99 protein-coding genes, 25 pseudogenes and 2 other annotated features (1 of these 126 running past the window's edge) are annotated in these 115343 nt (G+C 39.4%); of the genes and pseudogenes, 54 read left to right on the forward strand and 70 right to left on the reverse strand.

The annotated features are described in order from the left end of the window. The first annotated feature begins 314 nt into the window (after positions 1-314). Positions 315-1802 carry a SulP family inorganic anion transporter gene (locus AC4CUX_RS18330; protein WP_490792635.1) on the forward strand — a complete coding sequence of 496 codons (1488 nt, stop codon included), beginning with the start codon at positions 315-317 and terminating at the stop codon, positions 1800-1802. 12 nt (positions 1803-1814) lie between these two features. Then, a pseudogene (locus tag AC4CUX_RS18335) lies at positions 1815-2285 on the forward strand (universal stress protein); the annotation flags it as partial. On the opposite strand, the pseudogene AC4CUX_RS18340 reads toward AC4CUX_RS18335, so the two are convergent. The 3 genes and pseudogenes from AC4CUX_RS18340 to AC4CUX_RS18350 form a co-directional block, all read right to left on the reverse strand. Further along, a pseudogene (locus AC4CUX_RS18340) lies at positions 2274-2372 on the reverse strand (type II toxin-antitoxin system RelE family toxin); the annotation flags it as partial. The pseudogenes AC4CUX_RS18335 and AC4CUX_RS18340 overlap by 12 nt on opposite strands. Before the next feature lie 112 nt (positions 2373-2484). Beyond that, positions 2485-3405 carry a response regulator gene (locus AC4CUX_RS18345; protein WP_004756682.1) on the reverse strand — a complete coding sequence of 307 codons (921 nt, stop codon included), beginning with the start codon at positions 3403-3405 and terminating at the stop codon, positions 2485-2487. A gap of 13 nt (positions 3406-3418) precedes the next feature. Next, positions 3419-6874: a hybrid sensor histidine kinase/response regulator gene (locus AC4CUX_RS18350; RefSeq protein ID WP_490792636.1), complete on the reverse strand. Its 3456-nt coding sequence runs from the start codon at positions 6872-6874 to the stop codon at positions 3419-3421. A gap of 205 nt (positions 6875-7079) precedes the next feature. On the opposite strand from AC4CUX_RS18350, the gene urtA reads away from it, so the two are divergent. From urtA to AC4CUX_RS18425, 15 genes and pseudogenes are all read left to right on the forward strand, one after another. Beyond that, on the forward strand, positions 7080-8318 hold the full coding sequence (gene urtA, locus AC4CUX_RS18355) for an urea ABC transporter substrate-binding protein (RefSeq protein WP_000054105.1): 1239 nt from the start codon (positions 7080-7082) through the stop codon (positions 8316-8318). A gap of 82 nt (positions 8319-8400) precedes the next feature. Next, positions 8401-9321: an urea ABC transporter permease subunit UrtB gene (gene urtB, locus AC4CUX_RS18360; RefSeq protein WP_004756678.1), complete on the forward strand. Its 921-nt coding sequence runs from the start codon at positions 8401-8403 to the stop codon at positions 9319-9321. Positions 9322-9339: 18 nt separating this feature from the next. Continuing rightward, a complete protein-coding gene (gene urtC / locus AC4CUX_RS18365) occupies positions 9340-10503 on the forward strand; it encodes an urea ABC transporter permease subunit UrtC (RefSeq protein ID WP_002032120.1) in 1164 nt (387 codons plus the stop codon). Further along, entirely contained in the window at positions 10500-11258 is a 759-nt protein-coding gene (gene urtD / locus AC4CUX_RS18370) for an urea ABC transporter ATP-binding protein UrtD (protein WP_001045039.1), read from the forward strand. The genes urtC and urtD overlap by 4 nt, the downstream gene beginning before the upstream one ends. Positions 11259-11268: 10 nt before the next feature. Further along, complete coding sequence (urtE, locus tag AC4CUX_RS18375) at positions 11269-11967, forward strand: urea ABC transporter ATP-binding subunit UrtE (RefSeq protein WP_004756673.1); 699 nt, start codon at positions 11269-11271, stop codon at positions 11965-11967. A gap of 232 nt (positions 11968-12199) precedes the next feature. Next, a complete protein-coding gene (locus tag AC4CUX_RS18380) occupies positions 12200-13243 on the forward strand; it encodes an aliphatic amidase (RefSeq protein WP_004756671.1) in 1044 nt (347 codons plus the stop codon). Positions 13244-13269: 26 nt separating this feature from the next. Next, positions 13270-14394: an AAA family ATPase gene (locus tag AC4CUX_RS18385; protein WP_004756669.1), complete on the forward strand. Its 1125-nt coding sequence runs from the start codon at positions 13270-13272 to the stop codon at positions 14392-14394. A 31-nt stretch (positions 14395-14425) separates the two neighbouring features. Further along, a complete protein-coding gene (gene fmdA, locus AC4CUX_RS18390) occupies positions 14426-15604 on the forward strand; it encodes a formamidase (RefSeq protein WP_001163819.1) in 1179 nt (392 codons plus the stop codon). Between the two features lie 108 nt (positions 15605-15712). After that, on the forward strand, positions 15713-16009 hold the full coding sequence (locus tag AC4CUX_RS18395; RefSeq protein WP_001131903.1) for an FmdB family zinc ribbon protein: 297 nt from the start codon (positions 15713-15715) through the stop codon (positions 16007-16009). A gap of 186 nt (positions 16010-16195) precedes the next feature. Continuing rightward, a pseudogene (locus tag AC4CUX_RS18400) lies at positions 16196-16402 on the forward strand (DDE-type integrase/transposase/recombinase); the annotation flags it as partial. 73 nt (positions 16403-16475) lie between these two features. Continuing rightward, positions 16476-16661, forward strand: a complete 186-nt coding sequence (locus AC4CUX_RS18405) for a DUF4116 domain-containing protein (RefSeq protein WP_490792637.1) — start codon at positions 16476-16478, stop codon at positions 16659-16661. A gap of 62 nt (positions 16662-16723) precedes the next feature. Beyond that, positions 16724-17671 (forward strand): annotated as a pseudogene (locus AC4CUX_RS18410) (IS5 family transposase). Between the two features lie 322 nt (positions 17672-17993). Further along, complete coding sequence (locus AC4CUX_RS18415; RefSeq protein ID WP_119686703.1) at positions 17994-18620, forward strand: LexA family protein; 627 nt, start codon at positions 17994-17996, stop codon at positions 18618-18620. 14 nt (positions 18621-18634) lie between these two features. After that, a complete protein-coding gene (locus AC4CUX_RS18420; RefSeq protein WP_490792638.1) occupies positions 18635-19930 on the forward strand; it encodes a Y-family DNA polymerase in 1296 nt (431 codons plus the stop codon). Positions 19931-19934: 4 nt separating this feature from the next. Continuing rightward, positions 19935-20153 (forward strand): hypothetical protein, encoded by a 219-nt coding sequence (locus tag AC4CUX_RS18425; RefSeq protein WP_000550046.1) that lies wholly within the window; start codon positions 19935-19937, stop codon positions 20151-20153. 237 nt (positions 20154-20390) lie between these two features. On the opposite strand, the gene AC4CUX_RS18430 is transcribed toward AC4CUX_RS18425, so the two are convergent. The 23 genes and pseudogenes from AC4CUX_RS18430 to AC4CUX_RS18540 form a co-directional block, all read right to left on the reverse strand. Beyond that, a complete protein-coding gene (locus AC4CUX_RS18430) occupies positions 20391-23591 on the reverse strand; it encodes a tyrosine-type recombinase/integrase (RefSeq protein WP_490792639.1) in 3201 nt (1066 codons plus the stop codon). Positions 23592-23595: 4 nt separating this feature from the next. Continuing rightward, on the reverse strand, positions 23596-25929 hold the full coding sequence (locus AC4CUX_RS18435) for a hypothetical protein (protein WP_490792640.1): 2334 nt from the start codon (positions 25927-25929) through the stop codon (positions 23596-23598). 12 nt (positions 25930-25941) lie between these two features. Beyond that, entirely contained in the window at positions 25942-26406 is a 465-nt protein-coding gene (locus tag AC4CUX_RS18440; RefSeq protein ID WP_000911010.1) for a hypothetical protein, read from the reverse strand. Between the two features lie 162 nt (positions 26407-26568). Beyond that, positions 26569-27017 (reverse strand): annotated as a pseudogene (locus tag AC4CUX_RS18445) (IS3 family transposase); the annotation flags it as partial. A gap of 30 nt (positions 27018-27047) precedes the next feature. Further along, entirely contained in the window at positions 27048-28652 is a 1605-nt protein-coding gene (tnpC, locus tag AC4CUX_RS18450) for an IS66 family transposase (protein WP_201952670.1), read from the reverse strand. 74 nt (positions 28653-28726) lie between these two features. After that, on the reverse strand, positions 28727-29062 hold the full coding sequence (gene tnpB, locus AC4CUX_RS18455) for an IS66 family insertion sequence element accessory protein TnpB (RefSeq protein WP_043974827.1): 336 nt from the start codon (positions 29060-29062) through the stop codon (positions 28727-28729). After that, entirely contained in the window at positions 29059-29442 is a 384-nt protein-coding gene (gene tnpA / locus AC4CUX_RS18460) for an IS66-like element accessory protein TnpA (protein ID WP_004684363.1), read from the reverse strand. Before tnpA ends, tnpB begins: the two co-directional genes overlap by 4 nt. An 86-nt stretch (positions 29443-29528) precedes the next feature. Continuing rightward, a pseudogene (locus tag AC4CUX_RS18465) lies at positions 29529-29732 on the reverse strand (transposase); the annotation flags it as partial. 418 nt (positions 29733-30150) lie between these two features. Next, positions 30151-30294 carry a hypothetical protein gene (locus AC4CUX_RS18470; protein WP_490792641.1) on the reverse strand — a complete coding sequence of 48 codons (144 nt, stop codon included), beginning with the start codon at positions 30292-30294 and terminating at the stop codon, positions 30151-30153. 47 nt (positions 30295-30341) lie between these two features. Next, a complete protein-coding gene (locus AC4CUX_RS18475; protein WP_001097154.1) occupies positions 30342-31256 on the reverse strand; it encodes a DMT family transporter in 915 nt (304 codons plus the stop codon). A gap of 46 nt (positions 31257-31302) precedes the next feature. Continuing rightward, positions 31303-32586 (reverse strand): MFS transporter, encoded by a 1284-nt coding sequence (locus AC4CUX_RS18480; RefSeq protein WP_001002975.1) that lies wholly within the window; start codon positions 32584-32586, stop codon positions 31303-31305. Between the two features lie 49 nt (positions 32587-32635). Continuing rightward, positions 32636-33874, reverse strand: a complete 1239-nt coding sequence (locus tag AC4CUX_RS18485; protein WP_005199774.1) for a M24 family metallopeptidase — start codon at positions 33872-33874, stop codon at positions 32636-32638. A 103-nt stretch (positions 33875-33977) separates the two neighbouring features. Then, positions 33978-34946, reverse strand: coding sequence for a GlxA family transcriptional regulator (locus tag AC4CUX_RS18490; protein ID WP_005199781.1), 969 nt, complete (start codon positions 34944-34946; stop codon positions 33978-33980). A 289-nt stretch (positions 34947-35235) separates the two neighbouring features. Continuing rightward, positions 35236-36936 (reverse strand): urease subunit alpha, encoded by a 1701-nt coding sequence (ureC, locus tag AC4CUX_RS18495; RefSeq protein WP_490792685.1) that lies wholly within the window; start codon positions 36934-36936, stop codon positions 35236-35238. A 42-nt stretch (positions 36937-36978) separates the two neighbouring features. Further along, complete coding sequence (locus AC4CUX_RS18500) at positions 36979-37287, reverse strand: urease subunit beta (RefSeq protein WP_114837268.1); 309 nt, start codon at positions 37285-37287, stop codon at positions 36979-36981. Between the two features lie 19 nt (positions 37288-37306). Then, positions 37307-37609 carry an urease subunit gamma gene (gene ureA / locus AC4CUX_RS18505; protein WP_000422459.1) on the reverse strand — a complete coding sequence of 101 codons (303 nt, stop codon included), beginning with the start codon at positions 37607-37609 and terminating at the stop codon, positions 37307-37309. A gap of 100 nt (positions 37610-37709) precedes the next feature. After that, on the reverse strand, positions 37710-38588 hold the full coding sequence (locus AC4CUX_RS18510; protein WP_053579070.1) for an urease accessory protein UreD: 879 nt from the start codon (positions 38586-38588) through the stop codon (positions 37710-37712). A gap of 71 nt (positions 38589-38659) precedes the next feature. Beyond that, on the reverse strand, positions 38660-39226 hold the full coding sequence (locus AC4CUX_RS18515; RefSeq protein ID WP_004637157.1) for a HupE/UreJ family protein: 567 nt from the start codon (positions 39224-39226) through the stop codon (positions 38660-38662). A gap of 14 nt (positions 39227-39240) precedes the next feature. Next, positions 39241-39855 carry an urease accessory protein UreG gene (gene ureG / locus AC4CUX_RS18520; RefSeq protein WP_005100598.1) on the reverse strand — a complete coding sequence of 205 codons (615 nt, stop codon included), beginning with the start codon at positions 39853-39855 and terminating at the stop codon, positions 39241-39243. A 17-nt stretch (positions 39856-39872) separates the two neighbouring features. Beyond that, positions 39873-40538 carry an urease accessory protein UreF gene (locus tag AC4CUX_RS18525; protein WP_053579069.1) on the reverse strand — a complete coding sequence of 222 codons (666 nt, stop codon included), beginning with the start codon at positions 40536-40538 and terminating at the stop codon, positions 39873-39875. Continuing rightward, the gene (ureE, locus tag AC4CUX_RS18530; protein ID WP_114837267.1) at positions 40525-41007 is read right to left on the reverse strand and encodes an urease accessory protein UreE; all 483 of its coding nucleotides are present in this window, start codon (positions 41005-41007) and stop codon (positions 40525-40527) included. The genes AC4CUX_RS18525 and ureE overlap by 14 nt, the downstream gene beginning before the upstream one ends. 511 nt (positions 41008-41518) lie before the next feature. Continuing rightward, positions 41519-43126, reverse strand: a complete 1608-nt coding sequence (locus tag AC4CUX_RS18535) for a purine-cytosine permease family protein (protein ID WP_490792642.1) — start codon at positions 43124-43126, stop codon at positions 41519-41521. Positions 43127-43241: 115 nt separating this feature from the next. Next, positions 43242-43634 carry a GNAT family N-acetyltransferase gene (locus AC4CUX_RS18540; protein WP_005100604.1) on the reverse strand — a complete coding sequence of 131 codons (393 nt, stop codon included), beginning with the start codon at positions 43632-43634 and terminating at the stop codon, positions 43242-43244. Between the two features lie 206 nt (positions 43635-43840). Between AC4CUX_RS18540 and AC4CUX_RS18545 the strand changes: the two are divergent. Next, a pseudogene (locus AC4CUX_RS18545) lies at positions 43841-44783 on the forward strand (IS5 family transposase). Between the two features lie 22 nt (positions 44784-44805). Here AC4CUX_RS18545 and AC4CUX_RS18550 read toward each other — a convergent pair. From AC4CUX_RS18550 to AC4CUX_RS18575, 6 genes are all read right to left on the reverse strand, one after another. Further along, entirely contained in the window at positions 44806-44949 is a 144-nt protein-coding gene (locus AC4CUX_RS18550; RefSeq protein ID WP_490792643.1) for a hypothetical protein, read from the reverse strand. A gap of 8 nt (positions 44950-44957) precedes the next feature. Then, complete coding sequence (locus AC4CUX_RS18555) at positions 44958-45386, reverse strand: alkaline phosphatase (RefSeq protein WP_490792644.1); 429 nt, start codon at positions 45384-45386, stop codon at positions 44958-44960. Beyond that, positions 45383-45568 (reverse strand): alkaline phosphatase, encoded by a 186-nt coding sequence (locus AC4CUX_RS18560; RefSeq protein WP_490792686.1) that lies wholly within the window; start codon positions 45566-45568, stop codon positions 45383-45385. Before AC4CUX_RS18560 ends, AC4CUX_RS18555 begins: the two co-directional genes overlap by 4 nt. Continuing rightward, the gene (locus AC4CUX_RS18565) at positions 45547-45975 is read right to left on the reverse strand and encodes an alkaline phosphatase (RefSeq protein WP_490792645.1); all 429 of its coding nucleotides are present in this window, start codon (positions 45973-45975) and stop codon (positions 45547-45549) included. Before AC4CUX_RS18565 ends, AC4CUX_RS18560 begins: the two co-directional genes overlap by 22 nt. 205 nt (positions 45976-46180) lie before the next feature. After that, on the reverse strand, positions 46181-47080 hold the full coding sequence (locus AC4CUX_RS18570; RefSeq protein ID WP_490792646.1) for a ParB/RepB/Spo0J family partition protein: 900 nt from the start codon (positions 47078-47080) through the stop codon (positions 46181-46183). Positions 47081-47098: 18 nt separating this feature from the next. Next, entirely contained in the window at positions 47099-47875 is a 777-nt protein-coding gene (locus AC4CUX_RS18575) for a ParA family protein (protein ID WP_058952656.1), read from the reverse strand. A gap of 911 nt (positions 47876-48786) precedes the next feature. Here AC4CUX_RS18575 and AC4CUX_RS18580 point away from each other — a divergent pair. From AC4CUX_RS18580 to AC4CUX_RS18620, 9 genes and pseudogenes are all read left to right on the forward strand, one after another. Beyond that, the gene (locus AC4CUX_RS18580) at positions 48787-49959 is read left to right on the forward strand and encodes a replication initiation protein (protein ID WP_126039364.1); all 1173 of its coding nucleotides are present in this window, start codon (positions 48787-48789) and stop codon (positions 49957-49959) included. Between the two features lie 124 nt (positions 49960-50083). After that, positions 50084-50551 (forward strand): hypothetical protein, encoded by a 468-nt coding sequence (locus AC4CUX_RS18585; RefSeq protein ID WP_279693812.1) that lies wholly within the window; start codon positions 50084-50086, stop codon positions 50549-50551. Positions 50552-50680: 129 nt separating this feature from the next. Then, positions 50681-51771: pseudogene (locus tag AC4CUX_RS18590) on the forward strand (IS4 family transposase). Between the two features lie 192 nt (positions 51772-51963). Next, a complete protein-coding gene (locus tag AC4CUX_RS18595) occupies positions 51964-52665 on the forward strand; it encodes an IS1 family transposase (RefSeq protein WP_053578120.1) in 702 nt (233 codons plus the stop codon). Positions 52666-52780: 115 nt separating this feature from the next. Beyond that, on the forward strand, positions 52781-53338 hold the full coding sequence (locus tag AC4CUX_RS18600) for a recombinase family protein (protein ID WP_004763415.1): 558 nt from the start codon (positions 52781-52783) through the stop codon (positions 53336-53338). Between the two features lie 394 nt (positions 53339-53732). Further along, a complete protein-coding gene (locus tag AC4CUX_RS18605) occupies positions 53733-54161 on the forward strand; it encodes a hypothetical protein (RefSeq protein ID WP_002124576.1) in 429 nt (142 codons plus the stop codon). Continuing rightward, positions 54080-54286, forward strand: a pseudogene (locus tag AC4CUX_RS18610) (GABA permease); the annotation flags it as partial. The gene AC4CUX_RS18605 and the pseudogene AC4CUX_RS18610, both read left to right, overlap by 82 nt. 400 nt (positions 54287-54686) lie before the next feature. Beyond that, positions 54687-56795, forward strand: a complete 2109-nt coding sequence (locus AC4CUX_RS18615) for a TonB-dependent receptor family protein (protein ID WP_490792647.1) — start codon at positions 54687-54689, stop codon at positions 56793-56795. 263 nt (positions 56796-57058) lie between these two features. Then, positions 57059-57229, forward strand: a pseudogene (locus tag AC4CUX_RS18620) (IS481 family transposase); the annotation flags it as partial. Between the two features lie 44 nt (positions 57230-57273). Here the strand turns inward: AC4CUX_RS18620 and AC4CUX_RS18625 are convergent. Both AC4CUX_RS18625 and AC4CUX_RS18630 read right to left on the reverse strand, forming a co-directional pair. Next, positions 57274-58439, reverse strand: a protein-coding gene (locus AC4CUX_RS18625; RefSeq protein ID WP_195726420.1) for an IS3-like element ISAba21 family transposase whose coding sequence is annotated in 2 segments (ribosomal slippage) — positions 57274-58181 and positions 58181-58439 — 1167 coding nt in all. Because the reading frame shifts where the segments join, the coding sequence is not laid out codon by codon here. A gap of 214 nt (positions 58440-58653) precedes the next feature. Then, entirely contained in the window at positions 58654-59082 is a 429-nt protein-coding gene (locus tag AC4CUX_RS18630; RefSeq protein WP_000877730.1) for a hypothetical protein, read from the reverse strand. Between the two features lie 157 nt (positions 59083-59239). On the opposite strand from AC4CUX_RS18630, the pseudogene AC4CUX_RS18635 reads away from it, so the two are divergent. Continuing rightward, positions 59240-59485 (forward strand): annotated as a pseudogene (locus AC4CUX_RS18635) (type II toxin-antitoxin system RelB/DinJ family antitoxin). Further along, positions 59475-59768, forward strand: coding sequence for a type II toxin-antitoxin system RelE family toxin (locus AC4CUX_RS18640; RefSeq protein ID WP_490792648.1), 294 nt, complete (start codon positions 59475-59477; stop codon positions 59766-59768). The pseudogene AC4CUX_RS18635 and the gene AC4CUX_RS18640 overlap by 11 nt, the downstream one beginning before the upstream one ends. Positions 59769-60225: 457 nt before the next feature. On the opposite strand, the gene AC4CUX_RS18645 is transcribed toward AC4CUX_RS18640, so the two are convergent. Then, complete coding sequence (locus AC4CUX_RS18645; protein ID WP_490792687.1) at positions 60226-62097, reverse strand: putative bifunctional diguanylate cyclase/phosphodiesterase; 1872 nt, start codon at positions 62095-62097, stop codon at positions 60226-60228. A gap of 27 nt (positions 62098-62124) precedes the next feature. After that, positions 62125-62979 carry a hypothetical protein gene (locus AC4CUX_RS18650; protein WP_490792649.1) on the reverse strand — a complete coding sequence of 285 codons (855 nt, stop codon included), beginning with the start codon at positions 62977-62979 and terminating at the stop codon, positions 62125-62127. 63 nt (positions 62980-63042) lie between these two features. On the opposite strand from AC4CUX_RS18650, the pseudogene AC4CUX_RS18655 reads away from it, so the two are divergent. Beyond that, positions 63043-63859, forward strand: a pseudogene (locus AC4CUX_RS18655) (IS5 family transposase). On the opposite strand, the gene AC4CUX_RS18660 reads toward AC4CUX_RS18655, so the two are convergent. The 3 genes from AC4CUX_RS18660 to AC4CUX_RS18670 all read right to left on the reverse strand — a co-directional run bounded on the left by AC4CUX_RS18660 (position 63812) and on the right by AC4CUX_RS18670 (position 65001). Continuing rightward, positions 63812-64039: a hypothetical protein gene (locus AC4CUX_RS18660; RefSeq protein ID WP_490792650.1), complete on the reverse strand. Its 228-nt coding sequence runs from the start codon at positions 64037-64039 to the stop codon at positions 63812-63814. The pseudogene AC4CUX_RS18655 and the gene AC4CUX_RS18660 overlap by 48 nt on opposite strands. 339 nt (positions 64040-64378) lie before the next feature. Then, entirely contained in the window at positions 64379-64774 is a 396-nt protein-coding gene (vapC, locus tag AC4CUX_RS18665) for a type II toxin-antitoxin system tRNA(fMet)-specific endonuclease VapC (RefSeq protein WP_279693974.1), read from the reverse strand. Continuing rightward, complete coding sequence (locus AC4CUX_RS18670; RefSeq protein WP_106440603.1) at positions 64771-65001, reverse strand: antitoxin; 231 nt, start codon at positions 64999-65001, stop codon at positions 64771-64773. The genes vapC and AC4CUX_RS18670 overlap by 4 nt, the downstream gene beginning before the upstream one ends. A gap of 246 nt (positions 65002-65247) precedes the next feature. Between AC4CUX_RS18670 and AC4CUX_RS18675 the strand changes: the two genes are divergently transcribed. The 3 genes from AC4CUX_RS18675 to AC4CUX_RS18685 all read left to right on the forward strand — a co-directional run bounded on the left by AC4CUX_RS18675 (position 65248) and on the right by AC4CUX_RS18685 (position 66930). Then, positions 65248-66195 carry a sensor domain-containing diguanylate cyclase gene (locus AC4CUX_RS18675; protein ID WP_490792651.1) on the forward strand — a complete coding sequence of 316 codons (948 nt, stop codon included), beginning with the start codon at positions 65248-65250 and terminating at the stop codon, positions 66193-66195. 206 nt (positions 66196-66401) lie between these two features. Then, positions 66402-66647, forward strand: a complete 246-nt coding sequence (locus tag AC4CUX_RS18680) for a type II toxin-antitoxin system RelB/DinJ family antitoxin (RefSeq protein ID WP_490792652.1) — start codon at positions 66402-66404, stop codon at positions 66645-66647. Next, entirely contained in the window at positions 66637-66930 is a 294-nt protein-coding gene (locus AC4CUX_RS18685) for a type II toxin-antitoxin system RelE family toxin (RefSeq protein WP_490792653.1), read from the forward strand. Before AC4CUX_RS18680 ends, AC4CUX_RS18685 begins: the two co-directional genes overlap by 11 nt. 77 nt (positions 66931-67007) lie before the next feature. On the opposite strand, the pseudogene AC4CUX_RS18690 reads toward AC4CUX_RS18685, so the two are convergent. After that, positions 67008-68333: pseudogene (locus tag AC4CUX_RS18690) on the reverse strand (ISNCY family transposase). 306 nt (positions 68334-68639) lie between these two features. On the opposite strand from AC4CUX_RS18690, the pseudogene AC4CUX_RS18695 reads away from it, so the two are divergent. After that, positions 68640-69583: pseudogene (locus AC4CUX_RS18695) on the forward strand (IS5 family transposase). A gap of 111 nt (positions 69584-69694) precedes the next feature. Here AC4CUX_RS18695 and AC4CUX_RS18700 read toward each other — a convergent pair. Next, positions 69695-71419, reverse strand: coding sequence for a bifunctional protein-serine/threonine kinase/phosphatase (locus AC4CUX_RS18700; protein WP_490792654.1), 1725 nt, complete (start codon positions 71417-71419; stop codon positions 69695-69697). Between the two features lie 51 nt (positions 71420-71470). Continuing rightward, positions 71471-72280: a formate/nitrite transporter family protein gene (locus tag AC4CUX_RS18705; RefSeq protein WP_490792655.1), complete on the reverse strand. Its 810-nt coding sequence runs from the start codon at positions 72278-72280 to the stop codon at positions 71471-71473. Positions 72281-72564: 284 nt separating this feature from the next. On the opposite strand from AC4CUX_RS18705, the gene cynS reads away from it, so the two are divergent. Next, positions 72565-73014: a cyanase gene (gene cynS, locus AC4CUX_RS18710; protein WP_000628076.1), complete on the forward strand. Its 450-nt coding sequence runs from the start codon at positions 72565-72567 to the stop codon at positions 73012-73014. Positions 73015-73093: 79 nt separating this feature from the next. Here the strand turns inward: cynS and AC4CUX_RS18715 are convergent. Further along, a pseudogene (locus tag AC4CUX_RS18715) lies at positions 73094-73201 on the reverse strand (metallophosphoesterase); the annotation flags it as partial. 49 nt (positions 73202-73250) lie between these two features. Continuing rightward, positions 73251-74485 (reverse strand): IS3 family transposase gene (locus AC4CUX_RS18720; RefSeq protein ID WP_490792656.1). Its coding sequence is split into 2 segments (ribosomal slippage): positions 73251-74209 and positions 74209-74485, totalling 1236 coding nucleotides; the frame shifts between segments, so codons are not numbered across the junction. Next, positions 74094-74210 (reverse strand) — a sequence feature (AL1L pseudoknot). It overlaps the preceding gene by 117 nt. 27 nt (positions 74486-74512) lie before the next feature. On the opposite strand from AC4CUX_RS18720, the pseudogene AC4CUX_RS18725 reads away from it, so the two are divergent. Then, positions 74513-74752: pseudogene (locus AC4CUX_RS18725) on the forward strand (hypothetical protein); the annotation flags it as partial. Positions 74753-75088: 336 nt separating this feature from the next. Here the strand turns inward: AC4CUX_RS18725 and AC4CUX_RS18730 are convergent. The 3 genes from AC4CUX_RS18730 to AC4CUX_RS18740 all read right to left on the reverse strand — a co-directional run bounded on the left by AC4CUX_RS18730 (position 75089) and on the right by AC4CUX_RS18740 (position 78145). Then, positions 75089-76009, reverse strand: a complete 921-nt coding sequence (locus tag AC4CUX_RS18730) for a copper resistance protein B (RefSeq protein WP_005401398.1) — start codon at positions 76007-76009, stop codon at positions 75089-75091. After that, the gene (locus AC4CUX_RS18735; RefSeq protein WP_490792657.1) at positions 75996-77759 is read right to left on the reverse strand and encodes a copper resistance system multicopper oxidase; all 1764 of its coding nucleotides are present in this window, start codon (positions 77757-77759) and stop codon (positions 75996-75998) included. The genes AC4CUX_RS18730 and AC4CUX_RS18735 overlap by 14 nt, the downstream gene beginning before the upstream one ends. A gap of 89 nt (positions 77760-77848) precedes the next feature. Further along, positions 77849-78145 (reverse strand): hypothetical protein, encoded by a 297-nt coding sequence (locus AC4CUX_RS18740; protein WP_004281865.1) that lies wholly within the window; start codon positions 78143-78145, stop codon positions 77849-77851. Between the two features lie 148 nt (positions 78146-78293). Between AC4CUX_RS18740 and AC4CUX_RS18745 the strand changes: the two genes are divergently transcribed. After that, complete coding sequence (locus AC4CUX_RS18745; protein WP_004679347.1) at positions 78294-78974, forward strand: heavy metal response regulator transcription factor; 681 nt, start codon at positions 78294-78296, stop codon at positions 78972-78974. After that, entirely contained in the window at positions 78967-80343 is a 1377-nt protein-coding gene (locus AC4CUX_RS18750; RefSeq protein ID WP_490792658.1) for a heavy metal sensor histidine kinase, read from the forward strand. Before AC4CUX_RS18745 ends, AC4CUX_RS18750 begins: the two co-directional genes overlap by 8 nt. Before the next feature lie 153 nt (positions 80344-80496). Here AC4CUX_RS18750 and AC4CUX_RS18755 read toward each other — a convergent pair. Next, positions 80497-82593: pseudogene (locus tag AC4CUX_RS18755) on the reverse strand (copper-transporting P-type ATPase); the annotation flags it as partial. Positions 82594-82698: 105 nt separating this feature from the next. After that, positions 82699-82869, reverse strand: a pseudogene (locus AC4CUX_RS18760) (YHS domain-containing protein); the annotation flags it as partial. 274 nt (positions 82870-83143) lie between these two features. Here AC4CUX_RS18760 and AC4CUX_RS18765 point away from each other — a divergent pair. From AC4CUX_RS18765 to AC4CUX_RS18775, 3 genes are all read left to right on the forward strand, one after another. After that, positions 83144-83524, forward strand: coding sequence for a copper resistance CopC family protein (locus tag AC4CUX_RS18765; protein ID WP_279741808.1), 381 nt, complete (start codon positions 83144-83146; stop codon positions 83522-83524). A gap of 64 nt (positions 83525-83588) precedes the next feature. Next, positions 83589-84470, forward strand: a complete 882-nt coding sequence (locus tag AC4CUX_RS18770; RefSeq protein WP_279737976.1) for a copper resistance D family protein — start codon at positions 83589-83591, stop codon at positions 84468-84470. A gap of 235 nt (positions 84471-84705) precedes the next feature. Further along, the gene (locus AC4CUX_RS18775; protein WP_053579251.1) at positions 84706-85638 is read left to right on the forward strand and encodes an IS5-like element ISAba12 family transposase; all 933 of its coding nucleotides are present in this window, start codon (positions 84706-84708) and stop codon (positions 85636-85638) included. A 52-nt stretch (positions 85639-85690) separates the two neighbouring features. Here AC4CUX_RS18775 and AC4CUX_RS18780 read toward each other — a convergent pair. After that, a pseudogene (locus AC4CUX_RS18780) lies at positions 85691-86103 on the reverse strand (transposase); the annotation flags it as partial. Beyond that, positions 85697-85813, reverse strand: a sequence feature (AL1L pseudoknot). Its footprint overlaps the pseudogene before it by 117 nt. A 34-nt stretch (positions 86104-86137) precedes the next feature. Between AC4CUX_RS18780 and AC4CUX_RS18785 the strand changes: the two are divergent. Further along, positions 86138-86266, forward strand: a pseudogene (locus tag AC4CUX_RS18785) (integrase core domain-containing protein); the annotation flags it as partial. Between the two features lie 153 nt (positions 86267-86419). Here AC4CUX_RS18785 and AC4CUX_RS18790 read toward each other — a convergent pair. After that, positions 86420-87549, reverse strand: a protein-coding gene (locus AC4CUX_RS18790; RefSeq protein WP_100607972.1) for an IS3-like element ISAcsp5 family transposase whose coding sequence is annotated in 2 segments (ribosomal slippage) — positions 86420-87297 and positions 87297-87549 — 1131 coding nt in all. Because the reading frame shifts where the segments join, the coding sequence is not laid out codon by codon here. Positions 87550-88034: 485 nt separating this feature from the next. Beyond that, entirely contained in the window at positions 88035-88256 is a 222-nt protein-coding gene (locus tag AC4CUX_RS18795) for a helix-turn-helix domain-containing protein (RefSeq protein ID WP_035245357.1), read from the reverse strand. A 195-nt stretch (positions 88257-88451) separates the two neighbouring features. Between AC4CUX_RS18795 and AC4CUX_RS18800 the strand changes: the two genes are divergently transcribed. Both AC4CUX_RS18800 and AC4CUX_RS18805 read left to right on the forward strand, forming a co-directional pair. Then, on the forward strand, positions 88452-88703 hold the full coding sequence (locus AC4CUX_RS18800) for a hypothetical protein (RefSeq protein ID WP_004986445.1): 252 nt from the start codon (positions 88452-88454) through the stop codon (positions 88701-88703). A gap of 531 nt (positions 88704-89234) precedes the next feature. Continuing rightward, positions 89235-89667, forward strand: a pseudogene (locus AC4CUX_RS18805) (transposase); the annotation flags it as partial. 98 nt (positions 89668-89765) lie between these two features. Here AC4CUX_RS18805 and AC4CUX_RS18810 read toward each other — a convergent pair. From AC4CUX_RS18810 to AC4CUX_RS18885, 16 genes and pseudogenes are all read right to left on the reverse strand, one after another. Continuing rightward, positions 89766-90962, reverse strand: coding sequence for a tyrosine-type recombinase/integrase (locus tag AC4CUX_RS18810; RefSeq protein ID WP_000059655.1), 1197 nt, complete (start codon positions 90960-90962; stop codon positions 89766-89768). 256 nt (positions 90963-91218) lie between these two features. Then, a pseudogene (locus tag AC4CUX_RS18815) lies at positions 91219-91866 on the reverse strand (IS5 family transposase); the annotation flags it as partial. Between the two features lie 93 nt (positions 91867-91959). Beyond that, complete coding sequence (locus AC4CUX_RS18820) at positions 91960-92229, reverse strand: transposase family protein (RefSeq protein ID WP_490792659.1); 270 nt, start codon at positions 92227-92229, stop codon at positions 91960-91962. After that, positions 92226-93316 (reverse strand): IS4-like element ISAba1 family transposase gene (locus AC4CUX_RS18825; protein ID WP_088631513.1). Its coding sequence is split into 2 segments (ribosomal slippage): positions 92226-92776 and positions 92776-93316, totalling 1092 coding nucleotides; the frame shifts between segments, so codons are not numbered across the junction. The genes AC4CUX_RS18820 and AC4CUX_RS18825 overlap by 4 nt, the downstream gene beginning before the upstream one ends. A 78-nt stretch (positions 93317-93394) precedes the next feature. Then, positions 93395-93844: a transposase family protein gene (locus AC4CUX_RS18830; RefSeq protein ID WP_490792660.1), complete on the reverse strand. Its 450-nt coding sequence runs from the start codon at positions 93842-93844 to the stop codon at positions 93395-93397. A 280-nt stretch (positions 93845-94124) separates the two neighbouring features. Then, positions 94125-95126: a TauD/TfdA family dioxygenase gene (locus AC4CUX_RS18835; protein ID WP_490792661.1), complete on the reverse strand. Its 1002-nt coding sequence runs from the start codon at positions 95124-95126 to the stop codon at positions 94125-94127. A gap of 20 nt (positions 95127-95146) precedes the next feature. Further along, positions 95147-95893: a class II aldolase/adducin family protein gene (locus AC4CUX_RS18840; protein WP_004890211.1), complete on the reverse strand. Its 747-nt coding sequence runs from the start codon at positions 95891-95893 to the stop codon at positions 95147-95149. Beyond that, positions 95890-96897: a ketopantoate reductase family protein gene (locus tag AC4CUX_RS18845; protein WP_490792662.1), complete on the reverse strand. Its 1008-nt coding sequence runs from the start codon at positions 96895-96897 to the stop codon at positions 95890-95892. The genes AC4CUX_RS18840 and AC4CUX_RS18845 overlap by 4 nt, the downstream gene beginning before the upstream one ends. Before the next feature lie 41 nt (positions 96898-96938). Then, positions 96939-97718, reverse strand: a complete 780-nt coding sequence (locus AC4CUX_RS18850) for an ABC transporter ATP-binding protein (protein WP_163167241.1) — start codon at positions 97716-97718, stop codon at positions 96939-96941. Beyond that, on the reverse strand, positions 97715-99517 hold the full coding sequence (locus tag AC4CUX_RS18855) for a branched-chain amino acid ABC transporter ATP-binding protein/permease (protein ID WP_432242687.1): 1803 nt from the start codon (positions 99515-99517) through the stop codon (positions 97715-97717). The genes AC4CUX_RS18850 and AC4CUX_RS18855 overlap by 4 nt, the downstream gene beginning before the upstream one ends. Then, positions 99514-100551 (reverse strand): branched-chain amino acid ABC transporter permease, encoded by a 1038-nt coding sequence (locus AC4CUX_RS18860; RefSeq protein ID WP_432242686.1) that lies wholly within the window; start codon positions 100549-100551, stop codon positions 99514-99516. The genes AC4CUX_RS18855 and AC4CUX_RS18860 overlap by 4 nt, the downstream gene beginning before the upstream one ends. A 98-nt stretch (positions 100552-100649) precedes the next feature. Further along, the gene (locus AC4CUX_RS18865; RefSeq protein WP_168399371.1) at positions 100650-101792 is read right to left on the reverse strand and encodes an ABC transporter substrate-binding protein; all 1143 of its coding nucleotides are present in this window, start codon (positions 101790-101792) and stop codon (positions 100650-100652) included. Positions 101793-101833: 41 nt separating this feature from the next. After that, positions 101834-103102 (reverse strand): OprD family outer membrane porin, encoded by a 1269-nt coding sequence (locus tag AC4CUX_RS18870; protein WP_490792663.1) that lies wholly within the window; start codon positions 103100-103102, stop codon positions 101834-101836. Positions 103103-103486: 384 nt separating this feature from the next. Beyond that, positions 103487-103871: pseudogene (locus AC4CUX_RS18875) on the reverse strand (p-hydroxyphenylacetate 3-hydroxylase reductase component); the annotation flags it as partial. Further along, a complete protein-coding gene (locus AC4CUX_RS18880) occupies positions 103810-103992 on the reverse strand; it encodes a hypothetical protein (RefSeq protein WP_432242685.1) in 183 nt (60 codons plus the stop codon). The gene AC4CUX_RS18880 and the pseudogene AC4CUX_RS18875, both read right to left, overlap by 62 nt. Before the next feature lie 74 nt (positions 103993-104066). Then, positions 104067-104240: a transposase family protein gene (locus tag AC4CUX_RS18885; protein WP_490792664.1), complete on the reverse strand. Its 174-nt coding sequence runs from the start codon at positions 104238-104240 to the stop codon at positions 104067-104069. Positions 104241-104407: 167 nt separating this feature from the next. On the opposite strand from AC4CUX_RS18885, the pseudogene AC4CUX_RS18890 reads away from it, so the two are divergent. The 4 genes and pseudogenes from AC4CUX_RS18890 to AC4CUX_RS18905 all read left to right on the forward strand — a co-directional run. Then, a pseudogene (locus tag AC4CUX_RS18890) lies at positions 104408-104518 on the forward strand (IS110 family transposase); the annotation flags it as partial. A gap of 374 nt (positions 104519-104892) precedes the next feature. Continuing rightward, positions 104893-105837 carry a catechol 1,2-dioxygenase gene (gene catA / locus AC4CUX_RS18895; RefSeq protein WP_490792665.1) on the forward strand — a complete coding sequence of 315 codons (945 nt, stop codon included), beginning with the start codon at positions 104893-104895 and terminating at the stop codon, positions 105835-105837. An 85-nt stretch (positions 105838-105922) separates the two neighbouring features. Continuing rightward, positions 105923-107182 (forward strand): GTPase, encoded by a 1260-nt coding sequence (locus AC4CUX_RS18900; RefSeq protein ID WP_490792666.1) that lies wholly within the window; start codon positions 105923-105925, stop codon positions 107180-107182. After that, entirely contained in the window at positions 107179-108741 is a 1563-nt protein-coding gene (locus tag AC4CUX_RS18905) for a dynamin family protein (protein WP_490792667.1), read from the forward strand. The genes AC4CUX_RS18900 and AC4CUX_RS18905 overlap by 4 nt, the downstream gene beginning before the upstream one ends. Before the next feature lie 67 nt (positions 108742-108808). Here the strand turns inward: AC4CUX_RS18905 and catM are convergent, their stop codons facing one another. Beyond that, complete coding sequence (gene catM, locus AC4CUX_RS18910; protein WP_130146696.1) at positions 108809-109726, reverse strand: cis,cis-muconate-binding transcription regulator CatM; 918 nt, start codon at positions 109724-109726, stop codon at positions 108809-108811. Positions 109727-109829: 103 nt separating this feature from the next. Between catM and AC4CUX_RS18915 the strand changes: the two genes are divergently transcribed. The 6 genes from AC4CUX_RS18915 to pcaD all read left to right on the forward strand — a co-directional run bounded on the left by AC4CUX_RS18915 (position 109830) and on the right by pcaD (position 115006). Beyond that, positions 109830-110939: a muconate/chloromuconate family cycloisomerase gene (locus AC4CUX_RS18915; protein WP_490792668.1), complete on the forward strand. Its 1110-nt coding sequence runs from the start codon at positions 109830-109832 to the stop codon at positions 110937-110939. Positions 110940-110953: 14 nt separating this feature from the next. After that, the gene (catC, locus tag AC4CUX_RS18920; protein WP_432242679.1) at positions 110954-111244 is read left to right on the forward strand and encodes a muconolactone Delta-isomerase; all 291 of its coding nucleotides are present in this window, start codon (positions 110954-110956) and stop codon (positions 111242-111244) included. A gap of 203 nt (positions 111245-111447) precedes the next feature. Then, complete coding sequence (locus tag AC4CUX_RS18925) at positions 111448-112119, forward strand: 3-oxoacid CoA-transferase subunit A (RefSeq protein ID WP_490792669.1); 672 nt, start codon at positions 111448-111450, stop codon at positions 112117-112119. A 19-nt stretch (positions 112120-112138) separates the two neighbouring features. Continuing rightward, positions 112139-112792, forward strand: coding sequence for a 3-oxoacid CoA-transferase subunit B (locus tag AC4CUX_RS18930; protein WP_490792670.1), 654 nt, complete (start codon positions 112139-112141; stop codon positions 112790-112792). A 130-nt stretch (positions 112793-112922) separates the two neighbouring features. After that, positions 112923-114128, forward strand: a complete 1206-nt coding sequence (pcaF, locus tag AC4CUX_RS18935; RefSeq protein ID WP_490792671.1) for a 3-oxoadipyl-CoA thiolase — start codon at positions 112923-112925, stop codon at positions 114126-114128. Between the two features lie 98 nt (positions 114129-114226). After that, a complete protein-coding gene (gene pcaD / locus AC4CUX_RS18940) occupies positions 114227-115006 on the forward strand; it encodes a 3-oxoadipate enol-lactonase (protein ID WP_432242675.1) in 780 nt (259 codons plus the stop codon). Positions 115007-115066: 60 nt separating this feature from the next. Here the strand turns inward: pcaD and AC4CUX_RS18945 are convergent. Then, positions 115067-115343 (reverse strand): annotated as a pseudogene (locus AC4CUX_RS18945) (IS5 family transposase); it runs 657 nt beyond the window's last position.

Raw genomic sequence — 115343 nt, forward strand, 5'->3', positions numbered from 1 at the left:
TACTTTTTAAAGGGAACACCATCGACTCAAATTTCTATTTGCAACAGTGCCTTATATGCTAGGTTTGTGCAACAAAGCCCTTTTACTTCAATACTGCGGTTAGGGTGGATAGAAAAGGATCTAACTGCTATCATTGCCCCCGAAATCCTCCAAAACAGATATCTTTCTTAATATGACACTTACGCCACCTTAAGTTTATTTACCTCTTAAATCAGTAAATAACTCATCACTGTCTAGTGATGTGGTGTAGTAGCTTGTGTGTCATATATCACATCACTAGCCTTTCCTAAAATTTAAAAAAGTAGGCTATTTTCATGTTATCCAATATTCGAGAACAATGGTTCTCCAATATTCGCGGGGATGTCCTTGCGGGTATAGTCGTTGCTTTGGCTCTAATTCCTGAAGCAATTGCTTTTTCCATCATTGCAGGCGTCGATCCTAAAGTGGGGCTATATGCTTCATTCTGTATTGCTGTTGTGATTGCTTTTGTGGGCGGTCGTCCTGGTATGATTTCCGCTGCAACAGGTGCCATGGCTTTATTAATGGTCACACTGGTTAAAGAGCATGGTCTGCAATACTTATTAGCAGCCACAATATTGACAGGATTTATTCAAATCTTAGCCGGTTATCTAAAATTAGGGGCCTTAATGCGGTTTGTATCAAAGTCAGTCGTGATTGGCTTTGTAAATGCCTTGGCTATTCTAATTTTTATGGCTCAATTACCTGAACTCACCAATGTGACATGGCATGTCTATGCGATGACAATTGGCGGTTTAGCTATTATTTATCTATTCCCTTATATCCCAGTAATAGGGAAACTTTTACCCTCTCCCCTCATCTGTATTGTCCTACTTACACTCTTTGCCTTATTGATTGGTTTAGATGTAAGAACCGTCGGTGATATGGGGCAATTACCAGATACTCTTCCAATTTTCTTGCTTCCTGATATCCCTTTAAATCTTGAAACCTTAGCGATTATTTTGCCCTATTCACTAGGCTTGGCTGCCGTGGGTTTGCTTGAATCTATGATGACAGCAACGATTGTCGACGATTTAACAGATACCAATAGTGATAAAAACCGTGAGTGTAAAGGACAAGGCGTTGCCAATATTGCTTCAGGCTTTTTAGGCGGAATGGCAGGCTGTGCCATGATCGGTCAATCAATTATTAATGTGAAATCTGGTGGTCGTACCCGTTTATCTACCTTTAGTGCGGGGGTCTTCCTGTTAATTATGGTGGTGTTTATCAGTGACTGGCTCAAAGTCATTCCAATGGCTGCACTGGTTGCCGTAATGATCATGGTTTCAATCGGAACATTTAACTGGGATTCACTACGCAATATTCGCCAATATCCCCTATCTAGCAATATTGTGATGATCGTTACAGTCATCGTGGTCGTTGCGACACATAACTTGGCTTATGGCGTATTAGTTGGTGTACTTCTTTCTGCATTATTTTTTGCCAATAAAATTGAACGCTACATGGCAATTCAGTCTGAATTTAATGAACCTGAAAATACCCGTATTTATACGGTAACAGGTCAAGTGTTCTTCAGCTCATCAGATAAATTTACTTCTGCATTTGATTTCAAAGAAGCACTTTCAAAAGTTGTGATTGATGTTAGTCAGGCTCACTTCTGGGATGTGTCTGCGGTCGCTGCTGTAGATAAAGTGGTCATTAAGTTTAGACGTGAAGGAACAGAAGCCGAACTTATTGGAATGAATGAAGCCAGTAAAACATTAGTCGATAAGTTTGGTATCCATGATAAGCCAGATGCTTTAGATCGCTTAAATAGCCACTAAGAGGGATGAATTATGTCAAAAATTATTGCATGTATTGATGGATCATTAGCAACAAATACCGTTTGTGATTATGCAGCTTGGTTTAGCGATAAACTTAGTTCACCGCTTAAGTTATTACATGTTATTGATAAGCCAAAAGCGAAAGCACCACAAGATTTAAGCGGTGCAATCGGCTTGGGAAGTCGAGAAACCTTACTAAATGAGTTGGTTGAATTTGAAGAGCGTAAGGGGAAGATTGAGCTAGAGCATGGCCAAATTCTTCTTCGGGAAGCAAAGAATTATCTATTGGAGAAGTTCTCTATTGATGCTCAAAGTTTTCAACGCCACGGCAGTCTTTTAGCAACAATTATGGGAATGGAAGAAGACATTCGAGTTCTTATTATGGGGAAGCATGGGACTGAAACCGAGCATGATTCCAGTAAAGTTGGAACACATATTGAAAATGTTGTTCGTGCCCTTCATAAACCCGTATTAATAACATCTGTAGCGATTAGGATGTCCTGACAGCTTGTTTTTGGGAATGCGAGGATTCTCCAAAACCTTGATCAACTTCTTCTTCAATGGCTGCTTAAAATCATGATGAGTATGTATAGTTTACCAATTTAAAACCTCCTGTTTTTTCAGCACATATCAGTTAGGATGAGGTCGTAAATCCTCCAAAGATTCCTCTACTAAGGGAAAACTAAGCCACTGCCTGATTCTGACAAGCTGACATGACATGCAATACCGCAGCCGTCCGTGTTTCTACATAGAGCTTTTCAAAGACATGCTCAAGATGCTTGTTCACCGTCCGCGGGCTGAGTTGCAGGATCTCGGCAATATCCCGGTTGGTCTTCCCCATCGTGACCCAATGCATCACTTCTGCTTCACGCGGCGTCAGGTTTGGACAGGCCTGCGCGATTTCCTCTGTGCTCGGCATTTGGGTCTGCTCTTTCAACTGTACCAAAACATGTTTAGAGATATGGCCTGCATACAGTTTGGCGAGCAGGTTAAGTTGTAACTGCTGATGGCCATGACCATACTGACCATGCAGTAAGTGTGCTTGATCTGGCTGCTTGAGCAAGTCCTGTAGCCACTGATTTAAACTGGACTGAAAATGCTGTACATCCACCTGATGATATTTCAGTAATTCACTGACGATTGGGGTCTGCCAGATAATTTCACCTTCCAGATTCAACGATAGAATCGCACTGCCGGTTGCATCCAGCATTTGTCGCTGCTGATGCATCAGACGCGCCTGCAATAAATGAGTTTTTACCCGCGCCCGAACTTCATCAATATTTAAAGGCTTGGTTACGTAATCTACCCCACCTGCCTGAAAGCCTTTAAGAATGTGCTCGGTTTCAGTCAGACCCGTCATAAAAATCACCGGGATATGTTCGGTTACTGGACTGGCCTTAAGCTGGGTGCAGGTTTCGAAGCCATCCATTTCCGGCATACTGCCATCGAGCAGGATCATGTCGGGTTGAATGCGATGCGCAATTTCAATTGCATCAAATCCATTGGTCGCCACAAGTACCTGATAGCCAGCCTGATCCAGGCTCTCATGCAATAGACTTAGATTTTCAGGTATATCATCCACAATCAAAATACTTTCCAACATGTCCACCTTACCCCTACTTCAGCACATCTGCATGCTCATGAAGTCGCTGAATTGCTCTTTTAAAATCAAATTGTTTTAAATCCTGCTCAATCTGATGCCATATATCGTTATATTGTTCAAAGTGCTGTCCACATTCATGCAGGACATCTTTTGCCCCCCGGATAAAACCAATACTTAAATACTGTTCCAACTGAATGACCACCTCTGCCACATTCAACAATGAAATGGATGGGTTCAATTCATTTTCGCTTTCAACCACTAGCGTGGAGATCTGTGCTTTCTGATCAGAAGGCTGTTCTTGTTCTGTCTGCTGCTCATGCTGATGAAGCCAGCTTAAGCCCAGCTTATCGCCAATCTTGTTTAATAATAAATTGAGATCGACCGGCTTTACTAAAAAGTCTTCATTCAATACATCCGTTTCCGGATTAATCATCCGCTCATTAGCATCTGCGGAAATAATAATAATCGGTACATTGGTGATTTTATTCTGGCGCAGCAATTTCGCCGTTTCCCAGCCGCCCAGTAAAGGCATACTTAAATCCATCAAAATCAGATCAGGATTAAATTCTGGAACCTGACGCAAACAGGCTAAACCTGATTCTGCCTCTTCTAAAATAAAACCTAAGGGTTTAAGAAAATTCAGAACCAGGCCACGGTCGGTCGCTTCATTATCAACCACCAGTATTTTACGGCGTTCTCCGGTATAACTGGTTACAGTATTAGAGGCAACGTCAGCGATCGGATGGATCAGGGATTTAGAAGGCAAATACAGTTTTATTTTAAAGACTGAACCCTGTTTTAACTGGCTACTCAGGGTCAGCTCGCCACCAAGAATATCGACCAGAAGCTTCACGATTGGCAGCCCTAAACCCGTGCCGGCAAAGCTGCCCTGTACTACATTACGGCCACGTTCAAAAGGCTGGAAGATCCGCTCAACATCCGACTCAGCAATCCCACAACCGGTATCCTGAATTTCAAAATAAGCAGTCTGAAAACGGTAATCGACCTTAAATTTGACTCCCCCCTCCAGGGTAAATTTCAAAGCATTACCCAACAGATTAATCAGTATCTGTTCCAGACGTTTTTTATCAATACGGACATACTGTGGAATCTTACTACTGATCTCCACATCAAACTTCAGCTGCTTTTGGGCAAACTGTGGCTCGAATATATGCACGATCTGTTTAAGAAATTTTGGCAGGTCGATATTGGAATTTTCCAAAGAAATCTTACCAGTTTCAATCCGTGCCAAATCCAGCAGACCATCAATTAGAGAAGTCAGATGCTGACCGCTCCGGCTAATCACGCCCAGGGCAGATTCGCCCTGTTCAGACAGTTTTTCCTGTTTCTGCAGTAGCTGGCTATAACCGAGAATACTGTTCAACGGTGTTCGTAATTCATGACTGATGCCAATCACATAGCGGCTTTTGGCTTCATTGGCCTTTTCAGCCTGAATGCGGGCATCCTGCAACTGGCGATCGGTAACTTTATGCGCTTCAATCTCATCCATCAGCAGTTGAGTCTGGGTATTACTTTCCAGCTGTGCCTGACGTCGACTTTCATCATTCAGCACTAACCACCAGGCGGCTACACACAGTAGCAGGAACAGTACGGCATAGATTTTGACGAACAGCATTGTCAGCGCATCCTGCTGCTGTGACAAAGCACCCAGGCTGGCAGACTCCTGTAAATAAATCAGGCTCAGACTAACTGCCAACACCACGCCCAAGACAAAAATCAGCAGGATATACAGACTTAAGCGGGTATTAATATGTTGTACCCAGTATTTCGGCAGGAACCAGGCTGCAAAAACTCTTAGCTGTGAAGACCAGCGTGCATGCGGCTTACACAGATCATGACAACGTGCTTCAAGCGTGCAGCACAGAGAACAGATCTGACTGCTATAGGCTGGACAACTGGCCATGTCTGCAGTTTCATAATCATGCTCACAGACTACACAGGTTTGGGTTTCGACCAACTTCAGCTCAGGCTTTTCTTGACGTGCCAAGTAGTATTTACCTTTGGTAAACCAGGCAATTAGCGGTACACATAACATCGCCGTACCGAGTGCGATAAAGCCGGCCAAGGACCGGGCAATCTCTCCAAAAACTCCCCAGTAACACAGCATGGATAAGACCGATGCAATGATCAGGCTACCGACTCCAACCGGATTAATGTCATATAAATAGGCCCGTCGAAATTCAATTCCTTTTGGACTCAGTCTCAGTGGTTTACAGATCACCAGATCCGCAACAATGGCACCGATCCAAGCAAGGGCCACATTACTGTATAAGCCAAGCACACGCTCCACCGCATGGATTACCCCAAGTTCCATCAACAGCAAAGCGATAAAGATATTGAATACCAGCCAGACTACGCGCCCTGGATGGCTATGCGTCAGACGCGCAAAAAAGTTCGACCAAGCCAATGACCCTGCATAGGCATTGGTAACATTAATCTTGATCTGAGCGACGCAGACAAATAGAACAGTCAGAAATAAAGCGATGCTGGGATGATTGACCACCTGTTGATAGGCAATCCAGTACAGATAATTGGGGTTACTCAGTTCGGAATCGGCAACCAGATACTGCATTGCCAGCGCCATAAGTAACATACCCATGAATATCTTGATAAATCCGCCTAGAATCCAAGCTGGTCCACCTAAAAAGACTGCCCAATTCCATTTACGCTGAATATGTTTTTTATCGGGTAAAAACCGCAGATAATCCGCCTGTTCTCCGATCTGAGTGATTAAGGCAAATAGCACCGTACAAGATGCACCAAAAAAAGACAGATTAAAGGCAGCGCTCTGACTTTTTGCGCCCTCGATGAATGCAAGATTGCTGATCAAATCAGGTTGTTTCACCAACACAAAGCACCATGGTAATAAAAGCAGAAATAACCAGAGTGGTTGGGTGATAGCCTGCACCTTATTGATGAAGCCAATGCCTTTGACCACCAATGGCAAAATCACCAGTGCTGAAATCAGGTAGCCAATACTCAGGGGTACGCCTAAGCCTAGCTCCAATGCCAGCGCCATGATGGCGGCTTCAAAGGCGAGAAAGATAAAGGTGAAACTGGCATAAATGACCGAGGTAATGGAGGAGCCAATATAACCAAATCCGGCACCACGGGTCAGTAAATCAATATCGACATTATAACGGGCAGCATAATAACCAATCGGCCAGCTGGTCAGGAAAATGATAATCGCCACAACCACCAGTGCCCAGAAAGCATTACTGAAACCGTATTGCCAGAGCATGGTTGCTCCAAGTGTCTCCATTGCCAGGAAACTGACAGCCGCAAGCGCCGTATTGGTCACTGTCCATAGCGACCATTTCCTGACGGATTTAGGCGCATAGCGCAGGGCGTAATCCTCAATACTTTCATCGACCACCCAGGTATTGTATTTACGTCGGGTATGAATGACGCGCTGAGGTGCCTGACTGGTATTCGCTGTTGGGTCCATACAGATCAAATAAAGCTAAATATCTGCTATTACAATGCAATAACTATGCCCATCCTATCAGTATCTAAAAATAATCCGACCGAATGCTGTATACGTAAAGTGACGTATATGCTCAATTTTTAACTCCCCTTAGGCTTAGTTGCATACCAAGCGCAAACCAATGATTAAGCGCATCAGCACATCTAATTCTATAGGGGAACCCGACATGAGCTTAAAATCAAAAGTAAAGACATCTGGATTACTGGCAGGTTTACTTGCTGTTCCATTCTTGCTGGCACCCGCACTGACCAATGCCAGCGTACCTGCAACGGCAAAGGTCAATACCACGAAACTTAAAGTAGATGACAAGTTTGTATATGTGGGCCAGCTGCATTCGGCAACCGGTACCATGGCAATTTCTGAAACCGGTTCAATCCAGGCAGAACGTCTGGCCATTGAACAGATCAATAAAAAGGGCGGTGTACTTGGTCGACAGATCAAAATTATTCAGGAAGATGGTGCTTCTGACTGGCCAACCTTTGCAGAAAAAGCACGTAAATTATCTGAAAAAGACCGTGTTGCTGCAATTTTCGGTTGCTGGACTTCTGCCTCTCGTAAAGCCGTATTGCCGATTATTGAACGCAATAACTCTCTACTTTATTACCCAACCTTCTATGAAGGCTTAGAACAATCTAAAAACGTAATCTACACAGGTCAGGAAGCAACTCAACAGGTAATTGAAGCATTGAACTGGCTGGCAAAAGAGAAAAAAGCCAAAACCTTCTATCTGATTGGTTCTGACTACATCTGGCCACGTACCACCATGAAAATTGCCCGTACCCACATCGAAAAAGTACTGAAAGGTAAAGTGGTTGGCGAAGAATACTATCCATTAGGCCACACTCAATTCGGCTCCCTCATCAACAAAACCAAATTGCGTAAACCAGATGCCATCTTTGCAGCAGTCGTGGGCGGTTCAAACGTATCCTTCTACAAACAAATGAAAGCTGCGGGCGTAACAGGCGACAAACAGACACTGCTTACCCTTTCAGTGACTGAAGATGAATTGCTGGGGATTGGCGGCGAAAACATGAAGGGCTTCTACTCTTCAATGAAATATTTCCAAAGCCTGAATAACCCCAATAATGCTGCATTCGTAAAAGCCTTTAAAGCGAAATATGGCCCTAAAGCGGTGGTAGGTGACGTAACACAAGCCGCTTACCTGGGTCCATGGTTATGGAAAGCAGCAGTTGAAAAAGCCGGTAGCTTCGATGTCGCGAAAGTGACTGCCGCATCTAAAGGCCTAGAAATGAAAAACGCGCCTGAAGGCTACGTAAAAATTGACCCAAACCACCATTTATGGAGCAAATCACGTATTGGTCAAGTGCAACCAAATGGTCAGTTCAAGGTTGTTTACGAGTCTAAAGGTCTAATCAAACCAAACCCATTCCCTAAAGGTTACTGAGTTAACAGCCACATGATCAGGGGAAGCCATTCTCCTGATCTTTTTATTCCACACAATTTTTTAAAGCTTGGAGGATGATGCGATGGATCTATCATTTGCAGAATTCGGTGCAATATTTGCCATGCAAGGCTTTAATGGTCTCTCTGTGTTCTGTGTGCTGTTATTGATGGCGCTCGGCCTTGCAATTATCTTTGGGCAAATGGGCGTAATTAACATGGCACATGGTGAGTTTCTGACCATTGGTGCATATACGACATTTTTTATTTCCACACTGACTGAAAGTTTTTTCCCTCAACTCCTACCTTATTATTTCCTGATTGCAATCATTGCAGCCTTCCTCACAGCAGGCATTATCGGTTACATGGTGGAACGGCTCATGATTAGCCGGCTCTATCAACGGCCACTCGATACACTTCTTGCAACATGGGGCTTAAGCCTCATCATGCAGCAGCTGTTCCGTTCTATTTTCGGCCCTAAGGAAGTCAGCCCGACTTTACCTGACTGGTTAATGGGTTCTTATCAACCGACGGAAGCCATCGATATTCCTATCAATGGTCTGTTCCTGATGGGCGTTACCCTCTGTGTTACTGCATTTGTCTACTTTCTGATTTACCGTTCACGCTGGGGTTTACAGCTTCGTGCAACCAACCAGAACCGCTTTATGAGTGGTGCTGTCGGGATCAATACCAAACGTGTTGATAGCTTAACCTTTGCCTTGGGTTGTGGGCTTGCAGGTATTGCGGGTGCAGCCTTCACAACCATCGGTTCTACTGGTCCTACAGCCGGTTCGCTGTATATCGTCGATACATTCTTAGTAGTGGTCTTCGGCGGCGCTGCAAGCTTGCTTGGCACCGTTGCCTCCGCATTCAGTATCGCGCAAGCACAATCTATTCTGGAATTCTTCCTTTCTGGTTCTGTCGCTAAAGTCCTGACACTGGCTACAGTCATTATTATCCTGATGCTGCGTCCTCAGGGTCTCTTCTCAATCAAAGTACGTAAATAGGGATTCAGGAGAGATATTATGAAGAATCTAATGAATGCCTTTTTAGGCGGTAAAGAAGGTGCGATTGGTCTGGTGATTCTTGCCGTACTGATCCTGCTAGTCATGCCAATGTTCCTGGATATTTTCCGTCTGAATCTGATGGGTAAATATTTGACTTTTGCTTTTGTCGCAATCGGCCTGGTTCTGTGCTGGGGACACGGTGGTATCTTAAGTTTAGGTCAAGGGATTTTCTTTGGCATTGGCGGCTACTGCATGGCCATGTTCCTGAAACTTGAAGCTTCAGACATGCAATCTACAGCAGCGCAAACCACGCCAGGAATTCCAGACTTTATGGACTGGAACCAGATCACCAGCTTGCCAGGCTTTTGGGAACCTTTCCATAGCTTCGGGTTTACTTTGTTTGCCATCATCATCATTCCAATCTTGCTTGCCTTCATCATCGGTTTCGCGATGTTTACCCGTCGTGTCGGTGATGTGTACTTCTCGATCATCATGCAAGCCATTGTAGCGATCCTGACCATTCTGATTATTGGTCAACAAGGTTTCACTGGCGGCATTAACGGGATTACAGACCTGAAAACCCTGCATGGCTGGGATATCCGTACCGATGAAGCCAAATATGTCCTGTACTACATCAATGCCCTGCTGCTCATTGCAGTGATCATGATCAGCCGTTTTGTCCTCAGTTCTAAACTCGGACGTCTACTTTCTGCGATGCGTGACAAAGAAGAACGTGTACGTTTCTCTGGCTATGACGTGGCCATGTACAAAGTATTCATTTTCTGTTTCGCAGCTGTGGTGTCATCTATTGGTGGTGCGATGTTTACCCTGCAAGTCGGCTTCATGTCACCAACGATTATCGGCATCGTACCTTCGATTGAAATGGTCATTTTAGCTGCAGTCGGTGGTCGTCTGTCACTGATTGGGGCAGTGTATGGTGCTGTTCTGGTGAATCTGGGTAAAACTTACTTCTCTGAAGCCTTTCCTGAAGTATGGTTGTATTTCCTCGGTGCATTGTTCATCGGTGTAGTCATGTTCTTACCGAATGGCTTAGCGGGTCTGTATGAAAAATATGTCCGTCCATTGTTCCTGAAAAAGAAACCGATCGACAGCACTTCGCCACCGCCAAGTAGTGATCCGGATAAAACGATCAATCCAATTGTAGAAGGAGGCGTGAAATGAATAAAGTCGGCGTAGAAATGAATAAACCGGTGCTGGTCATTGAAGATCTCACCGTGTCCTTCGACGGTTTCAAGGCAGTCAGTGATCTCAACTTCTATCTGGATAAAAACGAAGTCCATGTGGTGATCGGTCCCAATGGAGCCGGCAAAACCACAGTGCTGGATCTGATCTGTGGCAAGACCAAAGCAACTTCAGGTACGATCAAGTTTAATGATATTGAACTGACCAAACTGAAAGAGTTCAATATTGTCCGTAAAGGGGTTGGGCGTAAATTCCAGAACCCGAATATTTATGAAAATCTGTCAGTCTATGACAACCTGGAAATGTCCTTCCCGCGTGGCCGTAATGTCTTTGGTGCGCTGTTCTTCAGACGCACCAAAGATGTCGATGAGCGTATTCGTGAAGTTGCTGGCAAGATTTTCCTGACTGATCTGCTGGATACCTCCGCCGGTCTGCTCTCTCATGGCCAGAAGCAGTGGCTGGAAATTGGCATGTTACTCATGCAAGACCCAGAGCTGCTCATGCTGGATGAACCTGTCGCAGGGATGAGTGTGTCAGAGCGTGAGCAGACGGCGCAACTGTTGCGGGAGATTAGCAAAGGACGTTCTGTGCTGGTGATTGAACATGACATGGAATTTGTCAAAACCATTGCGGACAAAGTCACGGTACTGCACCAGGGTAAAATTCTGGCAGCAGGCAAAATGGACGATGTGCAAAATGATCCGAAAGTGATTGAAGTTTATCTGGGACACTAAGGAGACCACTATGAGCGGATTATTAGAAATTAATGCTTTGTGTTCAGGATATAAACAAAGTCAGGTGATTCACGACCTGGAACTGAAGATCCAGCCGAAGGAAATTGTAGCGATCATGGGCCGTAACGGCATGGGTAAAACCACCCTGTTCAAAACCCTAATCGGCGATATTAAAAATACTAAAGGTGAAATCAAGCTGGATGGCAAAAATCTGGAAAAACTGGATCCTTACCAGCGCGTAGAAAATGGTGTGGCTTATGTGCCGCAGGGCCGGATGATTTTCTCCACCATGTCCGTACTGGAAAATATCCAGACCGGTTTACCGGCTTCTGCGCACGGCAAAGTCCCGGATGACCTGTATGAGCTGTTTCCTGTGCTTTGGGATATGCGCAAACGTAAAGGTGGAAACTTATCGGGTGGACAACAACAGCAATTAGCAATTGCCCGTGCTTTAGCGACTAACCCTAAAGTACTGCTGCTGGATGAACCGACGGAAGGGATTCAGCCCTCTATCATCAAGGACATTGCCAGAACTCTGAAAGAAATCCGTGACCAGCGTGATCTGACCATTGTGGTCTCTGAACAGGTGCTGAGTTTCACCATGGCGATGGCCGATCGCTTCCTGGTGATCGACAAGGGTCGCTTTGCTTATGAAAATGTCCGTGAAAATGTCGATGAGACCACCATCAGTAAGTATCTTTCTGTTTAATATTGCTGGTTTAATCTGGCTATAATTCCCCCCCGATTCGTCGGGGATTTTTAATATCTATTTCACTTAATATCCCAGAATTGTATTTAAATATTTTATTTGATTATTCACATTTAAAAATTTCTTCCAGTCTACGCATCCATATACGCAATTCAACGTATTTTGCTGCAACGTATTTCAAGCGACACTTGAATCATAAAGTTGAATCGATAAAAGAGTTGGAGAAATTTGAATGCGTCACGGTGATATCTCAAGCAGCCCAGATACAGTAGGTGTAGCAGTTGTAAACTACAAAATTCCTCGTCTGCACAACAAAGCAGAAGTAATTGATAACGCGTATAAAATTGCTGAAATGTTGAAAGGAATTAAACAGGGTATTCCAGGTATGGACCTGATTGTTTTTCCTGAATACAGCACCATGGGCATTATGTACGACCATGACGAGATGATGGCAACCGCTGCCACCATTCCAGGCGATGAAACCGCGATTTTCTCGCAAGCCTGTATTGAAGCCAACGTCTGGGGCGTGTTCTCAATTACCGGTGAACAACATGAGGAACATCCAAACAAGGTGCCATATAACACCTTGATCCTGATCAATAACAAGGGCGAAATCGTTCAGAAATACCGCAAGATTATCCCATGGTGCCCGATTGAAGGCTGGTGCCCAGGTGATACCACTTATGTGACTGAAGGACCGAAGGGCATCAAGATGTCACTGATCATCTGTGATGACGGTAACTATCCAGAAATCTGGCGTGACTGTGCCATGAAAGGCGCTGAACTGGTCGTGCGTTGCCAAGGCTATATGTACCCGGCTGCAGATCAGCAGATCAACATGTCGAAATGCATGGCATGGGCAAATAACGTTTACGTTGCTGTTGCCAACTGTACCGGTTTCGACGGCGTTTACACCTATTTCGGTCACTCTGCGGTAGTCGGCTTCGACGGCCGTACCTTGGGTGAATGTGGTACGGAAGAAAATGGCATCCAATACGCACAATTGTCACTGCATGAAATTCGTGATGCACGTAAATACGACCAGTCACAAAACCATTTATTTAAATTGCTGCACCGCGGTTATACCGGTGTCTATAACAATGGTGACGGCGATAGAGGCGTTGCAGACTGTCCTTTCGACTTCTACAAGACCTGGGTTCTGGATGCTCAAAAAGCGCAAGAGAACGTGGAAAAAATTACCCGCTCTACCATCGGCGTTGCGGAATGCCCAATCGGCAATCTGCCACATGAAGGCTTGGAAAAAGAAGCATCTTAAGTTTGGTCTGAGAGGAGGTATTCGATATGACATTTGCCAGCGACCGCATCAGTGCCAATCAGGAAACTCTGGCCAAACAGCGTTATGAGATGCAGAGCAAAGAACGTATTGCACGTACCTCTCGCTTTAGCTTTGATCCTGAAAAAGTCATGCAGCATGTCCGTGGTCATATCATTGGGCAGCGTGCCGCACTGGATGAAATTGAAAACATGCTCTTAACCGTCAAGGCAGATTTTAATGTTCCTACCCGGCCACTGGCAGTCACCTTGATGCTAGGACCGACGGGTGTGGGGAAAACCGAAACGGTTCGGCTGATTGCTGAGGCGATCCATGGCAAGCCAGATGCATTCTGCCGGATCGACATGAACACACTGGCACAGGAACATTATGCTGCAGCACTGACAGGTGCCCCTCCAGGCTATGTCGGCTCTAAAGAAGGCAATACCCTGTTTGATGAAGCCCATATTCAGGGCAGTTTTTCCAAGCCAGGTATTGTGCTGTTTGATGAAATTGAAAAAGCCAGTACCGAAGTCATTCGGGGTCTGCTCAACGTTCTGGAAACCGGAACCTTAAAGCTGACCGCGGGTACCAAAGTATTGGATTTCAAAAACTGCATGATCTTTATGACCAGTAACGTCGGCGCCAAAGATGCTCAGGCACGCTTAAGACAGCTGGCCAAGCTTCCAAAACCTATTCAGAAACTGGCCCGACTGGCCAAACTGGATGACAGCCAGATTACCGAACGCGCCCTGTACAAGAAATTTGATCCAGAGTTTCTGAATCGTATTGAACGCATTCTGAATTATGAAGCGGTAGAAGCTAATTTCGTGCCAACACTGGTCAGCCTGGAAATCGAGAAACTGAATCAGCGACTCCGCAAGCAGAGCCGCACGGTTGAACTTACACCCGCTGCCACCCTGTTTCTGTCTACCGGACACGATGTTCGTTTCGGAGCACGAGGCTTGAGTCGCCGTTTTCGGGTTTTGGTTGAGCCACAACTCGCCAGGTTTTTTATTCAGCATCCAGAAGCCGGTCAGATCATCATTGATTATGACGGCAAAGCGATCCAGGTTCAGTCAGTTCCGGTTGAAAGCGTGATCGAAGATCCGCTGTTCATCATGGATGACACGGGCAATAACATCAAAAACTAGCTTTATTCGACCTCAACACAGGGGATAAACCATGCAACATATTAAAATTAAACCAGGGGTTCCGCTGGCAGAACAGGCGGAAATTGGACATAACCGCTGGCATCCAGATTTGCCATTTCTGACTTCGGTAAAACCGGGTGAAGAAATCCTGATTGAAAGTCTGGATTTCCTGGATGCGCAGATTAAAGATACCGATGACATTTCTGATGTCAAAAATGTCGACCTGACCCGTGCCCATCCATTGACCGGACCTTTCTATGTAGAAGGTGCTGAGCCAGGTGACTTGCTGGTAATCGACCTGCTCGACATTCAGCCAATTTCAGATGTCGGTTTCTCTGGCGTATTTGCCAAGGAAAATGGCGGTGGCTTCCTGGCTGACTATTTCCCTGAAGCTGACAAAGCTATCTGGGACTTAAAAGGCTTATTTGCGACTTCACGTCATATTCCGGGCGTGCGTATTGCTGGCTTAAAACACCCTGGCTTGATGGGAACTTTGCCATCGCATGATTTGCTAAAGGAATGGAATCGCCGTGAAGCTTTACTGGTGCCTAAAGGTCAGGCTAATCCGCCTGATCCGCGTACTGCTGTTCTGCGTGGCGTAACAGGTGCTGAATTCGACCGTATGGCAGCAGAAGCTGCGCGCACTGTTCCACCACGTGAACATGGCGGAAATACGGACATTAAAGACCTGGCAGCCGGTAGCCGTATTTACTTCCCTGTTTATCAGAAAGGTGCTGGCTTCTCGATGGGCGATCTGCACTTCTCTCAAGGAGATGGTGAAATCGGTTTCTGTGGCGCGATCGAAATGGATGGTGTTACCCGTGTGGGCTTCGATCTGATCAAGGGCGGTATGGAAAAATACAATATCGATTCTCCAATCTTTGTGCCAAGTAATGTCCGTCCGGCTTATGACCAGTGGCTGACCTTTGAAGGCATCAGCGTTGAAGATGGCGTAAACCACTATCTGGATGCCACTGTGGCCTATCGTCAGGCGTGTTTAAAAGCGATTAAATACCTTGAGAATTTTGGTTTTACCGGCTCACAGGCGTATATGTTACTGACTGCGGCACCAGTTGAAGGCCGTATCGGCGGTATCGTGGATATTCCAAACTGTGCATGTACCGTATCTCTGCCAACTTCAATTTTCGAACAGAACATCCTGCCTCAAGGTGCGCTGAACGATGACAAATTCTGGGGGCATAAACGCTAGTTTTACAGTTTATTGTTGTTTTAGCTTCACAACGGGTAGTCATCCAACCTAAAGCCTTCGGCTACCCGTCTTTTTAATTTGAGCCCTTTGTGCTATAGGAGTACAGAAATGCCGTTATATGATTTCCGTTGTGAGCATTGCGAGGGAATTTTTGAACAACGGGTTCCAATTGCCCGTATCTCAACCGATACGATTGAATGTAATTATTGCCAACAGCAGACTTTAGCTAAGCCGATGATTACTGGCCATCAGCAAATTAATATGAAAAGCAAATGGCGCCCCTCTTCTGGCGCCGAACAACTTGCAGGGCCTCTGGTAGAAGGACCCGGTACCAATCAAAATAGCGCACGCAGCTCGGTTTTACATAATTGCCGCGGCATTAACTGTTCTTTATGCGATGTTTAATCCGCCATTTTAAATATTTAACCAATCAGGACTGGACAACTCCCAGTATCCTAGACACGAGACAGCCTCATTTTGAAGCTGTCTCAAAGGCTTCTGCGCTCATCCCATTGAGTACTGCCTATCGAAGAGATTATTTATTAGTCGAATAATCTCAAAACCTGATTGACTACCATGACGGTATCTCAGGTCTCTGACTTCACGTATATTCAAACTCATTCAGGTTGGGTCTAAACTGCATTTATTATTGATGTGTTTTCATGTGCAAGTGTTGGCTGGAAAGTATCAACACGTAAGAATACTGATATGGTGCTTGATGCACTGGATTATGTATCGCCTTTTGGGTTTGAAGCAATGTACTATGATAAGATTAACCCGTTAGGTCAGGTGGCCTAACTTAAATAAAAAAGTTTCCGACAAACCCGGTACGGTTCATGGTGTAATATAGCAATGAACTAGGCTTAGTGATATGGAATTTCGCAGATTATATTATTCATCTTATGAGCGTGATTTGGAATTAGTGAGTAAAAATGGATTGCTCCTACAATATATCGAAAAACAGAATGTAGAGTTTTGTTTAGCTGCGATTAAAAATAATCCTAAAGCGCTTAAATTTGCTCAAAAGCAAACTAGAGAAATGTGTTTACATCATTAGGTGAAATGGGCTTTGTTGCACAAAGCTATTCTTGAAGGCTTCTTCAGCAATATAATTTCCAGATGAAGAAGCCTGCACCTAAAATCTACCGTACAACCAATTGGTCCTCGTATAACCAAGCTTTAATCAAGCGAGGGAATATTTCAATCTGGTTTGATCCAAAGACCCAATGGTATGCACAACCACAAGGCAAGCACGGACGAAATCAAACTTATTCCAATACAGCGATTCAATGCTGTTTAATGATCAAATCTCTATTCTGTCTTTCTTTACGTATGGTCACTGGCTTTGCTCAAAGCCTGATTAAACTCAGTGGCTTGAATTGGACAGCACCAGATTACTCCCCCCTCTGTAGACGACAAAAGCATATTGATATTGCGATAAGCTATCAGAAAAGTCGTGATGGGTTACACCTACTCGTCGACTCTACGGGTTTAAAATTTTTAGGTGAAGGAGAATAGAAGCGTAAGAAACATCAGCCTGAATACCGTCGGAAATGGCCTAAACTGCATATCGGTATAGATGCTAAAACCCTGCAAATACGAGCAGTTCAGCTGACAACAAATAATATCAGTGATTCGCAAGTTCTTGGAAATTTACTTGATCAAATCCCATTAGATGAGCAGATTGATTCATTCTATACAGACGGGGCTTATGACACAAAACAATGCCGTCAGGTCATTGCAGATCGGCAAGCGTATGCCGTGATTCCACCCAGAAAAAATGCAAAGCCTTGGAAAGATAACAAAGTTCATTCGCGAGAGCGAAATGAATTACTTCGAACAGTTAATCTTGCGAAGCAGTGCTTCTCAGGCAGGACACTATGGAAAAAATGGTCAGGCTATCATTACCGAAGTTTGGTCGAAACTAAGATGCATTGCATCAAATTATTAGGCGATAAACTCAGTGCTAGGAACTTTCAAAGCCAAGTCAATGAGGCACATTCCCGTATAGCTATTTTAAATAAATTTACAGAATTAGTCCGACCTCATACTCAAGTTGTCACTTAAATTTGAGGCATCTAGGAGAACTTTGCCTTTAAATCCTTTATGCAATAAAGCCCTATATATCTGTTATATATAATTTTTATTAAAATACTATTTATGTTATTTAAGGTATTTTATGTCGGTAACTATTGCCAAGGTTGGGGTTTCTTTCACATGCTTGATGAATTCGTCACTTTTCCACGCGATGAGCAGAAACAAAACGACTTATTTTGACTTCTCCTTGTTTATCCACAACTTTTTAAATTTGAATTTTAATCCCTGTTAGTAATATCATATTTAGACAAATTCTACTTCCAAACACGCCACTGTAGCGTAGGAGTATCACATGTCTAAGAAGTTGCCGATCTACTTCTCTGATGACGCATGGTCATCTTTGCAAGATCTCATGGGTCCAGAGGGTAAGCCAAGCCCTACCATCAATACAGTTCTAGAACAAATCGCTGTTCAAAATGAACTTGTTGAGAAATTAGGGTTAACCGCAGTACTACCCAAATCCAAAGTCTCAATTCCAGTCTCTTTAGAGCGCATTCCTGCTGGTCCTGCATTTAGTACCAAGGATGAACAAGATAAAGCACTCGATCTGAATGAGTTCCTTATTCATAACCCTATTTCTACATTTATCGCTTACGTAGACAGTGAATCGATGCTTGATGCAGGTTTTGAGATTAATGATCCGATCATTGTTGATCGCAGTATAGAAGCAAAGCACTACGATATCGTAATTGCATTAATTGATAATAGTTCTTCGACAATTAAGCGGTTAATGATTACAAGCAAGATGTCTAAGTCTGAAATCAAAGAGATTTTCGGAGATGAAGACTACCCTCTTCCAGACCTTTGGTTAAAAGCTGAGAATCCTAGATACAATCACATCATTCCCAACGACAGTCAGACAATATCTATTTGGGGTGTAGTGACTTTTAATTTAAAACGTATTCATCACCGTTCATAAAAAGAAGAATAAAAATGAAAAGTGAAAATGAAATATTCGCGTTAGTTGACGTGAATAATTGCTACGTCTCGTGTGAACGTGTGTTTAACCCTGCCCTAAATGATTGCCCAACCATTGTGCTCAGCAACAACGATGGCTGTGCCGTGGCAAGAAGCCAAGAAGCAAAAGACTTAGGTATAAAGATGGGGGTTCCTGTATTTCAGATTCAGGATTTGATCAAACAACATAACATTCAGGTTCTCTCGAGTAATTTCTCTCTGTATGGTGAAATGTCCAGACGCTTTATGGAGCTTCTCGGGAGTTATGTTGCACCTGGAGAGCAAGAAGTCTATTCAATTGACGAATGCTTCCTAAAGCTCACAGCGTATGAGCACTTATTTGACCTGACAGAATATGCGCAAGATATGAGAATTAAAACATTCCAATGGTTAGGCCTACCCTGCTGTATTGGAATCGGTCGCTCTAAAACTGAAGCCAAGATTGCCAATCATTTAGCCAAGAAGAACAAGTATTTTGGTGGCGTGTGTAATTTAGTTCATATGGACCAGTGCTCTGCTGAGACTTTACTGGCGCAAATCGATGTATCTGATGTTTGGGGAGTCGGCAGGCAGAACTGCAAGAAACTCAATGCTATGGGTATCCAGACTGTTCTAGATCTGATTAACGCCAATCCTAAAGAAATTAAAAAGCAATTCAGCATCGTCATGGAAAAGACAGTACTTGAGTTACAGGGTTTGTCTTGTATCGACCTGACTGATGATGCAGTAGCCAAAAAGCAGATTATCAGCAGCCGCTCATATGGCAGCCCTATGTATGAAGTGGATGATCTAAAGGCTTCGGTGCGACTCTATGTAGCCAGAGCAGTAAAGCGAATGCGTGATGATGGCTCAATATGCAAGATGATTGGGGTTTATATTCAAACCAGTCGATTTGATAAGACTGAGCGTTACACCCCATACACCGTAGTTCAGATGCATGAGTATACAGACGACTGGTTACTTATCACCAAGGCTGCAATGAAAGGTATCGATCAGATATTTAAGAAGGGTTTTAAGTATAAAAAGGCAGGAATCGTACTTTTAGAAATTAAGGATAAATCCAAATTTGTGCCTGATCTATTCACGGACTATTCGCATAAGCAAGAGCGCGAACAACTTTCAGATGTTATTGAAGCCATCAGTGAACGGTTTGGGAAGAATCTCGTTACGCTAGGCATTGCCAACAATCAAGAAGCCTTATGGCACATGAATCAAAACCTTAGATCACCATCGTATTTAACAAAATGGTCTGACTTACCTAGAGTAGGATAAAAACATGCACTTATTTAAATTAACTGACGAACAAATTACTCAACTTCTAATCCCGAAACGATTTGTACCACCTACTCCGCAAGAACATGAAGGCAAGAACATGGTTTATGTTTTTGATAGTGATGATAAGTTTGAACTGACTTATTATGAGCTGGTGGATATCATTAGCAAAGCGAGAATGGCTGGGCCGAAGTTGATACCTGTTTTAGGTACTGTGAATTAGATTGAGTAGAGGCGGCACGCCACTTGAATCATTATTTGATTGGAAGCGGATTTGGGCTGAGAATAATTTAGCTCAAATTTAACCTGACAGGCACACTATAAAATGGGTAACTGTCATATCGAGTTTGGACTACAACACTTTAGCTCAGCGATTTACCAATTTACACTAGTGTCTAAAATCCAGTGACGAAACTGTGATGCTAAAGCTTTTAAATTTCCCCTTTTTAAGATGCTTAGGCTATTTGATCCAGAGTTCATCTTCTTGCATCATTTTTAACATTAAATTAAATATAACCAGCGGAGTAACATTTTTTTTGTTAGAACCGACAACTCTTTGAAAACTAAATTTAACGGTTCGCTCAGGAGCACCCAAATTAACTGGGTAGTTTTGTTTTTCTAAATACAGATGATCTCCTAACATTGGCTCTATACCAGTAATAAAATTAACAATTTGTTGCTCATCACCTTTTATTCGGCATTGAAAATGCAGAAAATTCTTACGCAGTTTTCCAAATAATAATAATATTTTAAGCGCCTTAACCATGTTCTTTTCTTTCAGTGCATCTTGCTGCCTATCATCTTTATAATGAAAATCAAGGAGAGGAATTATTTCATCTGGACGAGTCAGTTTTTTAGCCTTTTCGTAAAGTTCATCAAACCAACTCTCTTCTAAATTCTTACTATAAACATAATTCGTTTTTAAATTAAATTTTTGGCGATCCATCCATTTAGTGCTCATCCATTGACATCGTTGCATCCATTCTTGAGCTTGAGTATCTTCGCTTAAACGACCTTCTCTAAAACTTATCAAACGTTGAAAAGGTGTTAGAGTACTCTTCTCTATACTAAACTTCTTTTCTTGTCGGCCAGCCATCGTAACTGGCTGTGTTTGCTGATAAGAATGAAACCATTTCTGCTGCTGAGTATAACGATTTAGGTTTATGTAGTCTGTACTTGACTTCACTGGACTAAAACACTGTTCTAATACTTTTTTTGAAATGATACACGGCGAATTATAAATTCGATCGACTGCTAATAAATCCAAAACATGAAGGTAATTTGAAGCCGTTTGCTCAATACTGCTATGCCCCATCCAAGAGGCGAGCACCTGCCATTTATGTTGAATAATCTCTTCTTGAGCACGTGCTTTCATACCAAACAATAAATCCCTCATCTTTTTTGCTTTTACCCAAGGAAAATCTGTGTAGGTCTTGATCATTTCTTTTGAACCGAGCAAAGTTATTGCTAGATAGTTAGCAGCACTGTGGCGTAATGTATGAAAACTAAAGCCATGATGCATACCTAATATTTGACTAAACAAATCTACTGTAATTTTGCTGATACATTGATCAGTTAATACACGATGATTCACACTAAAAAGTAGATCATCCTGCTGATTAACCAAATATTGCTCATAACGATGTTGTATGTAACGTTGTACTACTAAAAACTCATGTTCTGACAATGCAATTTTCAATGGTATTTGACGATTCGCACTTCGCGTTTTCAGACGGCGATATGAATTGTCTTGGATATGAAGCGTGATATTATTATAAACTGTATTTTCTTTTTCTTTATAAAGTAGCTCTGGGCAAATAATATCTTGTATTTTAAGACAACGAACTTCATTTAATCGAAGTCCAGTTCTATAACTTAGTAAATACATCAGCTTTAAACAACTCAGATGATCGACCCACTCTGATGCCGTTGGCTCTTGACTTAAATTTTCTAGTTTTTCCAATAATTTGCCAAATAGCAAAGGACTCACTAGCCGTGCATTGCAAATTTGTAAATGCTTAAAACTTGAATTCTGTAACACCAATACCCCTGGAGCATCATAATTCTCTATACAGAATTGATGAAAATCTTTTAGGCGACCAAAACGGTATTCTGCGCTTTGGTGCATCTTACGAGAGGTTTTTCCTTTCACCGAATCTCGTTGAACTGCTTTTTCATCACGTTCACTGCTGTATTTCAATAGCTGCCGATATAAATCCTCATAGTCATCTATGGATTGTTGCTTTAAATCTAATTTATTGAGCCAAATCTCAAATATAAATTCTTTGCCAAACGATCCTAAGTAGCTTTCAATAGTTGATAATTGAAGCCCTCGTTTTTTTAAATGCATTAACCAGTGAATTAAGCGTAGTTGAGCATCAATTAAAGACTTTTCCTCCGTATTAGCATCAACTATCTTCTCCTCTAACACCCTTCTAGTTTCTTGCCAAAAACGTAGCGTGCGTTCTTCTTTATTCCTCTTTTTATCTAAACGCTCAACTTTTTGACCTTTACGTTTCTTTTGACCAAACAACATCAACTCATACGGAATCGTTTGTAATTTGCTTTGAACAGTCGGAACTTCAGGAAGTAACTGCTCTTGTTCAAAATGAATAGGGCGATTATCTGGTTCTGTGACTTGATTGTAATCATTATTCCACAGCAATCTAAATTCGGATGGTCTTAAAGCGACAGTATTAATCTCTTGCTGAAGCACATTACTCAAAAATATATCTATGCTGAGGTTTGGATTAAATTCGAGTACCATTTGCACATCATTAAATACACGAAATCCACGGCGTTTAATTTGATATTGCAGATCCCAAAGACTTTTTTTCCTGCCTATCTTACTCAAGCTTTCTAAAATACAATCTTCAACTGAATGTTGCAGACAAAATTCTTTCTGAGTAGCTTTCAACTTTTTTAAATATTGCAAAATGAACTGCGCATATGGGTTAAAAAAAACATGTTTCCATTGGTACAACTTTCCCTGTTCTACATCGTTGCCATATTGAGAGTTTTCAACACGATAATGTAGTAACAATGGATTAGTGATTTTTTTGTAGTCCGAATGGTATAACCGAAAACAATTCAGATCTGTACCAAGCTCAATGGCCTCCTGCAATTGCTTCTGAATAGCAATCAAATGCTGTTCATCTGCACAGCCTGAAATATATATAAAACTTAAGCATAAATTTCCCCATAAGTACTTTGGTTCATTCCAATATTCAAATGAATCTTGCCAATACTGCCTTAATTCCTTAAGTACATGGATATGTAGATGCCCCTGTTCTAACCGTGACTCTGTACTCTCAATTTTTCTAGGCAGTACGATCCGTTTAGTATGTGGATTTAGCTTAATTCTGTATGATTTTTTATCTACATTCTGGTTGAATTGCCTCCTTCTTTTATTAAATTCATCTTCAGTAAATTGCATCAGTTTTGATTGTTCGTCTCGGCTCAACTTTTGACTCAAACAATCAACACTATCTTTAATGTCATGCCATTTTTCAGCGATCTGCTGATCAAGTTTTTGCTGCATTTCTTTCGTCAATACTTCAGGTGGAGAAGGCTGTCTATCTAGCGACTTTTTCACCATTTTATGAATATCAACAAATAGATCATCTAGTTGTGGTTTTATTAGTTCTTTGATTTTTTGCATACAACTATTTTCGCTCTAAGTGTTTAATCGATAAAGATTTGACATTATCTTGCAATTGCTGGCGGGCTTGCTGTACATAGACATTCGGAATAAGTGAAGAATGCGGATGAAAAGCCTCTCGGTCACGTTGGTCATGACCATAAAGAGCCTGTATTAAATGGAATGCTAAAGCAGTTTTTTCTTCTTTTTCTTCTGCATACATCAAAAAATTCATATCAAAATGACGTAACCAATTCGAATACATATTCTTTGGAAAGACTCCTTGCATATATGAATTCACCCAGTTTCTCGATAAAGGGATTAACTTAATTTTTCTGCTCTGCCATTCTTTGACAGTTATCGGCAAGATATCTTTACTAAAAATGACCTTACCAAAAAGATCATTTACAGTTATCTTCTTCTTTGCAAAGACTTGTCTAAAAAATGAACCGTACGCTTCAATAATTTGTTCTAAAAAGACAGTGTAATTTTGCAGTGTTTTTATGAAAAAATCAGATAAAGGGATAAAACGACCATCTTTTCTTGCTTTACTATTTTTTTTATCATTCACATATAAAAGCTTGAGCTCAACACAATAATCATCCAAATTCCCCAACAGGTTTTCTTTAGGCCGACTTGCCAAACTCAACAAGCTGATATGCCACATCCAACACGCGTATGCATTCAGTTGATTAATGATATGTTGATCTTTTTGAATATTTTCTTGGCAATGTTTATGTAAAAAAGCAAATTGCTCTTTCACAAAACTGGGTTCAAGTGCCAGTTGGCTCCCTATCCTTCCTAGAGCTAAGGCAGATTGCACTTTGAATTGTTGTCGCAATATTTTGAGTTCTTCAGTAAATTCCGAGGAATGTGGTGTAAGTGCTGTTTCTACAAAGGCTAGATATGTGCTACTGAGTTGAGCTTTCGGTAGCCCTCCATAATAGATACCAGGCATGTGATGCTGACTATCCCGCCCAGCAATTACATGAGCTAGATATTCATTATATGTTTCATAATATATATGAAAATATAATTGAGCCTGTAGTTTTTCAACAGTGATCGAACCTACAAACCGATTATCAAGCCAATTCTTAAGTTTTGTATTAATGTCTGTTGAAGAAATTATTGGATTCGATGCTTGTTCTATATAGTCAAACCAAGCAGAAGGTAAATGTAGTTGATGTGTCATCACTTCATTCCATCGCTCATCATTTAAGCTCTTAATCTTCTGCTCTGTAATTTTAAGATTTAATTTGAGTAAATATTCGCGACGTCTACTTGAACCATTTTGGATCAAAATTCCATCTTGAATAAGCTCGTTAAAATCCATCAGTGCGACGGGTGATAATCCCGTCAAAAGTGACAATAAACATGCTGCAGCGATTGCAGCATCATTCCAGTCCCTATTTAACTCAGTTCTCAACACATAAACAATTTGCTTCAGTATATCTGGCGCCAAATAATGTGGATTTGTAATAAATGGCGCATGACGGCGTTGGCGATGCCGCGTGTAATACGCAGCATAATCACTAATTAAATGATTAAAATTTTTAGTTTTTTCATCTTCAGAGTATAATTCTACTTCAGTGTCCAATAACTCAATTTCACGATCTTCATCTTTGTGAAGAGAGGCATCATAAAAACTGATCTTTGCGTTATGTCCGATATCTTCATGCTTACCTGATTTTATTTCACGAAATTTTTTGAGTTCATTTTTAGTGGGCCATTTCAAAACTTTGCTTTTTTTTGACTTACGCTGACGATGAACAACACGACGATCATCTAGTCTTTTAAAAATTATTAATAGAGCCGATAAATACTCTATGACTTGTACTTGTTTGAAATCTTTAATATTAAAAAGTTGATTACGATCCTCTTTTTTCAAATTACGTTCGTACGTGACATAACAATTTAGCAGCTTACTACACTCATGAAATAATTCAGCATTATTAGAATCCAGCACATATCGTGAGACATAGCGTAATAGGTCACAAACATGTTTTTGCTTATTCTCAGCTTTATCAATTTTTGCAAATTCTTGATACTGCCGATATGTTAAAAAACTCGCTTGTAGAATCAAATAACGTACAGACGACAACTCTTGAGTATTACTAATATTCGGACATGAAAAATAACTCAAAGCAGCCAAAAAAGAATACTTACCGATCTGTCTGGAGCCTGATATATAGCTATAAATTTGTTGTGCTAATTTGTATAGCGCGTAGACTTCTTTATACAAATCATCTGATAGATCAATAAATTGTGTATTCACAACAAGATCACGTAACAGACAATAATCTTTTTGGAATTTTTCTGCTAAATCTAAAAAGTGCTCTTCTGCGTCAATCTTCGGCATATTCATTTTCGCTTAATTTTTTATCACATTGCATTGTCTAAATTCATTACGATCTGAACAATTTTGTAAAAGTTGATCTTTTATTGAATTCTTTGTTAGCTTAAAAAATCGAGCAAAAAATTTAGCATCCAGCTCTTTCTGAGTTTTCCTTTCAAAGCACAAGTGTTGCTGTGATTTTTCGATAAAATCATCAAGATTATGTATCAACTGTAAGATTGCAACATAATTAGAATGCACACGTAAGCCAGGCTCCGTTTGCATCAATAGCAAGATTTTTTGCCAAATTTTGACGTAGATTGCTTTGAACTTTGCTTGTACTACGGCTTTCTGACTCTGTTTAATCTTTCTGATTTTCAGTAATTCTGAGTTGATTTTTACTATCTCAAGTTGAACATTTTTTCGACCAAAGCAAAAGGGCAATATAAATTGCCCCATAAAAATCTCTATATTTTTTACTAAATAGTCAAATTTTAACATTTTTATCGATATAAAAAATGAGCATATCTTTGTATATGAAAATTCATTTAATTAATCAATCAAATCTTCTTAAAATTACAATTATCAACAAATACATAGGTTTTTCTTATTAAAGTTGATCTAAATTTCAAATATTCTTCCACTTTTTTTTAGTTTTCTGTTATTAGAGTGATCGATGACCATGTTTTTCAACAGATATGGGAAAATACGGTGTGCAAGATTAGGCTTACTGGTATTGGGTTTTGGATACAAGGCATGTATTCCCATCAAGCGCATTAAACGTCGGACTTTACGCCGACCTATTTGATGTCCTTGACGCTGTAGCATATCTCGTATCATTCGACTGCCCATAAATGGGTAGTCGAGATGAATTTCATCGATTAGACGCATCCAACTCAAATCAGTTGATGAAATCTCTTTGGGCTTGTAATACAACGTACTGCGATTGATTTGAATCAATTGCGATTGTTGTCGTACCGAAAGTTGATGGGTCTTATCGATCATTTTTTGCCGCTCAGCTGCCCTATTTTTCTGAGCGCACCTTCTAAAAAATCAATTTGCAATGCCTGATGTCCTATCTCGGCATGTAGAGCTTTGAGGTCAATCTCTGGTAAGCGTCCGCTGAACCCCATGCCTATTTTTTAATTTGAGTTGGATTTCCAGCGATGTGGTAGTAATTCTTCTATTTGGGTCGCTTTATGCGTCGGCAGCCTTTTCAGCACATCACTGAGATAGGCATACGGATCCAACCCATTCAGCTTTGCTGACTGGATTAAAGTCATGATATTTGCCGCTCGCTGTCCACTGCGCAGCGAACCTGCAAACAACCAGTTCTTACGGCCCAATGCCCAGGGACGCATTGAGTTCTCTGCCCAGTTATTGTCAATGGGTAGATTGCCATCATCCAGATAGCGGCTTAAGGCTGGCCAACGCTTCAGACTGTAATTGATGGCCTTGGCGGTTGGAGAACTCGATGGCACCGTCAGATAATGTTGGTTGAGCCATTCACACAGTTGTTGCATCACCGGTTGGCTGTGCTGTTGTCGGTATTCGCGGCGGTGTTCTGCTGTACCATCGGTCTTTTTCCTGAGTTCTGCTTCTATCGCATACAGTTTCTGAATCATCAGTAATGCCTGTTCAGCGATCTGACTTTTCCCGGTCACATGTAGCTCATGGAATTTACGACGTGCATGCGCCATGCAGCCCACCTCTATGACATCGCCTGATTTAAAGCGTGCTTTATAACCACTGTAATCATCACAGACCAGATGGCCCTGCCAGCCATTCAGGAACTCTTCTGCATGCTGACCTGAACGGCTATCCTGAAAGTCATAGATCACCGCTTGAACTGGATTGTACTGTGTAGTGGCATAGGCCCAGACATAACCTTTCTTCGGTTTTTTCTCATCATCACCCATCCGCATGATGGTGACCGGCGTTTCATCGGCATGGATCACCCGCTGTTGCAGCACCACCTGTTTTAAGGCATTGGCCAGAGGTTCCAGTTCCACACCGCAGCGACCTATCCAGTCAGATAACGTTGATCTAGAAAGCTCGATTCCCGCCCGCTGATAGATCAGACGTTGACGGTACAGCGGTAAATGATCGGCATACTTCGATACCAGCACATGGCTGAGCAGTTCAGGTGAAGCAATGCCTTTATCAATCACATAGGCAGGCATCGCTTGCTGAGTCAGGGTGTCACACTGATCACAGACCCATTTGCCACGCACATGCTGTTCCTTATAGAACTGTGCCGGTCTGAAATGTAGTTTTTCACTGATATCTTCGCCGATACGACGCAAGGTGCAGCCACAAGCACATTGGGTTGATGTTGGTTCATGCTCGATACGGATGGTGTGTAGATGATCGGGCAGCAGTCGACGTTTAGGTTTGTTGACTGTGGCTTTGTGTGTCGCTGCATCAGTTTTATCTGCATTCAGCCGTTCCAGTTCCAGATCAACAGCGGCAATATCTTCTTCGACCGCTTCATCCCACAGATGGATTTGTTTTGCGGTGAGATGTTCGTTTTTACTGCCAAATTTGTGCTGTTTAAATAGTGCGAGCTCATGCTCGTATTTTTGCGTGAGAATGGAAAGATGTTGAACTTTGGCATCCAATTGCTGGTTTGATTTTTCTAATTCTTGATTTGATTGTGCCAGAGACTGATGCTGCATCGCCAACTGCCGGGTAAATTCCAGCAGTTGTTCATGGGTCAGTTGGCTTAAATCAGGCAGCATTTTCATGACCGCAGTATGCCTGAGGTCATGACGCAGAGGAAATAGAACGTTTGGAGAATAGCAGAATGTAGCAGCCTAGTTTAGAGCATTGTTACCACTTGCTGTCGTCCAATGCGCTGCCAAGGCAAACCCTGAATTAGTGCCTGTAACTGTTCTGGACTGAGAGCTACGTTTTCACCCTGGTGAACTTTAGCCCAGTGGAATTTTCCCTGTTCCAACCGCCGGGCACACAGCCAGATGCCCAGTCCATCATGTACCAGCACTTTCATGCGATGGCCACGTTTATTACAGAACAGGTAAGCACAATGCGGTTTGATGTAGCCAAAGGCTCTCACCACCTGAGCCATGGCCGTATCCATACCTGCACGCATGTCCATGGGCTGAGTAGACAACCAGATTTCATCGATACGGATCATGTTGTAAGTGCCTTGAGTAATTCTGCTAAAGCAGATATTTCTGATACTTGCCATTTCAAGCCAATTTCTGCTTTTGAGTGGGGTAAAGTAATTTGAACCGTTAACATGCCAGTAGGGATAGGATCTAATGGTGCGGAGCAAGATAAGGTAATAAATGCAGGTTTATTCGGTAGTAGTGAGCGATCATTCCCTGGCTTAGCATCAATTAAGCGAATCCATTTGGATACAAGATTTGTATTCAATCCATGTTGCAAAGCGACCGAAGCAATTGAAACCTCCGATGCTTTACACGCCTGAACGATCTGCTGTTTAAATTCAGCACTATATGTTCTTCGTTTTATCGTAAGAGATGCGATGGATGTCTGGTTATTTGTAGTCATAAATTTAAGTTCCCACTTGTTTTTAAGTCAGGACTAAATTAAGGCTTATAGGACGAATTCATAAGGTGTGTTCAGCGGACGCTTACAATCTCTGGTTCTTTTTGTGCTGTTGGTCGTGAAAAAATATTGACTGATTGCTCAAGCAGTTGATTTTTCCAATCGATGATTTGGTTTTGATGTAAATCGAATTGAGTAGAAAGTTCAGCGAGTGTGTGGTCGCCTTTAATTGCTGCGAGAGCAACTTTAACTTTAAACTCTGCTGAATGATTACGACGTTTTCTTCGTGTCATGGTTGACTCCAAAAACAAGCATTTCCCATGCTTATTGGGGAGTAGATTATCACTTATAGGCGTGGTCTAAAATCCTAGAACCACATCAATGGATAGATGCAGACCAAACTCTGGATACCTACCAACACGAGAAATATGTCGCAATTTTGCATAGACATGAATTTGATAAAATCAGCCCAGAAAGCCAGAAATTCATAAAAACTATTTCATCAATCCCCTATAACTTAATCACGTTCATGGTCGATCTTAAATCTTGCGAAAAGTACTCATGCTGACCTAGCCAAACTGTAAAACTCATGTATTCATAGCCTTTAAATGAATCTTTCAATCGGTATCTTTAAGGTAAAAACTAGTAATCAGAAGTTATTATCATCCCCATATAAAACAAGCATCAAATTAAAAACAATAACTTAGTGAATTATTCTTCCATTTTTTTTATATTTAGTGTTATTAGTTGCCACGAACCTCCCCCTGAAGCTGAATATTCAACTTCCACAAAAACAGCTTTATATGCAATAATCCAATAATGGCTACACTGAGTACATGAAAGATTTTTAGCCATGTGTTACCCTGCACCAAAATAAATTTGAAATTGATATATGTAAAAAATTAATGAGTGGAATAAACTTTTTCGGGATTGAGATCGGCTTTACCTAAAATCACATTGAGCAATGACACGCTAATAATCAAAATTACTCCAAATATCTGCGCATTGGAAAGCTGTACATTGGCGAACAGGCTGGCAAGAATGACTGCTGTTAATGGTTCAAAAATAGTATAAATAGAAGCTTGTGATGCCTTTAAATACTTCAATCCATAGGTATATAAAGCAAAAGGTAATAACGTCCCAAACACAATTAATAAGATACAGGCAATCACAATATTGAAGTCTATATTCGAGACCAGACTTTCAATTTCTTGGAAGTGAATAAAGGGAAAAATCGCAAGCGCACTAACCATCATTGAACTGAACAATAAAAAAGTCGGGCTATAGTGGTCAATAATATCTTTACCAATCACCCCATAAGCAGCATAACAAATGCCTGAGGCTAAACCAAATAGAACCCCCGTCATATTGAGCTGATTATCACCAAGCATCATACATGCAACACCACTCACAGCCACAAGAGTGAGCATCATTGACTTTAACGTTATTCGCTCTTTCAAAAAAATAAAAGAAAGTACCACACTCCAAATAGGAGCAGTATAAAGCAATGCTACTGCTATAGCTGGTCCTACATGTTGTACCGCATTAAAATAACAGAAAGTCATTCCAAGCATACCGAGTAATGATTGAATGACCAATTTAGGAATATCTTGAAATTGCAGTGTTCGTAAAACCTTATAAAGAAAAGGTAAAAAGGCCAATAAACAAATAAATGTACCGACAATCCGCAATCCTGTTACTGAACTATTACTCAAGCCTGCATTTGCCAATTGGGTACTGGCAATGCCTAAAGTCCCCCAACCAACTGCCCCCATAATGACCAATAAAGCACCAAGCCATTGTGATTGTGTATTCATATTTTTGTTCCCTATAACAAATTTACAAAGGTCTCATCCAAGAGGATTAGACCGTGACAAGTTTCGCTTTATTGCTCTGAACCAATACGCTCATGCTAAATAAGGCAATCACAATTAAAATAAAGGCTGGTGCTAAAGTACTGCCTGTACTATGAATCAACCATGTTGCAAGTAGTGGAATCGTACCGCCCAGCAGTGCATTCGCTGTATTAAAACTAAATGCAAAACCGGTATAACGCACATGCACAGGGAAAAGCTCAGTGAGGTATGCAGGCAAACTGCCATCATTCATCGCAAGTAGGCTACAGAAAACCAATTGAATGATAATCATGCCAATAAATGATGTATCAGATAAGAAGTAGAACAGTGGGAAAGTTAAAATTATAAAGCCTATACATGCCATAGCTAACATTTTATTGCGGCCCATACGGTCAGAATATTTACCCATCATAAATACAATGCCGATGTAAAATGCTAAAGAAATAGCGCCTGAAATAAAAGATTCGGTTTTATTTACCCCTAATTCAGTCGACAAATAATTTGGCATATAGCTAAAAATTAAGTAGAACGCAGTCGCATTTAAAGATGCGATTGCAAACGCTTTAAATAATGGCTGACGGTATTCTGTAAATAATGCTTTAATCGGGAAAGTTTCTTTATGGCTCGTTTTTTGATGTGCCAGAAATTCGGGGGTATCTTCAAGTTTTAGACGAATGAAACGACCAATTAAACCCAGTGGCGCAGCCAATAAGAATGGTATTCTCCAGCCGTATTCATATAAGAATGATTCTGACATCCATGCAAACATGGCAGCTGACATCAATGAACCCAACAATAAACCTGCGGCTGTACTGGCTGGCACTAAGCTAGTATATAAGCCCTTTTTATTTTTAGGGGCGTATTCAGCTAAAAAGTTAGATGCACCAGCATACTCACCTGAAGCGGAAAAGCCTTGAATCATCCGAAAGAAAAGCAATAAAAGTGGTGCAAATATTCCAATAGAAGCATAATTTGGTAAGAGCGCAATACACATAGTTGCCAATGTCATAATCATAATTGACCAAGACAGTGCATGTTTTCGCCCATATTTATCACCAACATATCCCCAGAAAATTCCACCAAAAGGCCGAACAATAAAGGACAAAGCAAAGATGGCGTAGGTTGACATTAATGCAACTACAGGATCACTACTTGGAAAGAAAACCAAAGCAATCACAGTGGCTAAAAAACCATAAGCAGCATAATCAAACCATTCAACAAAGTTACCAATAAAACTTGCAGTAGCAACGCGTTTTAAAGTGTTTTGATCAGATTTAGCTTTTTCATTCATATTATTTTCTCCACCAAAAAAGGCATCCCGATTTGGGATGCCTTGTGACTTATGCCTTGATAATGTTGTGCTCAGGGCCATAAGGGAATTTAGTGATATTTTCAGTGCCTGATTCAGTCACCACCAAAATGTCGTGTTCACGATAACCGCCCGCACCTGCCATACCTTGTGGCAACATAAGCATAGGTTCCATTGAAATCACCATTCCAGGTTCAATCACGGTATCAATATCTTCACGAAGCTCTAAACCAGCTTCACGACCATAGTAGTGGGAAAGTACGCCGAATGAATGTCCATAACCAAAAGTACGGTATTGAAGCAAACCTTCTTCAAGGTAAATTTCATTTAATTCGTTAGCAATATCGCAGCACCGTGCACCAGGTTGAATCAGTTTCAAACCTGCCTCATGCACTTTGACATTCGCTTGCCAAATTTTTAATGAAGCATCATCACAGTGGTCAAAGAACTGAGTCCGTTCAAGTGCAGTGTAATAACCCGCGATCATTGAGAAGCAGTTCAGACTTAAAATATCGCCTTTTTGCACTTGACGAGTAGTCACAGGATTGTGTGCACCATCAGTATTAATGCCTGATTGGAACCAAGTCCAAGTATCCATTAATTCTGAATGCGGAAAACGTTTAGCAATTTCACGCACCATCGCTTGTGTCGATGCCAACGCGACTTCGTGCTCGTGCACACCTTCTTTGATAGCCGCAGTTAATGCAAAACCGCCAATATCACATACGGCTGCGCCTTGTTTAATGTGCGCAATTTCTTCGAGAGATTTCACCATACGCAGCTTCATACAAGTGGCACTAATATCGACAAACTCAACATTTGGCAAGAATGCTTTCAGCTTGTTTAATCGCTCAATCGGCAGATGGTCAAACTCAACCCCTACACGACCTTTGTTGGGAATTTCTTGTGCAACAGCACGGAAATAGTTATCACGCTGCCAATCGGTATAGACCACATTGTAGTCACCTACTGTACGACGCCAAGGTTGACCACCATCAATATTTGCAGAAATACTCACCACTTTTTGATCTGTAACTACTACACCAAAAAAGCGACCAAATGAGCAATACAGGAAATCAACGTAATAGTTGATGTTATGCATAGAGCTGAATAAAACTGAATCAACTTGTTGATCCGCCATCATTTGACGTAATTTTCTATGACGGTTTTCATATTCTTGTTTTGAGAAAGTTGACTGCACTTTTTTACCATTTTCAATCGTTAAAAGTGCAGGTAACGTATCTTTCACCATATTTGCTTGAATATTCATCACTAATACCTTTCATGTTGTGTGTCTGTATGAATCAAGCATAGGTATTTTTGAAACGTTGTTTTTTTCCAAAATCGCTAAAAAATTGTCAAAATTCGACAAATTAAAAAGCTAATTCCAAAATGCCACGTTCATTTTTCGGAGAATAATTAAATTGGTTTTTATAGGCTTTATTAAAACTAGACGCATTAGCAAAACCGCAGGCTAATGCTACATTAGAGACGCTCATAGAAGATTGTTTCAATAAATTTTGTGCATGTGTTAAGCGTATATTTAAATAATATTCTTTGGGAGAACAGTCGAAATGCATTTGAAATGAGCGTTCTAACGTTCGTGTTTGACTATGAATCAAATGACAAATTTCTAAAATATTTAATGGTTCATTAATATTATTTTCCATTAAACGAATTGCCTCTTTGACAAGAGGATGAATATCTTTACCCTGCTTCGAGATGGGTTGGTGTTGAATATCCGTATTTTCACGCAAGTGATGTACAATAAATTGTTCACAAATTCTCTTGGCTAAATTGGCATTGTAATGTTGCTCCACGAGTTGCGAACACATATCTATGGATGCAAGCCCCCCCGAGCAGGTAAATCGGTTCCGATCCAAACTAAAAATATGTGGATTAAAATTAACTTGCGGAAATTCTTCTTGTGCAGCTAAAGAGTTTTCCCAATGTAAACTCGCTTGATAACCATTCAATAGATCTGCACTTGCCAACACATATGCACCAGTACAAATCCCACCTAAAGCTATATTCGCCTGATCTAAACGCTTCAAAAAAATTTTATGTAATGGGTTATTCAACTTAAAAAGCTGAAAACCACCGCAAATAAACACAATATCCATTTCAAAAAGATGCTGTATTTTGCAAGTATGCTGCACCTGCAAACCATTGCTAGCACAAGTATGATGCCCATCTAAACCTGTCACATTCCATTGATATAAATGACTTTTTTCAACATAATTTGCCATTCTAAAGACCTCAACAGCATTTGAAAATGCTATCATTGAAAATCCATCAAGAAGTAAAAAACCAATACGCTTTGCTTGAAATGAAGTCTTCATTAAAGAAATCTCTTTAAGAGCTAATTTTTTAGTTAAGCAAATTACGTACCAAATAAGATGATTTTACATAATTAATAATTTCAGCCGATAAATTATTTTAAAGTAGACTTGAACTTAATTCTCAATGACTTTATTCCATAATGTTATCTAAGCATCTCCTTACATGTTTCCTCTTTACACATGCAATATCATCAGAGCTACAATACTCTTACAATATCAATCATTAAAGTCTGCATCACACCAAACATGATCCGCAGACTGAATATTTTAGGTCTTAAAAAGATAATCTTTAAAATAAAAAATAACGCTGAGCCATTGGTAATACCTCTGCTGGCTCACAAGTTAAATGCACGCCATCTACCCGTACTTCGTAAATTTCTGGATCAACTTCCATCACTGGTGTATAGGTGTTGTGCTTCATGTCAGCTTTGGAAATATTACGCGTGTTTTTACATGCAGAAATGATTTTCTTCAGACCTAATTTTTCCGCTACGCCATTGTTAATTCCTGCCTGAGACAAGAAGGTAATACAGGTGTTATGTGCACCGCGCGCATTTGCGCCAAACATGGGACGGTAATGCACAGGCTGTGGTGTTGGAATGGACGCATTGATGTCACCCATTGGCGCTGCTGCAATCATACCGCCTTTAATAATCATGGCAGGTTTAACACCAAAAAATGCAGGTTTCCACAGTACCAAGTCTGCCAGCTTACCTTCTTCGACCGAGCCGACTTCATGACTTAAACCATGGGTAATCGCTGGATTAATTGTATATTTCGAAATATAACGTTTAACCCGTTGATTATCGGTATGTGGCGTATCACCTTCTAGTGGTCCGCGCTGCACTTTCATTTTATGTGCCGTTTGCCATGTACGAATAATCACTTCTCCCACACGTCCCATTGCCTGTGAATCGGATGACATCATGGAAATTGCGCCCAAATCTTGCAAAATATCTTCCGCGGCAATGGTTTCACGGCGAATTCGGCTTTCAGCAAACGCAACATCTTCTGAAATTGCAGGATCTAAATGATGACACACCATAAGCATGTCCAAATGCTCATCAATGGTATTGACGGTATAAGGACGGGTGGGATTGGTTGAAGATGGCAATACATTGGCTTGACCAATGGCTTTTAAAATATCAGGGGCATGCCCACCACCTGCACCTTCGGTATGATAGGTGTGAATGGTACGCTGTTTAAATGCCGCCAGCGTTTCTTCCAAGAAGCCACTTTCATTTAAAGTATCGGTATGAATGGCAACCTGAACATCGTATTCATCGGCAACCGTTAAACAGTTATCGATGGCAGCGGGTGTGGAACCCCAGTCTTCGTGCAATTTCAAACCCACCACACCCGCTTCAATCTGCTCGCGGACAGGATCCGGTAAACTCAAATTTCCTTTGCCCAATAGCCCAATATTCATGGGTAAATCATCGATGGCTTGCAACATGGTCGCAATATGCCATGGTCCCGGTGTAACCGTTGTCGCAGATGTTCCCGCTGCTGGACCTGTTCCACCACCAATCATGGTGGTTGTACCTGACATGAGTGCAGTTTCCACTTGCTGCGGGCAAATCCAGTGAATATGAGTATCGATGCCACCTGCAGTGAGAATTTGACCTTCCCCTGCAATCACTTCCGTGGCAGCTCCCAACGGAATCGTAATATTGGGTTGTATGTCAGGATTTCCCGCCTTGCCAATTTTCCAGATACGACCATTCTTTAAACCGACATCGGCTTTCACAATGCCCCACCAATCGACAATAAGTGCATTGGTAATAACGGTATCAGCAACATCATCTGCCAACAATTGGGACTGTCCCATGCCATCTCGAATGACTTTACCACCACCGAATTTAACTTCTTCACCATAAGTGGTCAGGTCTTGTTCGACTTCAATAAACAGTTCCGTGTCCGCCAAGCGAACACGATCTCCTACTGTTGGTCCGAACATTTCCGCATATGCACGACGTGACATTTTCATCATAGATTACTCTAAATTCTTAAAAGATTTTGATGGCCCGACTTAGTCAAGTTTCCCCATCACTCGACCCGAAAAGCCATACACTTCACGCTTTCCAGCTAGTGCCACTAACTCGACATCTCGGCTCTGACCTGGCTCAAAACGTACTGCGGTGGCTGCTGCAATATTCAAACGGTAGCCTTTGGCACGCTCGCGCTCAAATTGCAAAGCATCATTGGCTTCATAAAAGTGAAAATGTGAACCAATTTGAATCGGTCGATCCCCAGTATTCGCAACCGTTATTTTTAGGGTTTCACGTCCAACATTTAACTCAATATCGCGATCTGGCGTAATTACTTCACCTGGAATCATCTTTATTCCTTATTGTTCTTTACATAATCGGTTGATGTACAGTCACCAGTTTTGAGCCATCTGGAAAGGTTGCTTCAACTTGGACTTCAACAATCATTTCTGCAATGCCATCCATCACATCATTGCGGCTCAGTAAAGTCGTGCCGTAGTGCATCAACTCGCTTACGCTCATGCCATCGCGTGCACCTTCAAGCAAGGCAGCAGAAATATACGCAATCGCTTCAGGATAATTCAGCTTTAAACCACGTGCTTTACGGCGCTCTGCAACCAAGCCCGCGGTAAAAATTAAAAGTTTGTCTTTTTCTGTTGGATTTAATTCCATATCTTTTACCTATTTAAACGTGGAGATGCTTCGCTCATGAGCTATACATGACCAAAAATCGTTATGTCATTTGGTCTTGAAATTACAGACTAAAATGACTTTAAGTTCTCCAAATACGTGGAAATTCTTCATCCAGACCATACCAATAGCGTCTTAATCTAGCTCTGATGGCAGCAAAGGCATCATGACATTGCCGAACATCATTCCCCAAAAATCGTGCACAAATCACATCATCCAAAACCGTTAAGGTGACAGGTACATCCATACGCATCATTAGTTCACGGATTAAATCCAGATGCTGTTCTAAATCTAGACTGGCACGATATTGCATGGGGGGCACGGCCCAGAAACTCCCCATTACAGATTGACCATGCATGCCTAGGCATGAACTTAACCAACGGTCATTTCCCTTAAAACTTAAGGTATCGGCCACCAACAAAGTCTGATTACGAAACAGTTTGAACAGGTTGATATAGGCACCATCACTAAATTGCTCTTCACGTGCTTGGCGACCAATCACCAACATGTCCCAACCAATAAAACTGGCTGCCTGATCCAAATGGATGATGGTTTCTGAATGCGCATTCGCACCATTAAACAACATGGTTTCTTGCGGCAACCATTCAAAAATAGCATTAGCATTTAAACTTATATTGATATGCTGATAGGCCTTTTTACCATTGGTTTTGTACCATTTACCTGCGCCAGGGGTGGTCACTAAGGCATGTGCCTGCGGGTCGACAGATATATCAAAAGTCAGGTGATCCCCACCCGCAATGCCCGCAGGGGGATGCACAATAATGGCATGGCAAACCCCTGTTTTTTCAGGCCAAAGCATTTTTTGTACCCGCACTGGACCATAATGTTTGCGGTGATGTAACACCGTGCATTCAGGCTCTTTTTGAGCCTGAAAGCCGAGTTCCAACTTGGCAAACCATAATTGGGCATCATGCGTTCGACTGACGGTTAAATCCTGCATGCTTCCTCTGCGTGATGAATACCAATAATCTGGTGTGCTGAAACTTGTTCATCAAAATGACCTGAATATCATTAAGCCAAACCAATCAATGCAACAACTGCAGCAATTCCACCGACAATTTTCTTACCATGTGGCACATATTTTTGTACCAAAGCGCCTAAACCCAATCCACCTGCGTAGATGCAAGACATTGCAACAACCATGCCGAAGACTAAACCGATCACATGACCTGAATGACTCAATTCGGCACCATGCGCCATGCCATGAAAACTTGCTAAAACCATGGTCGCAACTGCAAACAGTCGATTGGCTTTGGTCCATAGGGCAATGGCAAGAACAGATAAGGAGAAAACAATGCCGTATTCAGCAATATTCGCAGAAACCATATGCAATTGTCCAAGGCTAAAACCTGCAATCATGGCAATAACTAAACCCAACAATCCACCTACTTTCCAACGATTAGCCGCTGACCACAGCAGCACACCAAAAGCGATCGCCATCGTGAGGTGATCAATTCCAGTAAAGGGATGAATAAAGCCCGTTAAAAAACTATTCTGTTGTTCATGACCAGGATGTGCCATTGCCCACATTGGAAAAGCTGCGGCGAAAGTGGCTAAAGTTCTTTTTAAATAAGTCATTGTGTTTCCCCGAATTACGCTTTGAATAGACCTTGTTTTTCAATGAACGAAATAATAATTTCCAGACCTTCTTTGGTTTTCATATTGCTAAACAAGAACGGCTTATCCCCACGCATGCGTTTAGCATCTTGGTCCATTACACTTAAATTTGCTCCGACCATAGGTGCCAAGTCTGTTTTATTGATAATCAACAAATCAGATTTGGTAATGCCCGGACCACCTTTACGTGGAATCTTTTCTCCCCCTGCCACATCAATCACATACAAGGTTAGATCTGAAAGTTCAGGACTAAACGTCGCCGCCAAATTATCCCCACCACTTTCAATAATAATCAGCTCAAGTCCATCAAACTTTTCACATAAATCATCAATTGCCGCGAGGTTAATAGACGCATCTTCACGAATGGCGGTATGCGGGCAACCACCCGTTTCTACCCCGACAATACGCTCTGGAGACATGGCTTCATTGCGGGTTAAAAAGTTTGAATCTTCTTTGGTATAAATGTCATTGGTGACGACCGCCATATTATATTTTTCACGTAAGGCCTGACATAAATTCAAGGTAAGTGCCGTTTTACCTGACCCGACTGGTCCACCAATTCCTACACGTAATGGGCTACGTTGTGACATGTTTTTTCCTCTTAAGATTATGATCTGAATAGTCTTGAATATTGGGTCTCGTGGTGCATACTCAGCATGGCATATTGCGGTAAGGCACTACTGATTTCAGTGTCTTGCAACGCCAGTGCACGCGCAATTGCTGCGGGAATAAGCGCATGTAAATACCACAAAATACGCTGACCACTCATTTGCCCAAGCGGTACGGTTTTGACTGCCGCCAAGACCTGATTTTCTAAAACGGTAAAGGTATAAGCCGTGAGTACTTCTGTTTGATTTAGCCCCAAGGTGCCACACAGGCTGCCATACGCAGGAACAAAGCCCAACTGTTTTTTCACTTTGACGGGTTGCTTTAATACGTCTCTAATCCATGCATTTAAAGAAAATGCCAACTGTTTCGATTCCGCCAGTAACTCCTTACTCTCACGACTGGCGCGATAAAAGTTTGCCCAGTAAGTAAAATTTTCTTCGTCATCACTGTATTGCATTAAACGCTTCAACACAGGCAACTCAAAACGAACCAAGAGCATTTCCAGCACTTCTTCAAAATAAGCAATGCTGGAGGCTTCATCATGAATCAGCCCTCGATCAATGGCACTTTCCACGCCTTGCGAATAGCAATATGCCCCTATCGGCAATGCTGTTGATGACAAAGTCAACAAGCTGAGCAGTTGAGATGGATTAGTGATGGACATGATGTAAAGTCTTGATTGGGCTTAAGCGATGGTCATGTTGATGTTGTGCATAGGCACCGCTTTCAGGTTCAAAAGGATGATCTACCTCTGCAACGTTTAATCCCAAACCCAGCACCATTTCAGCCAGTACATGATCTGGTTCGAAATATAATGCTGTTGGCGTCAACATTAAGGGAACGTGACGATTACCGAGATGATATGCCGCTTTTAATAAATCAAATTCTTGCTGAGCCGAAACTTTCATCAGTTTTTCTGGTTTCGCTTCAACTTTAAGAATATTTCCACTCTCCGTCGAAATATATGACCCACTGCGTAAAATGCCTGTACGTGGCAAATCTGCACCAATATCTACCCCATTTTTTAAAGTTGCACGAAAACGGCTCTTTTGGCGCGTATCGAAAGTCAGCTCAATGACATCAAAGTCACAATATTCTGTAACTACTTCTAATCGTTGAGTATAAATTTCCATTTTTTCTCCATGCTTGACTTTGTTTTAGGACTGCTTTTGATTCAAATTGATTCAAAATATAAATCGCTTTCACAAAATGCACCACCCCAACGTTCAAAGCAATTATTGCGCCAATTTTTCTACATACACCACATTTAAGCGTATATATTAGACCTCTTGCGAAAGTATAGTTTTATCTATTTTTTGAATTGGCTAAAACCTCATAAAATATAGCTTTCGGCTACTTAAAATTTGACTAACGCAAGAAGTCTATTGCTCAGAAACTCCAAATGAAAACTTCAAGAAAATATGATTTCTCATTTAAATGATGTCAGGACATTTAAGAAAAAAATAGCAGCTGTCGGGTTATTCGAGATGGATGTTGTATCCACTCTTTGGATTAGAATAGATTTTCCCGCACTTTTTCTAGAGTTTTCCCCAATAAATATTAAAAAACCCTGATGCAAAATCATCAGGGTTATTGATTTGATCGAAATTCAGCTTATTAAAAAGCAGATATCTGAAAAATCATTTATTTTTCCAAAGTCTTACATAGAGAACAAATAACGCCTTTGTGCTTATGTGAATACATAATATCAGGTCTTTCATAATCTTCATCACATGACACACAATGATAAACTGTTGCTATAGGTAGCCCAGTAGCATCATAACGTGGTTCTTTTACCCCATCATCTGTAGCTTTAATATAATATTTTCCTTTCGTAATTAAACCCATGATTGGGGTCAAAACAAAGCCGAAAATCAGAGCAATTAAAGGTGAATATGGCATTAGAAATTCACCCAACATGCCAAAAAAGGTTGCAATGGAGACTCCTGCAGCGACAAGAAATGACACCATACCTACTGGGTTTATATTATAAAGCATATCACGGCGATATTCTGGTTCTTTTGGAGAGAGTTTCAGTAAGTATTTATTCACTGTGATATCAGTCGCTACAACCACAACCCATGCAATGGCAAAATTAGAATAAAAACCTAAAATCTTACCAAGCACTGCGAACATATTACCTTCCATCAACGCAAGAGCAATTGCAAGGTTAACCAATACAAATACAATACGACCTGGATAATGCTTGCTGATACGTGTATAAGCACTGGTCCATGCCAATGAACCCGAATATGCATTTGTTACATTAATCTTGATTTGTGAAATAACAACCAAAATTACCGCTAAAGTAAGTGCAAACCAACCTGGAAGCATATCATGGAAAGCTGCGTTAAACTGTTGTACAGGTTCCGTGCTATCCACCCCAGGAATTTTAGTCAGCAAATAAAAACCAAGGAAAGCACCAATAATTTGTTTGATTGCGCCTAGAATTACCCAACCTGGACCCGCTGAAATAACAGCTATCCACCACGATTTGCTATTTTCTTTAGTTTTTGCAGGCATAAAACGTAGGTAATCAATTTGTTCACCAATTTGCATAATTAAAGATAGACAAATTCCAGCACCCAACATAATTGCAGCCACATCTATTGCTGCAAAACCACCATTTCCAGCATAAGCAGCGAATTGACTTACAAGCTCAGGTTCTTGATAAATCAAATAAGCAACAGGGCCAATCATTAAGATCAACCAGATAGGTGTGGTCCAAACTTGTAAAGTACTTAAGGCTTTCATCCCATAAATGACCAATGGAATAACCATAATAGTAGAAATGAGATAGCCCATCCATAAAGGAATTCCGAGCCCAAGCAATAAGCCTTGAGCCATGATAGAACCTTCGAGAGCGAAGAAAATAAAAGTAAAACTTGCAAAAATAATACTCGTCAGTACCGATCCAAAATATCCAAAACCAGCACCACGCGTAATCAGATCTAAATCGATATTATAGCGAGCTGCATAATAAGCTAATGGAAGACCTGTTAAAAAGATAATAAGTGCAGCAAATAAAATAGAAAAAATGGCATTCGTTGTCCCATATGTCATACCAATGCTAGCACCAATCGAAAAGTCTGCCAGATATGCAATACCTCCTAATGCCGTAATTGCGACGACTTTAGGACTCCAACGACGGAAACTATATGGAGCATAACGTAAAGTAAAGTCTTCAAGTGTTTCATTTGCAGCAGAAGATGGCTTTTCAATAAAAGTATCTTGCATAGGTTGATTTTGCATACCAAAAAATATCTCTGAGTTTCATACTTCTCACCAAAAAGCAAAATTAATGCCAACTTTTAATTTTTCTATCAAATTTTTAGGATTTAGCCCAACATGCTACAATCATATTGTTTTATAAGCATAATCTTTTCAACATATATATCGTGTCGTACATACCTAGCTGATCACGACTGACTGTACTAAAACTTTGCAACCGCCAAAACTTTTCTGCCGCAGGTAAAAATGGATCCGTATGCAAATATAAATGCTGAATATTTTGTTGCTGTGCATATGCAAATAACAACTGGCAAAGCTCTGTCGCGATTCCCTGTCTACGATACTCAGGCAATACAAAAATCAATTGCTTGGTTTCCTGTTTATACTCTTCCACAGGAACTAACCAAATTCTCTTTAACGCTTGTAGCTCTTCCGATGTTTCATGATCCATTTCACAAAGGCCTTTAACTGCTTCTTTTTCTAAAATCATGCGCAAATCAAACAGCTCATTATAAAACTTAAAATCCAAGGGTTTGACTTCCCACCCCCTACGGAAATGTACATTAACGTAGTCTTCTTATTCTAAGCGATACAAGGCCTGGCGAATGGGGGTACGGCTAATTTCCTATTTTTCTGAAATATCTGATTCAGTAAAACGTTGTGCAGGTTTAAGCTGAAAACGGCTTTGTTGCACAAACCTACCGATAAGGTCTTATTCCGCAGTATAATTCCTAGATGAATAAACCTACACCCAAAATCTTTCGTACAACTAATTGGTCCACATATAAGCGCGCCTTAATTAATCGAGGCAATATTTCCATTTGGTTTGATCCTTTGACTCAATGGTATGCTCATCCATAAGCAAAACATGGACGAAATCAAACTTACTCCTATACGGCTATTCAATGCTGCTTAATGATCAAATCTTTATTTAAATTGTCTTTGCGTATGGTCACAGGCTTTGTCCAAAGTCTGATTAAGCATTGTGGCTGAGCAGCCCCGAATATCAGTGATATTCGTACTTCACACTGTGCAGAAGACAAAGGCATATCGATGTTGCAATTGGCTATCAAAAAAGTAGTGGAGGTCTCCGTCTACTCGTAGACTCTACTGGCCTAAAGTTTTTAGGTGAAGGTGATTGGAAGCGTAAGAAACATGGACCTGAATATCGCCGCAAATGGCGTAAGCTTCATAATAGTATCGATGCTAAAACCCTTCAAATACGTGCTGTACAACTCACCGCAAATAATGTCAGTGATTCACAGGTACTGGAAGACTTACTTGCTCAAATCCCTTTAGATGAACAAATCGATTCTGTCTATACAGAGATGGTGCTTATGACAAAAAACGATGCCGTCAGGTCATTGCAGATCGGCAAGCGTATGCAGTGATTCCACCTAGAAAAAATGCAAAGCCCTGGAAAGATATAAAAGCTCATTCACGAGAGCGAAATGAACTCCTTCGAACGGTTAAATGTTTGGGCAGGACAATCTGGAAAAAATGGTCAGGCTATCATCGGCAAATTCTGCTTGAAACCAAGATGCATTGCATTAAATTATTAGGCGATAAACTCTGCTCAATGAATGCTGATAGTCAAGTGAATGAGATTCATGCACGCGTAGCTGTCTTAAATAAATTCACAGAATTAGGTCGCCCTCACACCCAAGTTGTCACTTAAATATGATTAGGTATGAGAGATTTTATTTTTTAAATCTTTGTGCAACAAAGCCGTTTTTAACCAAACCTAGTACGCTGGTTTCCTGACCTTGTACATATTTTCCGGCACGCTTGGCATAGCCATTTAAAATTAGGGTGTGATCATGATCTGCAGTTATCACAATCAAAGTATTTTTTAACTCAGGATCACTTTCATGAAGTTTTTTATGGTTGCATCCAAAGCCTCATTTAGGGCAATCGTATCCTGTAATGCACGCTTAGCATTAGTGTCATGTAAAGCATGGTCTATACGCCCACCTTCAACCATCAGGAAAAAACCATTTTTATTTTGGGTTAGAATATCCAAAGCGGCCAACGCCATTTGCTTTAAGCTAAGTTCAGGCAAGTTTTTTTTGGTTCTATCTAAGTCATAATTTAAATGGCTAGTATTAAACAAACCCGATAATTTTTCATTCTTTCCTAACTTTATCTGGGAGAGTTTAGTTTGATCAAAGACCACTCGATAGCCTGCTTGTTGCATTTCTGCGATCAAATTCCTTTGGTCTATCCGTTCTCCCCCTTGATCTTTCGGCAGAAATTGATGCTTACCCCCGCCTAGAATCACATCAGCCCCATATTTGATTTGACGTTATAACGCTGATTGGTATCACCTTGTGAACTTGGTACTAATTGGGATGATATGTCATTTTCAGCATCACGATGACAAATATGGTCATAAGTCGATGCTAGTGTAGCATGCGTAATGCGAGTTATCGTGACTGCACCTATACCCCAACCTTGTGCAATTCTAGTAAAGTTTGGGTGTCTTGCTTATACTGGTCCTGATGATTGGTTCCACATTGATGGTTTCCAGCCTGATCTGGTTTTACTGCAATTGTTCCAGTCTGCATGGATATCACTTCATTTTTCATTTTTACACCTGTCATCATATAAGCACCCATCGATGGTGCGCTATCTGTAACCTGTGCATTTTCTGAGAAAGTACGAACAAATGCTGACTCTGGACGTTGATCTATCGGCAGTTGCCCGTCTTCACCAACAGCATAGATTCGTACAGCTGTTAATGTCGTGATACCCATTCCATCTCCCAAGAAAAAAACCACACGTTGAGGCTGTTTTGATGGTTGTACTGAAGTAGAAGTTGATTGAACTAAAGCAGGACTTTGACAGCCCATCAAAATAACTGTGCCCAAACTACAGCATGCCAAACTTATTAATTTTTTTATTAAATTTTTCTTATGCCAAAGCATTGCATCGACTCATCTTAAGATGGTCGAAAAATACGCTTTAAATATTCAATTTACATGACAAATTTATGGAAATGTTATTATGACTACTTATATAGATTTTCCTAATTGCAAAAAATAGTGTAGCAACTTGCTACACTATTTTTTTACTTTATTTTTCTAACATTCGTCTTAGGAAAGCTTCTAATTCTTGTAAATTTTGATCATCAAATTGTCCGATTTTTAAAGATACCTTTAATGTATTATGGTCAAATTTGATATTACCAGCAACTTTCCCATCATATTCAATTTTATGTACAATTGAAGTTTGAATTACTTCTTTCGTTTCTTTTGACTTAAAGATTTTTTCAGCTAGTGATGCGAGTTTTGTCTGTTCAACTTCTTTTTTAAGCAATTTTGACCATGCTTCGAATAATGCTTCTTTAGCATTTTCATGGTTTTCATCATGATCTGATAGAAACTTTTTCACTGCTGTAGCAGCAGTCCGTGCTAATAATGACGGCTGTTTTTCCAAATCTTTAATCAACTCTCCAGGTAATTTTTCAAAAGATAAATATTTATACATATCTTCACGATTCATACCTAATGACTTTGCTAACTTCTGCTTATTTTTTTTTAATTTTTCATCCAAAGAAGATAATCCAACATATATTTCATAATCTGTCAGATCTTCTCGCTTTAAATTTTCAGCTAATGTTAATAAAGCAACTTCTTCATCCGATGCATCAATAATGATTACTTCAATGGTGTTCTTATTGAGAAATTGGTGGGCTTTCATTCGTCTTTCACCAGCAATCAACTCATATTTATCATTTATTCTACGAACTGCAATTGGTTGTAATAGCCCAATTTCCTCAATTGATGCTGCTAAATCTTCAATATCTTGTTGATTAAAGAGTTTTCGAGGCTGGTTAGGGCTAGCCTGAATATCTGTAATTTGTACATTACGTCTTAGCTCTTTGACATCATTAATATGCTCTTTTTGGGCATGTTGATGCTTTTGAGTATTTTGCTGAAGACGTTTAGCCAATATCTCTTTATTACTTACCATAGTATTTCCAGAATTATATTATTTGACACGCTGAACAATTTCTTGTGCTAAAGTTTCAAAAGCTTTTCGAACTTTTGAGTTTTTATCAACAGATAATAAAGGTTGTTGCAAAATTGCAGCTTGATTAACTTTAGTGCTCATCGGAATTGTGGTATGCAATAATTCTCCAACTTGATTAAATGCTTCATTTTTTATTAATTTACATACATTCTGACGCTCATCATGTTTAATTAATAAAGCACCTAAGAGTTCTAATTCAGGGTTAACTCTTCTAATTTTACTTAAATGATTAATTAAATCAGTAACACCATAGAGACCGTATTGTGAACCAGATTCGATTGGAACAATAACATGTGTCGAAGCGGCTAAAGCATTGCTGGTTAATAATTTTAAACTCGGAGGGCAATCAATAAGAATGTAGTCATATAATCCTTCTAGAATTTTCAATTTATTTGAAAGTTCCTCGGTTGGTCTTGGTGCATCATCTTTCAATTGATCTTCAGTTTTACCAAGAGTTAATGAGCCATATATTAAGGAAACATTTTTAAACTTTGTTTCTTCTTCTAATGCTTCCGATAATAGACTTATATCACCAATGAGTAATTCCGCTGATGTAGTTTCAACTTCGCTAGGGTGTCTTAATCCTATATGTAAACTTGCATTTGCTTGTGGATCCAGATCAATTACTAAGACCTTATTTCCTAATTCAGCAAGTTCTGAAGCAAGATGTACTACAGTAGTTGTTTTCCCGCAACCACCTTTATGATTAGCTACAGCAATAATTTTAGTTGACATATTTGTCTTAAGGAATTTACTTTGATTTCATTTAATATAAAGATATTTGTAGCAACTTGCTACAGTTCCTTTGTCATATTTTTATCATTTGAATTCAAAAGATGTGGGAAAAACATTTCTTAACTTTTTTTAAAAATATAGCTAGCTAATTTTAATTAGTATTAATTAGTTAATTAGTTAATTATAATTAGACAAATTTTACTTCTTTAAAAACAACCAGATAAGGTTTTTAAAGTGGAAAGCGTGTCACTAATAAGTGGAAGGCCTGTCATTGATAAGTGGAAGGCCTGTCACCGATAAGTGGAAAGTTTGTCACTAATGAGTGGAAGGTCTGTCACCGATAAGTGGAAGGTTTGTCACTATGGTGGAAGACTTGTCATTGTGATTTATTTTAATGTGGTTTTTTTAATTTAAAACAATACAAGTCAACTGCTTGTGGTGTTGATAAGTTTGTTTTTATTGAAATAAAGGTGGAAGACTTGTCATTAGTTGTTTTTTATTCTGTGGATAAACTATTTGTATAAAATTTAATTAATAATATGATGTTTGATAGTCAAGAATACCGGAATGGTGGAAGGCTTGTCACTTTAATAGTGGAATATGTGTTGGGTAATTCCACTTTAGTGGTGCTGTAGGCTATTCCTACTTTCAAATTGATTGCTTTAGCGACACGGATAAATTATCAAAGGTGGAAGAGTCGTCACTTAAAAGTGTTTAATTTTATATTTATTCCACCATAAGGCTGAATAGTATCAAAATTGCACTTTAATAGTGACACTTCTTCCACTGTTAAGGTGTTTGATGGGCATAAACTGAGTTAATTTAATGTTAGTAAGAGAGAATAGTGAGCGGTTTGCATCTTCTTCCACTTTTGTGTATAACATGTAGAAAATATTTTAATCTTTCCACTCATGAGCAATCACAACGAACCAGAAGAATTAGAACATCTACCTTATTGTATTGGTAATATTCGACATAATGGAGTAGTCAGCACTAGTAACCGTCTGATTAGACCAATTGAATTATCATCTAATGAGTATAAAGCTCTTCTTTATGCAATGGCTGTTGCGAATTATGGTGAAAAGAATAATCAAGATCGTGAAATTACAGAGCAAACTTATATTTATTTGCATAAAGATGATTTAGGCGAACTATTAGGATTAGATAAAAAGAATTCCATTAATGTTGCTATTGATCGTATTTATAAAGAATTATCATCACGAGTAGCTCATTTTGTAATTGAAGAGTCCGTGGATGATAATAAGCGTAAAGTTAAAAAAGTACACTCAGTAGTACCAATTATTCGTGAACTCCGTTGGGAAGATGATGCTAAAAATGCTTTGCAGATACGTTTCACCAGTGAAGTACTTCCATATTTTACTCGTTTAGCAAATGGAAATTTTACGACCTATCAATTGAAAGATTTATTTGCTTTGGACTCTGTAACCAGTATGAGTTTGTATTCATACTTTATAAAAAATGAATTTAAGTATGCTAATCAAGATTCTTATGAGGTTGAACTTTCACTTGAGAATATCAAAGCATTAATTGATATTGGAGAGAAAAAATACGATCGTTGGGTTGATTTTAGACGATACGTTTTAGACAAAATTATTGAAGAAATTAATGAAAGGACTAGTCTTCAATTAGAATACGATACCATCAAGAAAGGTCGACCTATTGTCGGAGTTCGATTTAAAATTCTTAATAGGCATGCCACTGAAGTTGTTGTATCTAATACTAATGATAAGACTCAAATCTATTTAGATGTCAATTTTGATGATAATGCGCTTGTTAAAGAATTAGGTGCGAAGTTCGATATGACCGTAAGGTCTTGGTACATCTATGCAAATGACCCAAATTATAAACAGTTTAGTAAGTGGTTTAAGACAGAAGGGTGCTTAACTGAATCTCAAGCAAATGTGATAGTTAATGATATTATGTTCCAAATGGATTTTGCTGTAGCTGGCAGTTCAATGAGTGAATTTAAGAAAGAAATGAAATATAAATTAAAAAATAATTCAAATTTTGTAAAAGAAAATAGAAAACGATTGAATGAAATATTTGGAAAAGACGTTATATGACTGTGTAGCAACTTGCTACACTTTTTACTATAAGGTGTAAAATAAGCTTGATATCAGTTTACGTCATATTTTGATAGCTAATTAATAGACTTATGAACTAATTATTCATCCATTAAGGTAGAACATGAAAACTAATCATTACATTCCTAACCACACACTTACGAAGACAGATCAAGGTTATGTTGTTAATTTTATCGTTGAACAAAATAAACTGATACCTGTATTTGAGAATATGTCACTTGAACAGGCATGCCAGGCAATGCTTATACAGGAACAAATCTTATTACAACCTACAGATGACGAGCATCTTATTTTTTATAAGGCAGATGATCAACAAGAAACCATGTTATATAAATCCTTTGATGATGCTCTGATTGCCTTTAATACAATGATGCAGGTCTATATAAAAGGTTATCTCTCTCTTTCAAGTATTTTACTTTTTGCTAAGAATGTTGATAACCAATACTCTGCGCCTGAAATGAATGAGCTATTTGAAGAAGCGGCTAAGATGTATCCGCAAAATTTAAAAGAAATAATGGAATTGAAGCAGTTTTCTCTAGAGCATTTAAAAATACTAGAAGAAAATCAATGAGCAGAATATAACATTATAGGGTAGGGGTTTAATACACGCCTATCCCATTATGATTTTCCTTTGTACACGACAAAAAAAGATAACTCATTGAAATAATGGCATAATACTTGTTTTCTGACGACGAATATGATGACACATTTCAATGAGTTACATCTCATCTTAAACAAATATCTAAAGTGGAACAAGTCACATGTAAAATGTTTTACACTGATTATGCTTGCATTAATTGTAAAACAGACATGTAATCTTTCTTCTGCATCTAAAGCCTTACCCATCAAGTGCTTACCACAATCATTTTATCGACGTATACAACGCTTCTTTGCAGATCATTATTTCGATTATCGTCAAATTTCTCAGTTAATTTTCTATATATTTTCATTCGATAAAGTCCAATTAACTTTGGATAGAACCAACTGGAAATGGGGAAAATGAGATATCAATATCTTGATGTTAGCTATCGTCTATCGTGGAATAGCGATACCTGTTGTTTGGACATTGCTCAATAAACGTGGAAATTCAGATACAAAAGAGCGTATTGCTTTGATTCAACGCTTTATCTCCATTTTTGGTAAAGATCGTATTGTGAATGTGTTCGCAGACAGAGAATTTATCGGTGAGAAATGGTTTACATGGTTAATTGAAAATGACATTAACTTCTGTATACGTGTTAAAAAAACTTTATTGTGACCAATCACTTAGCCAAGAATCATAAAATTAGTGATTTATTTCGTCATCTTCAAGTTGGTCAAACTGAATGTCGTAAACGACGTATTTGGGTTGGTCGAGTGAAACTGTATATTAGTGCGCTACGATTAGAAGATGGAGAACTTTTACTTGTTGTTTCTCCTATGTTTAATGCTTCTGCTATTCGTGATTATGCATTACGCTGGGAAATCGAAACGTTATTTAGTTGTCTCAAAGGACGTGGATTCAATCTTGAAAATACTCGTTTAACAGACCCTAGACGAGTCAAGAAATTGATAGCAGTGCTAGCTATCGGTTTCTGTTGGTGCTATTTAACAGGTGAATGGCAACATGATCGAAAAAAAGCGATAAAAATAAAGAAGCATGGACGACTTTCAGTAAGTTTATTTCGCTACGGTTTGGACTATGTTCAAATGGCTATTCTACGTTTGATTGGTTTTGGAAAAAAAGAAGAATTTAAGAAAGTGCTCGCAATTTTAAGAAAGAATAAGCCTGATAGGACAAGGGCCCTATGAAATTTGTCGTGTACAGAGATGATTTTCAAATAATAACCGTAGATGAAAGTAAAGACCGCTAGCTTAAATAGATCTCTATGAATCGAACGTATAAGCATAGCCTAACGGAACAATTTAAGACCTAATAAAATCAGGTGGTGTTTCAAAAAGTATGCTGAAAAAAAGCAGGTTGGATTTTGATAAAATAGGAAAATGCGAATAACCCTAGAAATCAAATGTCCAACCTGCCTCAGTGATAGTATAAAGAAAAATGGCATCAAGGTAGATGGGAAACAAAACTATCAGTGCAAAGACTGTAAACGTCAGTTTATTGGTGACCATGCACTCAGCTATCAAGGGTGTAATTCAGGTATTACTCGTAAAATATTACAGTTAATGGTCAGAGGCAGCGGTATACGAGATATTGCTGAAGTTGAGCGTATCAGTATCGGTAAAGTTTTACGCACTTTAAGTGAATCAACATATCAAATTCAGCCTAAACAAAGTTATTACGAATGTATCGAAGTGGATGAATTCTGGACTTTTGTAGGAAATAAAAATAATAAACAATGGCTTATTTACGCCTACCATCGAGAAACAGGTGAGATTATTGCTTATGTTTGGGGTAAAAGAGATTTAGCTACAGTCCAACTGCTGAAGGCAAAGCTTAAACAATTAGGTGTTCACTACACTCGAATTGCAAGTGATCATTGGGACAGTTTCATCACTACTTTTAAAAACTGCAAGCAAAGTATTGGTAAGTTTTTTACTGTGGGTATTGAAGGCAATAATTGTAAAATAAGGCATCGAATTAGGCGTGGCTTTAGAAGAAGCTGTAATTTTTCGAAAAAGCTTGAAAACCATTTTAAAGCCTTCGACTTAGCATTCTTTTATATCAATAATGGCTTCATTTAATGTCAGCATACTTTTTAAAACACCACCTAAAATCAGACTTAAAACCGTATCTATAGACTTAATTTTATATTTCGGTACAATATGTATCTATAACTCCAATATCTAACGGTACAAAATGCCTAATCAGGTTGGCTACATCCGAGTCAGTTCATCGGAACAAAATACGGAACGTCAATTGGATGGAATCCACCTCGATAAGACCTTCATAGAGAAGGCAAGTGGGGGTAGCCGTGAACGTCCTCAATTGCTCGCTATGCTCGAATATCTGCGTGATGGTGATACGGTGCATGTTCACAGTATTGACCGCCTGGCACGTAATACGAATGATCTGAACGACATTGTGAACAGCCTGAATGATCGTGGCATAACCATCATTTTTCATAAAGAAAATCTGACCTTTAGCCATGATGTTGCACAGTCGGCAATAAATAAGCTCATGTTCCAAATGCTTGCTGCATTTGCAGAATTTGAACGCTCCATGATCCGTGAACGGCAAAAGGAAGGTATTGCTAAAGCCAAAGCAAAAGGCTTATATAAGGGCAGAAAGCGTAAAGTTGATTATGCAGAAATACAAAAAGCCATGCAGGAAGATGGCTCGACTTTTAGAAGTGTGGCAAAACAGTTTGGAGTAGGGATTGCTACAGTTCAAAGGGCAGTAGGGCAAAAGCCTTAATGATGACCAGTCATCAAGGATCGGAGAATATTTTATGCAGCTGTGAGTTCCGTAATTTTCTTTTTCAACACTGATACTTGTACGGCTGAAGATCGAAAGCTATTTCTGCATCTGCATTGAAGGCTGTTAATACCCCGGCTTTTGGAGCCGTTTTTTTAGCCCCTATGATTAACCACGATTGTTTAACTAATATGAACAAAGTCGTGAAACATTGGTCAAAGAATAGGCGTGGAACGTGAAAAATCATAAAAAAAACCCAAACAGTGATGTTTGGGCTATAAACTTTGAAATAAGTATTTGAATTTCAAAATAAATTATAACACATTTCGTATAAGGTGTATTATGTTAATTTTAGAGAAATTTCATAATTCTGATTTTTTAGCTTAGGCCTTTAATGCAAAACTCTTATTCCTCTTTAGAAGAAATTTCATCTCTTGAATCTTTTGTGATAACGAGTCATATAAGTTCATATCATCATAAAATGATGTACGGTTTACCGAAAAATTTTAAAAAAATAGTTAAAAATGATAGTAATGAAGCCTTTAAAATTAATGCTAAGGCGTACCACTCCTCTGTTACAGGTAAATTTTTAACTCATAGATCATCTGCATTATTTGATGACATAGTTGATCATCCAGAAAAGTTAAAAATAGACTCTCAGTTTCTTCAAACTCTTAAATCACTAAAGCTATACCCAAATGATATTTTTCCCGAATGGAATCAGCATATTGAAATATATAATATTTTACGTATCTTGCAATCTTCTTTATTATTGGCGCACTTATTACCATGTTGGTTGAAGGCACTTATTTCAAAGAAGTAACCTATACCAGTTTACTTGCATTGTTTATTGTTGGATTAGGCATCTGTGCACAGAAGTTTAACTGGGGAAAGCATGCTCAAGATAAATCTGATAACACTCAGGCGGACTTGACCAACAATCTGTAATGTAAAACTAATGTCAGATTAAGCAAAATTCAACATACACTAAAACCAATGGCCTCCCAGTGAAAGCCATTGGTTTTTTAGGCTAAACTCAGCAATAAGTTCAATTTTTACTCAAATGTTAGCCACCGTTTTTATCTATCTTTCTGTATTCATATTCTAGAAAACTGTCAGCCTGTTTGATATTGCAGAACACTTTCAGAAAAGAATTTTGTATAGATTGCCGGCTCACTTTTAAGTGCTTTCACTATTCCCTTTATTCTAATAATTTTTATATAACACTTGAATAAAAAGCAAACGATTATCATTTACAGATCTCGCTAGTCAGCTTATCATTTCACAAACTTACAAATTCTCCGTATTTTCTTCACATTTAACCTATACATCATTTTAAGGATCTCTTGTGTTACTCCCTCATTTCAAAAAATCAGTCCTCACCCTCTGCTTATTTCCCTCCATACTTTATGCAGCCGATACATACCCTACTGTGACGCTTAACCCGATAACTGTGCAAGCCGAAGGCAACTGGTTAGATGAAGCCAATGCACAGAAAGTACTAAATCATGCTGGAGCGCGTACAGTCATTCAGCGTGATGAGTTGATTAACCGAGGCGTAACTTCTGTCAAAGAGGCTTTACGCACTGTGCCTGGTATTCAAGCTCCTGAAAATGCAGGAACAGCAGGGAGTGATGCATCGTTAAGCATCGGTGTCCGTGGTTTAACGTCACGGTTTTCACCACGCTCACAGGTACTCGTGGACGGTGTTCCACTTTCGTTTGCCCCTTATGGTCAATCACAACTCTCCTTAGCACCCACTAGTTTAGGCAATACTGAAAGTATCGACGTGGTGCGTGGCGCGGGCTCTGTTCGCTTTGGACCACAAAATGTAGGAGGGATTATTAACTTTAACTCGCGTACAATTCCTGAAACCTTTGCTGGAACGGTAGACCTCACTACAGAAATTGCAGAAAACGGTCATGTAAAATTTAACCCCAACTTATTTGTGGGTGGAACCTTAGACAACGGTTTAGGCTTAGCGCTGTTATATTCTGGCGTTAATGGAGAGGGTTTTCGCGATAAAAATGATGACTCTGACATCAACGATATTCGCTTAAAAGCAGCTTATGCAATAGATGAATATGCAAAAATTGAAGCCAATCTACACCGCTACGATGCAGATGTAGATATGCCTGGAGGTTTAACCCCTGCTCAATTTGCTGAAAATCCATATCAGTCCTTGCGCAATCATGATTATATGAAAGGGCATCGTACTGACGGTTCAGTTAAATACAGCTATAAAAAAGATGACAATGCCTTTGAGCTTTTGGCCTATCACACTGACACCTTCCGTGATGCAGGAATGGAACGTAGTGGATCAAAACTGTACCAAACGGCGCCACGTAATTATAAAGTGACGGCAATCGAGCCACGGTATTCGCATGCGTACCAACTTGGGACTACTGAAAATGAAGTTTCTGTGGGCTATCGCTATCTACATGAAACTAGTGAAGAGGCGGTTAATCGTGCAAGCTATAACACGGTCACAGGCCCTACAAATGAATATGCTTGGACCAAAGCAGACGGGAAAACAGATGCACATGCATTGTTCATCGACAACCGCACAGATGTGGGTGCATGGTCTCTGATTCCTGGTGTTCGTTTTGAGAAAATCAAAACCACCGAAAATATGTACAAATTAAATAAAGATGCATCGGTACTCAACGGAGTACATGCTGAAAAATCCTATGATGCAGTATTACCAAGCTTTTCAGTCATGTATAAAGCCAATGATTTGTGGAATATTTTTGCAAACTACGGTAAATCTTTTGCACCACTACAATATAGCCAAATGGCTAATACCAATGCGTCAGGTGCCTATCTGACCATGCAAGGCTTGCAACCTGAAAAAGCCAATAATTATGAAATTGGTACACACTATTTAGACCCATATCTATCCCTAGAATTCACCCTGTTTTATATTGATTTTTCTGATGAATTAAAACGAGATGATGCAACTCAAACTTACTCAAATTTAGGTGCCACTGAACACAAAGGAGCCGAGTTCGGATTTAAATATAATCTCGGTGCAATCAGTGACGAACTCAGCGGTATTTCGCTATATGCCAATACCACTTACACCAAAGCAACCGCATCTGCTGGGGAAAACAAAGGACAAGATCTCGACTTTTATTCACAATTGGTCGGCAATGCTGGAATAGACTATAAAATTGATCAATGGACACTAAACACTAATTTCTACGGTCAATCTGGTCAAACCGCATCGGGCACCCATGATGCTACTGGACGCTATGGCAACATTCCTGGTTATGGTTTAGTGGGTATTCGGGCATCCTATGATTTTTCCAACACACAACTCAATGGTCTCAAAGTGGGCTTCGGTGTGAAGAACCTATTTGACCGTGAATACTACACTCGTTCAGCGGATCAAGTCGGTGGAATGTATGTAGGTGCGCCACAAACGTATTATCTACAAACCTCATTTGATTTCTAGACACTCAATTCTAGAAAAGCAAATATTCAGGCAGAGACACCTCTCATTCATCTTTGCAAAAGTGATGTCCTCGCCTGAAACAACTTTCCCTTTATTTCTAGACAGCACCGAAAGCTGAAATGGATACTCTGTCTGATAAATGTCAGCCCCTCGGCATAAGTTGCTCAGCTCAACCTACAACCTTCAAATCTAATAAAAGATACTAGGTGTTTAGTCCCAGATTTTAATGGTGCAATATTCTCAGATAAATGGAAGGAAGCACTATGGGACAAGTTCTACACAGCAGCGCCACAACGACACAGGCAGTGCGTCGAGCAATACAAAATAGTCAAGAGAGCTTAAGAACGCTAGCCAAGCGTTACGGCATCAATCAAAAGACCGTCGCAAAATGGAAGAAACGTACTTCAGTAGATGATCTTACAACCGGCCCAAAGAATGATATGTGCTGAATTAGCAGGAGACTTTCACTTGGGATATGCTAGGCAGCTAACCGATAAAAGTTCTCTGCTATTTGATTTGGCGTTTTAAAATCCAAACTCTTTTGAATTCTTCGCTGATTATAAAATAACACAATGTATTTTGTAATATCTGCTTTAGCTTCATCTCTGGTTTTATAGTTGCAATGATGCACTAATTCATTCTTGAGTATGCCCCAGAAACTTTCAATCGGTGCATTATCGTAACAGTCCCCACGTTTGCTCATTGAACCTTGAAAATCACATTTTTCCAGTATCTTTCGATATTCATGGCTGCAATATTGGCTGCCTCTGTCCGAATGAACAATTAAGCCTTTCGTTGGTTTTTGATTACGAATCGCCATAGTCAGTGCATTGCAAACAAGTTGTGCGGTCATACGCTCATTTAAGCTATAGCCAACCACTTGTTTCGTGTACAGGTCTTTTACTGCTGCCAAGTATAACCAACCTTCAGCAGTCCAAATGTATGTAATATCGCTTGACCATGCAAGATTGGGCTTAGTCATTGAAAACTGTTGCTCTAGTAAATTTGCGTAGATCGCTCGATTATGATCACTCTTCGTAGTTCTTTTGAAACGCTTATGACGCTTACAATACAGCTGGTTGAGCTTTTTTATTTGACGTACAGCATACGTACTGATTTTGATACCTTGCGCTTGTAAATGCTTAGTTAATCGAATATAGCCATAGCTTTGTTTAGTTTCCTCATGAGCTATTTTGACCAAAATTGTCTGTTGATTTCGCTGAACCAATCTTTTATTCATGCCTCGTTTTAGCCAATCATAAAATCGTGACACTGAAACGCGAAGTAATCTAGCCATAAAGCTAATCGGGAATAAATGTCTTTGCTGTTTCATATAGGCGTACCTTACTGACTTTCTTTCGCAAAGTACGCTGCTGCCTTTTTTAGAAATTCACGTTCCATTTCAGCTGTTTTGAGCTGTTGTTTGAGCTTTTTATTTTCTTCGAGTAAGGCATTTAGATCAGGTGAATATTGTTTAGTGCCTGCTAAGGTGCCAGTCTTTGCTTTATTATTCCAATTTGAAAGAGTTTGCATTGAAATGCCAAGTTGTCTGGCTGTTTCCGATACATTGCCTTGATTGGCTTCAATCAATTTTATTGCTTCAACTTTAAATTCTGCGGTGTAAGTCTTCTGTTTCTTGCTCATGGTAAACTCCTGATGAGTGTCTATAGTTTACCAAGTTAAAACCTCCTGTTTTCTCAGCACACATCAGTTCTTAGCCTATGTAATGAGAATTTAATATAATGGAGATTGTATTAAATTTCTTTAATTATCATAAAGATAATATTATTTTTTTTGAATTTCGTATAAGGTGTATTATGTTAATTTTAGGGAAATTTAAGAATCTCTATGCAATGGTTTATTCAATATTCTTTGATTTCTTATCTTTTAGGTTAATCAGAAATAGCCAATAACATAAGCCAGGAAATAGAGCCATAAAGATAGTCCATGTATCTGTATACATCTTCCACCACTCTTTCGAAATTTCTCCTGTGTGACTCCATCCAAAAAGAATAAAAAATGGAGTAGCAATAATTATAGAGGCAATACAGATAGTTAATAAATTAAGACTGTTATAACGATTTAAAAGAATTGAGAATATGAAGCTGAAAGGTACAGTCAAAATACAATAAGCCAAGTAGACAAGACCGTGCCCTACAAGAACCACTAAAATCGAGTATAGGCTGTATTCCTGATTCATTACGATAAACAGGACTGCTGTGAAAAAAAGTAGTGGTAAAGGAGAAAGTAAGAGAGCTTTTACTATTTTTTCATTTGAGTATTTCACTAATTTAATTCTCTTATCTACTCAATAAATAATAATACTATAACGATTTTATTGGAGGTTTTTTGATTCTATTTAACATAATGGCTGTTATACGAACTATCTATGTAATGCAAATTGCATTACAATATTTCCATGCATTCAACAAATGGGAAAAGTAATGGCTACTGTTAACTTCAGGGTCGATGAAGCCCTAAAAGAAAAATGATTTTCTGTCCTAAAAGAACAAGGTATTGCACCAACTGAATTCTTCACCAACATACTTGAGTATATTGCAACTACAGGAAAACTACCTGTTCAAAAAGCATTGCTCTCAGAAGAAGATGCTGAATTATTAGCGACTGTACGCAAGCGAATTAATGACCCTAAAGAAATGTTCGAGGAAATTACTTTAGATGACTTATAAGCTTTTACGTCATAAGGACTTCACAGCTGAATGGGAAAAACTTCCCAGTGCTATCAGAGATCAATTTAAGAAGAAACTCGCTAAGGTCATAGAGCAGCCACATATTCTCAAGAATATGCTCAGAGGTGATCTTGCAGGCTGCTATAAAATTAAATTATTAAAGGCTGGGGTCAGATTAGTTTATCAAGTCAAAGATGATCAAGTAGTCATCTTGCTCATCACCGTTGGGAAACGAGCTGACAGCATAGTTTATGACGAAGCGAAGAAACGTATTAAAGACTAAAAATGGGAGCTAGCTTGCTTCAAATTTCTGAAAAAGTCATCAATGATGCAGAAGAAATATGTAAAATCGAACATGGTGACTGAAGGCGTGGGTGGTGTGAAACTCCCTAATGGTTTTCAGTCACCTTTTTTTCAAGCTAATTTCTTATCCGTGATTCAGGTTATCTACTAAATCACAGACAAAAAAAACCTGCATTTTGGGGAAAATGCAGGTTGAAAACTTAAAAATTATTTCTGTGGAGAAATTAATTAATACCAATATACTTGGTTTAATATGCGATATAAATCACATTATATATCAAAATTTAGAGATATTGGACTGCCACCATTCTCCTAGATAAACTCTTTCTATTTCACTTTTAGCTGTGTATTGGCTATCAGGTAAATTACTTTATTGTCTTAGCAATATGTTGGGAAAAATTGATCTAAAGCCATCCATATAGCTTAACTAGAGCTATTCAATGCGGAGTTTGCTGAAGTATGAAATACTGCTCAAATTCATCAATCGGCATCGGTTTACCAAACAGATAGCCCTGGTAATGATAACAACCCTGTTTTTCTAATACGTCCCGTTGAGCTTCGGTTTCTACACCTTCAGCCAGCACAGAAATTCCCAAAGTTTTTGCCAAAACAATGATCATTTTGGTAATTTCAGCATCATTGGAACTCACCATAATATCCCGAACAAAACCTTGATCGATTTTTAATTGATCAATCGGAATCCGCTGTAAATAAGTTAAAGAAGAATATCCTGTACCAAAATCATCTAGAGAGAACACCACCCCGTAACGTTTAAGAACCGTCATTTTTTCAATAATGTCTTCTACCCGCATCACTAAGGCGCTTTCGGTGAGTTCAAGTTTTAGTAAGTGTGCTGGAGCTTGTGTACGTTCCAGAATTTCGAGCACGTCTTGAACAAACTCATCACGAGCAAATTGGCCAGCACTAACATTTACAGCCATGCTGAGGTGAGCAGTTTGCGGATACTTGGCCCAGTCACTCAATTGTTGGCAGGCACTTTCCAGTACCCACTGACCCAGAGTAATAATGAAACCATTTTCTTCTGCGATGGGGATAAAACGAGCAGGGGAAATCATTCCTTTAACTGGATGCAGCCAACGTAACAAGGCTTCTACTCCTGTCACCTGTTGTGCACCATTCACTTGTGGCTGGTAATACAGCACCAGCTGATTTTTTTCTAGGGATTGACGTAGTCCGGCATCAATCTCCGCACGTTCCTGAACCTGAGATTGAATCAAAGGGTCGAAAAAGCGATAGGTATTACGACCATAATTCTTTGTTTCAGACAGTGCCATGTCAGCACGTTTAACCGGATCCTGGACATTTTCATGCGCTTGTAGCCCCCACAGGCTGATTCCAATACTGGCAGAACTACGATATTCAGAGTCTGCAAAAAAGTAGGGTTGAGCAAGTGTCTGTAAAATACATTTTGCCGTCTTTTCTGCATATTGAATAGCCTCCATCTCAGAAGTACCAAGCTGCTCGAGCAGCACAACAAACTCATCACTACCCAGTCGGGCAACCATGTGATTCGCTTCAACACACTCTAACAGACGAGTTGCGACTTGCTGTAATAAGCGATCCCCAGTTTCATGACCTTCGGTATCGTTTAAAGCTTTAAAATTATCTAGATCAATATACAAAATCACACAGAGCTGTTTTTTATTTTCTGCATCTCTCATGCTTTGGTCAAGATGTTCCAAAAACAGGCTACGGTTTGGCAGTTTGGTCAGAGAGTCATAAAACGCTAGCAAGTGTACTTTTTCTTCTGCAGCTTTATAGGCAGAAATATCGGTAATGGAAGCTACATAATGCGTCGTTAGGCCATTTTCATCCCGTACACTGGCAATCAAGATATGCTGTGGATACAGTTCACCATTTTTGCGCTTATTCCAGATTTCACCCTGCCAGGATCCCGTGGTGCGAATATCGTTCCACATGCTGGAATAGAAGTTTTTGTCATGCAGGCCTGATTGCAGGATTTTAGGCGTGTGCCCAATCAACTCTTGTTCGCTATAACCCGTAATTTCTGTCAAAGCACAATTGGTACGTAAAATAACCAAATGAGGATCTGTAATCAACATCCCGACTTGAGAGTCAAATGCAGTTGCGGCAATACGCAGATTTTCTTCTGCTTTTTTACGTTCGGTAATATCACGTGCCGAGCAGAAGAACACCTCATCATCATCAAGATGCACCAGGACTGAACTGACTTCTACCGGATAACACTCACCTTGAGCATTTCGATAACAGGTTTCGAAACAAATGCCCCCAGGCGTAGAAATACCTCTATTGATTAGCTCTTGCAGCTCTGCCTTATTATAGCCGTTATCCCATTAACATAGGGTTTTGCCCAAGGCTGCCTGCGGAGTGCTGCCAATCATGCGAAAAAAGGAATCACTGCCTTGAAGAAGCTTGCCTTCGCGATCTAGAACATGAATACCATCTTGTGCATTACGTAACAGCATCCGACTACGACGATTGGTAAACATATTCGCCCGAATTTGCTGCCAAAGTAGCCATCCAGCAATCGTGGTCACTGCAATGAAGAGTAATCCTAGCAAAACGGCTTTAATAACATCTTCATACCATTGGGCCAGATAGTCTTCTTCAGCGAAGGCAACAACAACAAAAACAGGCATACTACTAATTTTGTGAACATGACCAATACGCGGGATATGATCTGTGGTTTGTCGGGTATAAATGGTGCCATGTGCGCCGGAGCGTACCAGTTGTGACAGCTCCGGTGGGCCGCCAACAAAGCCCACCTGACCATTCGGGGTTTTGAGCATGGGATTACGTGCAATAACTCGCATATCCAGGTCTTGTACCACTACTACTCCTTTGGGGCCTACATCCAGTTCTGCAATCAGATGATTAAAGTAACTGGCTGGCAGGGCAGCAACAATCATCCCTGCAAAAGCTCCATCAGGCTGATTGTAACGTCGTGCCAATAGATTAACCCAGCCTTGGCCATTTGGATCTCTGATCAGCTTGGTGACAAACAGCTGATCTGTATTTTTCTGTTGGGCCTCTTTAAAAAAACTATAACTCGCATAATTGGAAGCCTCTCCGCCAATGGCACTATCGCCAAATTTAACTCGACCGTTTACATCGGTGATGTGAATTCGTGCAACAATACTGATCCAATTTTCTTGTTTTTGAATTAAAATATTAGGGTCTGTTGACAATTGTTGCCTAAAAAAATAGCGAGATAGTAAAATCAAATCGCCAAACCCAATTTTACACTCGCTATGCCTCGTACAATGCTGAATGATCAACACTGGTCTAAGTTAACTACCATTTTCCGTCACTTTAATATTTATCTCAAATTAAATTTGAGGAATTTTATCGAAGCTATTCTATTTAGGATACGTACAGGTTGTCCTTGGAGAGATTTACCTCAGGAATTCGGTAAGCCAAACTCTATTTTCAAGAAATATAATCGCTGGTCTAAAAAAAATAAACTTATGAATATATTTAAGTTATTTAGTCAGCATGCTGATAAAGAATGGATTTTTATTGATGGTAGTCATGTTAGAGCACATCAACATTCAGCAGGAATTAAGAATCAAGATATTTCTAAAAGTATCGGTGGCAATAGTTCTAAAATACATTTAGCAATTGATTCAAATGGTAATCCAATTGAGTTTATTATTTCTGACGGAACTTCTCATGATATGAAAATTGCCCCAGATCTTGTATCAAAACTAGATTTAAGTGAATCAGAAATGCTGTGCGCTGATAAAGGTTACGATTCTAAAAGTCTTAGAAAGCAAATTCAAGACAGCAAAACAAAACCAAATATTCCTAGAAAATCAAATACAAAGTCTAGTAATGATCACATGGATTGGTATATGTATAAAATCAGACACTTAGTTGAGAATTCATTTTGTAGATTGAAACAATTTAGGGGGATTGCGACACGATATGACAAGCTAAAGCGTAATTATCAAAGTGCAGTTGCTTTAGCTTGTATATTTATATGGTTACCGTTATAGAGTGAATTATGAGCAGGAAATGTCAACACACCCTAATGTCTTTATCATTTATTTGTTTTTTATCACCTAATTCTTTTTCTATATAAGTTTGTAGAGCATGCAAAGACAAATCGATTTCTTTTGAGCTAAGGCTAACGCTTTTTTCAAGTAGTAAGGTTAAATTTTCTACACTAGCCTTAACTTGAGCTTCCTGGCGCTCACGTGAAGTATCTAAGGTATAGGCCAATAAGCTGATCATAAACATATTCATGATCACTACAGTAAGCACAAGAAGAATAAAAACTGATCTATTTTTGTGTAGCATATTTACTCTGTGAAATAGAGTGCTCTTTACGCTGCCAATGCAACTCCCAAATTTTAATCTTTTTATTAAATAATTAGACTAAAAATTATTCAAAATTTAACATAGAATACGACACAATAATATTTTTAAATTTTATTAAATCATTGAGTTAATTTTTGATTATTAATTTAGCATTGACTGAATATGCATCAGTTTTATAGAGATATTCCAACCTAGAATATCTTTTTTATTTAACATAAAATCTCTTATTCGAATTCTAGCCCTGCATAGGGCTAGATATAGCGATTAGACCCAATTCTCTAGCTTCAGACCATCAATCCGTTCAAATTCTTTTATATTGTTCGTTACTAATACAACATCCAATGCCAAAGCATGAGCAGCGATCAGCATATCTAAGCTGCCAATCGGTTTACCTGTGGATTGAAGATCTTGGCGTAATTTGGCGTAATGCCAAATTGCTTGTTCATCGTAAGGAAGAATCTCTAAAGGTGACAAAAACTTGTTTAACGCGTGTTTATTGCGTTCAGATCCAGACTTCTCTACACCGAAAGCCAGCTCAGATGCCGTGATACTCGAAATCGCAAGCTGGCCGAGTTGATATTGCTTAAAGCGCTCAAAAACGTGTTGAGGCTTATTGTTGATGACATAGATACAAATATTTGTGTCTAAGAGGTAAATCATCTGAACTCCTCACGGAACTGTTCGCCTTGATCAGCTCGCTCCAATTGGAATCCAACCTCAAACTCATTGATAGCTTCTAACATGACATCCCAAGGATTGTCGATGGGCATGAGTAATACACCACGCCCGAAGCTTTTGATGGCCACTTCCGTGCCATTAAAGCGAAAGGCTTTAGGCAAGCGAACAGCCTGACTGCGACCAGTTTGAAATACTTTCGCAATTTCCATAATTACCTCCCGAAACCAAAATGTATATCATTGATACATACCATAGCATTAAATCTTGTAGAGTCAAAGTGAAATTAAAATCATAAGGCAATAAAAAACCCCGACATCCTGTCGGGATTTTTTATTCTCTATTTTTTAGATTAAGCTTGTAAGTGTATATACAATGAGAATTAAAGTTTCTATTGGTCCTATTAAATAGCATTTTGCCACTTCTAGGTTCAATCCTAATCAAAATAGTGAGTAATTATGATCCCTTCTTATGAAAACTTTAAAGATTTTAAAGATGCTGGTGAAAAAATTTTAGAGTATTTACATAATCACTTAGGCTTTGCTTTATGGATGATTACTCGTACTGAAAGTAATGATTGGATAGTTTTGCAAGCTAAAGATCATGGATATGGAGTACAGGCAGGACAGGTCTTCAATTGGGCTGACTCATACTGCTCTAAGATGGTATTAGGTAAAGGGCCACGCATAGCACCTGATTCGAAAAAGATTCCACTGTATGTAGAAGCAGGCATCAACAAACTGGTCGATATAAACGCCTATATTGGGCAACCTTTATTAAATGAGGATGGTTCTCTTTTCGGCACATTATGTGCTATTGATCCATCAGTACAGCCTCAAAGCATAGAACAACATAGTGATCTATTAGAGCTATTAAGTTTATTACTTAGTCGAATTTTACAAAATGAACTTAAAATTAATGAACAAAAAAGAGTTAGTGAAAAGCTTGAAATGGATTCATTAACCGATCATTTAACGGGTGTTTTTAATCGTCGTGCTTGGGATACATTTTTGGATTTAGAGGAAGATCGATGTAAAACGTACGGACATCCAACCACATTGATTATGATAGATTTAAATGACTTAAAAGCTATAAACGATAAATTTGGTCATTCGGCTGGAGACCAGATGATCCAAAAAACGGCCCAAATCTTAAAGAAAAATGTACGCTCCAATGATTTAGTCGCGCGTTTAGGAGGAGATGAGTTTGGCATTCTAAATATTGAAACGACTTTAGAAAATACTCAGAAATTGGTGAATCGGCTTTTAAAGTCCTTACAAAATGCTGGAATTAATGCTGCTGTTGGTGTTGCGGCACGTGAACCAAGTAAAAATTTACGAATGGCAGTAATTGAAGCAGATGAAAAAATGTATCAGCATAAACGTCAAATTAAAGTCATCATTTGATGATTCCATAGAACAGGATGTTTGAGGATCTAAAACAATAATCGTAAGTCAGACACTTGGATTGTGAAGCTAGACAGGAGTCTTGCTTGAGCAGTAAGCTCATTTGAAGTTTTTCTAAAATTAACATAATGGTTGTTATACGAAGTCGACTTGTAATGCAATTTGCATTACACTGTTCCTAGTACATTAAATAACTGGGAGATATGATGGCTACTGTTAACTTCAGGGTCGATGAAGCCCTTAAAGAAAAATCCTATTCCATCCTTAAAGAACAAGGTATTGCACCTACAGATTTCTTTACTAGTATTCTTGAGTATGTTGCTACGACTGGGAAACTACCTGTCAAAAAAGCTTTGCTTTCAGAAGAAGATGAAGAACTATTAGCTCTTGTCCGTAAGCGCATTAATGACCCTAAAGAGATGTTTGATGAAGTCACATTAGATGACTTATAAGCTTTTACGTCACAAAGACTTTACAGCAGAATGGGAAAAACTCCCTGTTGCTATACGAGATCAATTTAAGAAGAAACTAGCCAAAGTCATAGAGCATCCACATATTCCAAAGAATATGCTTAGAGGGGATCTTGCAGGTTGCTATAAAATTAAATTATTAAAAGCTGGTGTCAGACTTGTCTATCAAGTTAAAGATGATCAGGTAGTTATCTTGCTCATCACAGTCGGGAAACGAGCTGATAGCATAGTTTATGGCGAAGCGAAGAAACGCATTAAAGACTAAAAATGGGAGCTATAAGCTCCCATTTTTGTGTTATTCCCAAGTAGAAATGTCCTACCTAATAACCAAATAGAAATGTCCTATATGGACATTTCCAAGTCAAGCACAGGATTTAGATTTCGTTCTTGAATTGCTGTTTTCTGTGCACGTCTGCTTGGCATCTTTTGAGAACGATTACGTTTGTTTTGCTGTTCTAATTCTTCATGCTGTTGCTGGATATGAGCCAAGACTGAATCCAAACGTTTATTCTCGACGATCTCTCGCTGATTCAGCTGACTTAATTTATCAAAGATGCTGTAATTGATCTTTCTACCTTGATGCATGATAGCTACAGTACCATCCGGATATTCTAGAAACTCAAAATACTTACCGATCAACCTTTGATTTTCTTCGGTGTTTTCCAGGAGATATACGCATTTATCATAAGTAATCGTCAGGCTATTCGTGACTCTGCGGGGTTCACGCCAAGTAAAAATATCATCTAACTCTTCAGCTGTTTCCGTGATAGGCCGATGTAGATTCTTAGGATTAAAAGCCATCTTGGCGAACTTCTGATTGAACTGCTCAATGAAGCAGGGTAGCCAGGCATTAGCTGGCTCAATCGAACAGATGCCTTCCAGGCGCATCTCCTTGATCAGACGATCCTGAAGGGTTCTGTTAGCACGTTCCACACGGCCTTTGGCCTGCGGTGAATTGGCGAAGATGATATCGATATTCAGGGTGCTGAGTACACGTCCAAACTGGGTAATCTTTGTGTCTTTCTTGCTGCTCTGATTCACTCTAAAGACTGAATGTTTGTCGCTGTAAAACGCTAAAGGCTTACCGTGCTGTTCGACATATAAACGTGTTGAAATCATATAATCAAAGGTTGATTCTTACTCACAGAAGCGTAAATGCTGCAATTTTCCTGTAGCATCATCGATAAACACCAGCAGACAGCATTTAGCAGCGCGTCCTCCGAACCAGTCATGGTGTGAGCCATCAATTTGGATCAGTTCACCAAAGCAATCCCGGTTGTAACGAGGCTGATACGGGCGCTTCAGGCGCTTGGATCGAGGAATCCATAAGTCAGCTGCAATCATCCAAGAACGCAGGGTTTCTACTGAAAGATCGAATCCATGTACGGTGGTGAGCTTTTCATGCGCTAAAGTGGGTCCGAAACCATGGAGTTGGTCAGAAACAATATTGAGGCATTTGAGTCTGAGTTCTTCAGGAAGTTTGGAATTGCTGATTTGGCCACGGCCGGCATGGGCTAATGCAGCAGGACCTTGAGCTTTGTATCCTTGAATTAGGCGCCGGATCTGACGTTCTGATAGTTGTAAGAGCTGGGAGGCTTTGGATTGCGTTATGCGTCGATCACAGACTTCTTGCAAAACAGACAATCGTTTAAGTTCTTTATCCGACATAGTGATCAGCATCTATATTTTATATCCAGTCCATGGTGATAAAAACCATCATAAACCAGACATTTTTATTGGTGAGAATATAGACACTTTAAATGGGTTCTAACACTTAAATTTCGTATAATCTTGATTATGTTAAATCCGATACACCGAACAATAACTTCTAATTCCTGTTGTTTTGAATGCCATTATCAAATAATTTTTTAAGATTGATCCGATCCATCAAATGCCGGCACTAAACAACTAATTTTATTGGGCTTTGTTGCACAAACCTATCTGTAAAGGCTTTTTCAGCGATATAATTTTCAAATGAAGAAGCCTACACACAAAATCTATCGCACAACCAATTGGCCCGCATATAACCGAGCACTCATGAGTCGCGGAAATATTGCCATTTGGTTTGATCCTGCTACGCAATGGTATGCGCCATCAAAAGGCAAACAAGGGCGAAATCAAACCTACTCCGACGCAGCCATCCAATGCTGCTTAATGATTAAATCCTTATTCCGTCTGTCTTTACGTATGGTCACTGGCTTTGTGCAAAGTCTGATTAAACTTTGCGGATTAAATTGGATAGCTCCAGATTACACCACGCTTTGTAGAAGACAAAAGCATATTGATATTGTAATCAGCTACCAAAAAAGTAGCGATGGGCTGCATCTACTCATGGACTCTACAGGCATGAAGTTTCTAGGTGAGGGCGAATGGAAACGCAAGAAACATGGATCTGAATATCGTCGCCAATGGCGTAAACTTCATATTGGTATAGATGCCAAACCCTACAAATACGAGCAGTTCAGCTTACAACCAATAATGTCAGTGATTCACAGGTGCTTGGTGATTTACTTGATCAGATTCCACAAGATGAGCGGATTGACTCTGTTTATACCGATGGAGCTTATGACACCAAGCAATGCCGTGAGGTCATTGCAGATCGGCAAGCGCATGCGGTGATTCCACCTAGAAAAAAATGCGAAACCTTGGAAAGATACAAAGAGCAGCTCGCTAGATCGAAATGAATTACTTCGAACAGTTAATCTTGGAAGCAGTGCTTCTCAGGCAGGACACTATGGAAAAAATCAGGCTATCATCGGTGAAGTTTGGTTGAAACTAAGATGCACTGCATTAAATTATTAGGAGATAAACTCAGAGCAAGGCGTTTTGATAGCCAAGTCAATGAGATTCATGCACGTGTAGCAGTCCTCAACAGATTTACGGAATTAGGTCGACCACTTACCCAAATTACGCCTTAAATTTAGCTCAATTAGGGGCGCTTTGCATTTCAAATCTTTGTGCAACAAAGCTGTTTGAATAAAAACTTATCTATGTACCTTCAATTTTAAGCATGGTTTGATCCTATCTTTTCAAATAAATGGCCATGCAATACTCAGTAAAAATAATAGCCCTAATACGGCGCAACTCATTTGCCAAAAACGTAAAGGATCTCGTTCAATGATTGCTGGTGGTTTAGAGTTTAATAATTCTTTGGAAGGATGCATTAGATTATGAATGAGTTCAGACAAGGCCTCAAAACGATGTATCGGTTCAATACTCAGCGCTTGGCCTAAAATTTTATCTAACCATATAGGTAAATCTGGCCGATATTTCCTGATGGAATGATATTGAACTTTTTTCATCTGCTTTAAACTGTTACAGCGAGCTAAATCTGTCCCATAAGGTAATTGTTTGGTGAATAAATAATAGGCCATTACCGCCAAAGAAAATTGGTCTGAATGTACAGATGACGAATGATCAATAAAATACTCCGGTGCCATAAATGCCAAGGTTCCGAGTGCTCGATTCGCATTTTTAGGATTAATTTCGACCAGGCCTCTTACTGCCGTTGAACCATAATCAATCAGTTTAATTTTCATGGCATTTTCTGCATTTATAACCATGATGTTTTTTGGTCGTATATCCTGATGTAGCATTTCCAGCCGGTGCATTGCATTTAAAGCCAAGGCTGTTTGTTGCAAAATTGGTAAAATTTCATCCAGATTTAAAGGCTTTTCTTGGCGATGCAGCCATTGAGCCAAGGTTTCACCCTGTAAATATTCATAACATTGGAATAAATATTTTTTCTCAGTGTTATGTGGATAACACTGCATCAGGTTGTCATGTTTCAGACGTTTCGATACCCAATCTTCGAGTTGAAACTGCTCTACGGCATTTTTATCTTGCTGTAAATCTACCCCCAAAGTTTTTATAACCAAGGGCTGCTGCTGAGTATCGTGTGCCAAATACAGGCAACTGCGATGATTTTGGTGCAAAATTTTATCAATCACATAGCCTTCAAACACTTCACCTTTACTGAGCTGTTGTGGAAATACATAATCCTGCTGAATATGAAACTGATTCAGTTCAGGCAGCTGTTCTACATGGATCACCTGGAGACTTAAGTTATCATCACTGCCCTGTTCTAAAGCTTTTTCAACGAATGCTTTGGCAAGTTGATTTAAATCTGCATCTACTAAAATTAAATCTAATAATTGTTGATCTGTGACAAATTCATAGACCCCATCCGTCATCAGTAAAAAAATATCTTTTTCTTTGAGCTCAATATTTCGATAATCAATTTCAATACGATAGTCGGCACCTAAGGCTCGGCTAAGATAATGCTCTCTTGAAGACAACCAGACACGATGATCATGGGTCAGTAATTCAATTTCATGATCGCGAATGCGGTAAATACGACTATCACCAACATGAAAAACATGGGCTTGTTGCTGTTTTAAAATCAGTGCAGATAAGGTACAGACATAACCTCGGTCTTTATCAAAACGTCCTTGACTTTGTTGAGTCTGTGCATAAAGCCATGAATTGGTCGCGCGGATCACCCGTTCTGCTGAAGTCTGTGTACTCCAGGCATCTGAAGTAGAATAATAGTCAGATAAAAAACTGCCAACGGCGGTTTCTGCTGCAAGATGACTGACATTACTGCTACCGATTCCATCCGCTATAACACAGGCAATACCTTTCTGTTTCAGCACATGTCCTTCGGGCAGATATACTCCATGGAAATCCTGGTTCTGTTGTTTAATTCCGGCAGTAGAATATTGCCCAATACTTACTTTTAATGTTTTTTTCATGCTGAAAGCTCAAAAAGGGATCTATATGATCCCTTTATAAAATGGTGAATATTAAAATTCTTTTTTAACACCAGTACGGACATGGGTTGTATAAAGTGCCAGACCTGTTAATGCCAAACCACCCACCAGATTACCTAAAGCAACCGGCAGTTCATTCCATAGGAAGTAGTCAGCAATCGAGAAGTCACCGCCCATCATCATGGCAAATGGGAACAGGAACATGTTAACGACAGAGTGCTCAAAGCCCATGGCAAAGAACAGCATAATTGGCATCCACATGGCAATGAATTTGCCACTCACCGTAGTAGACATCATCGCGCCAATGACACCTAATGACACCATCCAGTTACACAGCATGCCACGGATAAAAATAGTCATCCAGCCGGCGAATCCGTATTCGGCATAACCTAATGTCCGCTCCTCGCCAATATGCGCAATTTTCACGCCGACAGGGTTTGGATCCGCTGCAAAACCCATGGTATAAACCGCTGCCATGAGCACTGCAACGACTAAACAGCCTGTAAAGTTCCCTACAAACACCAAGCCCCAGTTTTTTAGAATACGTCCCCATGTCACCCCTGGGCGTTTATCTAGCCATGCCAGCGGCGTAAGTACAAATACCCCAGTTAACAGGTCATAGCCCAATAAATACAACATACAAAAACCAACTGGAAACAGGAGCGCACCAATTAGTGCTGATCCTGTTTGCACGGCTATGGTAATGGCAAATACTGCTGCCAGTGCCAAAATCGCACCTGCCGTAAAGGCACGAATCAATACATCACGGGTTGCCATATGTAATTTGGATTCACCCGCATCTACCACTTTTTTTGCAAACTCTGCAGGAGCAAGATATGCCATGTCATCGTCCTCATTTTTAATATCTGGACCTGTTTTTAAACAAAAAGACGCCTAAGGTCTTTGAAACCTTAGGCGTCGTTGCCTTAAATATCAGAACAGGTAATTTTGTTATGGCGCCATTGCCATGCTTGTTATAAATAAAGCAAAAGCTGTGCCATAAATTATTTAAAAATCATTCAATTTTTTACGCTCTATTTAAAGCTAATTTCGTCCTCTAGTTGGCATGAGAACTGCATTAATGAAAATTCACATAAATGTATTTCAAAAATAATCTGGAGATTTTTATGATTACCCATCGTCAACAAGTAACTGACATGATCATTTCAGCGAAAGTTTTAAAGTCAATTAAATGGGCAGATGTCGCCAAAGAAATTGGTCTTTCTAAAGAATGGGTAACGGCTGCCTGCCTGGGACAAATGGCATTTAATAAACAGCAGGCAGAGAAAATTGGTCAGATTTTTGACCTTAGTGATGAGGCAGTAGCATGGCTGCAAATTGTACCTTACAAAGGCTCTTTACCAACCAGTGTGCCTACGGACCCTTTAATTTACCGCTGGTATGAAGTTGTAAATGTATATGGTTCGACTATTAAAGAGCTGATCCATGAAGAATTCGGTGATGGCATTATGAGCGCAATCGACTTCAGCATGGATATTCAGCGTGAGGAAAACCCGAACGGTGACCGGGTAAATGTCGTATTGTCTGGCAAGTTTTTACCTTATAAAACCTATTAATTAATCGTTTGATAAAGCCATCATATTGATGGCTTTTCATTTCTTCGTAAGGAGATCTTTTATATCACCGTCTTTATCCTTATTTAATTTTGACTATACACAGCTTCTGGGTATAAGAGGAACCGACATCAATATAGTGACAGTTATCAATCTGGGTATGTTTTTTCACAATGGTATGCCCTAAATAGGTTTTGAACTGAACCGTACCGGGTTTGTCGGAGACTTTTTTATTTAAGTTAGGCCACCTGACCTAACGGGTTAATCTTATCATAGTACATTGCTTCAAACTCAAAAGGCGATACATAACCCAGTGCACTGTGTACACGCTTTTTATTGAACCAATCTACCCAGTTTAGTGTCGCAAGTTGTACATCTGCTAAACCTTGCCAATCTGCTTTTAAATATTCAATCACCTCTGTTTTGTATAAGCCATTCACCGTTTCAGCCAGAGCATTATCGTATGAATCACCAGTCGTACCGACTGATGCTCGTAAATTTGCAGCTTCTAAACGATTGGTATAGCGAATAGAAAGATATTGAACACCTCTATCGGAATGATGAATCACATTCTTTGGCATGCCTCGATCGTGCAATGCTTGCTCAAGTGCATCGAGTACCATATCTGTATTCATCCGTGTAGATACTTTCCATCCAACAATTGCTCGTGAGAACACATCAATAATAAAGGCGGTATAGACCCAGCCTGAATTTGTTTGAATATAGGTAAAGTCAGCAACCCACAAGTGATTAGGCTGATCAGCTCTAAAATTCCGTTTCACCAAGTCAGGTGCTCGTTTTTGGTCATCTCGGCTACGGGTGGTTTGTTTGTTCTTACCTCGCCAAACACCTTGTATACCTAGATTTTTCATTAATCGAGCAACAGTACAGCGTGCAATAATATAGCCTTCACGTTTCAGTTTTTGCCAGACTTTACGTACACCATATCGACCTGAACTTTCCTTCCAAATTCGTTTAATCTCCTCAGCATGATGCAAGTCATGTAAATCTCGCTTTGCTCGATGTTCCCTTGCGAAGCAATGCTTCTCATCGCAGAGATCTAGAGTCCGGTAATAGGTTGAAGCTGCGATCGGTAAAATCCTACAAATCGCATCAACACCATATAAGTCTTTATTGTTATGGATGAAATCCACCATTATTTGTGTGGGCGGTCGAGCTCCGCCTGGGCGAAAAAAGCGGCTGCTTTACGTAGAATTTCATTGGCACGCTTTAATTCTTTAATTTCACGTTCCATTTGCTTCATTTTTTCTTGATCAGATATCTGTTGTACTTTAATAGGATTTTGCTGATCTAAATGCTTTTGATGCCAGGCACGAAGTGTTTCAGGAGTACAACCAATCTTAGGCGCAATTGCTGTGATTGCAGCCCAATTCGATGGATAATCTTTTTCAGATTCAATCAATAATTGAACCGCTCTTTCTCTGATTTCATGGGTATATTTTAATTTTGTCATCGGGATAGTCTCTCAGAATATTGACTCTCCGACAAACCCGGTACGGTTCAGAAAAAAAAGATTATTTCGCTAATACAAACGGATTTAAGTAACAGTGAAGATATTATTAGTTGGGTTAGAAATGCTCTGAGGTATTTTCATCAGCTCTCGTACGTTGATGCTTTAAAGATAAAAACTGAAATGATTGCGGAAGTAGATGATGGTTTTACTGTGGTGTTCAATGAGCAGTCTTATTGGTTGCCCAAGATAAATAAATTATTAAATTAAGCTATTGGGTTATAGTTATGTTACCTATTGCAGATTTCCATCTTCTTTCGTAAAGGGCATTTTTGTAGAGTCCAAGATATATCTAGCCATTTTGAAGCTTATTAACGAAAAATGAAGGCTATATGACTGTAAAATACAGGATTATGTACGGGCTATTAATTTTTGACCCTGTCTCCATACCATTCATATGTGCAATATTTATTCGACTTTTTTCTTGAGAGTGGGGCATCTGCATGGATTATATTTTTTGTGAAGACATTAAAATTATTAAGGAAATGGCAATTATAAGATGAAAGGAATAGTACGCTAAACTACTATTCCTTTCATTAAATTATTTTAAAAAACTAATTCGATGCCTGCACCATATTTCCAGCCTTTTTCAGAATCCGTAGCCTCTTGCATAGAAGTGGCTTTCTGTCCTTTTTCATATTGGTAAGCAACGTCAATAAAAGGTTTAATTCGCTTAGTAATTTCATATCGGGTTTTGATCCCCGTTTTTAGTTCTGATAAACCTGATTTTGCAGCATAGTCAGAATCATCACTAAATACTACATCTGCTTCGATGTAAGGTTGAGTAATAAGTTTTTGAGTTAAAATTAAATCACGTTCGAATTCAAAACTTGTTCCCCAAAAGTTATTCTCTCCTCCATAAAGATATGCTTGTGTCTCAAAGAAATAAGGGGCTAATCCTAATATACCGATAACACCATCAATCCGATTGTTGTTTGGGCTGTTTTTATCTTCACTATATCGAACACCTGTTTGCACATCCCAAAATGGGGCTACATTACGACTATAGAGTGCAGATATATCATAATTAATATCACTGCTTTCTGGCTTTGCTAGATTCGCTTCGATAAATATACGATTTTCATCTGTCCCAATCAAAGTTTCAAACTTCGTTCCTAGTGTACCCTTACCATCTTCATCAACTATCCATGCATTTTCAAGTTTTGTTGCTTGATAAATTTGTCCGCCATGTTCTTTAAGATGATCATCATGAGATGGGGCTGATCTCTTTCTTGCGGTCAGAATAATATTATCTCCCCCATTTGCATTTTCCATTGAATAATATTCTGGATACAATTCTTGGGGGCTATATCTTAAGCCACCAGACTCCTGTAATAAGACTCTCATACCATTTGTAATATTACTTTCTTGTTCCGAAGTGCTGCTATTAGCAAAAGTTAAGTTTGATATACTTATTAATGCAATTGATAAGACTGTTTTTGAGAAGAAATTCTTAGTGATTTGCATGTGGATTTACTCCCTTCTCACTTATTGGGGGCTGAGCAACAATATTTTTTGAAACACTATCTTTGTCTACTTGGGCCACAATTAGTTTATTCATCATTCCTGCGCTCATATGGTAAAGCAGGTGGCAATGAATAGCCCACTCACCTAATTCATCGGCTGTAAGCAGAGTAGTTATAGTTTTCCCTGGTGGAACAATTACAGTATGTTTATTTGGTATATTGCTTGGATCTTGACCATTTTCAAGCTGCATGAACATACCATGTAAGTGCATTGGGTGAGCCATCATACTGTCATTTATAAATTTCAATCTAATCCGTTCACCATATTTAACTTCTAATGGCTCCGTTTCATTGAATTTTTTACCATTGATTGTCCAGATATAACGCTCCATATTTCCGCCAAGTCGTACTTCAATTTCGCGTTCTGGAGCACGAGTATCTTGTTGTTGGTCAAGAGCTTGAAGATCACTATATTGCAAAGCTTTTTTACCTACAGGGGTTGAAGCATTTGCCCATCCAAATACAGTATCGTCATTTGTATTTGATGAGTTTTTAGGAGCGGTATTCATTGACATATCATGATTCATATCTTTCATAGAAGACATGTCATGCTTCATATCTTTCATAGAAGACATATCATGATTCATATCTTTCATAGATGACATGTCATGGCTCATCCCCATATCTTCCATAGTTAATAAAGCACGAGGGCGAGATTTAGGCATCTCAATTTGTTTGACTGCTGGGCTGCTTTCTTCATGTAATGTTCCCACTGAAAAACCGGTACGATCAATAGATTCAGCTTCAATTTGGTAATGTGCTTGTTTTGGTTCCACAATTACGTCATAAGTTTCAGCAGTACCAATACGGAACTCATCTACAGGAACGGGCTTTACAGGTTGACCATCAGCACTGACTACAGTCATTTTTAGGTTTGGAATGCGTACATCAAAGAATGACATAGCGGAAGCATTAATAAAACGAAGGCGAACTTTTTCACCAGCTTTGAAGTTACCCGTCCAATTTTGCTGAGGTGTCTTGCCATTCATTAAAAATGTATAACCAGTCACATCGGACATATCTGTTTTCAGCATTCGCATCTGATTCCACATAGAACGGTCTTGCCAAGTCGCTTTTAGCCCATCACGTTTAACTTGTTTTAATACATCGAATACTGTTTCGCGGCGGTTCTGATAGTAGTCTGCTTCTTTTTTAATATTTTTCATAATTTGATCACTTGTCGAATTATGAAAATCAGAAAGCAAAACAACGTAATCTTTATCGGTTTTTTCAGCAGCTGTTAGTGGAGTTTTATCTTTAGGATAAATAACAAAAGCACCATATAAACCGTCTTGTTCTTGTCCTTTACTATGTGAATGATACCAATAAGTACCATTTTGGCGGACTTTAAACTTATATTCATAAGTTTTATTAGGGGCAATGCCATTAAATTTGTTAAATCCAGGTACACCATCCATAATTCCAGGTAATAATAAGCCATGCCAATGGATTGAAGAGTCCTGATTTTTTAACTTATTGTGAACACGGATAACGGCCTCATCACCTTCTTCAAATTCAAGAAGTGGTGCAACGAATTTACCATTTACAGTAATTCTCTCAACTGGTTTTCCTGTGATATTTACAGTTTGTTCAGCGATTGTTAAATCATATTCTTTAACTGCCGCCATTACCCAAGTTGATGAAAATAAACCAACTCCGATTAAGAGTATATGACTTAACTTTTTTGACATTCTATCTCACCTTTAGAAAGGTCAAGATTGAAGTAATAAAGCAAATATTTAGTATAAACTTTAATACTTCTTTCTCGCTATTTATAAAATTATTTATTGCTACTAGGCATATTCATCTTTGAATGATCCATTTTAGAATGGTCCATATTCATCATAGAATGATCCATTTTTGACATGTCAGATGAGTTAGGAGACTGATGTTGACTATGATCTTGCTGAGTCTTGTCATCTTTTTCCATTTTACAAGGTTTTGTACAAGGTTCCTGTGCTTTTACCGTTTTAGTGGCACTTGAGGTTGATACATCTTTTGCCCAAGATTGAGTACCAGCAATTAAAGTTCCAGCACACATTAAAATTGTTAGACTACGACGCACTACAGTTTTCATAAGTTTCTCTAAAAGTTAATTTCTTGCTACTACAATAAAGTGAAGCACTGAACATCTAAGTGACTTGAAAATGACATTTTTGTAATCTATCTCGATCAGATGTTTTATAACGTTATTATAGTTTTAATGAATGACTTAGGATTCGGAAATGAGAATACTATTAGTTGAAGATGAACAAAAAACTGGTGATTATCTCAAGCAAGGTTTATCCGAAGCTGGCTATATTACGGACTGGGTTACAGATGGGTTAACGGGTAAACATCAAGCTCTTTCTGAAGAGTATGACTTAATTATTTTAGACGTGATGTTACCTGGACTAAATGGTTGGAATATTATCAATGATATTCGTAGCAGCGGTAAAACAATGCCCATTCTTTTTCTTACCGCCCGAGATCAAATCGAAGATCGAGTAAAAGGATTAGAGCTAGGCGCTGATGATTATTTAGTTAAGCCTTTTGCTTTTGCAGAGCTTCTAGCTCGAATAAAAACGCTCCTTAGACGAGGGCAACAAAGAGAAGATAATAATATTATTAAGATTGCTGATTTAGAACTTGATTTGAGAAAACGTCGGGTAACACGAGCAGGTCAACGCATTGATTTAACGGCTAAAGAATTTGCTCTTATGGAGCTTTTTATGCGTAGAAGAGGTGAAATTCTACCAAGAGCACTTATTGCATCTCAAATTTGGGATATGAACTTTGATAGTGATACAAATGTAGTTGAAGTCGCTATTAAACGATTAAGAAATAAAGTAGATAGTAATTTTACCCCTAAGTTAATTCAAAATATTAGAGGAATGGGGTATGTACTAGAGGTAGAGGATGAATAATAACTTATTCAAAGCGATCAGTTTTCGGATCGGTATTATTTTCTCATTATCTACTATTTTCATTCTAATTATTATGGGCTTATTCATAAATAAATTAGTAATACATCATTTTGAGACTCAAGACCGTACCCAATTAGAAGGTAAAATCCAGCTGATTCAGAATCTTATCCAACAGAATCCTAAAAACTCTCCAGAACTTAATCTATATTTGAGAGACGCTTTAGTTGGACACCATGATCTTATGGTTCAAATAGAACGACCGACAGGTAAAGTTTTATTTAGTTCAGCACCTTCAACAATTAATACTCAATACTTAACCAAGTCTGCAAATAACTCTTGGATTAAATGGAAAATTCAGGATAAGACTTATCGTGGCATCATCTACAACACGGAGATGAATAAAAATAATGTAATACAATCTGTACGAATTATTGTGGGGATCGATACCTCAGAACATCTACATTTTTTAAATGATTTTAAGCGCCAACTTTTTTACATTGGTTTAGCTGGAACGATTTGTTTAATGTTTTTAGGCTGGTTTGCAACATGGAGAGGTTTAAGACCCGTGCAAAAAATGGCTCAGGTCGCAGAAGGCATTTCTGCCCAACATCTTTCAGAACGTTTAGAAGTTGAGCACACACCAACAGAACTAAAATCATTAGCAATCGCCTTCAATGATATGCTGGACAGACTAGAATCAGCTTTAGAAAAACTTTCCGATTTTTCATCTGATTTAGCACATGAAATTAGAACACCGATTAATAACTTAATGACTCAAACTCAAGTATGTCTTGCACGTAACCGAGATATTAATATCTATCAAGAAGTACTATTTTCTAATTTAGAAGAATTTGAACGTTTGGCTCGAATGGTGTCCGATATGCTTTTCTTAGCAAAAGCAGAACATGGCTTAAATTTACAGAACTTACAGGATATTGACCTGGTTAAAGAAGTTACAGCTTTATTTGATTTCTATGATGCGCTAGCTGCCGAAAAAAATATGATACTTCAACAAACAGGATCTGGAAATGTAAAAGGTGATCCTGCTATGTTACGTCGCGCACTCAGCAATCTATTATCTAATGCAGTTAAATATGGAAACAAGAATTCTACAATACGCATAAAAATTCAACAGAATTTAGATAACACAATGTTTTCAATTGAAAATGAAGGTCCTGAGATTTCTCCTGAACAACTATCCAGATTATTTGATCGATTTTATCGAACAGATGCATCTAGACAAAGGATAGAGGAAGGAACGGGATTGGGATTAGCCATAACCAAATCTATTCTTGATATGCTTGGAGCAACTATTCAAGCAGAATCAAAAAATGGTCGAATAATATTTACTATTATTTTTCAAAGGTAAGTTTAAACTAAAGTGATGATTCTAATGGATTAGATTCATCACTTTGAGTGTGCCTAACTAACTAGATAGATTTAGGTAAATCGAAAAATTTAGCTAAACACTACCCCAAAGTAAATCAAATCCTCGCACTATCGTATCTATATAATATTTAAATCATAGACTTTTACGTCGTAAACGAAGAGCATTTGTAATCACTGAAGCGGAACTAAAACTCATTGCTACAGCAGCGATCATTGGTGATAACAACCAACCAGTAAATGGATATAATATGCCAGCAGCGATCGGAATACCTAAAGCATTGTAAAGGAAAGCGAACATGAGGTTTTGTTTCATATTGCTAACTGTGGCTTCTGACAATGAACGAGCAATAGCAATTCCTCGTAAATCGCCTTTAACCAGAGTCACTTGAGCGCTATTCATAGCCACATCAGTGCCTGTACCCATTGCAATCCCTACATTAGCCATGGCTAAAGCTGGAGCATCATTGATACCGTCACCTGCCATTGCAACGATATAACCCTGTTGCTGTAATTGATTCACTAACTTCAATTTATCTGCGGGTTTGACTTCACCATGCACTTCATCAATTCCTAAACGAGCACCTACAGCGCGTGCAGTAGTTAGACCATCTCCCGTTGCCATAATAATACGTAAACCAGCTCGTTTAAGTTCTGAGATTGCTTCATACGTACTGACCTTGATTGGATCGGATACTGCTAATAATCCAGATAAGACACCATCAACGGCAAGATACATTACACTTGCACCTTCAGTACGTAATTGTTCAGCTTGAGGGATGAGTGATTGAACAGATATATCCAACTGCTCCATTAGAGCAGTGTTGCCTAAAGATAATTGATGGCCTGAAACCACACCCTGAACTCCAATTCCTGAACCGGATTCGAAATTTTCAGGTTGTTCCAATATTAAACCTTGTTCACGTGATGCACGAACAATAGCATCAGCTAATGGGTGTTCACTACCTTGGTCAAGACTAGCTGCTAAGCGCAAGACTTCAGATTTTTCCATGCCTGATAACGCCACTACTCGGTCAAATACAGGCCGACCCTCAGTTAAAGTACCAGTCTTATCAATGATTAATGTATCAATCTTATGAAAATTTTCAATTGCAGCTGCATCTCTAAATAATACCCCTTGGGTGGCTCCACGTCCTGTAGCAACCATAATAGACATTGGTGTCGCCAAGCCAAGTGCACAAGGGCAAGCAATAATAAGTACGGCTACTGCATTGATTAGGGCATAGACCCAACTTGGTTCTGGACCAAATATTCCCCAGACAAAGAAAGTCATTAACGCAATAAGCACTACGGCTATCACAAACCAACTAGCAACATGGTCAGCCATACGTTGCATAGGAGCTTTAGATCTTTGAGCTTGGGCCACCATTTGAACAATTTGCGACAACATCATAGAAGAGCCGATTCTCTCTGAACGCATGATCAATGAACCGTTAGTATTAAGAGTTGCACCGATGACTTTATCACCAAGGCGTTTAGTTACTGGTACTGGCTCACCTGTCAACATAGATTCATCAACTGCACTACTCCCCTCAGTAACGATTCCGTCTACTGGTACTTTTTCACCTGGACGAATACGCAGTAAATCTCCTACATGGACATTAATAATTTCAATATCTTCTTCTGAGCCATCCGCCTGAATTCGTCTAGCTGTCTTTGGTGCTAGACCGAGAAGTGATTTAATGGCAGCTGAAGTTTGTGAACGAGCTTTTAACTCCATTACTTGACCGAGAAGCGTTAGGGAAATAATGACAACCGCAGCTTCAAAATAAACAGCGACACGTCCCATAGAAACAAATGAATTCGGGAAAATTTCTGGTGTAACAGTAGCGACAACGCTATAAATAAAAGCAGCCCCTGTACCAAGACTGATCAGCGTCCACATATTAGGACTGTGATTTATAACAGATTGCCAGCCTCGTAAAAAAAATGGCCAGCCAGCCCAGAGCACTACTGGAATAGATAACACTAATTCGATCCAGCTCTGAACAGTCATATCAAATAGATTAAGTTGATGACCAAACATCGCTAAAAAAGTTACGATAATAGTGAGTGGTAGTGTCCACCAAAATCTTCGCTTGAAATCACGTAATTCAGGATTATCTTCCTCTTCTAGCTCTGGAAGTAGGGGTTCTAAAGCCATCCCACACTTTGGACAGTTTCCTGGATGGTCCTGTCTGATTTCTGGATGCATCGGGCACGTATAGAGGGTTCCATTATCTATATTTTTTTGATTAATAGGAACTAGAGAGCTGTTATTTGAAGAATGATGGTGTCCTATAGTTTTTTCTATATTTTTAGATTTTTCTAGGTTCAAAATATACAGCTTGGGATCTGAGATAAACTTGGACTGACATTTTTGACTACAAAAATAATATTTTTTTGCCTCATATTCATGATGATAAGTAGAATCCTGAGTAATGTTCATTCCACACACTGGATCCTTAAGTGCATTTTCATTGATTGGATCTTTTTGATTCATAATCATCCTCACTCATGTTTAGAGATACTTTCAGTTTGAGTAATTCATCATTTTTATAAAGAAACAGTTCAACTGATCAATTACTACTGTTTGATTTTTAAATGAGTTTAGCATCTGTTTTTTTGTATTTTTCAAAATGACATAAATGTAATTTTGAAGTCATCACTATGTTTCTATGTTTGATTAATAATTGAAATATAACTGGAGGTGGCGAAGTCTTATTAAATATAGATTTTATGAAGTCATTTCTAATGAATTACCAGATCAAGAGGAAACATAAATGAAATTATTTCAAAACAAAATGACCGCTCTACGCAATGTGTTAGTAGGTATCACTATGATAGTCGCAACTACAAATACATTCGCTCATGTGGGTTTGTTGAGTGCAACTCCTGCGGTAAATTCATCTGTTCTTAGTCAGCCAAAGAATTTGACCCTTAATTTTGGTGCAGAAGTAATGTTGATGAATGTTAAGTTGTTAGATGCTCAACGAAAAGATATCCCACTAAAATATCAAGTTAGTCATGATTTAAAAAAATCATTCGATATTGCAGTTCCGAAACTTAAAAAAGGTAAATATACCGTTGTTTGGACAACAATGGGGAAAGATGGTCATAACATGAATGGTGAATATAACTTCACTATCCAATCATCAAAATAAAAATTAATAATTCCTCAACATGCCAGCAATTTGCTGGCATGTTGTTCTAGCATAGGGAACAATAATGATTTCTGAATATTGGATGTGGGCGACGTGGTTAACTAAGGTTTTTTTATACCTTAGTGTAGCTTTTGTTGTAGGTGGGTTCTTCTGTTATGTCTTACTTAGACAATATCTTGTAATCAAAGAATCTCTTCTTAAATATATTACAATTGGTGCTGGATTAGGTTTGATTTCTAGCACATTAGGTTTTTTTATTCTAAATGGTAGTTTTGCTAATTCAGGTCTTATAGGTATGTGGGATCTCACATATTTAAATATCCTGATTAATACTCCTACGGGACAAATACAAATTATTCGGTCTATCAGCTTTGCTCTTTTACTAATAATTATGTTGGTAAAACTGAGCCGTAGAAAGATGGAAGTTTCTATAACAGAAAGTACAATATTTATTATTTTATTGACTCCTATTCTCTTTAGTTTTTCTCAACTCGGTCATGTGGCTAATTTACCATTTTTTGCTCAAATCTTGTTATCTGTCCATGTTTTATTCATGTCTTTATGGATGGGATCATTGTACCCTTTATGGAAAATCAGTCGAAAAATAAGTGGTTTACCTTTAAAGGATCGTATGCATATATTTGGGCGTATTGCAGCCTTTATTGTGGCCATACTAATCGTGTGTGGTACAAGTATAGCTTTCCTTTTATTTAAAGATATTAATAGTTTAATAAATACTCCTTATGGCTTGGGATTTATTATTAAAATACTTTTTGTCATGAGTATTTTAATGTTGGCAGCTTTCAATAAGTGGTATTTTACCCCACGCTTACAAAATCCTAAATTCGCTAAAAATCTGAGTTATGCCATTTTATTTGAAATGTTCCTAGGCTTTTCAATTCTTTTAATGACAGGATATATAACATCAGTGGTGGGAATTGAATAAGGTATCTTTAAGTAAGATTTTATTTTCTAAATTTTGGTTTATGTATTTGATTTATATATAATAAAGGGATTTAATTGCTCTTAAATTTACGAAAAATATAAAAAAGCCCATTCAAGAGGAGTGGGCTATAAGGCTTGAACTGTATTATTTAATATAACAAAAGTTTTCTTGAGTTTTGCACGGCTTTGTTGCACAAACCTATCTGTAAAGGGTTTTTCAGCGATATAATTTTCAAATGAAGAAGCCTACACACAAAATCTACCGCACAACCAATTGGCCCGCATATAACCGAGCACTCATGAGTCGCGGAAATATTGCCATTTGGTTTGATCCTGCTACGCAATGGTATGCGCCATCAAAAGGCAAACAAGGGCGAAATCAAACCTACTCCGACGCAGCCATCCAATGCTGCTTAATGATTAAATCCTTATTCCGTCTGTCTTTACGTATGGTCACTGGCTTTGTGCAAAGTCTGATTAAACTTTGCGGATTAAATTGGATAGCTCCAGATTACACCACGCTTTGTAGAAGACAAAAGCATATTGATATTGTAATCAGCTACCAAAAAAGTAGCGATGGGCTGCATCTACTCATGGACTCTACAGGCATGAAGTTTCTAGGTGAGGGCGAATGGAAACGCAAGAAACATGGACCTGAATATCGTCGCCAATGGCGTAAACTTCATATTGGTATAGATGCTAAAACCCTACAAATACGAGCAGTTCAGCTTACAACCAATAATGTCAGTGATTCACAGGTGCTTGGTGATTTACTTAATCAGATTCCACAAGATGAGCGGATTGACTCTGTTTATACCGATGGAGCTTATGACACCAAGCAATGCCGTCAGGTCATTGCAGATCGGCAAGCGCATGCGGTGATTCCACCTAGAAAAAATGCGAAACCATGGAAAGATACAAAGAGTAGCTCGCTAGAGCGAAATGAATTACTTCGAACAATTAAACGTTTAGGCAGGACACTATGGAAAAAATGGTCAGGCTATCATCGTCGAAGTTTGGTTGAAACTAAGATGCATTGCATCAAATTATTAGGAGATAAACTCAGTGCAAGGAGTTTTGATAGCCAAGTGAATGAGATCCATGCACGTGTAGCAGTCCTTAACAGATTTACGGAATTAGGTCGACCACTTACCCAAGTTACGCCTTAAATTTGGCTCAATTAGGGGCGCTTTGCATTTCAAATCTTTGTGCAACAAAGCCGGTTGAAGCTGCGATCGGTAAAATCCTACAAATCGCATCAACACCATATAAGTCTTTATTGTTATGGATGAAATCCACCATTATTTGTGTGGGCGGTCGAGCTCCGCCTGGGCGAAAAAAGCGGCTGCTTTACGTAGAATTTCATTGGCACGCTTTAATTCTTTAATTTCACGTTCCATTTGCTTCATTTTTTCTTGATCAGATATCTGTTGTACTTTAATAGGATTTTGCTGATCTAAATGCTTTTGATGCCAGGCACGAAGTGTTTCAGGAGTACAACCAATCTTAGGCGCAATTGCTGTGATTGCCGCCCAATTCGATGGATAATCTTTTTCAGATTCAATCAATAATTGAACCGCTCTTTCTCTGATTTCATGGGTATATTTAATTTTGTCATCGGGATAGTCTCTCAGAATATTGACTCTCCGACAAACCCGGTACGGTTCAGTTGAGCGGTTTAATAGTACAGTACGTTATGAGTGTTTAAATCAATATTTATTTCGAGATCTGAGCGAGGTGCAGAACTATACAACTAACTGGCAGTACTTTTATAATCATGAACGACCTCATATGTAGGTAAATGGTTGTCCACCTATTTTTAAACAATAACAAGGGCTTTAGATTTTCTACCCATTAATTCAATTAAAAATGGGGGTATTTAATGTGGTTCCGTTAATTAGACCACTCAATTCAGTTTTATAAGTGATAAATCCGCTCTAAATATTTAAATTATGCTGCCATTACTTTTAGTAAATGTTGATCATAAAATTCATCCGGTGTTGCCTTATTCAAACTTGAATGAGGACGTATCATGTTATAAAAATCCAAATATTCAGCAATTGATTGTTTCGCTTGTTTAACCGTATCGTAAGCCTTCAAATAGACTTCCTCATGCTTCACGCTGCGCCATAAACGCTCAATCATTACATTATCCATCCATCGTCCTTTCCCATCCATACTGATACGGATATTTCGCAATTTTAACTCATTCAAAAATGCCTCGCTTGTGAATTGACTGCCTTGGTCTGTATTAAACACCTCAGGACAACCATATTTCACAATTGCTTCTTGCAACGCATCTATGCAAAAGTCTGTTTCCATACTGATCGATACTCGATGAGCCAGTACTTTACGACTATGCCAATCTATAATTGCACACAGATAGACAAAGCCTTTAGCCATAGGAATGTACGTGATATCTGTACACCAGACTTGATTAGAGTGATCGATGACCATGTTTTTCAACAGATATGGGAAAATACGGTGTGCAAGATTAGGCTTACTGGTATTGGGTTTTGGATACAAGGCATGTATTCCCATCAAGCGCATTAAACGTCGGACTTTACGCCGACCTATTTGATGTCCTTGACGCTGTAGCATATCTCGTATCATTCGACTGCCCATAAATGGGTAGTCGAGATGAATTTCATCGATTAGACGCATCCAACTCAAATCAGTTGATGAAATCTCTTTGGGCTTGTAATACAACGTACTGCGATTGATTTGAATCAATTGCGATTGTTGTCGTACCGAAAGTTGATGGGTCTTATCGATCATTTTTTGCCGCTCAGCTGCCCTATTTTTCTGAGCGCACCTTCTAAAAAATCAATTTGCAATGCCTGATGTCCTATCTTGGCATGTAGAGCTTTGAGGTCAATCTCTGGTTCTTGTTGTGCTGTTGGTCGTGAAAAAATATTGACTGATTGCTCAAGCAGTTGATTTTTCCAATCGATGATTTGGTTTTGATGTAAATCGAATTGAGTAGAAAGTTCAGCGAGTGTGTGGTCGCCTTTAATTGCTGCGAGAGCAACTTTAACTTTAAACTCTGCTGAATGATTACGACGTTTTCTTCGTGTCATGGTTGACTCCAAAAACAAGCATTTCCCATGCTTATTGGGGAGTAGATTATCACTTATAGGCGTGGTCTAAAATCCTAGAACCACATCATATTACCATTGAACGTTCGATCTCAAACATTATAACTTCAAGATCAAGTACTTAAAATTATCAAAATGGTAAAAAGAATAAATTTAAATCGTTAAATAGAAAATCATGTAAAAATACTCAAAATCTTGCAATAAGTACAATCGCAACGTAAGATGAGAATTGCAGTGAAGTCATTTTAAATTCCGTGTACGGCAAATTGCATTACATGGAACAAACCCACAATAGTTACAGCTATTGTGGGTCATTATCCCCTGTTCTCAACTAAGTTATAAGAAAAATACCCCTATCATTCGATTGATTCCTTTATATAAATAATAAAGTAAATATTTGTTTTCCATGAAATTTTATAAAATTCAGTATTAGACCTGTAGCGAAAACTTATCAAACGAAGTATTGGTTAATCTTTTTCTTCAACATCTTCCTTAAACTCAAACAAATCATTCATCGTACAGTTAAAGTATTTACATAACTTATCGGCGACTGGCAATTCAATACGTACAGCACGATCATAATACATACTCGTGAGCGTATTGCGATTGATGCCTGTCGCACGTACTACATCACTTAATTTTAAAATTTTTCGATCGCCCATGAGGCTGGATAACTTGCAAGTAATCATATATCAATTAATTTACAAAAAAATAACCTACTAAGAGTTATTTTAAGTTGTTGACTGAGTAATACCCTGCTATATTTAACCTACAGCAGATCATTACAACTTATAGAAAGCATAATTCATCTATTTCAACTAAATTATAACTTTTTAAATGTAAGGATTGAAGCTCTATTAGATTATTTTGTGGAGATGACCGCCATGTTGCCAAATGAATTATTGATCAGCCAGCAAGCTCGTGACTTAGGAAATCAATTAATTAAAGAAATGAACATCAATAGAAGTTACGGAATGGCTAATTTTCTTGGAGTAAATACTTGCTATGATAATCATCAGGCTGTACTTATTTGGACATTTCAACTTCTTGAAAGGGAACCTACCTTAAACGAATTAGCAGAAATTAAAAAATATTTTCTTTTAATCTTTCCAGATAGTGTTTATCAATTAGCCTAAGTTGTTTTTAAAAATTATTTTCAGGGGGGGATTACCGGATAGTCTGATAATTCTGAATAAGATCATAATCCGCTGACGTTTAACTAATATTTACGAAATTCCACACTGACTGTATGGTGGATGGTACTCCATCGAGGTATAGAAACATTGGCTTAAAATAGGATTCAGGTTACATAATAAAAAAGTCCAGAATTTATAGGCTTAATCTGGACAAAAAGTAAACTAAGAAAAAGAAATCTTGCTTAAAGTTAGGCAATCACTCCATGGAATTTCGTAGCAACCCAATCTGCAATCATAGAGCCCGCATTGGGAGCTATACTTTTCTATCAACGATGTACAAGCTATTTTATACTATGTACGACAAGGCATGGGGGTGGCATTATTGCCTGACTTGATCCTAGACACTATCACTACCTCTTCCGATTATTCTTAATTTTCGATGGGTATATTCATCCTTTTAATGACTGATGTGTGCTGAAAAAACAGGAGGTTTTAACTTGGTAAACCATACATACTCATCAGGAGTTTACCATGAGCAAGAAACACAAGACGTATACGGCAGAATTTAAAGCTGAAACCATCAAAGCAATAGAAGCCATTCAAGGCAATGTATCTAAAAACAGCTAGAGAACTCGGCATTTCCATGCAGACCCTTTCGCATTAGAATAATAAGGCAAAAGCAGGGACTTTAGCTGGTACTAAATAGTATTCATCTGATCTAAACGCTTTGCTCGAAGAAAATAAGCAACTTAAACAGCAGCTTAAATCCGCTGAAATGGTGAAATGGAACGTGAATTTCTAAAAAAGGCAGTAGCGTACTTTGCCAAATAAAGTCAGTAAGGTACGCCTATGTGAAATCCCAAAACACTTATTTCCGATTATTTTGATGGCACGATTACTTCATGTATCAGTTTCACGCTTTTATGATTGGCTAAAACGAGGTGTGAATAAACGATTAGTTCAGGTGGCCTAACTTAAATAAAAAGTCTCAGACAAACCGGGTACGGTTCACTATTTTTGTCGTGTACAGAGAGTTTTTCTATATAAAAGTATGATACTCACCTAGCCATTACTTAAATAATCACCCCACCACTGCATCATTTCAGTCCGTTGAACTAAGTAATCAGCATGATTATAACTGGCACGGGTACGGTTCTTATCAATATGTGAAAGTTGTGCCTCAATCCAATTATCTTGAAATAAACCTGAGTCATTCAAAATGGTACTAAAAGTGGAACGTAGTCCATGAGAGGATAATTGATGTTTGCCATAGCCCATCTTACGAATAGCCATATTTAATGTATTGAAATGAATCGGTTGATTGTGTTTCCGAGGGCTTGCAAAAATATATTTTTCACCGTATGACCATTGCATGACGTCTTTTAAAATCTCTAAAGCCTGATCTGAAAGTGGTACTAAAAAGTCTGGAATCTCATGGCCTAAAATGACTTTACGTCGAAATTGTTTAATATGCAAGGCAGGAATTTTCCATATTTTTGCATTTAAATCAAAATGATGAGGCTCAGCCAATAACAATTCAGCCCCTCGCACTCCAGTATGTAATTTGAACATTAGTGCTTTTTTAATAATGGGATGGGCATCCAATTTTTGTAAGTTATTCTTAAATTCGGATATTTCCTCCGCTTTTAAATACGGATAGTTCTTCTTAATTTTACTGTTGATTACAATTTTATTTAAACCATGAGCTATATTGTATTCACAATAACCCATCGCTACAGCGTAATCATAAATTTGGTTCAAATAGCTACAAGCTTTTTTGACTGGTTCTTTTACTTGGCGCGCCTCTATTTTTTTTATTACTGAAACCAAGTCATAGCGCTTGACGTTCTCAAAAGGTAAATCCTGAAGGTCTGGGTAAATATCATGCTGTAAACATCTTTCTGCTAACTGTAGTACACCGCAGCGGGGTAAATCATTAAATGCATTCTTAAGTTTGAACTGTAGCCATTCCTCCCCTACTTTACGAAAAGTAATTACATTAGAAATAGTATCTTTTTCAAAACTAAAATTATTGTCTTTAAAATCATCTCTGACTTGTCGTGCCTTTTTCAGTGATAAATCAGGATAAAGTCCTAACTGAATGCGGCGACGTTTTTTTATTTGTGGATCTGTATAGCGATAACACCAAGATTTTCTTCCATTCGGCTCAATCTTCAGGCTAAGTCCATCTTCATCAGATAAAAAACAAGTTTTTTCCTTGCAATGCGCTTGGCGAACCTTAATTTCTGTAAGACTCATGAAATTTAAATGAAACCTCTCAAAGGATTGATTGTATCAATTATATCAAAATAGAACGCTTAATATATGATGCGTATCCTACGCATCACATAAATTTTTATATGATTGTTATTTAATTATATTTATTTCAATATTTAGATTTAAGTAACCACTTGAATAACCAGCTGATTGCAAGGTTGACTTCTAGAAAAGTCTCACTATAAGGGCTTTGTTGTAGAAAGATTTTAAAGATAGAACTTTCCTAAGTTGCTCAAATTTAAGTGACAACTTGGGTACGAAGTCTGCCTAATTCTGTAAATTTATCTAACATGGCTATACGTGCATGGATTTCATTGACTTAACTGTCAAAACTCCTTACACTGAGTTTATCGCCCAATAATTTGATGCAATGCATCTTGGTTTCTACCAAACTACACTGATGATAACCAGACCACTTTTTCCAAAGCGTTTTTCCTAGATGTTTGACTGTTTTCAATAATTCATTTCTCTCTAAAGCCCCAAATTTCTTATCTTTCCATGGCCTTGCATTTTTTCCTGGAGGAATTACGGCATGTGCTTGACGATCTGAAATCACTTGTCTACGCAATTTCGTGTCATATGCTCCATCGGTATAGACAGAATCAATGCGTTCATCAGATGAGATTTGATTCAGCAGATCACTCAAGACTTGCGAGTCACTGACATTATTTGTGGCGAGCTGTACAGCTTATATTTGCAAGGTTTTAGCATCTATACCCATATGCGGTTTACGCCATTGCCGACGATATTCAGGCTGATATTTCCTACATTTCCATTCACCTTCGCCTAAAAATTTAAGACTAGTTAAGTCTGCCAATAGATGTAGTTCTTCATGCCTTTTTTGATAGATGATCACAATATCAACCTGCTTTTGTCGTGTGCAAAGTTATGCTGAACCTGTAACGGTGACTGTTCAATAATAGGCAAACATCACTTTGTTTTGGAATGAGGTGCATGTTCATTAGAGTTCTTTCATAAATCATTTTATACTCAACTCCAAGTTGTAAATTCCAGTAATTAAGTTAAATCTCAAACCTAGTCTTTTACCTTTATTTCGGTAACGTTCAGCAAGGATTTTAAAGGTCTTCAGACTGCCAAATATATGCTCAATCCCGATTCTTCTTTTGTTGATTTCCTGATTATAGATTTTTAGTTCAGGCTCCTGTTTACAGCGTCTTTTGACTTTTAACGGTACTAGGCTATTCGGATACACTTTATAAATTCCTTCTCTGTACACGACAAATTTCACAGAACCCTTATCCTATCAGGGTTCTGCCTTCTTAAAATTGCCAAAATTTCCTTAAACTCTTCTTTTTTCCCAAAACCAATTAAACGCTGAATCGCCATTTGAACATAGTCTAAACCATAGCGAAATAAACTCATTGAGAGTCGTCCATGCTTCTTTATTTTTATCACTTTTTTTTGATCATGTTGCCATTCACCCGTTAAGTAACACCAACAGAAGCTTATAGCTAACACCGCAATCAATTTTTTCACTCGTCTAGGGTCTGTCAAGCGCGTATTTTCAAGATTAAACCCGCGTCCTTTGAGACAACTGAATAAGGTTTCAATTTCCCAGCGTAATGCATAATCCTGAATAGCATTGGCATTAAACTGAGGAGAAACGACGAGTAAAAGCTCTCCATTTTCTAACTGTAGTGCACTTATATATAGTTTCACCCGACCAACCAAAATCCGTCGTTTACGACATTCAATTTGACCAACTTTAAGATGGCGAAATAAATCACTAATTTTATGATTCTTTCCTAAATGATTGGTGACAATGAAGTTTTTTTAACACGAATGCAGAAGTTGATGTCTTGTTCAATTAACCATGTAAACCACTGCTCACCGATAAACTCTCTGTCTGCGAACACATTCACAATACGGTCTTTACCAAAAATGGCTATAAAGCGTTGAATCAAAGCAATGCGCTCTTTCGTATCTGAATTTCCACGTTTATTAAGCAATGTCCAAAGGATAGGTATCGCTATTCCACGATAAACGATTGCGAGCATCAGGATATTAATATTTCGTTTTCCCCATTTCCAATTGGTTCTATCTAAAGTCAGTTGCACTTGGTCGAATGAAAACATATTGAAAATCAACTGAGAAATTTGACGATAATCAAAATACTGACCTGCAAAGAAGCGCTGCATACGTCGATAAAATGATTGTGGTAAGCACTTGATGGGCAAGGCTTTAGATGCAGAAGAAAGATTACATGTTTGCTTTAAAATAATCACAAGCATGATGAGCGCAAAGCACTTTAAATGTGACTTGTTCCATTTTAGATATTTGTTTAAGATAAGATATAACTCATTGAGATGTGTCATAGTATTCGTCGTTAGAAAACAATTATTATGACATTATTTCAATGAGTTATCTATTTTTGTCGTGTACAGAGAAATTCCTTAATACCCTTTGTCTGAAAGAACAAAAGCTCCTGAAGGAATCTGGTTTAAATTGCGCTTGAACAACTCGAAATCATGCACTGCACCGCGACTGTTACATAAACTCAGAATTTGCTGAGTTTTATAATGAATAATGGCTTGTACTTTAAAGGTGTGCTTCTTTTTCTTGCCGCTATAGCTTTTCTTCTGTTTTTTAGGTCTTTGTATTGGAATTTCTGTAGCATCCACGATTACCACATTCCAGTCTACGCCTTCACCTTCAGGCAGATTCTTCGGTAAATTAAACAGATTAGACTTGATCAGGCGATCTTCGACATGGCCTACAATTCTTGAGGCTGTTGGCTCTGAAACTCCGTAACTTATAGCGACGTGAAATAAGGTTCGGTATTCTCGCCAATAGCTTAGACAGAACAGAACCTGATCCTCCAGGCTTAACTTTGGCAGAGACATGCATTTTCAATTGCTCAACCATTAAATAAAAAGTTGACCATGAGATGCCTGTATATCGCTTAAAGTGTGTTTTGAAAGCTTCTTTGAATCGATCTATTTCATTCGTAAATTATGCACGAATGCCAAGAAAATTAGAGGATGAATATCGAGCAAAACGGTGGTCATTTTTTTGATTTATGAAAGAGGTCCATAATTTGGTATTTAAATCCATCTACAAAGAGAGCATAAGGATGACTTAACCACTAGTAAAAAAGCCATCCTACGCTGAATTCTTCATAAACTATGCGACTTTTGCCGCTATACCATTTCGACCAGGAAAATCTTTAGCTAGTTCACGTGCATTCGACATTTTCAACCATAAACGTAGTAGTTTTCTACGCTGACTCTGCTCTTCAAAATCTTCAAATGCTGTTCTTGAATGCATGACACTATAATTGTTACAGAACTGCATATCTCCTGGTTCAAGCATCATGTCTAGTCGAAGATCAGGATTATTAATAAAATGATCAAAAATATCAAATGCTTGCTTTTGTACACTAGAAAGTGGTATGCCGAGACGCTCATGCCCTAACTCGATATATGCTCGCATATATCGGCAGCTTAATTTACCTTCCCAATAGCTAAAAATGGGCGTTAAACTTGGCTCTGGATCACCTAAATGATCACAATAGGTCGGATGATAGTAATAACCGAGATATTCAGGGTATTTTTCCAAAATTTGATTATATACAGTGGCTGCACTAACTAGACTGCTAAGCCCGCCTTGCTTTGCTTTACGAATCGATAATAGACCAACGACATCGGACAAATCAGTGTGATATGGAAGATAGGCATTGGTTTCATATACACGTGTTGACTTATTCTTTAAATCACCTACATTTTCAACCTTGCCAAGTAAATCACCATGTGCGTTTTGTGTGACAGGTTGCCCCATATATAAACCAATCACAAAATACAGCGTAGCCATTTGATCTTCAGAATAACGGTTAACATCTAATCCTTTTAAAAGGAAGAATCCATATCCATTTTCTAATTCGTCTGACCATTTGGAAAATTCCGCCAGAATTCCTGGATCTTTTACGGTCAGATGCTCATGATTGATCTGTGCTAGCGTAAGTTTTCCTGATTCTATATAAGCTAGATTTTCATCTAAAGCCTGAATTGCATTTGCTGACAAATGATAAATCCAGTCATCTTTATGGACTAGATCTTTTCCAACCCATGCAGTTCTTTCTTGGATTGGTGTTGTCAAAATAATATTTTTATTAAGATTAGATTCCATTGTTACGCTCCCTCTATTCTTTAATGGTTTTCTTGCATTTTTCTGACCATGGCATTGAAAAATTTATCGGCAAAACTACTTTCCTTGATCAGCATTTGTGTGAGGTCTGCACACTTTTGCTGTACTGTTTCAGTCAAATGAACATCTTCTCCTTGCATTGCATCTGCCTGACATTGAATTTCCGCTGCACGCTGTACTGTCCAGAGCAAGAAAAATGCTTTTTCAATACTGCTTTCACCGACAGCCACACCATGATTACGTAAAACCAAAATATGATGATCGCCTAAACTTTCAATCATGCGCTGTTTTTCGTCTTCGAAAAGCGTAATACCTTCAAAAGTGTGGTATCCAATTCGACCATATAGCTGTGCACCATAGAAATTATCGTATTTAAAGCCCTGCTTTTTTTGTGTAATCGCACTAATTGGTGTTGTATGGGTATGAATCACACAGCGGATATCATCGCGGGCACCATGAACCGCACTATGAAGAGCAAAACCTGCAGGATTGGCATCATATTCGGAAGGCATTACTTTATTGCCTTTTAGATCCACTTTTAATAGATTTTCAGGGGTGATTTCTGTGTAATTGAGACCAAATGGATTCACTAAATAATAATGTTCATCACCTGGTAGACGAGCAGAAATGTGGTTAAAAATCGTCTCTGTCCAGCCAAAAAAATCAATAAGATGATAACAATGAGCAAGCTTTACTCTGAGTTGCCATTCAGTATCTGAAACATTTAAAGGATTTACAGTTGAATTCATGATACAGCTCCTTCTTGCTTAAGTGATTGTGTGCTAAGAAATTGAGTAAGGTCGTAAATACAGCGTGTCATGGGCATTTCACAGCCATAAACTTCAGCAAGTTCAAAAACTGCGTCTGCAATACTTTCTAATTCCAGTCGATGTTTTTTTTGATAGTCGTACCACATGGACGTATAGGTTGCGCCCATTTCTGTACCAAGTTTCAAAAAAGTAGTGGGATCAATAGTGATACGGGCGCCATAACACGCTGCGACTTGCCTAACCTCTTGGGTGATAGCACGTGAGATAGGATGTAAATATGGATGAGAATAAATTTGGTCTAGGCTGGTATTGGCTACTACTGAAAGTGGGTTAGAACTCAGATTAGCCATCACCTTAGTCCAAATTTGATCACGAATTGTTTCAACTGGTCGAGCTTCAATGTTGGTATCCACAAACAGTTCAACAAGCTGTTTTAATCGATTACTAAGTTGATGGTCTGGTTCACCAAAAATCAACAAATAAGGATTAATAGACTTCACTTTTCCAGGTTGCAATAATTGTGCAGTAATAAAAACAACTGACCCGATTAAATTCTTCAAAGGAAATTGTGTTGATAATTGCGCATTGGGATCTAAGGATTTGATATAAGTCCTTTCACTTGAGTGCTCTATTCCATAAAAATACCAGAATGGAATTCCATTCATTAATGGAACAATCACCGTATCATCATGCAATAAAGCTTTTAACTGCGGTGTAATCTCAGCCAAGGCATGAAATTTGGTTGCAATAAAAATATAATCTTGTGGTTCAAGTTCACTCACATCACTCACCACACGGTAAGGTCGGATGTGGTGATGACCGGTGAGATCTTCAAGATGGATACCCTCTTGAGAAATCACATGATAGTTTTCCCCACGTGCAATCACGCTGACTTGATGGCCAGCCAGGGTCAATCGAACAGTCAATACGCTTCCTATCGCACCTGCTCCATAAACCAATATCTTTTTAGCTGATTGTTGCATCATCGCCTCCTTTATTGCTGAGTTGCACTCAACAGTTGCGATTAAACCGCCAGAATATCTTGGTGCTTACTATTAATGCCTAAATAGCTTTCAATGATTCTTGGATCTTCAACAAGCTCACTGCCCTTCCCTTGCATAGACAACTCGCCCATTTCAAGTACATAGGCATAATCAGCAAGTTTTAAGGCTGCACGTGCGTTTTGTTCAACCAGTAAAATTGAGACACCTTGACCACGTAATTGATCGATCACTTTAAAGATTTCACGTGTAATAAGTGGTGCTAAGCCAAGACTCGGTTCATCTAACATCAGGAGTTTAGGCTTTGCCATTAATGCACGTCCTACAGCCAGCATCTGTCGCTCACCGCCTGAAAGTGTACCCGCCTCTTGTCCGCGACGCTCTTTGAGACGTGGGAAAATGGTATAGACCTCATCCAAGGTATCTTTCAAAGAACGATCACCTTGACGATAACGCTGGAACGCGCCAAGCATAAGGTTATCTTCGATACTCATAGAACCAAAAAGCTCGCGCTTCTCTGGAACTAAGCCTAAACCTCTGACCACCATAGTTTCAACTTGTGGCCCTTGTTCAATATGCCCATCAAAATCGACCTGTCCTTTAGAACCTAATAGTCCCATGATTGCGGACAATAGAGTGGTTTTACCAGCACCATTTGGACCGACCACTGAGACGATCTGACCTTCATTGACGCGCATATTAAAATTCATCAAAGCTTCAACTTTGCCGTAGGCAACACTCAAGTTTTTTACTTCGAGTAAAGATTTACCTTGATCATTTTGATTTGTATTTATGAGTGTCATGCCACACCTCCAAGATATGCTTCGAGAACAGCCTCATTTTTTTGGATTTCTTCCGGTAAGCCTTCAGCAATTTTTTGACCGAATTCCATCACGACAATGCGATCTGCAAGGTTCATGACAAAGTCCATGTCATGTTCAACCAATAAAATAGCCATACCTTGTTCACGTAATCTAGAAAGTAATTCTGCTAAAGCCTGTTTTTCCTTAAAACGTAAGCCTGCTGCAGGCTCATCAAGGAGTAATAAACTTGGGCTCGCACATAAAGCACGTGCAATTTCGAGAATACGCTGTTGTCCAAGTGCCAAACTACCTGCTTCAGCATATAAATAGTCACCTAGACCAACACGTTCGAGTTGAGTTTTAGCTTCGTTTAACAAGATATTTTCTTGTTCACGGTCTAGATAAAACATGGAGGATAAAACCCCTTTATCACCACGCAAATGCGCTCCAATCGCGACATTTTCCAAAACGGTCATTTCAGGCAAAATTTTGACATGTTGGAAAGTTCGACTTAAACCTAATTTGGCAATTTCACGAGAAGCCATACCGTTGGTTTTTTTCCCTTGGAATATTACTTCCCCACTGGTTGGGACATCTACACCAGAAATTTGGTTAAACATGGTACTTTTACCAGCACCATTCGGACCAATAAGTGCCAGTACTTCACCGGCATGAATTGTTAAATTCATATCGTTATTGGCAACAAGACCACCAAACTTTTTGGTAATATTTTTCGCTTCAAGAATCACTGTTCCTTTTGCAGGAATTTCAGTTTCTTTCAATGTATTTTCGACGGGTTGGATTGTCGGATGAATATCAACTGGTTTAAAACGACTTGGCGTATATTTAACAATAAATGCCCAAAGACCAGCAGGTGCTTTTTGCATCAGAATAATAATGATCAAACCAAAGAAAATGGTTTCATAATGACCTTCACTACCAAAAATGATTGGCAAAATATCCTGAAGCCATTGACGAACCATAGTAAAAATACCCGCACCCAATATTGCTCCCCAGATACTTCCCACACCACCTAGAAGTGCCATAAATAAGTAGTCAATACCCATTTGTAATCCAAATGGAGTTGGATTGATAAAGCTTTGGGTATGGGCATACAGCCAACCTGAAACAGAGGCAAATAAAGATGCGGTAATAAATACCATTATTTTTGAACGGAAAGTATTTACGCCCATCGACTCAGCCATGAGCTGTCCACCTTTCAGTGCACGTATCGCCCGTCCTTCACGTGAATTAAGTAAGTTTTTAGTAATAAGGATTGCGCCGAACAAAATTAACCAAATGAGATAATAGATTTTGTTGCTGCTATCAAAGGCATAACCTGCCACAGAGATACTAGGGATATTTGAAATTCCGGAATGCCCACCCAAAGATTCAATGGTCGAGAAGAAGTAATAAAGTGAAATGCCCCAGGCGATTGTGCCTAAAGGTAAATAATGCCCTGATAATTTAAGGGTTAGACCACCCACAAGAACTGCTGATACCAGCGTAATAACAATACCTAACAAGAGTCCTAACCAAGGATTACCCCCTGTCCAAGCCAAAAACGACGGAAGCTGTTCGGTTACTGTTAAATACGCAGTTGCGTATGCACCAATACCAACGAGGGCTGCTTGACCGAAACTGGTCATACCACCAACACCCGTCAGTAGCACTAGACCTAATACAACCAGCGCATTCAAACCAATGTAATTCAGTAAAGTCACTTGATAGGTTGGTAAAAAAAATGGACTCACAAATACCACTAAGGCAAAGGCTAAAAATAAATATTTAGATTTCATTCTTCATCCTCCTCGACGTGACGAGCAGTCAAAGATTTCCAGAGTAAGAAAGGAATAATGAGTGTGAAGACAATAATTTCTTTGTAGTCACTTGCCCAAAACATAGAGAAAGCTTCAATGAGCCCGACAACTAAAGAACCTATTGCTGCAACGGGGAAGCTAATCAAACCACCAATAATAGCGCCTACAAATCCTTTAAGGCTAATCACGAAACCTGAATCGTAATAAAGCGTCGTAATAGGCGCGATTAATATGCCCGAAAGGGTGCCAATGAAAGCAGCCAGAATAAAAGTCAATTTACCTGCAAAAATTGGTGAAATACCCATAAGCTGGGCACCGACACGATTCACTGCTGTTGCATGTAAAGCTTTACCATATAAGGTTTTTTCGAAGAAATACCACAATAAAAAAATTAAAATAAAGAATGCTGCAATAATCACTAGTGTTTGACTATTGACCATCAAGCTACCCAATTCAAATGTTGCATCACTGAAAGGTTGAGTTTGAGCGCCATTTGGCCCAAAGATCAGTAATCCGATACCCACTAAAACTACATGAACAGCAATAGAAACAATTAAAAGGACTAATGGTTTAGCAGCCACTAAAGGCTGGAAGAAAGTTCGATAAAGTTGCGGACCAAGTGGAGTAATGACTGCAAGCGTTAATATAACTTGCCACCACATTGAAAGTTCAGCTAAAGGTAATTTGTACATCGCAGCAATAATGAGCCCGATGTAAATGGCACTGAATAATGTGACTTTATGATTAAAGGTTGCGTTATGTTTGAATTTTGCATACAGATCTAAAACCGTATTAACGCAAAATAGCGCGGCAACTAGCCAAACAATTAAACTAGGATGACCTGCTTGAATCGAAGCTAATGTTAATGCGCCAAAAACTGAAAATTCACCTAAAGGAATCAATAAAATACGTGTGACTGTAAAGACTAAGATGATGCATAAAGCCAATAATGCATAAATTGCACCACTGGTTATCCCATCCTGTCCAAGAATTAATGCGATATTCAAATCCATAACATGTTCCTAACCATTCTTGCGGATGAATCATCCCAAAGTGATGAATGAATCATCACTTTTGGGTAGTTATTGAATAATATTTAAAAAAGGAGGAATTACTTGAGAAGCTTCCACTGACCGTTTTTAACAATAATTAACTCACGACCGCGTTTATCGAATCCGCTATGGTCTTTGGCATTCATGTTATAAACACCTTGCGTACCTGCTACTTCTTTTGTATTTTCAAGTGCTTGTCGTAGTTCCTTACGAAATTGAACTGTGCCCGGTTTTGCTTTTTTCAAGGCTACTGGAATCGCCTTTTCTAGTAGCAAGCCAGCATCATAGACATTGGCACCAAAGGTTGCAGGAACCTGTTTATATTTTGCTTTATAGTCATTGATATATTTCAATGCCACTTTTTTCGAAGGATGCGTATTAGGCACTTCGTTAATAACCAACATTAAACTTGCAGCTAAAATCGTATTTTCTACTTTCTTGCCACCAAGTTTTAGATACTGATCCAGTGCAGCACCATGCGTTTGGTAGACTTGCCCACGATAACCTCGATCATAAAGTGCCGCTTGTGGTGGAACGGCAGAGCTACCAGGCGCGGCAACTAAAATCGCTTGAGGCTTTTGGCTAATAAGTTTTAAAGCTTGCCCTGTCAAAGAAGTATCTTGACGTTGGAAAGACTCTTTAGCGACAATCTTAATGCCATGTTTTGCGGCAAGGTTTGCAAGTACTTTGCCCCAGTTCTCACCATACGGATCCGCTGTTCCAATAAAACCTAAGGTTTTAATTTTACGCTTCACCATATCCTGAACGAGAGCTGCTGCAATAATTTCATCGTTTTGTGTAGTTTTAAAAACCCATTTCTTCTGTTCATTCATTGGTTGAACAATTGAAGAGGTACCTACAGGAGCAAGAAGTGGAACTTGTGCTTTAGCAATTGTTCCAATGACTGCAGTTGCATTCGGTGAACCTGATGGACCGATAATTGCGTCAACCTTATTTTCTTTAATCAGCTTTTCAACAGCTTTTACAGATGCTGTGGGATCACTTGCATCATCAAGTGAAATATAACGCACATTTTCATTACCAATTTTTTTAGGTAACAATGCAATACTGTTCTTCTGCGGAATGCCTACCATTGCAACTGGACCAGATGATGACGTGACAACGCCAATTGTAATATCTGCTTGCGTAGTACTTGCGGCAGCAATGACACAGCTTGCCATCAATAGTTTTTTAAAATTCATCTGTATCTCCATTATTCAGATTATTCTGTCTTTTTTGGTATTTAGAATTTATAGGTGTAAGTAGTGATAATTCGGTTTTCAACGAAATCTGTGCCTGGCGTATTACCTGCGCCATATTTTGTGGTTGTGTCGATATAACGCCATTCCAAACCTAGCCCTTTGAATGTGCCTTGAGGAACGGTGTAGCCTAAAATGAAGTTGGTTTCAGTTTCTTCATTATCTTTAAATCCAGCACGAGCAATATCGCTACCATGCAAGTAACGTGCTGTCGCACGCAAACCTGGTACACCTAGTGCTTTAAAGTCGTATGAATAAAGAATGTGATAGGTCAACTCTTCTGGTTTAATAAATCCAAGTAATGACCATGTATGTAAAAATGGTTGAGGTGCATAACCTGCCAAGGTTGGGAACGGGCTATCGCCTTTATTTTTTTGCACACCTGCTGTAATAGTATGTGGACCGTTGTTTAAATTGGCTTGCATACCAAAAGTTTGGCTGTCGATGTTACCGTAATAAGCATCACCCGCTTCACTGTTATTAAAATAACGTGCATCAAATTTCACCTTACTCTCACCGATTGTGGTGTTATAAACAGCATTTAAATAATGTTGTTGATAGATATCTTCTAATTGACCATACCAATATGCACCCGTGACACTTGGAGTAAAGTTGTAGTCCAGTCCCAAGTAATTTAGACCATCACTTTCAAATCGCGGACCATTCGGTGCAAATAAACTGAGTTTTTCAAATGAATCATCATTACGAGCATTAATATGGGTAATGCGTCCTAGAGATAGCTTCAGGTTATCAATCGCTTTAGTTTCAAATGCCACACCTGCATAAGTTGTCACCAGTTGGCGTGAATCATCAATAAATGCCACTGGAGTACGTGGCATAAGCTCACCAATACGCAATTCAGAATCTTGATATTTAAGCTTAAGCGTTGCACCTAACTTATGATAGTGATTCACCTGTTTTCCATCTTCAAATGGCAAAACAGTATCTGGGCGTTCTTCATTTCGATCAGACAAACGAAGTGCGTAATTTGCCGTGAGATCAAGACCTACTTGCAGTGGGGTCTCCGTATAACCAGATGAAAATTTAATACCTGCTGCTTGAGACCAACTGCCAATGTCAGGTTGAGCACTATCAAAATCTCGTTCTAAATAAAAATTCCTAAAGTTTAAAGATGTTTCACTATCTTTGACAAAATCAGCATATACAACATTGCTACAGCTCAATGCTAATAATGTGTAGGCTGATATAAATTTGAGATGATTTTGTTTCCCTAATTTGACTGATAATTCCATTATTTAGACCTTTTATCAAATTAATTTTTATTCTCACTGGCGCTTTTTTAGCTGGCGAGAAATGTATTCCATTGCAGAACTCTCAGCATATTTTAAGTTTCCAATACTTAATGATGCTCTTTGATTCTTTTATAATTCCATAGAAAATTCAATTATCTTAAAAGTATATTAATATACTTAAAATAGAATATTCAATGTAATTTGCAATAATTAAATTAAGCGAATTCCATGCCAATTTAAAATTTTTATGTGATTTTTATTCTTTTTACAACAGTGATAACCATTATACTTTTCCATAAATATCAATAAATTAATACTTAAATAAAAGCAGTTTTACGACTAAATTCTGGCAATATCTCTCAATATTTTAGTGAAATTTTCTTTTTAAATTTCACTATATTTTGAGAACACCTCATTTTGGTGCCTATTTGCGATATCAAATAGAGCATGTGCAGTTTTTTGCCCCTTTTCAGTGAGTTGGAAAAATTGCTCGGTTTCAACTAACAGACCATCTTTTTTCAGGATTTCTGCAGCTTGTTCTACTTACTGCATCGGCATAGTAATATCACGAGGTAAATCTGCTTTACTTGAAGTTGTACCACTACCCATTTGTTTAGGAATATAATCATTTTGGTAAAACTTACAAAACGCGACTCATGAGATAGCAAACATTCTGGTTTAAATAACCGTAATGCATCTTGCCCAATTCACTTTCTTGGATGGACTGTTTCAATTGAACCATGGGATACGGTGTAACAGCGTAATAAGCTCAGAATTTGCTGAGTCTTGTAGTGAATCATGGCCTGTACTTTAAAGGTGTGCTTCTTTTTCTTTCCGCTATAGCTTTTCTTCTGTTTTATTAGGCCTTTGAATTGGAATTTCTGTGGCATCTACGATCACCACATTCCGGTCGATCCCTTCGCCTTCGGGTATATTAAACAGATTGGACTGAATCAGACAATCTTCAACATGACGTACAATTCGTGAGGCTGTTGGCTCTGAACCCCCGTAACTCGTCACAACGTGAAAACGTTCGGTATTCCCGCCAATAACACAGACAGAGCAGAACCTGATCCTCCAGGCTTAACTTGGGCAGTCTGACTTTGGCAGAGACATGCATTTTCAATTGCTCAACCATTAAATAAAAGGTTGATCATGAGATGCCCGTGTATCACTTGAACTGAGGATCAGAAAGCTTGTGTGAATCGATGTAGTTCATCCGCAGATTATGCACGAATGTTAAAAAATCTGGAGTGTAAATATTAACAAAAAAGAGGATCTTTTTTTTATTTATGAAAGAGATCAATTGAAGCTTTATACCAACAATTATTAAGCTAGGGTAAGAATAAAAAGTGTACTTTAAGTGCTGCAATGCGTAAGCTTATACATCTATGTTATGACGTGTTAAAACATTAGACTGCCTATGAGAGAGATTATTTATTGAGCGAATAATCTAAAAACCTGATTGACTACCAAGACAGTATCTCATCTCAAGAAAGTGGGGTCTCCGACAAACTCGATACGGTTCACTTAAATTAACTTTCGCAAAAGATCTCATGATTAAAAAAAGAATCACATTATAAAATACTTTAAGAATTTACCTCAAAATATACCTTTTTAGTATTTAAAGATACCGAAACAAGACTAGATAAGGGTATTACATTTAAATTAAGGTATATATCAACAATCATTCAATAAACAATATCAGGATCGATGCAAGTTTCACTCATAAAATGATTTAAAAAATATGATGTGAAAGCCAGCATGATGGCAATATTAAGGAGATCGCCATGACAGACGCAAATGTTAGAATTTTCGACACGGAAGAAGTACAAAACTTCATCAACTTGCTCAGCGGAATTGAGCAAGAAGGTGGCAACCCGCGTACTAAACAAATCATTCACCGTGTGGTTTCTGACCTATTTAAAACCATTGAAGATTTAGACATTACATCTGACGAATATTGGGCTGCGGTTGCCTATATCAACCAATTGGGTACCAGCCATGAAGCGGGCTTACTTTCTCCAGGTTTAGGTTTTGACCATTTCTTAGATATGCGTATGGATGCAGCCGATGCAGCATTAGGCATTGACAACCCAACGCCGCGTACTATTGAAGGCCCTCTTTATGTTGCTGGCGCGCCTGTTTCACAAGGTTTTGCCCGCATGGATGATGGCAGCGATCCAAATGGCCATACGCTCATGCTGCATGGCACAATTTATAATGCAGACGGTCAACCGATTCCAAATGCACAAGTTGAAATTTGGCATGCCAACACCAAAGGTTTCTATTCACACTTTGACCCAACTGGCGAACAAACACCGTTCAACATGCGCCGTACTATTATGACCGATGCACAAGGTCATTATCGTGTACAAACGATTCTGCCAGCAGGTTATGGCTGCCCACCAGATGGCCCAACACAGCAATTGCTTAACCAATTAGGCCGCCACGGTAACCGCCCTGCACACATCCACTTCTTCGTGTCTGCGGACGGTCATCGTAAACTGACAACGCAAATCAACGTGGCTGGCGACCCGTACACTTACGATGACTTTGCTTATGCAACACGTGAAGGCCTTGTGGTTGAAGCTGTAGAGCATACAGATGCAGCAGCAAGTCAAGCCAATGGCGTTGAAGGTCCATTTGCTGAAATGGTATTTGACCTTAAGCTAAGCCGTCTAGTCGATGGTGTGGATAACCAATTGGTCGACCGCCCTCGCCTGCAAGCTTGATGCCGTTAAAAGTAATATTTTGAATCTTGAAATCAGGCGAGCTGTCACAGCTTAGCCTGATTTATTTTATGGAAAAGATATTAATATGGATATTCAAACTTTTGATGCAGCGATCCATGAAATTTTAGCTGTTCTCCCTGAATATAATATGCCTTTGGCTCGACTGCGCGCCATCGTACAGGCCGGTCAACTCCCAACAGTGACGGTGATTGGTAAATATAACCATGGTAAAAGCCGGTTATTAAACGAACTGATTGGTGATGATATTTTCTCGGTTGCAGATAAACGAGAGACTGTGACTCTCTCCGAGCATCTGCAGCACAATATCCGCTGGCTAGATGCGCCAGGTTTGGATGCTGATGTCGCGACAATCGATGATCAACATGCCCAAGATGCGATGTGGAATAAAGCCGATATCCGCTTAATGATCCATTCAGTACGTGAGGGTGAATTTGATCCTTATGAACTCCGGTTATTTCAGCAATTCGAGCAAGATGCCGCGCAAACACAGCGCCAAAGCGTTTTAGTACTGACTCAAATTGACCAGATTCCAGATCAAACTGTTTTAGCGCACATTATTGACAGTATTCAAAAACAAGCTCCGGCTGCAACCGTGCTGCCTGTGTCAGCAACACGTCATCGTCAAGGCATAGAAAATTCCAAAACCCTGCTTGTACAACGCAGCGGCATCCCTGAATTACAGCAAACACTCAGCCGCGTGATTGAAAAAGTACCCGCTGTCCGCCAGTTTGAAACAAATAAAATCTTTACGGATCTCACAGCACAATTGTCGCAGCTGCAACAAACTACCCAGGCCAATATTCAGCAACTCAGCGTAACCCTAGACCATCAACGCCAAGCTTTTGAGCATGATCTCAATCAAGTTCTGGATAAAGTCCGTGAAGACTTACAGCCAATTCTGCACGTTTCTGGACAAGATGACTCCCTAGAGCCGGATTCCTTTGCCAATATGTATAAAGTAACCGCAGGCAAACGTGACCGCAACCGCATTCAAGTCGCTTATTCCCGCGCCTGTATCGAGATTAATAGCCATCTGGTTCGCTACGGTGTGGTCAGTTTGCCGGACACACAAAAAAGCAATGTCCGCAGTCTGGACACGGTCATGGTTGCGGTGATGGGTATTTCAGTCAAACTGCGCAAAGATTTAAAGCTTATTTTTGAGGACGAATCAGGACGTCAGCGTTTAGACCGTGAATTTGCCCATTATTTTGAAGGCTCTGCTGACCGCATGCACTTAAAAGAACAATTACAAGACTTGCAGCAGCAACTTCAACAGATCCAACAAGCCCAACACGCCTCAGCCACTTTGGAGCTTGCATCATGATCCATGACCCAATTCAAACCTTTATTCATGCCACCGAAGCTTTTGATCAGCCTGAGCAGGACATCCTGCTGCATTTAAATAAAATGCATACTTGGCATCAGCAACTGGCGATCAATCTCAATCATCAGCGTTTGAATAGCTGCGGACTGGCTTTTCACAGCAAAATGGCTCAAGACATCGCCGCCCTCAATGCACAGCTCGAACATTATCTTGCTAATTGGGAAACGCAATTAGAAACGCTGCAAGCTGCGCAATCCATCTCAGACCATTTTGACGATAAAATTATTTTGCTAATTTTCGGAAAATTTAATGCAGGCAAAAGTTCGTTATGTAATGCATTGGCTGAATGTTTTCGCAGACGGCAGCAAAGTGTTGAATATTTTTATCTCAATGCCGGTAAAATTATTGAAAGTCAGGAGCATTTTAAAGAAGGCGCAACTGAAACCACCACACGCATACAAGGTGTTTGCCTAGGCAAAAATTTGATTTTGCTCGATACTCCAGGATTACATTCAGTTACGCCAGAAAATGCCGCATTAACCCAGCGCTTTTTGGACAGTGCCGATGGCGTGCTGTGGTTAAGCAGTTCATCCTCACCCGGTCAGGTTAAAGAGTTGGCTACTCTGGGGCAGGAATTACGCCGACACAAACCGTTATTGCCCGTAATTACCCGCAGTGATTATTTTGAAGAAGATGAAGTCGATGGTGATATTTGCCAAGTCTTACGCAATAAAAGCGCTAATCAACGTTATCTGCAAGAAACTGATGTGCATACCCGTGCGATTGATCAGCTTATCGCAATGCAGGTTGATCCTGTCTTGCTACAATCCCCAATTTCGACTTCTTCACAGATGTTAAAAAATGCGGACTTCAATGATCAGGCGATGCAAAGTGCCGGGTTTAACCACTTATTTGATGCGCTTTTGCATTTAACCCAACCCGCCTTGGCCTATAAACAGCGCAAACCCGCAGAAGCATTGATGCATCATTTGCAGGAACAAATCTTAGCGCCTTTACAGTTGGAAGCTGTGCCGCAACTGCATCAATTGCAGCAACTTCTGAACAATGCCAGCAGCGCATTGACAGAGAGTAAAGAGCAAATCATGACGCAAACATGGCGCAGCATGATTGCAAGCTTGCCAAAGCTATTAGAACAATATGCTGAACAGCAAGCAGTAAATGAACTGTATAGCGCATTAACACAACAGGCAGAGCAGCTTCTATCCCAACAGATTTCGAGTAATTTAGTCGATTATCAGCTGTCCCATGCGCCGCTCGAACCCTTGCAATTCTCTGAATATCTGACTTATGAAGTAATTTATGCAGATGATGGTAAAGAAATTTTAGCTATTGGGCATGACCGCTTATATAGTGAAATTTCACAGGGCTTATGGCAGCAACTGGACCGCTATACCGATGAGCTTGTTGCGCAATGCCAAAAGGTACTGACCAATATTCAAGAAAAAATTGAAACTATTCAGCAAGGCTTGATCAATGATGAACAAGAGCTGCAGCACATTGCACAGCATTTAAGGATGAAAAATTTAGAGCAAGTGTAATTGCAATATAGAGAGATTTTGAATCAACAGTATGCAATTCATAAGGTGTCAAACACATTACACCGCATTAATCCTCCTTCAGTTGAATCGGTCTCCCTTCTTCCTCAAACACTTGTTTAATGCATTCTAAAATATTGGGAATATACGCGCTCTGATCCATATTCCGAACTGATAAGGAAATTGGGCTGTAAGCGTCCAAATCTAAAATTGGGATATAGATTAAATTTTTCATCCCAATATCACTGGCGCTTTCAGGAATTAAACAAATCCCCTCACCAGAAGACACCAAACCGAGCGCTAAATGGATTTCACGGACTTCGATCAACTTCTTCGGCACTAAACCCAGTTCAGTAAAAATAGACTGAATCAAGGTTGAAAAATTAGGTCTAGGTGTAAGTGGATAAGAGAAAATCGACTCATCGAGAATTTGTGATAAATACACGCCTGTGTCAATAAACTCTGCCAAATGATGATTTTTATGCACAGCAAGTTTAAGGCGTTCTTTGTGCAATAATAAACGCATAATGGATGGATCAGTTAACCTTAAACGTCCAAAACCGATATCAATTTTACCTGCTTTTAAGGCTTCAATCTGATCCCGTGTTCCGCACTCGATTAATTCCACATGAATGTCTGGGTAACGCTGTCGAAATAAATAGATGATTTGCGGCAATAATGCATATAGCAATGAACTGACATAACCAATCCGCACCGTCTTATCCACTGCATTGATACGTCGAGCCATGGACGTCGCTTGTGCAGTATGGGTTAAAATCTGTACAGCATGTTCATAGAAGAACATACCCGCCTCAGTAGTTTTGACCGGACGAGACCCGCGTTCAAATAAAGTAATGCCTAATTCTTCTTCTAACTTTTGAATTTGCCGGCTCAAAGGCGGCTGGGCAATGCATAACTTTTCAGCCGCTTTGGTGATGCTTTGCTCTTCCACCACCGTCACAAAATAGCGTAGATGTCTTAATTCCATTTATATACCTTTTAGGTATTCAAAAATACCGATTTTGCTCTAGTTTAAGATATTACATTAACTTAGGGTATATAAATAGATAAACACTGAAGAAAGATTTGCAATGTATAAGTCCATAGAAACTTTGCTTGTTGAGATTCCAACCATCCGTCCGCATAAGATGGCGGTTGCAACAATGCAAACACAAACCTTAGTACTGGTGAAAATAAGCACGGAAGACGGCTTTATCGGCTGGGGCGAAGCAACCACAATTGGTGGCTTAGGCTATGGCGAAGAAAGTCCTGAAAGTGTTAAAACCAATATTGAAACCTATTTTTCGCCTTTATTAAAAACGTTAAATGGTTTAAACGTCGCACAAACGATGCAAATCATTAACCGTAATATTAATGGCAACCGTTTTGCTAAATGCGCCATTCAAACCGCATTATTAGATATCCAAGCGCAGCGTCTTGGCTTGCCTTTAAGTGAAGTCTTAGGCGGCCGTTTGCGTGACAGTATTTCAGTCTTATGGGTACTGGCTTCGGGCAATACTGAAAAAGACATTGCTGAAGCGCAAAAAATGATTGCAAGCAAACGTCACAATATATTCAAACTCAAAATCGGTTCACGCCCTGTGGAACAAGATGTTGAACATGTTTTAGCGATCAAAAAAGCCTTAGGCGATGACGTTTCCATTCGTGTCGATGTCAATCGTGCTTGGACTGAATTGACTGCGATTAAAGGCATTCAAATGCTGCAAGATGGTGGTGTTGACCTGATTGAGCAGCCTTGCGCAATCAACAATATCGATGCGATGGAACGCTTAACCCGTAAATTCGATATTGCCATCATGGCGGATGAATCCCTCATGGGTCCGCAAAGCGCTTATGAACTGGCAAAACGTAATGCTGCCTCTGTTTTTGCAGTCAAAATTGCACAATCAGGTGGTTTAATTGAAGGCTGTGAAGTTGGGAAAATTGCTAATCTTGCAGGTATTGACCTTTACGGCGGTACGATGCTAGAAGGCCCTGTCGGTACGATTGCTTCTGCACACGTATTTTCAACCTTCAGTAATTTAACATACGGCACTGAATTATTTGGTCCATTGCTACTGACTGAACAAATTTTAAAAACCCCACTTCAATACGAAAATTTTGAGCTGAAAATCCCAACAGGTTTAGGTTTAGGTATTGAATTGGATCAAGACAAAATCGACAACTTACGACGTCAATAATTGAAGGAGACATCATGCTTTTCCAAGTCAAAATGGACGTAAATATTCCGTTAGATATGCCAAGCGATAAAGCCAATGAAATTAAAGCAGTTGAAAAGGCTTATTCTCAAGATTTACAGCGACAAGGCAAATGGCGTCATATTTGGCGCATTACTGGTCAATATTCCAACATCAGTATTTTTGATGTTGAGAGCAATGAAGAATTGCACAATATCCTGCAAGGCTTACCGCTGTACCCTTACATGGATATTCAAGTGACTGCCTTAAATCGTCATCCTTCTTCAATTCGTGAAGATGACACCTGATAAAAAATCAAATCACTCTAATACCTTAGAGTGATTTGAATCCATTTTAGAAACTGCTATTTACAGCTGAATGATTCAATAACCAAGCTTCAAATTAACGCTCAATTTGTAAAGTGATGGCAACGCCATAATTTTTATGCATAAGTATTTTGAAGCGATATTTACGCATAGCAATTCATGAAAATGCAGATAAGGTTAGCCAGATGATTGATAAAAGCTCAACTTCCTTTGTGGAAACTCTTTCCCAAATTAAAGACGGTTCTACCATTATGATCGGTGGTTTCGGTACAGCGGGGCAGCCTGCTGAACTGATTGATGGTCTGATCGAATTGGGTATTAAAGACCTGATTATTGTCAACAACAATGCCGGTAATGATGATTATGGTCTGGCAAAACTGCTTAAAGCTGGTGCTGTTCGTAAAATCATTTGCTCTTTCCCGCGTCAGTCTGACTCGTGGGTATTTGACGAGTTATATCGTGCAGGCAAGATTGAACTGGAACTGGTGCCGCAAGGTAATCTGGCTTGCCGTATTCAGGCAGCAGGTATGGGCTTAGGTCCAATCTATACCCCTACCGGTTTTGGTACCTTGCTGGCTGAAGGCAAACCGACCATTAACTACGAAGGTAAAGACTACGTTTTAGAAAATCCAATTAAAGCTGACTTTGCCTTGATTAAAGCTTCTAAAGGCGACCGTTGGGGCAATCTGGTCTACCGAAAATCTGCGCGTAACTTCGGCCCAATCATGGCAATGGCAGCAGATGTGACCATCGCTCAAGTTTCTGAAGTGGTTGAACTGGGTGCATTGGATCCAGAGCACATCATCACCCCGGGAATTTTTGTTCAACACGTTGTTCAAGTTAAACCTGCACAATAATTGGCATCGGAGATAAATAATGAGCTATAGTAAACTGACCCGTGACCAGATCGCTGAACGTGTGGCACAAGATATTCCTGATGGTGCCTATGTCAACTTGGGTATCGGTTTACCAACTAAAATTTCAAATTACTTACCTTCAGACAAAGATGTTTTTCTACACTCTGAAAATGGTTTATTGGCATTTGGTCCACCACCAGCAAAAGGCGAAGAAGACCCTGAGCTGATCAATGCAGGTAAAGAATTTGTCACCATGCTCACTGGCGGTGCTTTTTTCCATCATGGTGATTCATTCGCAATGATGCGTGGTGGTCACTTAGACATCGCAGTATTAGGTGCTTTCCAGGTGGCTGAAAATGGTGACTTGGCGAATTGGCATACTGGCGCACCAGATGCAATTCCTGCAGTCGGCGGTGCAATGGATCTGGCTGTTGGCGCTAAGAAAGTCTTTATTACCACCGATCATGTGACCAAAAAAGGCGAGCCAAAAATTGTGGTTGAACTGTCTTATCCTGCGACTGGCCTGAAATGTGTCGACCGTATCTATACCGACCTGTGCGTGATTGATGTCACCCCTGAAGGTATGACAGTGATTGAGAAAGTCGAAGGTCTGTCATTTGAAGAATTGCAGTCATTGACTGGCGCCAAGTTGATTGATGCGACTCAAGCTTAAGTAGTTTCAAAAGATAAATCCCCCTATATCCCCATTTTTCAAAGGGGGGACTTCACACAAAAGAAATTTCAACTGAGTGTAAAGTCTCCCTCCTTTCAGGAGGGATTAAGGGAGGTAAAAGGAAAAGACAATGAAAAACGCATATATCATTGATGCCATCCGTACTCCATTCGGCCGTTATGCCGGTGGCCTCGCACCTGTCCGTGCAGATGACTTAGGTGCTGTACCAATCAAAGCCTTGATGGAACGCAATCCATCGGTGAACTGGGAACAGGTTGATGACGTGATTTATGGCTGTGCCAACCAGGCCGGTGAAGACAACCGTAACGTCGGTCGCATGTCTTCACTGCTTGCAGGTGTGCCTTATCATGTGCCGGCAACGACCGTGAACCGCCTGTGTGGTTCATCGATGGATGCAGTTGCGATGGCAGCACGTGCGATTAAAGCCGGTGAAGCCCATCTGATTATTGCCGGCGGTGTAGAAAGCATGTCGCGTGCTCCATTCGTGATGGGCAAGTCAGAAACAGCGTATGGCCGTAGCCAGAAGATTGAAGACACCACCATGGGCTGGCGTTTCATTAACCCGAAACTGAAAGAAATGTATGGCGTAGAAACCATGCCGCAAACCGCTGAAAACCTGGCGGAACAGTTCAACATTAACCGTGCCGACCAGGATCAGTTTGCTTTAACCAGCCAGCAACGTACTGCTGCTGCGCAAGCACGTGGTTTCTTTGACAAAGAAATTATTGCAGTGGAAATTCCACAACGTAAAGGCGAACCTGTGGTTGTTGCTAAAGATGAACATCCACGTGCATCAACTACCGCAGAAGCTTTGGCAAAACTGAAACCTGTGGTCAAAGCAGATGGTACGGTAACGGCAGGTAATGCTTCAGGGATTAACGATGGTGCAGCTGCTCTTTTAATCGCATCTGATGAAGCGGTTGCTCAACACGGTTTAAAACCACGTGCCAAAATTATTGGTTCAACTGTTGTTGGTGTTGAACCACGCATCATGGGCTTTGGTCCAGCACCTGCCATCAAGAAACTATTGGCGCAAACTGGTCTGACTTTAGAGCAGATGGATGTGATCGAGCTGAATGAAGCTTTTGCTGCTCAAGCGTTGGCATGTACCCGTGATTTGGGTATCGAAGACGGTTCTGAGAAAGTCAATCCAAATGGCGGTGCGATTGCTTTGGGTCATCCACTGGGTGCATCTGGCGCGCGTTTGGTGACGACTGCACTGAACCAGCTTGAACAAACCGGTGGTCAATACGCTCTATGTTCAATGTGTATTGGTGTCGGTCAAGGTATCGCTTTGATTATTGAACGCGTTTAATCCTCATTCAAAGTCCCCTTCTTGCGCTTCAGCTTAAAGCAGTGCTTAAGCCTTGCTCAGGGGGATTTAGGGGGATTTGTAAGATTAAGGATTTAAAAATGCCAACATTTACATCAAATGATGCACAAATTAATTACCAGACTTTTGGTGATGCTGCAAAACCTGCACTGGTTTTCTCAAATTCACTGGGTACCAACTTCAAAATGTGGCAACCACAAATTGATTTTTTCCAGCAAGATTTCTTTGTGATTTGCTACGACACCCGTGGCCATGGGGCTTCATCTGCACCACAAGGTCCGTATAGCATCGATCAACTGGGTCAAGACGTGGTGAATCTACTTGATCATTTAAACATTGAAAAAGCGGCATTCTGCGGTATTTCAATGGGCGGTTTAACCGGTCAATGGTTGGCAATTAACCGTCCAGAACGCTTTAATCAGGTGGTGGTGTGCAATACAGCAGCAAAAATCGGTCAGGAACAGGCCTGGAATGACCGTGCTGCACTGGTTCGTGAACAAGGTTTACAACCGATTGCGTCTACTGCAGCATCACGCTGGTTTACTGAGCCCTTTATCCAAAGTAACACAGCAGTTGTAGAATCTTTAAGTAACGACCTTGGTGCTGGCAGCCCAGAAGGTTATGCAAGTTGCTGTGAAGCTTTGGCTAAAGCGGATCTTCGTGAAAAACTTAAAACGATTACGGTCCCCACGCTTGTCGTGGCAGGCTTACAAGACCCTGTAACCACCATTGCTGATGGGGAATACATGGTTGAGCATATTCCAAATAGTCAGTTATTTAAAATTGATGCATCTCATATATCCAATATAGAACAGCCTAGAGTATTTAATTACATTCTAAATAAGTTTTTAAACGCATAGTTTTACTGGGCTTTGTGGCGCAAAGATTTAAAGATCAGGGTTACCCAAAGCTACTCAGGCTTAAGTGACAACTTGGGGATGAGGTCGGCCTAATTCCGTAAATCTATTCAACACTGCCACACGTGCATGAATCTCATTCACTTGGCTCTGAAAATTTCTGGCGCTGAGTTTATCTCCCAATAATTTGATGCAATGCATATTGGTTTCTACCAAGCTTCGGCGATGATACCCAGACCACTTTTTCCAAATTGTTCTTCCTAGACATTTCACCGTTTTCAATAATTCATTTCTCTCTAGCGAGCTGGTGCATGTATCTTTCCAGGGCTTCGCATTCTTT

It is taken from the genome of Acinetobacter sp. 231_lipA (assembly GCF_058243005.1).

Excerpts from the sequence above, each read along its gene's own strand:
- AC4CUX_RS18740 (WP_004281865.1), bottom strand. The coding sequence starts at position 78,145 with ATGAAAACTGTAGTGCGTCGTAGTCTAACAATTTTAATGTGTGCTGGA.
- AC4CUX_RS18640 (WP_490792648.1), top strand. The coding sequence starts at position 59,475 with ATGACTTATAAGCTTTTACGTCATAAGGACTTCACAGCTGAATGGGAA.
- AC4CUX_RS18405 (WP_490792637.1), top strand. The coding sequence starts at position 16,476 with ATGGAATTTCGCAGATTATATTATTCATCTTATGAGCGTGATTTGGAA.
- AC4CUX_RS18770 (WP_279737976.1), top strand. The coding sequence starts at position 83,589 with ATGATTTCTGAATATTGGATGTGGGCGACGTGGTTAACTAAGGTTTTT.
- AC4CUX_RS18685 (WP_490792653.1), top strand. The coding sequence starts at position 66,637 with ATGACTTATAAGCTTTTACGTCACAAAGACTTTACAGCAGAATGGGAA.
- AC4CUX_RS18570 (WP_490792646.1), bottom strand. The coding sequence starts at position 47,080 with ATGGTAAGTAATAAAGAGATATTGGCTAAACGTCTTCAGCAAAATACT.
- tnpB (WP_043974827.1), bottom strand. The coding sequence starts at position 29,062 with ATGATCCGTATCGATGAAATCTGGTTGTCTACTCAGCCCATGGACATG.
- AC4CUX_RS18885 (WP_490792664.1), bottom strand. The coding sequence starts at position 104,240 with ATGGTTGAGCAATTGAAAATGCATGTCTCTGCCAAAGTCAGACTGCCC.
- urtC (WP_002032120.1), top strand. The coding sequence starts at position 9,340 with ATGAAGAATCTAATGAATGCCTTTTTAGGCGGTAAAGAAGGTGCGATT.
- vapC (WP_279693974.1), bottom strand. The coding sequence starts at position 64,774 with ATGATTTACCTCTTAGACACAAATATTTGTATCTATGTCATCAACAAT.
- AC4CUX_RS18830 (WP_490792660.1), bottom strand. The coding sequence starts at position 93,844 with ATGTCTCTGCCAAAGTTAAGCCTGGAGGATCAGGTTCTGTTCTGTCTA.
- AC4CUX_RS18420 (WP_490792638.1), top strand. The coding sequence starts at position 18,635 with ATGAAAAGTGAAAATGAAATATTCGCGTTAGTTGACGTGAATAATTGC.
- AC4CUX_RS18395 (WP_001131903.1), top strand. The coding sequence starts at position 15,713 with ATGCCGTTATATGATTTCCGTTGTGAGCATTGCGAGGGAATTTTTGAA.
- AC4CUX_RS18730 (WP_005401398.1), bottom strand. The coding sequence starts at position 76,009 with ATGCAAATCACTAAGAATTTCTTCTCAAAAACAGTCTTATCAATTGCA.
- urtB (WP_004756678.1), top strand. The coding sequence starts at position 8,401 with ATGGATCTATCATTTGCAGAATTCGGTGCAATATTTGCCATGCAAGGC.
- AC4CUX_RS18345 (WP_004756682.1), bottom strand. The coding sequence starts at position 3,405 with ATGTTGGAAAGTATTTTGATTGTGGATGATATACCTGAAAATCTAAGT.
- AC4CUX_RS18670 (WP_106440603.1), bottom strand. The coding sequence starts at position 65,001 with ATGGAAATTGCGAAAGTATTTCAAACTGGTCGCAGTCAGGCTGTTCGC.
- AC4CUX_RS18575 (WP_058952656.1), bottom strand. The coding sequence starts at position 47,875 with ATGTCAACTAAAATTATTGCTGTAGCTAATCATAAAGGTGGTTGCGGG.
- AC4CUX_RS18605 (WP_002124576.1), top strand. The coding sequence starts at position 53,733 with ATGCAAAACTCTTATTCCTCTTTAGAAGAAATTTCATCTCTTGAATCT.
- urtA (WP_000054105.1), top strand. The coding sequence starts at position 7,080 with ATGAGCTTAAAATCAAAAGTAAAGACATCTGGATTACTGGCAGGTTTA.
- AC4CUX_RS18510 (WP_053579070.1), bottom strand. The coding sequence starts at position 38,588 with ATGCAGGATTTAACCGTCAGTCGAACGCATGATGCCCAATTATGGTTT.
- AC4CUX_RS18580 (WP_126039364.1), top strand. The coding sequence starts at position 48,787 with ATGAGCAATCACAACGAACCAGAAGAATTAGAACATCTACCTTATTGT.
- catA (WP_490792665.1), top strand. The coding sequence starts at position 104,893 with ATGACAGACGCAAATGTTAGAATTTTCGACACGGAAGAAGTACAAAAC.
- AC4CUX_RS18925 (WP_490792669.1), top strand. The coding sequence starts at position 111,448 with ATGATTGATAAAAGCTCAACTTCCTTTGTGGAAACTCTTTCCCAAATT.
- AC4CUX_RS18475 (WP_001097154.1), bottom strand. The coding sequence starts at position 31,256 with ATGAATACACAATCACAATGGCTTGGTGCTTTATTGGTCATTATGGGG.
- AC4CUX_RS18835 (WP_490792661.1), bottom strand. The coding sequence starts at position 95,126 with ATGGAATCTAATCTTAATAAAAATATTATTTTGACAACACCAATCCAA.
- AC4CUX_RS18860 (WP_432242686.1), bottom strand. The coding sequence starts at position 100,551 with ATGGATTTGAATATCGCATTAATTCTTGGACAGGATGGGATAACCAGT.
- AC4CUX_RS18930 (WP_490792670.1), top strand. The coding sequence starts at position 112,139 with ATGAGCTATAGTAAACTGACCCGTGACCAGATCGCTGAACGTGTGGCA.
- tnpC (WP_201952670.1), bottom strand. The coding sequence starts at position 28,652 with ATGAAAATGCTGCCTGATTTAAGCCAACTGACCCATGAACAACTGCTG.
- AC4CUX_RS18840 (WP_004890211.1), bottom strand. The coding sequence starts at position 95,893 with ATGAATTCAACTGTAAATCCTTTAAATGTTTCAGATACTGAATGGCAA.
- AC4CUX_RS18470 (WP_490792641.1), bottom strand. The coding sequence starts at position 30,294 with ATGGCTAAAAATCTTTCATGTACTCAGTGTAGCCATTATTGGATTATT.
- AC4CUX_RS18865 (WP_168399371.1), bottom strand. The coding sequence starts at position 101,792 with ATGAATTTTAAAAAACTATTGATGGCAAGCTGTGTCATTGCTGCCGCA.
- AC4CUX_RS18880 (WP_432242685.1), bottom strand. The coding sequence starts at position 103,992 with ATGCCACAGAAATTCCAATTCAAAGGCCTAATAAAACAGAAGAAAAGC.
- AC4CUX_RS18660 (WP_490792650.1), bottom strand. The coding sequence starts at position 64,039 with ATGAATATGTTTATGATCAGCTTATTGGCCTATACCTTAGATACTTCA.
- AC4CUX_RS18810 (WP_000059655.1), bottom strand. The coding sequence starts at position 90,962 with ATGAGTCTTACAGAAATTAAGGTTCGCCAAGCGCATTGCAAGGAAAAA.
- AC4CUX_RS18500 (WP_114837268.1), bottom strand. The coding sequence starts at position 37,287 with ATGATTCCAGGTGAAGTAATTACGCCAGATCGCGATATTGAGTTAAAT.
- AC4CUX_RS18870 (WP_490792663.1), bottom strand. The coding sequence starts at position 103,102 with ATGGAATTATCAGTCAAATTAGGGAAACAAAATCATCTCAAATTTATA.
- fmdA (WP_001163819.1), top strand. The coding sequence starts at position 14,426 with ATGCAACATATTAAAATTAAACCAGGGGTTCCGCTGGCAGAACAGGCG.
- AC4CUX_RS18600 (WP_004763415.1), top strand. The coding sequence starts at position 52,781 with ATGCCTAATCAGGTTGGCTACATCCGAGTCAGTTCATCGGAACAAAAT.
- pcaF (WP_490792671.1), top strand. The coding sequence starts at position 112,923 with ATGAAAAACGCATATATCATTGATGCCATCCGTACTCCATTCGGCCGT.
- ureE (WP_114837267.1), bottom strand. The coding sequence starts at position 41,007 with ATGGAAATTTATACTCAACGATTAGAAGTAGTTACAGAATATTGTGAC.
- catM (WP_130146696.1), bottom strand. The coding sequence starts at position 109,726 with ATGGAATTAAGACATCTACGCTATTTTGTGACGGTGGTGGAAGAGCAA.
- AC4CUX_RS18855 (WP_432242687.1), bottom strand. The coding sequence starts at position 99,517 with ATGAAATCTAAATATTTATTTTTAGCCTTTGCCTTAGTGGTATTTGTG.
- AC4CUX_RS18775 (WP_053579251.1), top strand. The coding sequence starts at position 84,706 with ATGAAGAAGCCTACACACAAAATCTACCGCACAACCAATTGGCCCGCA.
- AC4CUX_RS18905 (WP_490792667.1), top strand. The coding sequence starts at position 107,179 with ATGATCCATGACCCAATTCAAACCTTTATTCATGCCACCGAAGCTTTT.
- ureC (WP_490792685.1), bottom strand. The coding sequence starts at position 36,936 with ATGAAAATGTCACGTCGTGCATATGCGGAAATGTTCGGACCAACAGTA.
- AC4CUX_RS18850 (WP_163167241.1), bottom strand. The coding sequence starts at position 97,718 with ATGACACTCATAAATACAAATCAAAATGATCAAGGTAAATCTTTACTC.
- AC4CUX_RS18915 (WP_490792668.1), top strand. The coding sequence starts at position 109,830 with ATGTATAAGTCCATAGAAACTTTGCTTGTTGAGATTCCAACCATCCGT.
- AC4CUX_RS18765 (WP_279741808.1), top strand. The coding sequence starts at position 83,144 with ATGAAATTATTTCAAAACAAAATGACCGCTCTACGCAATGTGTTAGTA.
- ureG (WP_005100598.1), bottom strand. The coding sequence starts at position 39,855 with ATGTCACAACGTAGCCCATTACGTGTAGGAATTGGTGGACCAGTCGGG.
- pcaD (WP_432242675.1), top strand. The coding sequence starts at position 114,227 with ATGCCAACATTTACATCAAATGATGCACAAATTAATTACCAGACTTTT.
- cynS (WP_000628076.1), top strand. The coding sequence starts at position 72,565 with ATGATTACCCATCGTCAACAAGTAACTGACATGATCATTTCAGCGAAA.
- AC4CUX_RS18750 (WP_490792658.1), top strand. The coding sequence starts at position 78,967 with ATGAATAATAACTTATTCAAAGCGATCAGTTTTCGGATCGGTATTATT.
- AC4CUX_RS18430 (WP_490792639.1), bottom strand. The coding sequence starts at position 23,591 with ATGCAAAAAATCAAAGAACTAATAAAACCACAACTAGATGATCTATTT.
- AC4CUX_RS18535 (WP_490792642.1), bottom strand. The coding sequence starts at position 43,126 with ATGCAAAATCAACCTATGCAAGATACTTTTATTGAAAAGCCATCTTCT.
- AC4CUX_RS18515 (WP_004637157.1), bottom strand. The coding sequence starts at position 39,226 with ATGACTTATTTAAAAAGAACTTTAGCCACTTTCGCCGCAGCTTTTCCA.
- AC4CUX_RS18485 (WP_005199774.1), bottom strand. The coding sequence starts at position 33,874 with ATGAATATTCAAGCAAATATGGTGAAAGATACGTTACCTGCACTTTTA.
- AC4CUX_RS18585 (WP_279693812.1), top strand. The coding sequence starts at position 50,084 with ATGAAAACTAATCATTACATTCCTAACCACACACTTACGAAGACAGAT.
- catC (WP_432242679.1), top strand. The coding sequence starts at position 110,954 with ATGCTTTTCCAAGTCAAAATGGACGTAAATATTCCGTTAGATATGCCA.
- AC4CUX_RS18415 (WP_119686703.1), top strand. The coding sequence starts at position 17,994 with ATGTCTAAGAAGTTGCCGATCTACTTCTCTGATGACGCATGGTCATCT.
- AC4CUX_RS18350 (WP_490792636.1), bottom strand. The coding sequence starts at position 6,874 with ATGGACCCAACAGCGAATACCAGTCAGGCACCTCAGCGCGTCATTCAT.
- AC4CUX_RS18595 (WP_053578120.1), top strand. The coding sequence starts at position 51,964 with ATGCGAATAACCCTAGAAATCAAATGTCCAACCTGCCTCAGTGATAGT.
- AC4CUX_RS18900 (WP_490792666.1), top strand. The coding sequence starts at position 105,923 with ATGGATATTCAAACTTTTGATGCAGCGATCCATGAAATTTTAGCTGTT.
- urtD (WP_001045039.1), top strand. The coding sequence starts at position 10,500 with ATGAATAAAGTCGGCGTAGAAATGAATAAACCGGTGCTGGTCATTGAA.
- AC4CUX_RS18480 (WP_001002975.1), bottom strand. The coding sequence starts at position 32,586 with ATGAATGAAAAAGCTAAATCTGATCAAAACACTTTAAAACGCGTTGCT.
- tnpA (WP_004684363.1), bottom strand. The coding sequence starts at position 29,442 with ATGACTACAAATAACCAGACATCCATCGCATCTCTTACGATAAAACGA.
- AC4CUX_RS18795 (WP_035245357.1), bottom strand. The coding sequence starts at position 88,256 with ATGATTACTTGCAAGTTATCCAGCCTCATGGGCGATCGAAAAATTTTA.
- AC4CUX_RS18385 (WP_004756669.1), top strand. The coding sequence starts at position 13,270 with ATGACATTTGCCAGCGACCGCATCAGTGCCAATCAGGAAACTCTGGCC.
- AC4CUX_RS18735 (WP_490792657.1), bottom strand. The coding sequence starts at position 77,759 with ATGTCAAAAAAGTTAAGTCATATACTCTTAATCGGAGTTGGTTTATTT.
- AC4CUX_RS18330 (WP_490792635.1), top strand. The coding sequence starts at position 315 with ATGTTATCCAATATTCGAGAACAATGGTTCTCCAATATTCGCGGGGAT.
- AC4CUX_RS18425 (WP_000550046.1), top strand. The coding sequence starts at position 19,935 with ATGCACTTATTTAAATTAACTGACGAACAAATTACTCAACTTCTAATC.
- AC4CUX_RS18440 (WP_000911010.1), bottom strand. The coding sequence starts at position 26,406 with ATGTTAAAATTTGACTATTTAGTAAAAAATATAGAGATTTTTATGGGG.
- AC4CUX_RS18845 (WP_490792662.1), bottom strand. The coding sequence starts at position 96,897 with ATGCAACAATCAGCTAAAAAGATATTGGTTTATGGAGCAGGTGCGATA.
- AC4CUX_RS18745 (WP_004679347.1), top strand. The coding sequence starts at position 78,294 with ATGAGAATACTATTAGTTGAAGATGAACAAAAAACTGGTGATTATCTC.
- AC4CUX_RS18800 (WP_004986445.1), top strand. The coding sequence starts at position 88,452 with ATGTTGCCAAATGAATTATTGATCAGCCAGCAAGCTCGTGACTTAGGA.
- AC4CUX_RS18700 (WP_490792654.1), bottom strand. The coding sequence starts at position 71,419 with ATGAAAAAAACATTAAAAGTAAGTATTGGGCAATATTCTACTGCCGGA.
- AC4CUX_RS18380 (WP_004756671.1), top strand. The coding sequence starts at position 12,200 with ATGCGTCACGGTGATATCTCAAGCAGCCCAGATACAGTAGGTGTAGCA.
- AC4CUX_RS18490 (WP_005199781.1), bottom strand. The coding sequence starts at position 34,946 with ATGAAGACTTCATTTCAAGCAAAGCGTATTGGTTTTTTACTTCTTGAT.
- AC4CUX_RS18705 (WP_490792655.1), bottom strand. The coding sequence starts at position 72,280 with ATGGCATATCTTGCTCCTGCAGAGTTTGCAAAAAAAGTGGTAGATGCG.
- urtE (WP_004756673.1), top strand. The coding sequence starts at position 11,269 with ATGAGCGGATTATTAGAAATTAATGCTTTGTGTTCAGGATATAAACAA.
- ureA (WP_000422459.1), bottom strand. The coding sequence starts at position 37,609 with ATGGAATTAAATCCAACAGAAAAAGACAAACTTTTAATTTTTACCGCG.
- AC4CUX_RS18675 (WP_490792651.1), top strand. The coding sequence starts at position 65,248 with ATGATCCCTTCTTATGAAAACTTTAAAGATTTTAAAGATGCTGGTGAA.
- AC4CUX_RS18525 (WP_053579069.1), bottom strand. The coding sequence starts at position 40,538 with ATGTCCATCACTAATCCATCTCAACTGCTCAGCTTGTTGACTTTGTCA.
- AC4CUX_RS18680 (WP_490792652.1), top strand. The coding sequence starts at position 66,402 with ATGGCTACTGTTAACTTCAGGGTCGATGAAGCCCTTAAAGAAAAATCC.
- AC4CUX_RS18435 (WP_490792640.1), bottom strand. The coding sequence starts at position 25,929 with ATGCCGAAGATTGACGCAGAAGAGCACTTTTTAGATTTAGCAGAAAAA.